The 113,644-nt window shown below is 72.1% G+C and carries 102 protein-coding genes, 1 other RNA gene and 2 pseudogenes (1 of these 105 cut by a window edge); 63 read left to right on the forward strand and 42 right to left on the reverse strand.

Annotated elements, in window-relative coordinates; all coding sequences use genetic code 11:
• Positions 1-96 precede the first annotated feature (96 nt).
• Positions 97-1,932, forward strand: coding sequence for a DUF5719 family protein (locus tag ABD140_RS21995; RefSeq protein ID WP_344242805.1), 1,836 nt, complete (start codon positions 97-99; stop codon positions 1,930-1,932).
• Here ABD140_RS21995 and ABD140_RS22000 read toward each other — a convergent pair.
• Positions 1,929-2,327, reverse strand: a complete 399-nt coding sequence (locus ABD140_RS22000; RefSeq protein WP_344242806.1) for a metallopeptidase family protein — start codon at positions 2,325-2,327, stop codon at positions 1,929-1,931. The genes ABD140_RS21995 and ABD140_RS22000 overlap by 4 nt on opposite strands.
• A 174-nt stretch (positions 2,328-2,501) precedes the next feature.
• Here ABD140_RS22000 and ABD140_RS22005 point away from each other — a divergent pair, with 174 nt between their 5' ends.
• The 6 genes from ABD140_RS22005 (at position 2,502) to ABD140_RS22030 (ending at position 8,255) form a co-directional block, all read left to right on the forward strand.
• Positions 2,502-2,867, forward strand: coding sequence for a DUF3499 domain-containing protein (locus tag ABD140_RS22005; protein WP_344242807.1), 366 nt, complete (start codon positions 2,502-2,504; stop codon positions 2,865-2,867).
• Positions 2,868-2,974: 107 nt separating this feature from the next.
• Complete coding sequence (locus ABD140_RS22010; RefSeq protein WP_344242808.1) at positions 2,975-4,333, forward strand: phosphomannomutase/phosphoglucomutase; 1,359 nt, start codon at positions 2,975-2,977, stop codon at positions 4,331-4,333.
• Positions 4,330-4,503 carry a Trm112 family protein gene (locus tag ABD140_RS22015; RefSeq protein WP_344242809.1) on the forward strand — a complete coding sequence of 58 codons (174 nt, stop codon included), beginning with the start codon at positions 4,330-4,332 and terminating at the stop codon, positions 4,501-4,503. Before ABD140_RS22010 ends, ABD140_RS22015 begins: the two co-directional genes overlap by 4 nt.
• The gene (locus ABD140_RS22020) at positions 4,500-5,552 is read left to right on the forward strand and encodes an SIS domain-containing protein (protein ID WP_344242810.1); all 1,053 of its coding nucleotides are present in this window, start codon (positions 4,500-4,502) and stop codon (positions 5,550-5,552) included. The genes ABD140_RS22015 and ABD140_RS22020 overlap by 4 nt, the downstream gene beginning before the upstream one ends.
• On the forward strand, positions 5,553-6,497 hold the full coding sequence (locus ABD140_RS22025; protein ID WP_344242811.1) for a cation diffusion facilitator family transporter: 945 nt from the start codon (positions 5,553-5,555) through the stop codon (positions 6,495-6,497).
• A gap of 309 nt (positions 6,498-6,806) precedes the next feature.
• Positions 6,807-8,255, forward strand: a complete 1,449-nt coding sequence (locus ABD140_RS22030; protein ID WP_344242812.1) for a sensor histidine kinase — start codon at positions 6,807-6,809, stop codon at positions 8,253-8,255.
• A 13-nt stretch (positions 8,256-8,268) separates the two neighbouring features.
• Here ABD140_RS22030 and ABD140_RS22035 read toward each other — a convergent pair whose 3' ends face one another.
• Complete coding sequence (locus tag ABD140_RS22035) at positions 8,269-8,607, reverse strand: hypothetical protein (protein WP_344242813.1); 339 nt, start codon at positions 8,605-8,607, stop codon at positions 8,269-8,271.
• 126 nt (positions 8,608-8,733) lie between these two features.
• Here ABD140_RS22035 and ABD140_RS22040 point away from each other — a divergent pair, with 126 nt between their 5' ends.
• Entirely contained in the window at positions 8,734-9,411 is a 678-nt protein-coding gene (locus ABD140_RS22040) for a response regulator (protein ID WP_344242814.1), read from the forward strand.
• On the opposite strand, the gene ABD140_RS22045 is transcribed toward ABD140_RS22040, so the two are convergent.
• Positions 9,391-9,720, reverse strand: coding sequence for a MerR family DNA-binding transcriptional regulator (locus tag ABD140_RS22045; protein ID WP_344242815.1), 330 nt, complete (start codon positions 9,718-9,720; stop codon positions 9,391-9,393). The genes ABD140_RS22040 and ABD140_RS22045 overlap by 21 nt on opposite strands.
• Before the next feature lie 117 nt (positions 9,721-9,837).
• On the opposite strand from ABD140_RS22045, the gene ahcY (ABD140_RS22050) reads away from it, so the two are divergent.
• Genes ahcY (ABD140_RS22050) through ABD140_RS22060 form a run of 3 tightly spaced genes read left to right on the forward strand, consistent with a single transcriptional unit; the run spans position 9,838 to position 13,079 of the window.
• Positions 9,838-11,268: an adenosylhomocysteinase gene (gene ahcY, locus ABD140_RS22050; protein WP_344242816.1), complete on the forward strand. Its 1,431-nt coding sequence runs from the start codon at positions 9,838-9,840 to the stop codon at positions 11,266-11,268.
• Between the two features lie 4 nt (positions 11,269-11,272).
• Positions 11,273-12,532, forward strand: a complete 1,260-nt coding sequence (ahcY, locus tag ABD140_RS22055) for an adenosylhomocysteinase (protein ID WP_344242817.1) — start codon at positions 11,273-11,275, stop codon at positions 12,530-12,532.
• A gap of 1 nt (position 12,533) precedes the next feature.
• Positions 12,534-13,079, forward strand: coding sequence for a hypothetical protein (locus tag ABD140_RS22060; protein ID WP_344242818.1), 546 nt, complete (start codon positions 12,534-12,536; stop codon positions 13,077-13,079).
• Between the two features lie 33 nt (positions 13,080-13,112).
• Here the strand turns inward: ABD140_RS22060 and ABD140_RS22065 are convergent, their stop codons facing one another.
• A complete protein-coding gene (locus tag ABD140_RS22065) occupies positions 13,113-13,694 on the reverse strand; it encodes a TetR/AcrR family transcriptional regulator (RefSeq protein WP_344242819.1) in 582 nt (193 codons plus the stop codon).
• A gap of 103 nt (positions 13,695-13,797) precedes the next feature.
• Here ABD140_RS22065 and ABD140_RS22070 point away from each other — a divergent pair, with 103 nt between their 5' ends.
• From ABD140_RS22070 to ABD140_RS22085, 4 genes are all read left to right on the forward strand, one after another.
• On the forward strand, positions 13,798-14,775 hold the full coding sequence (locus ABD140_RS22070) for an NADP-dependent oxidoreductase (protein ID WP_344242820.1): 978 nt from the start codon (positions 13,798-13,800) through the stop codon (positions 14,773-14,775).
• A gap of 61 nt (positions 14,776-14,836) precedes the next feature.
• Entirely contained in the window at positions 14,837-15,244 is a 408-nt protein-coding gene (locus tag ABD140_RS22075) for an ArsR/SmtB family transcription factor (protein ID WP_344242821.1), read from the forward strand.
• 1 nt (position 15,245) lies between these two features.
• Positions 15,246-16,169 (forward strand): cation diffusion facilitator family transporter, encoded by a 924-nt coding sequence (locus ABD140_RS22080; protein WP_344242822.1) that lies wholly within the window; start codon positions 15,246-15,248, stop codon positions 16,167-16,169.
• A gap of 50 nt (positions 16,170-16,219) precedes the next feature.
• Positions 16,220-18,673 (forward strand): DUF3376 domain-containing protein, encoded by a 2,454-nt coding sequence (locus ABD140_RS22085; RefSeq protein WP_344242823.1) that lies wholly within the window; start codon positions 16,220-16,222, stop codon positions 18,671-18,673.
• A gap of 4 nt (positions 18,674-18,677) precedes the next feature.
• Here the strand turns inward: ABD140_RS22085 and ABD140_RS22090 are convergent, their stop codons facing one another.
• A complete protein-coding gene (locus tag ABD140_RS22090; protein WP_344242824.1) occupies positions 18,678-19,136 on the reverse strand; it encodes a MarR family winged helix-turn-helix transcriptional regulator in 459 nt (152 codons plus the stop codon).
• Positions 19,137-19,220: 84 nt separating this feature from the next.
• Between ABD140_RS22090 and ABD140_RS22095 the strand changes: the two genes are divergently transcribed.
• Entirely contained in the window at positions 19,221-19,763 is a 543-nt protein-coding gene (locus tag ABD140_RS22095) for a VOC family protein (protein WP_344242825.1), read from the forward strand.
• A 519-nt stretch (positions 19,764-20,282) separates the two neighbouring features.
• Positions 20,283-20,978 (forward strand): annotated as a pseudogene (locus ABD140_RS40190) (YibE/F family protein); the annotation flags it as partial.
• Positions 20,979-21,002: 24 nt separating this feature from the next.
• On the opposite strand, the gene ABD140_RS22105 reads toward ABD140_RS40190, so the two are convergent.
• Positions 21,003-21,935 (reverse strand): LysR family transcriptional regulator, encoded by a 933-nt coding sequence (locus ABD140_RS22105; RefSeq protein WP_425544141.1) that lies wholly within the window; start codon positions 21,933-21,935, stop codon positions 21,003-21,005.
• Positions 21,936-22,049: 114 nt separating this feature from the next.
• Between ABD140_RS22105 and ABD140_RS22110 the strand changes: the two genes are divergently transcribed.
• On the forward strand, positions 22,050-23,372 hold the full coding sequence (locus ABD140_RS22110; RefSeq protein ID WP_344242827.1) for an MFS transporter: 1,323 nt from the start codon (positions 22,050-22,052) through the stop codon (positions 23,370-23,372).
• On the opposite strand, the gene ABD140_RS22115 is transcribed toward ABD140_RS22110, so the two are convergent.
• Both ABD140_RS22115 and ABD140_RS22120 read right to left on the reverse strand, forming a co-directional pair.
• On the reverse strand, positions 23,276-23,854 hold the full coding sequence (locus ABD140_RS22115) for a TIGR03086 family metal-binding protein (protein ID WP_344242828.1): 579 nt from the start codon (positions 23,852-23,854) through the stop codon (positions 23,276-23,278). The genes ABD140_RS22110 and ABD140_RS22115 overlap by 97 nt on opposite strands.
• A gap of 102 nt (positions 23,855-23,956) precedes the next feature.
• Entirely contained in the window at positions 23,957-27,070 is a 3,114-nt protein-coding gene (locus ABD140_RS22120; protein ID WP_344242829.1) for an AfsR/SARP family transcriptional regulator, read from the reverse strand.
• A gap of 86 nt (positions 27,071-27,156) precedes the next feature.
• Between ABD140_RS22120 and ABD140_RS22125 the strand changes: the two genes are divergently transcribed.
• The 3 genes from ABD140_RS22125 (at position 27,157) to ABD140_RS22135 (ending at position 29,527) form a co-directional block, all read left to right on the forward strand.
• Positions 27,157-28,182, forward strand: coding sequence for an NADP-dependent oxidoreductase (locus ABD140_RS22125; protein WP_344242830.1), 1,026 nt, complete (start codon positions 27,157-27,159; stop codon positions 28,180-28,182).
• A 33-nt stretch (positions 28,183-28,215) separates the two neighbouring features.
• Positions 28,216-28,830, forward strand: a complete 615-nt coding sequence (locus tag ABD140_RS22130; RefSeq protein WP_344242831.1) for an NAD(P)H oxidoreductase — start codon at positions 28,216-28,218, stop codon at positions 28,828-28,830.
• 190 nt (positions 28,831-29,020) lie between these two features.
• Positions 29,021-29,527: a hypothetical protein gene (locus ABD140_RS22135; protein ID WP_344242832.1), complete on the forward strand. Its 507-nt coding sequence runs from the start codon at positions 29,021-29,023 to the stop codon at positions 29,525-29,527.
• Positions 29,528-29,549: 22 nt separating this feature from the next.
• On the opposite strand, the gene ABD140_RS22140 is transcribed toward ABD140_RS22135, so the two are convergent.
• The 3 genes from ABD140_RS22140 to ABD140_RS22150 are packed head-to-tail and all read right to left on the reverse strand — an operon-like array spanning position 29,550 to position 31,007.
• Positions 29,550-29,993, reverse strand: a complete 444-nt coding sequence (locus ABD140_RS22140; RefSeq protein WP_344242833.1) for a GNAT family N-acetyltransferase — start codon at positions 29,991-29,993, stop codon at positions 29,550-29,552.
• On the reverse strand, positions 29,990-30,193 hold the full coding sequence (locus ABD140_RS22145; RefSeq protein WP_344242834.1) for a DUF397 domain-containing protein: 204 nt from the start codon (positions 30,191-30,193) through the stop codon (positions 29,990-29,992). Before ABD140_RS22145 ends, ABD140_RS22140 begins: the two co-directional genes overlap by 4 nt.
• Positions 30,150-31,007, reverse strand: a complete 858-nt coding sequence (locus tag ABD140_RS22150) for a helix-turn-helix domain-containing protein (protein ID WP_344242835.1) — start codon at positions 31,005-31,007, stop codon at positions 30,150-30,152. Before ABD140_RS22150 ends, ABD140_RS22145 begins: the two co-directional genes overlap by 44 nt.
• Before the next feature lie 144 nt (positions 31,008-31,151).
• On the opposite strand from ABD140_RS22150, the gene ABD140_RS22155 reads away from it, so the two are divergent.
• From ABD140_RS22155 to ABD140_RS22165, 3 genes are all read left to right on the forward strand, one after another.
• Complete coding sequence (locus tag ABD140_RS22155; RefSeq protein ID WP_344242836.1) at positions 31,152-31,826, forward strand: ATP-binding protein; 675 nt, start codon at positions 31,152-31,154, stop codon at positions 31,824-31,826.
• Positions 31,827-31,899: 73 nt separating this feature from the next.
• The gene (locus ABD140_RS22160; RefSeq protein ID WP_344242837.1) at positions 31,900-33,024 is read left to right on the forward strand and encodes a serine hydrolase domain-containing protein; all 1,125 of its coding nucleotides are present in this window, start codon (positions 31,900-31,902) and stop codon (positions 33,022-33,024) included.
• A 10-nt stretch (positions 33,025-33,034) separates the two neighbouring features.
• Entirely contained in the window at positions 33,035-33,259 is a 225-nt protein-coding gene (locus tag ABD140_RS22165; RefSeq protein WP_344242838.1) for a bacteriocin immunity protein, read from the forward strand.
• Positions 33,260-33,308: 49 nt separating this feature from the next.
• Here the strand turns inward: ABD140_RS22165 and ABD140_RS22170 are convergent, their stop codons facing one another.
• The 3 genes from ABD140_RS22170 to ABD140_RS22180 form a co-directional block, all read right to left on the reverse strand.
• Entirely contained in the window at positions 33,309-34,493 is a 1,185-nt protein-coding gene (locus ABD140_RS22170) for a hypothetical protein (protein ID WP_344242839.1), read from the reverse strand.
• Between the two features lie 129 nt (positions 34,494-34,622).
• Positions 34,623-35,354 carry a carbon-nitrogen hydrolase family protein gene (locus ABD140_RS22175; protein ID WP_344242841.1) on the reverse strand — a complete coding sequence of 244 codons (732 nt, stop codon included), beginning with the start codon at positions 35,352-35,354 and terminating at the stop codon, positions 34,623-34,625.
• A gap of 51 nt (positions 35,355-35,405) precedes the next feature.
• A complete protein-coding gene (locus ABD140_RS22180) occupies positions 35,406-36,503 on the reverse strand; it encodes an RDD family protein (RefSeq protein WP_344242842.1) in 1,098 nt (365 codons plus the stop codon).
• A gap of 104 nt (positions 36,504-36,607) precedes the next feature.
• On the opposite strand from ABD140_RS22180, the gene ABD140_RS22185 reads away from it, so the two are divergent.
• Positions 36,608-37,603: a stage II sporulation protein M gene (locus tag ABD140_RS22185; RefSeq protein ID WP_344242843.1), complete on the forward strand. Its 996-nt coding sequence runs from the start codon at positions 36,608-36,610 to the stop codon at positions 37,601-37,603.
• Positions 37,604-37,736: 133 nt separating this feature from the next.
• Here the strand turns inward: ABD140_RS22185 and ABD140_RS22190 are convergent, their stop codons facing one another.
• The 6 genes from ABD140_RS22190 to mtrA form a co-directional block, all read right to left on the reverse strand.
• On the reverse strand, positions 37,737-38,426 hold the full coding sequence (locus ABD140_RS22190; protein ID WP_344242844.1) for a response regulator: 690 nt from the start codon (positions 38,424-38,426) through the stop codon (positions 37,737-37,739).
• 69 nt (positions 38,427-38,495) lie between these two features.
• Positions 38,496-39,173, reverse strand: coding sequence for a ribosome hibernation-promoting factor, HPF/YfiA family (gene hpf, locus ABD140_RS22195; protein WP_344242845.1), 678 nt, complete (start codon positions 39,171-39,173; stop codon positions 38,496-38,498).
• 514 nt (positions 39,174-39,687) lie between these two features.
• Positions 39,688-40,338, reverse strand: a complete 651-nt coding sequence (locus ABD140_RS22200; protein WP_344242846.1) for a ComF family protein — start codon at positions 40,336-40,338, stop codon at positions 39,688-39,690.
• Positions 40,339-40,410: 72 nt separating this feature from the next.
• Positions 40,411-42,189, reverse strand: a complete 1,779-nt coding sequence (locus ABD140_RS22205; protein ID WP_344242847.1) for an LpqB family beta-propeller domain-containing protein — start codon at positions 42,187-42,189, stop codon at positions 40,411-40,413.
• On the reverse strand, positions 42,186-43,763 hold the full coding sequence (gene mtrB / locus ABD140_RS22210) for an MtrAB system histidine kinase MtrB (RefSeq protein ID WP_344242848.1): 1,578 nt from the start codon (positions 43,761-43,763) through the stop codon (positions 42,186-42,188). Before mtrB ends, ABD140_RS22205 begins: the two co-directional genes overlap by 4 nt.
• Positions 43,764-43,784: 21 nt before the next feature.
• The gene (gene mtrA / locus ABD140_RS22215) at positions 43,785-44,462 is read right to left on the reverse strand and encodes an MtrAB system response regulator MtrA (RefSeq protein ID WP_106397618.1); all 678 of its coding nucleotides are present in this window, start codon (positions 44,460-44,462) and stop codon (positions 43,785-43,787) included.
• 246 nt (positions 44,463-44,708) lie between these two features.
• Here mtrA and ABD140_RS22220 point away from each other — a divergent pair, with 246 nt between their 5' ends.
• The 6 genes from ABD140_RS22220 to secA all read left to right on the forward strand — a co-directional run bounded on the left by ABD140_RS22220 (position 44,709) and on the right by secA (position 52,705).
• On the forward strand, positions 44,709-45,671 hold the full coding sequence (locus ABD140_RS22220) for a glycerophosphoryl diester phosphodiesterase membrane domain-containing protein (RefSeq protein ID WP_344242849.1): 963 nt from the start codon (positions 44,709-44,711) through the stop codon (positions 45,669-45,671).
• Positions 45,672-45,685: 14 nt separating this feature from the next.
• Positions 45,686-46,306, forward strand: a complete 621-nt coding sequence (locus ABD140_RS22225) for a DUF4129 domain-containing protein (RefSeq protein WP_344242850.1) — start codon at positions 45,686-45,688, stop codon at positions 46,304-46,306.
• On the forward strand, positions 46,303-47,472 hold the full coding sequence (locus tag ABD140_RS22230) for a DUF4350 domain-containing protein (protein WP_344242851.1): 1,170 nt from the start codon (positions 46,303-46,305) through the stop codon (positions 47,470-47,472). The genes ABD140_RS22225 and ABD140_RS22230 overlap by 4 nt, the downstream gene beginning before the upstream one ends.
• Positions 47,469-48,449 carry an AAA family ATPase gene (locus ABD140_RS22235; RefSeq protein WP_344242852.1) on the forward strand — a complete coding sequence of 327 codons (981 nt, stop codon included), beginning with the start codon at positions 47,469-47,471 and terminating at the stop codon, positions 48,447-48,449. The genes ABD140_RS22230 and ABD140_RS22235 overlap by 4 nt, the downstream gene beginning before the upstream one ends.
• Positions 48,449-49,741, forward strand: a complete 1,293-nt coding sequence (locus ABD140_RS22240) for a DUF58 domain-containing protein (RefSeq protein ID WP_344242853.1) — start codon at positions 48,449-48,451, stop codon at positions 49,739-49,741. The genes ABD140_RS22235 and ABD140_RS22240 overlap by 1 nt, the downstream gene beginning before the upstream one ends.
• A gap of 210 nt (positions 49,742-49,951) precedes the next feature.
• Complete coding sequence (gene secA / locus ABD140_RS22245; RefSeq protein ID WP_344242854.1) at positions 49,952-52,705, forward strand: preprotein translocase subunit SecA; 2,754 nt, start codon at positions 49,952-49,954, stop codon at positions 52,703-52,705.
• A 79-nt stretch (positions 52,706-52,784) separates the two neighbouring features.
• On the opposite strand, the gene ABD140_RS22250 is transcribed toward secA, so the two are convergent.
• On the reverse strand, positions 52,785-53,255 hold the full coding sequence (locus ABD140_RS22250) for an Rv3235 family protein (protein WP_344242855.1): 471 nt from the start codon (positions 53,253-53,255) through the stop codon (positions 52,785-52,787).
• A gap of 113 nt (positions 53,256-53,368) precedes the next feature.
• Entirely contained in the window at positions 53,369-54,103 is a 735-nt protein-coding gene (locus ABD140_RS22255; protein ID WP_344242856.1) for a GntR family transcriptional regulator, read from the reverse strand.
• A 133-nt stretch (positions 54,104-54,236) separates the two neighbouring features.
• On the opposite strand from ABD140_RS22255, the gene ABD140_RS22260 reads away from it, so the two are divergent.
• The 3 genes from ABD140_RS22260 (at position 54,237) to ptsP (ending at position 57,304) form a co-directional block, all read left to right on the forward strand.
• Positions 54,237-55,280, forward strand: a complete 1,044-nt coding sequence (locus ABD140_RS22260; RefSeq protein ID WP_344242857.1) for an SIS domain-containing protein — start codon at positions 54,237-54,239, stop codon at positions 55,278-55,280.
• Positions 55,281-55,365: 85 nt separating this feature from the next.
• On the forward strand, positions 55,366-55,638 hold the full coding sequence (locus ABD140_RS22265) for an HPr family phosphocarrier protein (protein ID WP_344242858.1): 273 nt from the start codon (positions 55,366-55,368) through the stop codon (positions 55,636-55,638).
• Positions 55,631-57,304: a phosphoenolpyruvate--protein phosphotransferase gene (gene ptsP, locus ABD140_RS22270; RefSeq protein WP_344242859.1), complete on the forward strand. Its 1,674-nt coding sequence runs from the start codon at positions 55,631-55,633 to the stop codon at positions 57,302-57,304. The genes ABD140_RS22265 and ptsP overlap by 8 nt, the downstream gene beginning before the upstream one ends.
• A gap of 40 nt (positions 57,305-57,344) precedes the next feature.
• On the opposite strand, the gene ABD140_RS22275 is transcribed toward ptsP, so the two are convergent.
• The 3 genes from ABD140_RS22275 to ABD140_RS22285 form a co-directional block, all read right to left on the reverse strand.
• The gene (locus tag ABD140_RS22275) at positions 57,345-58,391 is read right to left on the reverse strand and encodes a phosphotransferase family protein (RefSeq protein WP_344242860.1); all 1,047 of its coding nucleotides are present in this window, start codon (positions 58,389-58,391) and stop codon (positions 57,345-57,347) included.
• Positions 58,388-59,713 carry an acyl-CoA dehydrogenase family protein gene (locus tag ABD140_RS22280; protein ID WP_344242861.1) on the reverse strand — a complete coding sequence of 442 codons (1,326 nt, stop codon included), beginning with the start codon at positions 59,711-59,713 and terminating at the stop codon, positions 58,388-58,390. The genes ABD140_RS22275 and ABD140_RS22280 overlap by 4 nt, the downstream gene beginning before the upstream one ends.
• A gap of 135 nt (positions 59,714-59,848) precedes the next feature.
• Positions 59,849-60,496: a TetR family transcriptional regulator gene (locus ABD140_RS22285; RefSeq protein WP_344242862.1), complete on the reverse strand. Its 648-nt coding sequence runs from the start codon at positions 60,494-60,496 to the stop codon at positions 59,849-59,851.
• Positions 60,497-60,646: 150 nt separating this feature from the next.
• On the opposite strand from ABD140_RS22285, the gene ABD140_RS22290 reads away from it, so the two are divergent.
• Positions 60,647-61,234 (forward strand): RNA polymerase sigma factor, encoded by a 588-nt coding sequence (locus ABD140_RS22290; RefSeq protein WP_344242863.1) that lies wholly within the window; start codon positions 60,647-60,649, stop codon positions 61,232-61,234.
• A gap of 2 nt (positions 61,235-61,236) precedes the next feature.
• The gene (locus ABD140_RS22295) at positions 61,237-62,109 is read left to right on the forward strand and encodes a hypothetical protein (protein ID WP_344242864.1); all 873 of its coding nucleotides are present in this window, start codon (positions 61,237-61,239) and stop codon (positions 62,107-62,109) included.
• A 6-nt stretch (positions 62,110-62,115) separates the two neighbouring features.
• On the opposite strand, the gene ABD140_RS22300 is transcribed toward ABD140_RS22295, so the two are convergent.
• Positions 62,116-62,616, reverse strand: a complete 501-nt coding sequence (locus ABD140_RS22300; RefSeq protein WP_344242865.1) for a DUF6912 family protein — start codon at positions 62,614-62,616, stop codon at positions 62,116-62,118.
• 52 nt (positions 62,617-62,668) lie between these two features.
• Positions 62,669-63,310, reverse strand: a complete 642-nt coding sequence (locus ABD140_RS22305) for an HAD family hydrolase (protein ID WP_344242866.1) — start codon at positions 63,308-63,310, stop codon at positions 62,669-62,671.
• A gap of 62 nt (positions 63,311-63,372) precedes the next feature.
• Here ABD140_RS22305 and ABD140_RS22310 point away from each other — a divergent pair, with 62 nt between their 5' ends.
• Positions 63,373-63,891: an acyl-CoA dehydrogenase family protein gene (locus ABD140_RS22310; RefSeq protein ID WP_425544142.1), complete on the forward strand. Its 519-nt coding sequence runs from the start codon at positions 63,373-63,375 to the stop codon at positions 63,889-63,891.
• Here the strand turns inward: ABD140_RS22310 and murQ are convergent.
• Both murQ and ABD140_RS22320 read right to left on the reverse strand, forming a co-directional pair.
• Positions 63,864-64,793 (reverse strand): N-acetylmuramic acid 6-phosphate etherase, encoded by a 930-nt coding sequence (gene murQ / locus ABD140_RS22315; RefSeq protein ID WP_344242867.1) that lies wholly within the window; start codon positions 64,791-64,793, stop codon positions 63,864-63,866. The genes ABD140_RS22310 and murQ overlap by 28 nt on opposite strands.
• Positions 64,790-65,713, reverse strand: a complete 924-nt coding sequence (locus ABD140_RS22320) for a MurR/RpiR family transcriptional regulator (RefSeq protein WP_344242868.1) — start codon at positions 65,711-65,713, stop codon at positions 64,790-64,792. The genes murQ and ABD140_RS22320 overlap by 4 nt, the downstream gene beginning before the upstream one ends.
• A 66-nt stretch (positions 65,714-65,779) precedes the next feature.
• Between ABD140_RS22320 and ABD140_RS22325 the strand changes: the two genes are divergently transcribed.
• The 4 genes from ABD140_RS22325 (at position 65,780) to ABD140_RS22340 (ending at position 71,038) form a co-directional block, all read left to right on the forward strand.
• Positions 65,780-66,805, forward strand: a complete 1,026-nt coding sequence (locus ABD140_RS22325) for an N-acetylglucosamine kinase (RefSeq protein ID WP_344242869.1) — start codon at positions 65,780-65,782, stop codon at positions 66,803-66,805.
• A 123-nt stretch (positions 66,806-66,928) separates the two neighbouring features.
• Entirely contained in the window at positions 66,929-68,563 is a 1,635-nt protein-coding gene (locus tag ABD140_RS22330) for a glycoside hydrolase family 3 protein (protein ID WP_344242870.1), read from the forward strand.
• A gap of 76 nt (positions 68,564-68,639) precedes the next feature.
• Positions 68,640-70,265 carry an L-glutamate gamma-semialdehyde dehydrogenase gene (gene pruA / locus ABD140_RS22335; RefSeq protein ID WP_344242871.1) on the forward strand — a complete coding sequence of 542 codons (1,626 nt, stop codon included), beginning with the start codon at positions 68,640-68,642 and terminating at the stop codon, positions 70,263-70,265.
• A gap of 59 nt (positions 70,266-70,324) precedes the next feature.
• A complete protein-coding gene (locus ABD140_RS22340) occupies positions 70,325-71,038 on the forward strand; it encodes an HAD family hydrolase (protein ID WP_344242872.1) in 714 nt (237 codons plus the stop codon).
• Here the strand turns inward: ABD140_RS22340 and soxR are convergent.
• Positions 71,035-71,586, reverse strand: coding sequence for a redox-sensitive transcriptional activator SoxR (soxR, locus tag ABD140_RS22345; RefSeq protein ID WP_344242873.1), 552 nt, complete (start codon positions 71,584-71,586; stop codon positions 71,035-71,037). The genes ABD140_RS22340 and soxR overlap by 4 nt on opposite strands.
• 359 nt (positions 71,587-71,945) lie before the next feature.
• Between soxR and ABD140_RS22350 the strand changes: the two genes are divergently transcribed.
• On the forward strand, positions 71,946-73,505 hold the full coding sequence (locus ABD140_RS22350; RefSeq protein WP_344242874.1) for a serine/threonine-protein kinase: 1,560 nt from the start codon (positions 71,946-71,948) through the stop codon (positions 73,503-73,505).
• 104 nt (positions 73,506-73,609) lie between these two features.
• A complete protein-coding gene (locus ABD140_RS22355) occupies positions 73,610-78,424 on the forward strand; it encodes an NAD-glutamate dehydrogenase (protein WP_344242875.1) in 4,815 nt (1,604 codons plus the stop codon).
• 147 nt (positions 78,425-78,571) lie between these two features.
• On the opposite strand, the gene ABD140_RS22360 is transcribed toward ABD140_RS22355, so the two are convergent.
• Both ABD140_RS22360 and ABD140_RS22365 read right to left on the reverse strand, forming a co-directional pair.
• Entirely contained in the window at positions 78,572-79,513 is a 942-nt protein-coding gene (locus ABD140_RS22360) for a DUF8094 domain-containing protein (RefSeq protein WP_344242876.1), read from the reverse strand.
• Between the two features lie 73 nt (positions 79,514-79,586).
• Positions 79,587-80,645 (reverse strand): DUF8094 domain-containing protein, encoded by a 1,059-nt coding sequence (locus ABD140_RS22365; RefSeq protein WP_344242877.1) that lies wholly within the window; start codon positions 80,643-80,645, stop codon positions 79,587-79,589.
• A gap of 167 nt (positions 80,646-80,812) precedes the next feature.
• On the opposite strand from ABD140_RS22365, the gene prfB reads away from it, so the two are divergent.
• On the forward strand, positions 80,813-81,928 hold the full coding sequence (prfB, locus tag ABD140_RS22370) for a peptide chain release factor 2 (RefSeq protein WP_344242878.1): 1,116 nt from the start codon (positions 80,813-80,815) through the stop codon (positions 81,926-81,928).
• A 94-nt stretch (positions 81,929-82,022) separates the two neighbouring features.
• Here the strand turns inward: prfB and ABD140_RS22375 are convergent, their stop codons facing one another.
• Positions 82,023-82,211 carry a hypothetical protein gene (locus ABD140_RS22375; protein WP_344242879.1) on the reverse strand — a complete coding sequence of 63 codons (189 nt, stop codon included), beginning with the start codon at positions 82,209-82,211 and terminating at the stop codon, positions 82,023-82,025.
• A gap of 144 nt (positions 82,212-82,355) precedes the next feature.
• Here ABD140_RS22375 and ftsE point away from each other — a divergent pair, with 144 nt between their 5' ends.
• The 8 genes from ftsE to ABD140_RS22415 all read left to right on the forward strand — a co-directional run bounded on the left by ftsE (position 82,356) and on the right by ABD140_RS22415 (position 91,453).
• Positions 82,356-83,045: a cell division ATP-binding protein FtsE gene (gene ftsE / locus ABD140_RS22380; protein ID WP_344242880.1), complete on the forward strand. Its 690-nt coding sequence runs from the start codon at positions 82,356-82,358 to the stop codon at positions 83,043-83,045.
• Positions 83,046-83,054: 9 nt separating this feature from the next.
• The gene (gene ftsX / locus ABD140_RS22385; RefSeq protein ID WP_344242881.1) at positions 83,055-83,960 is read left to right on the forward strand and encodes a permease-like cell division protein FtsX; all 906 of its coding nucleotides are present in this window, start codon (positions 83,055-83,057) and stop codon (positions 83,958-83,960) included.
• 9 nt (positions 83,961-83,969) lie between these two features.
• Positions 83,970-84,872: a S41 family peptidase gene (locus tag ABD140_RS22390; protein ID WP_344242882.1), complete on the forward strand. Its 903-nt coding sequence runs from the start codon at positions 83,970-83,972 to the stop codon at positions 84,870-84,872.
• 19 nt (positions 84,873-84,891) lie between these two features.
• The gene (gene smpB, locus ABD140_RS22395; RefSeq protein WP_344242883.1) at positions 84,892-85,368 is read left to right on the forward strand and encodes an SsrA-binding protein SmpB; all 477 of its coding nucleotides are present in this window, start codon (positions 84,892-84,894) and stop codon (positions 85,366-85,368) included.
• A gap of 2 nt (positions 85,369-85,370) precedes the next feature.
• On the forward strand, positions 85,371-87,356 hold the full coding sequence (locus ABD140_RS22400; RefSeq protein WP_344242884.1) for a penicillin-binding transpeptidase domain-containing protein: 1,986 nt from the start codon (positions 85,371-85,373) through the stop codon (positions 87,354-87,356).
• A 90-nt stretch (positions 87,357-87,446) separates the two neighbouring features.
• Positions 87,447-87,820, forward strand: a transfer-messenger RNA (tmRNA) gene (ssrA, locus tag ABD140_RS22405).
• Positions 87,821-88,255: 435 nt separating this feature from the next.
• Positions 88,256-89,278, forward strand: coding sequence for a hypothetical protein (locus ABD140_RS22410; protein ID WP_344242885.1), 1,023 nt, complete (start codon positions 88,256-88,258; stop codon positions 89,276-89,278).
• A gap of 75 nt (positions 89,279-89,353) precedes the next feature.
• The gene (locus ABD140_RS22415) at positions 89,354-91,453 is read left to right on the forward strand and encodes an acyl-CoA dehydrogenase family protein (protein WP_344242886.1); all 2,100 of its coding nucleotides are present in this window, start codon (positions 89,354-89,356) and stop codon (positions 91,451-91,453) included.
• Positions 91,454-91,456: 3 nt separating this feature from the next.
• Here the strand turns inward: ABD140_RS22415 and ABD140_RS22420 are convergent, their stop codons facing one another.
• Both ABD140_RS22420 and ABD140_RS22425 read right to left on the reverse strand, forming a co-directional pair.
• Positions 91,457-92,302, reverse strand: a complete 846-nt coding sequence (locus tag ABD140_RS22420) for a hypothetical protein (RefSeq protein WP_344242887.1) — start codon at positions 92,300-92,302, stop codon at positions 91,457-91,459.
• Between the two features lie 85 nt (positions 92,303-92,387).
• Positions 92,388-93,152, reverse strand: a complete 765-nt coding sequence (locus ABD140_RS22425; RefSeq protein WP_344242888.1) for an FkbM family methyltransferase — start codon at positions 93,150-93,152, stop codon at positions 92,388-92,390.
• A 68-nt stretch (positions 93,153-93,220) separates the two neighbouring features.
• On the opposite strand from ABD140_RS22425, the gene ABD140_RS22430 reads away from it, so the two are divergent.
• Complete coding sequence (locus ABD140_RS22430; RefSeq protein ID WP_344242889.1) at positions 93,221-94,540, forward strand: acyltransferase family protein; 1,320 nt, start codon at positions 93,221-93,223, stop codon at positions 94,538-94,540.
• Positions 94,541-96,349: 1,809 nt separating this feature from the next.
• On the opposite strand, the pseudogene ABD140_RS22435 reads toward ABD140_RS22430, so the two are convergent.
• The 4 genes and pseudogenes from ABD140_RS22435 to ABD140_RS22450 all read right to left on the reverse strand — a co-directional run.
• Positions 96,350-98,392 (reverse strand): annotated as a pseudogene (locus tag ABD140_RS22435) (alpha-(1->3)-arabinofuranosyltransferase domain-containing protein); the annotation flags it as partial.
• On the reverse strand, positions 98,382-99,551 hold the full coding sequence (locus ABD140_RS22440; protein WP_344242890.1) for a glycosyltransferase family 4 protein: 1,170 nt from the start codon (positions 99,549-99,551) through the stop codon (positions 98,382-98,384). The pseudogene ABD140_RS22435 and the gene ABD140_RS22440, both read right to left, overlap by 11 nt.
• Positions 99,552-99,563: 12 nt before the next feature.
• Positions 99,564-99,692, reverse strand: a complete 129-nt coding sequence (locus tag ABD140_RS22445) for a hypothetical protein (RefSeq protein WP_344242891.1) — start codon at positions 99,690-99,692, stop codon at positions 99,564-99,566.
• 55 nt (positions 99,693-99,747) lie between these two features.
• Entirely contained in the window at positions 99,748-101,304 is a 1,557-nt protein-coding gene (locus ABD140_RS22450; protein WP_486303348.1) for an MmpA family trehalose lipid delivery protein, read from the reverse strand.
• Positions 101,305-101,434: 130 nt separating this feature from the next.
• Between ABD140_RS22450 and pgfA the strand changes: the two genes are divergently transcribed.
• Positions 101,435-102,442: a cell envelope lipid trafficking protein PgfA gene (gene pgfA, locus ABD140_RS22455; protein WP_344242893.1), complete on the forward strand. Its 1,008-nt coding sequence runs from the start codon at positions 101,435-101,437 to the stop codon at positions 102,440-102,442.
• A gap of 42 nt (positions 102,443-102,484) precedes the next feature.
• Positions 102,485-103,597, forward strand: a complete 1,113-nt coding sequence (locus tag ABD140_RS22460) for an NAD(P)H-dependent flavin oxidoreductase (RefSeq protein WP_344242894.1) — start codon at positions 102,485-102,487, stop codon at positions 103,595-103,597.
• A gap of 78 nt (positions 103,598-103,675) precedes the next feature.
• On the opposite strand, the gene ABD140_RS22465 is transcribed toward ABD140_RS22460, so the two are convergent.
• From ABD140_RS22465 to ABD140_RS22475, 3 genes are all read right to left on the reverse strand, one after another.
• A complete protein-coding gene (locus tag ABD140_RS22465) occupies positions 103,676-104,143 on the reverse strand; it encodes a DoxX family protein (protein WP_344242895.1) in 468 nt (155 codons plus the stop codon).
• 141 nt (positions 104,144-104,284) lie between these two features.
• The gene (locus ABD140_RS22470; RefSeq protein WP_344242896.1) at positions 104,285-104,599 is read right to left on the reverse strand and encodes a hypothetical protein; all 315 of its coding nucleotides are present in this window, start codon (positions 104,597-104,599) and stop codon (positions 104,285-104,287) included.
• A gap of 124 nt (positions 104,600-104,723) precedes the next feature.
• Positions 104,724-105,536 (reverse strand): crotonase/enoyl-CoA hydratase family protein, encoded by an 813-nt coding sequence (locus ABD140_RS22475; RefSeq protein ID WP_344242897.1) that lies wholly within the window; start codon positions 105,534-105,536, stop codon positions 104,724-104,726.
• A 163-nt stretch (positions 105,537-105,699) separates the two neighbouring features.
• Here ABD140_RS22475 and ABD140_RS22480 point away from each other — a divergent pair, with 163 nt between their 5' ends.
• From ABD140_RS22480 to ABD140_RS22515, 8 genes are all read left to right on the forward strand, one after another.
• Positions 105,700-107,265, forward strand: coding sequence for an acyl-CoA synthetase (locus ABD140_RS22480; RefSeq protein ID WP_344242898.1), 1,566 nt, complete (start codon positions 105,700-105,702; stop codon positions 107,263-107,265).
• A gap of 14 nt (positions 107,266-107,279) precedes the next feature.
• Positions 107,280-108,200: a Zn-ribbon domain-containing OB-fold protein gene (locus ABD140_RS22485; RefSeq protein WP_344242899.1), complete on the forward strand. Its 921-nt coding sequence runs from the start codon at positions 107,280-107,282 to the stop codon at positions 108,198-108,200.
• Positions 108,197-109,240, forward strand: a complete 1,044-nt coding sequence (locus ABD140_RS22490; protein WP_344242901.1) for a thiolase domain-containing protein — start codon at positions 108,197-108,199, stop codon at positions 109,238-109,240. Before ABD140_RS22485 ends, ABD140_RS22490 begins: the two co-directional genes overlap by 4 nt.
• Positions 109,241-109,242: 2 nt before the next feature.
• Positions 109,243-110,400, forward strand: a complete 1,158-nt coding sequence (locus tag ABD140_RS22495; protein ID WP_344242902.1) for a thiolase domain-containing protein — start codon at positions 109,243-109,245, stop codon at positions 110,398-110,400.
• On the forward strand, positions 110,397-111,971 hold the full coding sequence (locus ABD140_RS22500) for an acyl-CoA synthetase (RefSeq protein WP_344242903.1): 1,575 nt from the start codon (positions 110,397-110,399) through the stop codon (positions 111,969-111,971). Before ABD140_RS22495 ends, ABD140_RS22500 begins: the two co-directional genes overlap by 4 nt.
• Before the next feature lie 117 nt (positions 111,972-112,088).
• Positions 112,089-112,553: a MarR family winged helix-turn-helix transcriptional regulator gene (locus ABD140_RS22505; RefSeq protein ID WP_344242904.1), complete on the forward strand. Its 465-nt coding sequence runs from the start codon at positions 112,089-112,091 to the stop codon at positions 112,551-112,553.
• A 99-nt stretch (positions 112,554-112,652) separates the two neighbouring features.
• A complete protein-coding gene (locus ABD140_RS22510) occupies positions 112,653-113,090 on the forward strand; it encodes a Zn-ribbon domain-containing OB-fold protein (protein WP_344242905.1) in 438 nt (145 codons plus the stop codon).
• Positions 113,087-113,644 carry the 5' end (the start) of a lipid-transfer protein gene (locus tag ABD140_RS22515; RefSeq protein WP_344242906.1) on the forward strand. The gene runs 633 nt beyond the window's last position, so 558 of the gene's 1,191 nt are visible here — the first part of the coding sequence; it begins with the start codon at positions 113,087-113,089; its stop codon lies beyond the right edge, outside the window. Before ABD140_RS22510 ends, ABD140_RS22515 begins: the two co-directional genes overlap by 4 nt.

Below are 113,644 nucleotides of genomic sequence, written 5' to 3' on the forward strand. Positions count from 1 at the left end.
GCGCCGCCGCCGCGGCCGACGCCGCGCGGCCGGGCCCGCGGAGCCCGAGACGCCCGAGGCCGCTCCCGAAACCCCCGAGTCCGCGGAGCTTCCGGCATGAACGACGACGACTGGCGCGACATCGAGTTCGGCAGGCCCCTCCCGCCGCCGAGGCCGTCCGCCGACCCCGACCCCGACCCCGACCCGCTGACCAGGTCCTGGCCCGCACCGTCCGGCACGGGGGCGTGGGCGCGTCCGCCCGTCGGCGAGCCCGCGCCCTTCGGCGGGCCGGGCACGGAACGGCCCCCGGTGGAGCCTCCCGCCGACGGCGGGACCGTGACCTTCGGCGCCGTCGACATGACGCGCGCCCCGGCGGAGTCCCCGTACGCCGGAGGGCCCGCGGATCCCGCCGAGCCGGATCCCGCCGTGCCGGGGCACGGCCCGTTCCCGGAGGCCTCCGGCGAGGGTCCGGCCGCGGAGGTTCCCGCGCCGGGCCGCCGCTCCCGCCGGGCCGCGCGGCGCAAGGAGCCGGCGCTCGGCGGGGCGCTGCAGGCCTTCGGCAGGTTCGCCGGGCACCGCTACGGGGCGGCCGCGCTGATCCTGCTGGCGGCCGCCGCCCTCTACGGCGTCGCCGAGGTCTCCCGGCCGGGCCCCGCGCCCGCGCACCTGGGCGAGAACGTCCCGGTGGACGCGGCGGTGGCGGTCTGCCCGGACGCGGCGAAGGCGGAGATCACCGTGGCCTCCACCGGCCGGGGCGAGGGCGAGGCGGTCGTGCGCGACACGGTGGGCAAGGTCATGACGACCCTCGACGCCCCCGGCACGGTCTGGACCACCACCAAGGCGCAGACGGCCAAGCGCACCGGCCCCCTGGTCGTCGAGGCGTCCGGGGCGCACGCCGCCGGGCTCGCGGCCGTCCAGACCGGGCAGGAGAAGAAGGGCCTGACCGGGGCGCGCTGCTCCGCCCCCGGCACCGACCACTGGTTCGTCACGCCCGGTCCCGGCGAGGGCACCGTCGACCTGCACCTGGCCAACGCCGACGACATCCCCGCGACCGTGGACATCCACGCGATCTCCGACGAGGGCGGGCTGGCCACCACGGACGGCAAGTCCCTGGAGGTGCCCGGCGGCGCCTCGCGGGTGGTGCGGATCGGCCGCAGCGTGGACGGGCTGGGCACGGTCGCGGCGGGGACGGGGGTGCTGGCGCTGCGGGTGACGGCCACCACCGGACGGGTGGCGGCCGCGGTGCGCGCCGACCTGGGGGGCCGCGGCGTCGACTGGGTGCCCGCGACCGCGGGGCCGTCCCGCGAGCTGGTGCTGCCGGGCGTGCCGCCGGGCGGGGGCCGGCGCACCCTGTACGTGGGCGCGCCGGGCGAGGCCGACGCCCGGGTGAGGATCAACGTGATCACCGAGGACGGCGTGTTCGCGCCCGAGGGCCGGGACACGCTGGACATCCCCGCCGACACCGTCATGACGCTGGACCTGGAGACGTCGCTGGGCGGCCGCGCCGCGGCCGTCGTGCTCACGTCCGACCGGGAGCTGGTGGCGGGGCTGCAGGCGGGCGGCGAGGAGGTGAGCTACGGGGCCGCGGCGGAGCCGCTGGCCGCGGGGGCCACCGTGGCGGACGCCCGGAAGGGCTCCACGCTGCTGCTGACGGCCCCGCGGGACGCCGCCGTGGTCAGGGTGACCCCCCTGGGCCGGTCGGGTCCTGAGGCGGGCCAGGAGGTCCGCCTGGCGGCGGGCCGGACGGTCGAGGTGCCGGTGGACGCCGCGGCGGTGCGGATCGAGCCGCTGCCGGGCTCCGGCCCGGTGCACGGCGCGCGGTGGCGCACCGTGAAGTCCGGCGGGTCGCGGACGGCGACGCTGCTGGTGCTGGGCCCCGCCCCGGAGCGCCTGCGGCTGCCGGCCGTGGGCGGCTCGCTGACCGCGGTCCTGCCCGGCCCGGACGGCCCCTAGGGCTCGACCTCTTCGGGCGGGACGCCGAGGAGGGCGGCGACCTCCTCGACGACCAGGTCGCGGATCAGCCGGACGAGCTCGCGCTCGCCCTGGCCGGAGGCGCCGGCCCGGCTCTCCACCGGGCGGCGGAAGACCACCACCCGGGGGGTGCCGTCGACCGTGCGGGTGGCGCTCAGCGGGACCCTGGTCTCGTCCGGGTCCGGCTGCGGGACGTCCTCGACCGCGAACTCCACGCCGGCCAGCCGCTCGCTCCAGGGGGCGACGATCCGCTGGACCTCCTCGCGCACCAGGTCGTCGAACTTCTCCGAACGGGTGAGCGAGATGGGCACCTCCGGCGGGGCCAGCGGGCCGCGCAGGCCCCGGCCGTGCCGGTCGCGGCGCTTGGCTCTGCTCATCAGGGCAGTCTACGCCGGTGCCCGCCGCGCCTCGGGGGACGGGCGGGACCTGGTGGACGAAGCCCTGATCCCGGGAGAAAAGCATGTCCGAATCGTGTCTGTTAGATGGGAAACGCGAGACACGATCATCCGGATACTGGCGGCGCGGCCCGGAAAGGCGTACGTTCTGGCATCGTGAGCTCCGTTCGACTCTGTTCCCGCACCGCGTGCAAGGCGCCCGCGGTGTTCACGCTCACGTACGTCTATCGCGACTCGACCGCGGTCCTGGGTCCGCTGGCCGCGTACGTCGAGCCGCACTGCTACGACCTCTGCGCCGACCACGCCGACCGCCTGACCGCCCCGATGGGCTGGGAGCTGCTGCGCCTGCCCGCCGACGAGGCGTCCGAGCAGCCCAGCACCGACGACCTGGAGGCGCTGGCCGACGCCGTGCGCGAGGCGGCCCGCCCCACCGGCCCGGTGGTCGAGCCGGTCGGCCAGGGCATCGAGGTGGGCCGCAGGGGCCACCTGCGGGTGCTGCGGTCCGACCAGCCCCGCCAGTAGGGCCGGTAAGAATCCGCCGCACGGCCGCTGACGACCTCGTCATGCCCCGGCCGCCCTCCACCGGTAGGCTCGAAGCGCAAGTGAGACGAGCTGGAGAGGGATACCGAGTGGGCGATCTCGCCAAGATCTTCAAGGCCTACGACGTGCGGGGCGTCGTCCCCGACGAATTCGACGAGGAGATCGCCGAGGCCACCGGTGCCGCCTTCGTCCGGGTCACCGGGGCGGCCAGGGTCGTCACCGCGCACGACATGCGCGCCTCGTCCGCGCCGCTGGCCGCGGCCTTCGCCCGGGGCGCCGCGGCGCAGGGCGCCGACGTGCTGGAGGCCGGGCTCGGCTCCACCGACCTGCTGTACTACGCCAGCGGCAGCCTCGACCTGCCCGGCGTCATGTTCACCGCCAGCCACAACCCGGCCCGCTACAACGGCATGAAGATGTGCCGGGAGGGCGCCCGGCCGATCGGCCAGGACACCGGGCTGCGCGAGATCCGCGACCTCGTGGCCGCGGGCGTCCCCGCCCACGACGGCCCGGCGGGCGCGGTCGAGCGGCGCGACCTCCTGCAGGGCTACGCCGACCACCTCAAGACCCTGGTCGACCTGACCGGCATCCGGCCGCTCAAGGTGGTCGTGGACGCGGGCAACGGCATGGGCGGGCACACCGTCCCGGCGGTCCTGGCCGGGCTGCCGCTGGAGGTCGTCCCGCTCTACTTCGAGCTGGACGGCACCTTCCCCAACCACGAGGCCAACCCCATCGAGCCGGAGAACCTGCGCGACCTGCAGGCGGCGGTGCTGGAGCACGGCGCCGACCTCGGCCTGGCCTTCGACGGCGACGCCGACCGCTGCTTCGCGGTGGACGAGCGGGGCGCCATCGTCTCCCCGTCGGCGATCACCGCCCTGGTGGCCGAGCGGGAGCTGGCCAAGCACCCCGGCGCCAAGATCGTGCACAACCTCATCACCTCGCGCGCGGTGCCCGAGATCATCCGCGAGAACGGCGGCGTCCCGGTGCGCACCCGCGTGGGGCACTCGTTCATCAAGAAGACCATGGCCGAGGCCGGCGCGGTCTTCGGCGGCGAGCACTCGGCGCACTTCTACTTCCGCGACTTCTGGTTCGCCGACTCCGGCATGCTCGCCGCGCTGCACGTCCTGGCCGCCCTCGGCGAGCAGGACGGCACGCTGTCGGCGCTGCTGAAGTCCTACGACCGCTACGCCGCCTCGGGGGAGATCAACAGCGAGGTCGCCGACCAGGCCGCCGCGGTGGCCCGGGTGAAGGACGCCTTCGCCGCGCGCCCCGGCGTGGAGGTCGACGAGCTCGACGGCACCACGTTCACCGGCGACGGCTGGTGGTTCAACCTGCGCGCGTCCAACACCGAACCGCTGCTGCGCCTCAACGCCGAGGCCGCGGACGAGCACACGATGGCGGCGATCCGGGACGAGGTCCTGGCGATCGTGCGCCGCGAGGAGGCAAAGTGAAGATCGACGCCTGGCTGCTGGACATCCTCGCCTGCCCCGACTGCCGGGGGCGGCTGACCCCCGAGGACGGGTACCTGCGCTGCACGGGCGAGTGCGGCAGGAGCTACCCGGTGACCGCCGAGGGAGTCCCGGTCCTGCTGGTCGACGAGGCGCGGGCTCCCCGGGCATGATCCCGGCGGGCTCGCTGGAGGACGCGGCCGCGCTGGAGGCCGGCGACCCCGGCGGGATGCTGCGGCTGGTGGCGTCGGGCGCCGCCCACCTGCGCCAGGCCGCGCGGCTGGCCGAGGAGGCGGGCCTGGCCGAGGCGCTGCGCGGCGCGGGCCGCCCCCGGTCGGTGGTGGTGGCCGGGCCCGGCGAGGCGGGCGAGATCGTGGCCGCGGTGTGCGGCCTGGGCTGCCCGGTGCCGGTGCTGAGCCTCACGGGACGGCGGCTGCCGGGCTGGGTGGGCGCCGCCGACCTGGTGTTCGCGCTCGGCGACGCGGCGTTCGACCTGGCCGAGCAGGGGGTGCGGCGGGGCGCCTCGGTGGTGGGCGTGGGCCCGGCGGACGCCCGGCTGGCCCAGCTGGCGGTGCAGAACAGGGCGCTGTACCTGCCGATGCCGCCCGGCGGGCCGGTGCGCGCGATGGTGTGGGCGCAGGTCGTGCCGATGCTGCTGGTGCTGCGCGGACTGCGGCTGGTCTCGCTGCCCGACGAGGTGCTGGAGTCCACGGCGCTGCTGATGGAGGACCTCATCCACCGCTGCCGTCCGGCGGCGGAGCCGTTCCTGCACCCGGGCAAGCAGCCGGCGCTGGAGCTGGCGGGGAGCCTGCCGATGCCCTGGGGCCAGACCCCGGTGGAGCTGGCGGCCGCCTCCCGCCTCGCCGCCCAGCTGGGCGACAACGCCAAGGTCCCCGGCGCGCGGGCGCAGATCGGCGCGCTGGACGGGCGCCCGGCCGAGGCCGATCCCGACGACTTCTTCCGCGACCGGGCGGAGGAGGAGGAGAGCAGGCTGCACCCGGTGGTCCTCCTGGAGGAGGGCGGCGTCTCGCCGGTGGCCGAGGTGGCCAGGGCGCGCGGGCTGCCGGTGACGGAGATCCGGGCGGAAGGCGAACACGCGCTGGAGCGCATCGCCTCACTCATCGTGATATGCGACTATGTCTCCGTTTATTTGGCACTGGCTCTGGGCGTGGACCCGACCCCGGTGCCTGCCCGTGCAGAGCTCACAGCAAGGATCTCCTAGATGTCAGCAGAAGGTGGTACCAAGGCGATCGTCGCCGCCCTGGGCGCCAACCTCGGGATCGCGGTCTCGAAGTTCGTGGCGTATGTCTTCACCGGCTCCTCGTCGATGCTGGCCGAGTCCATCCACTCGGTGGCCGACTCGGGCAACCAGGCGCTGCTCCTGCTGGGCAAGAAGCGCTCGGAACGGGGACGGACGGCCGAGCACCCGTTCGGGTTCGGGCGCGAACGGTACTTCTACGCCTTCATCGTCGCCCTGGTGCTGTTCACCGTGGGCTCGATGTTCTCCCTCTACGAGGGCATCCACAAGATCCAGCACCCCGAGGACCTCAGGTCGCCGGGCTGGGCGTTCGGCGTGCTGATCGTGGCGATCATCCTGGAGTCCTTCTCCTTCCGGACCGCGATCGTGGAGTCCAACCGCATCCGCGGCGAGCAGACGTGGGTGCAGTTCATCCGCAAGGCCAAGTCCCCCGAGCTGCCGGTGGTGCTGCTGGAGGACCTCGGCGCGCTGGTCGGCCTGATCCTGGCGCTGGGCGGCGTCACCCTGGCCGTGGTCACCGGCGACCCCGTCTGGGACGGCATCGGCACCGTGTGCATCGGCGTGCTGCTCGGCCTCATCGCCGTCGTGCTGGCGTTCGAGACCAAGAGCCTGCTGCTGGGCGAGGGCGCCGGGCCCGAGGTGGAGAAGGGCATCATCGAGGCGGTGGAGACGGTGCCCGAGGTGGACCGGGTGATCCACCTGCGCACCCAGTACATCGGCCCGGACGAGCTGCTGGTCGCCGCGAAGATCGCGGTGCACCACGACGACACCGCGGCGGAGGTGGCCAAGGCCATCGACGCGGCCGAGGGGAAGATCCGGGCGATGCTGCCGGTGGCCAAGCTCATCTACCTGGAGCCCGACCTGTACCGGGCGCAGCAGGCGGTCGAGGACGTCGCGGCCGGGAGCTGAACCGGCGCGCGGCCGCGCGGAGCACGAAAAAAGGGAAGCCCCCCGCACCCCGGATCCCCTCATCCGGGCGGTGCGGGGGGCTTCCGCAAAGGAGACCCCCATCTCCAGCTCTGCTCACGACGGATCCGGAAGAGACACCCACTGCCACCTTCCGGTGCCGTCGTCATAGGTAGAACGGTACGCCGCCCGGCTTTGTTCCCGCGTCCCCCGCGGGGACGGAACCGGCCTCATCCTCGGGGTGGACCAGCGCGCCGGGTATCGCACTCTGAGAGGAGGCGGATTATCCGGAACTGCGGCGAGGATGGAGCGATGAGCGGCGAGAAGACCCTGGGCAGCGGAGCGGCGGAACACGTGTGGCGGCTCTCCGGCCGGGCCGTGGCCGGGGTGGGCCAGCTGCTGCTGTGGGTGCTGGCGGGGATCGGGAGGCTGCTGCGCCCCCTGGGGGACAAGGCGCTGGCCCGGCTGTACGGGTCGCGGCAGCAGCAGCCGCAGCCGCCGTACGGGCATCCGCAGTACCCGCGGCAGGGGCCGTACGGCCCCCACGGGACGATGCTCGCGCCGGTGCCCGAGGAGACGGGGCCGGTGCCGCGCTCCCTGGCGTGGTGGGGGCGCTTCCGGGCCTCCTGGGTCTACGCGCCGGTGACGGGTCTGCTGCTGGCGCTGGCCGCCCTGTACGAGGTCGGCGACGCCGACCACGACCTCTTCAGCGTGCCCGCCGGGTTCGCGCTGGCCGCGACGGTGCCGATGGTGTGGCGCAAGGAGGTGCTGCGGCCCGTCGCGGCGATCGTGCTGAGCGCCACCGCCGCCGCGCTGCTGTCCGGGCAGGCGCTGCTGATCACCACGCTGCTGTCGGCGCTGTGGGTGCTCTACCTGCTGGCCCAGCAGCTGCCCCGCGCCTCGGCGGGGCTGCTGGCGTGCTGCGCGCTGGCGGTGATCGGCGTCGTCTACCTGGCGGGGGAGGGCCTGGACAACGTGCCGTGGCCCGCGGTGGTCGTCGCCGTGGTCGGCGCGATCGGGCTGGGGGACGCGCGCCGGACGGTCGCCGACACCGAGGCCGAGGCCCGCGAGCAGAACACCGAGACCCTCGTCCGGCTGGACGCCGCGCAGCGCGAGCAGGCGATCATGCGGGAGCGGGCCAGGATCGCCCGGGAGCTGCACGACGTGGTCGCCCACTCCGTCTCGATGATCGCCGTGCAGGCCGAGACCGCCCCGTACACGATGAGCGAGCTGTCGGACGAGGCCAAGCGCGGCTACTCCGAGATCGCGCACACCGCCCGCGAGGCGCTGGTGGAGATGCGCCGCCTGCTGGGCGTGCTGCGCTCGGACGCCGCCGCCGAGACCGAGGTGACCCCGCAGCCCCGCCTCGACCGGCTGAACGAGCTGATCGACCAGCACCGCAGCGCGGGCGGCGCGGCGGGCCTGGCCGTCCGCGGCGAGGAGCACCCCCTCTCGGCCACCCTGGAGCTGTCGGCGTACCGCATCGTCCAGGAGGCGCTGACGAACGTGCGCCGCCACGCCCCCGGCGCCCCCGTCCAGATCGAGCTCGTCTACCAGCCCGACCGTCTGAGGGTCCGCGTCCACAACCAGCCGCCCGACCTGACCCGCACCCGCGTCGACGGCTTCCCCGCCCCCGCGACCGGCGGCCACGGCCTCATCGGCATGCAGGAGCGCGCCGCCATGCTCGGCGGCCGCCTCCAGGCCGGCCCGTCGGCCGACGGCGGCTTCGACGTCGAGGCCGAACTGCCCTTCAGCCCCTGAGGGCGGGTCCCGGTCAGCAAAGGTCGCGGAGCCGGAGGAGGGCGAGCTCGCCCTCCCGGACGCAGCGCCGGACCTCCCCGGCCGTCCGCGGCCCGTCGAGCAGGGCGAGCAGCTCCACGGGAGTGCCCATGGCCAGGACCGTTCCGGAGGAGCCGCCGTCGTCGTCGAGTTCGGTGACCACGTCGAGGAGGCGCACGCCGGGCCGTTCGGTGTGGCGGACCAGGCGCAGCACGATACGGCCGGATCCGGCCGCGAGCGCGGCGCGGCGGGCGGCCTCGCCCTCGGCCTCGGGCGACCTCAGCAGGGAGCGGAGCTCCTCCAGGAGCTCGGTGACCGGTGGTGGAGCGCTCATCGTGCCAGCGTGCCGGGGACGGGCGCGCGGGGGACAGGGGGCGCGGTCCCGCGAAGACCGGGACGAACGGCTCGATGGCCGCGCCCGGTGCTGACAGAATCGGGGGGACACGAAGGGGACGGCTTCATGATTCGAGTGATCATCGCGGATGACCAGACGATCGTGCGGGCCGGGTTCGCGGCGCTGCTGGGGGCGCAGGAGGACATCGAGGTCGTCGGGCAGGCCGGGGACGGCGTGGAGGCGGTGCACCTCGCGCAGCGGCACCGGCCGGACGTGGTGGTCATGGACATCCGGATGCCGCGGATGGACGGCATCGAGGCGAGCCGGCGGATCCTGGCGCAGCCGGGCCTGGAGGGGCTGCGGGTGCTGATCCTCACCACCTTCGACGCGGACGAGCTGGTCTACGACGCGCTGGCGGCGGGGGCGTCGGGGTTCCTGCTCAAGGACGCCACGGCCGAGGACCTCGTGTCGGCGGTCCGGATCGTGGCGCGGGGCGACGCGCTGCTGGCGCCGCAGGTGACGGGGCGGCTGGTGCGGGAGTTCGCGCGCCAGCGGCAGGCGCGGATCAGCCCGCCCGCCGCGCTGGCCACGCTGACGGCGCGCGAGCGCGAGGTGCTGATGCTCATCGCGGGCGGGCTGTCGAACGCCGAGATCGCGGCGCGGCTCGTCGTCAGCGAGCACACCGTGAAGACGCACGTGGCGCGGGTCTTCACCAAGCTGGGGCTGCGCGACCGGGCGCAGGCCGTCGTGCTGGCCTACGAGTCGGGCCTGGTGGTGCCCGGGTCAGCGACGGAGCAGGCGTAGCGCCTTCTGCTTCTCGAAGTCCAGCGCCCGGGACGGCTGCGGGACGAGCCTGCCGATGCGCTCGCCCAGCTCCTGGACGCGGGCGCGGGCCTCGGGCTCGGCCAGGACGCGCAGGGCGAAGGCCAGCTCGGACGGGCCGATGTCGTAGCGCTGCTCGATGGCCAGCCCGAGGGCGACGGCGCGCAGCTCGGGCTCGCCGTACCGGCGGTGGGACGCGCCGGAGCGCGGCGGCAGGAGGCCCAGGCGCTCGCGGTACCGCAGCATCCGGGGCGAGGTGCCGAGCCGCTGCGCCGCCTCGGTGATCCGCATCAGAGGCCTCCTCCTTCAGGAATCTGACAATCTTATGTCAGATTCGGCCCCCCGAGGATGAACGGCGGCACGACCTGCGCCTAGACTTTCCCGGAGTCGCTCAGAGGAGACAGCCCGATGGACTTTAAGGTCGCCGACCTTTCGCTGGCCGCGTTCGGCCGCAAGGAGATCCAGCTCGCCGAGCACGAGATGCCCGGCCTGATGGCGGTACGCGAGGAGTACGCCGCGGCTCAGCCGCTGCGCGGCGCCAAGATCATGGGCTCGCTGCACATGACGATCCAGACCGCCGTCCTCATCGAGACGCTGGTCGCGCTCGGCGCCGACGTGCGCTGGGTCAGCTGCAACATCTTCTCCACCCAGGACCACGCCGCCGCGGCGGTCGTCGTCGGGCCCGAGGGCACCGTCGACGAGCCCCGGGGCGTGCCGGTCTTCGCCTGGAAGGGCGAGACCCTGGAGGAGTACTGGTGGTGCACCGACCAGGCCCTGCGCTGGCCCGACGGCACCCCGCCGAACATGATCCTCGACGACGGCGGCGACGCCACGCTGCTCGTCCACAAGGGCGCCGAGTACGAGAAGGCCGGTGCCGTCCCGTCCGCCTCCGAGGACGACCCGGAGGAGTGGCACGTCATCATCGACACCCTCAAGCGCACCATCGCCGAGACCCCCGGCCGCTGGACGGAGACCGCCGCCGCGATCAAGGGCGTCACCGAGGAGACCACCACCGGCGTGCACCGGCTGTACGAGATGCACAAGGCCGGCACCCTCGCCTTCCCGGCGATCAACGTCAACGACTCGGTCACCAAGTCGAAGTTCGACAACAAGTACGGCTGCCGCCACTCGGTCATCGACGGCCTCAACCGCGCCACCGACGTGCTGATCGGCGGCAAGGTCGCCGTCGTCTGCGGTTACGGCGACGTGGGCAAGGGCTGCGCCGACGCGCTGCGCGGCCAGGGCGCCCGGGTCATCGTCACCGAGATCGACCCGATCTGCGCGCTCCAGGCCGCGATGGACGGCTTCCAGGTCACCACCCTGGAGGACGTCGTCTCGATCGCCGACATCTTCGTCTCCACCACCGGCAACTTCAACATCATCACCGCCGACCACATGGCGAGGATGAAGCACCAGGCGATCGTCTCCAACATCGGCCACTTCGACAACGAGATCGACATGGCCGGCCTGGCGAAGATCCCCGGCATCGTCAAGGACGAGGTCAAGCCGCAGGTCCACACCTGGACCTTCCCCGACGGCCACAACATCATCGTGCTGGCCGAGGGCCGGCTGATGAACCTGGGCTGCGCCACCGGCCACCCCTCGTTCGTCATGTCGAACTCCTTCACCAACCAGGTGATCGCGCAGATCGAGCTGTTCACCAAGACCGAGGAGTACCCGGTCGGCGTCTACGTGCTGCCCAAGCACCTCGACGAGAAGGTCGCCCGCCTGCACCTGGACGCGCTGGGCGTCAAGCTCACCACGCTCTCCAAGGAGCAGGCCGAGTACATCGGCGTGAACGTCGAGGGCCCCTACAAGCCGGACCACTACCGGTACTGACCCCTTGAGCGGACACGACATCGCGGACCCCGGCCTGTGCGAGGCCGGGGTCCGGCGTATCGGCTGGGCCGACCGGTCGATGCCGGTGCTGCGCTCCATCCGCGAGCGGTTCGCCGCCGAGCGGCCCCTGGAGGGGCTGCGGGTCGCGGCGTGCATGCACGTCACGACCGAGACGGCCAACCTCCTGCGCACCCTCCAGGCGGGCGGCGCGTCCGTCGCCGTGGCGGCGTCCAACCCGCTGTCCACGCAGGACGACACCGCGGCCGCGCTCGTCGCCGAGTACGGGGTGTCGGTCTTCGCGCGCTCGGGCGTGGACATGGAGACCTACTACCGGCACATCCACGCCGCCCTGGACGTCTCGCCGCACCTCGTGGTGGACGACGGGTGCGACCTGGTGAACATCCTGCACACCGAGCGGGTGGACCTGCTGCCCGGGTTGCTGGGCGGATGCGAGGAGACGACGACGGGCGTCATCCGGCTGCACCAGATGGCACGTGAGGGCGCGCTGCGCTTCCCCGTCGTGGCGGTGAACGACACCGCCACCAAGCGGCTCTTCGACAACCGGTACGGCACCGGGCAGTCGACGCTGGACGGCATCATGCGCGCCACCAACACGCTCCTGGCCGGCAAGACCGTCGTGATCGCGGGCTTCGGGTACTGCGGACGCGGCGTGGCCGAACGCGCCCGGGGGCTCGGCGCCCTCGTCGTCATCACGGAGATCGACCCCGTGAAGGCGCTGGAGGCGCTCCTTCAGGGCTTCCGCGTGGAGCCCATGGCGTCGGCCGCCCGCCAAGGCGATGTGTTCGTCACCACCACGGGCAACCGCGACGTGATCCGCGCCGAGCATTTCGAGGTGATGAAGGACGGCGCGATCCTCGCCAACTCCGGCCACTTCGACGTGGAGGTCGACGTCCGCGCGCTGGAGGAGCTCGCCGTGGACGTCCAGCGCGTCCGCCCCCAGGCCGACGAGTACGTCCTGCCCGACGGCCGCCGCCTCGTCCTGCTGTGCGAGGGCCGCCTGGTCAACCTCGCCGCCGCCGAAGGCCACCCCGCCGCGGTCATGGACATGTCCTTCGCCGGGCAGGCCCTCACCTGCGCGTGGCTGGCCGGCCACCACGAGGCGCTGCCTCCGGGCGTCCACGACGTCCCCGCGGAGATCGACTCGGAGATAGCCCGCCTGAAGCTCCGCTCCATGTCCGCCGAGATCGACGTCCTCACCCCCGACCAGGAGGAGTACCTCTCGTCCTGGCGATCGGGCTCCTGACATGCCCCGGGGCGCCTACCTCCACCTGGCCTCGGGCGTGACCGAGGAGTTCCAGTGCGCCCCGGGCCCCGCGGGCTGGCGCTACGTCGCCCCCGGCGTCGACCTCACCGTCGACAGCCGCTGGCGCCCCGCCCGCCTGGAGCTGCGCACGCCCGCCTGGACCCTCCGCGGCGGCGCCGCGGGCCGCGACCTCCTGTGGGTCCGCGGCGAGCGCGAGCACTCCGCCGAGGCCCTGGCCTTCCTCGGCCCCTCCCCGGCCTTCCTCGTCACCATCGCCCGCTCCCTGGACCTCGCCCCCGGCGCCTCCGCCACCGTCTCCCTGGTGACCATCACCGGAGACTCCCTCGCCACGAGGACCGCCCCTCAACGCTGGACACTCGCCTCCGTCGACCCCCACCCCACCGACCTCGGCCCCCTCCCCGTCGAGACCTGGCACACCACCGACCTGGAGACCGCCGAGACCACCGAATTCCACCTCGCCGGCGACGTCGTCCTGTCCGCCCCCGGCCTCGAACTCACCCGTCTCGACTCCCCGCCCACCCTCTGACCCTCCGACGGCCCGCCGATCCGGGCCGGACGCTCACCGCCGGGACGACGGGGCGGCGAGGCCGTCGAGGACGAGGTCGAGGAGGTGGTCGCGGCGGGCGGCGACGGCGGGGGAGTGCCCGGTGATCCAGGCGACGGCGTTGACGAGGGCGAAGAGTTCGAGGCCGTCGACGTCGGGGCGGACGTCGCCGGCGTCCTGGGCGTCGCGCAGGAGGCGGGCCCCTGCTCCGCGCATGGCGGAGCAGGAGGCGTGCAGCGGGGAGGTCTCGTCGTTGATGGTGTCCATCAGGGCGGCGGACAGGTCCTGGTAGGCGGCGGCCTGGGCGGCGAAGGCGCGCAGCCAGGTGGTGAGGGCCTCGCGGGGCGGGTGGGCGGCGGCCAGGTCGGCGGCCTGGGCGGCCAGGGCGTCGAAGTGGCGGCCCAGCAGGGAGTCCAGCAGGGCGTCGCGGGTGGGGAAGTGGCGGTAGAGGGTGCCGAGGCCGACCTCGGCGCGGCGGGCGATGTCCCGCAGGGAGGCCTGCGCGCCCTGCTCCTCGAACACGGTCCTGGCGACCTCCAGGAGGCGGTCGCGGTTGCGCTGCGCGTCGGAGCGGCGGGCGCGGGGCGGAGTGGCCATGAGCGGAGTTTAGGGGTTGACATACGGAGCACCGCTCCGCTTATTATGCGGAGCAGTGCTCCGCTATGTCCGCGGAGCGCCCGGAACCCCTGAGGAGAAGGCGATGCCGGAGATGATGAAGGCCGTTCGCGTGCACGAGCAGGGCGGCCCCGAAGTGTTGCGGTACGAGGAGGTGCCGGCGCCGCGGGCGGGGCTCGGCGAGGTCCTGGTGCGCGTGCACGCGGCCTGCCTCAACCCGCCGGACTGGTACGCGCGGTCCGGGTACCCCGGGATTCCCGAGGAAGTCCGGCCGAAGGTCGACCTGCCGTACATCCCCGGCTCGGACGTCTCGGGCGTCGTCGTCGAGGTGGGGCCGGCGGCCGGCGGCTGGGAGGTGGGGGACGAGGTGTTCGGGCTCGTGCGCTTCCCCTGGGGCGGTGACGGGGGCCGCGCCTACGCCGAGTACACGACCGCCCCGCCCTACCACCTGGCGCGCAAGCCGGAGAACCTGAGCCACCTGGAGGCGGCGGGCGTGCCGATGGCGGGGCTCACGGCCTATCAGTTCCTCTTCGACCACATCGGGCTCGGCGAAGGGCGCACGGTGCTCGTCAACGGCGCGGCCGGAGGCGTCGGGCACTTCGCCGTCCAGCTCGCCAAGACGAAGGGCGCGCACGTGATCGCCGTCGCCTCGGGCCGCCACGAGGAGTTCCTGCGCGACCTGGGCGCCGACGAGTTCCACGACTACACCAGGACCGACGTCACCGAGAAGGTGCGGGACGTCGACCACCTCGTCGACAACGTCGGAGGCCCCCACGGGCACCGCTTCCTGCCCGTCCTCAAGCCGGGCGGGACCATCAGCCCCGTCTTCCTCGGCGACTACCACGCCGAGCGCGCCGCCGAGCTGGGCATCTCCTTCCGGCCCGGCCAGGTGCACTCCGACGGGCGCCAGATGGGCGAGCTGGCCGCCCTCCTGGAGCAGGGCACGCTGCGCGTCGGGATCGACGGCGTCTTCCCCCTGGCGGAGGCGGCGAGGGCGCACGAGCGGGCCGAGCGGGGGCACATCCAGGGAAAGATCATCCTGGACGTCGCGGGGAACCGGTAGCACCCGTCCGAAAGGGCGCCGGGGCTTGACAGGAGGGAGGGGGAGGCGCTGGGATTTACATATGAACAGTTCTTCAGATGAGCGGGTGATCTCGTTGGACGGGTGCGCGGTCCGGGTGGTGGACGGGGACCGGGTGGCCTCGGTGCGGGAGGGGATGCCCTCGGAGCGGGATCTGGCGGACACGGCCGAGGTGTTCGGCCTGCTGTCGGATCCCGGGAGGCTGCGGCTGCTGCTGGGCCTGCGGGAGGGGGAGCTGTGCGTGTGCGACCTCGCGGCGGTCAGCGGGATGAGCGAGTCGGCGGTCTCGCACGCGCTGCGGCTGCTGCGGGCGCACCGGGTGGTGACGGCGCGGCGGTCCGGGCGGATGGCGTACTACCGGCTGGACGACGCGCATGTGCGGATGCTGCTGGACCTGGCGGTGGCGCACATCGAGCACAGCGAGGTCATGCACCCGGAGCGGGGGAACTGAGATGGGCCACGGGCATGGGCATGGGCACGGCCACGGGCATGTGCAGGGGCACGCGGGCGGGCGGCACCGGTGGCGGCTGCAGGTGTCGTTCGCGCTGACGGCCGCCTTCTTCGTCGTGGAACTGGCCTACGGGCTGGTGTCGGGGTCGCTGGCGCTGCTGTCGGACGCGGGGCACATGGCGGGGGACGTGCTGGCGCTGGGCGTCGCGCTGGTCGCCACGAAGATCGCGACGCGGCCGGACCTCACCGGACGGCGGACGTACGGGTCCTACCGGGCGGAGGTGTTCGCGTCCGGGTTCGCGGTGCTGGTGATGCTGGTGACCGCCGGGTACATCGTGGTGGAGGCGCTCGGCCGGATCGGGGAGCGGGTCGAGGTCGAGGCCGGGCCGATGCTGGTGGTCGGCGCGCTGGGCCTGCTGGTCAACGTCGTCGCGCTGCTGCTGCTGCGGGCCGGCGCGTCCGAGAGCATGAACGTGCGGGGCGCCTACCTGGAGGTGCTCGCCGACGCGGCGGGGTCCGTCGGCGTGATCGCCGCGGGCGTGCTGGTCGCCACGACCGGGCAGGCGCTCTTCGACACCGTCATCGCGCTGGCCATCGCGGTGTTCGTGGTGGTCAGGGCGGTGTCGCTGGGCCGCCAGGTGCTGGCGGTGCTGGGCCAGCACGCGCCCGAGGACGTTGACGTCGCGGCGCTGACGAAGGACCTGTCGGCCGTCGAGGGCGTGCGGGAGGTGCACGACCTGCACCTGTGGACGCTGACGTCCGGGATGCACGTGGCGACCGCGCACCTGGTGACGGCCGAGGGCGCCGACGGGCACTCCGTGCTGGACCGCGCCCGCGACCTGCTGCGGGACGGCTACGCCATCGAGCACGCCACCCTGCAGGTCGAGCCGTCCGACCACACGGGCTGCGAGGAGGTCGGCTGGTGATTTAACCGCTCCGGAGCGTAACGGGCGGGCCGCCGGGGGATGTCGGCGCTGTGGAAGAGGGCGCGGACGACGTGGAGGAGGTGCGGCTCGCCCTGGTGATGAACGGGGGAGTCAGCCTCGCGGTATGGATGGGCGGGGTCGCCCACGAGCTGGACCTGCTGCGCCGCGCCTCCCGGGGCGAGCCGGAGAAGGACGTCAAGAAGAGCGACCTGCCCGTCTTCCGGTTCTGGCGGAGCGTCACCAGGGAGGGCGCGAAACCCCGGAGGGTGCGCATCGACGTCATCGCGGGCACGTCGGCGGGCGGCCTGAACGGGCTGATGCTCGCCACCGCGATCGGCCGGGACACGGCGCTGACCGGCCTCAGGGAGCTGTGGCAGCGCTCGGCCGCGCTGGACAGGCTGCTGGCCGAGCCCTCCGAGCACAGCCTGTTCAGCGGTGAGTTCTTCGACGCCGAGCTCAAGGAGGCGCTGGAGACCATCCCGCAGGGGAGCGCCGACGCCGTCGAACCCGAACCGGTGACGCTGTTCCTGACGGCCACCGCCCTCGACGGCCGGTTCCGCTCGTACACCGACAGCTTCGGCAACTACTTCGACGTCCGCGACCACCGGCGCCTCTACCGCTTCGAGCGCTACAGCGAAGAGGAGGCCATCGCCTACCTCCCCGAAGACGGCACGTGGCGGATCCAGAAAAGCCGGCCCCGCAACGACTTCGTGTTCGCCAACACGCCCTTCCTCGTCCGGGCGGCGCGGGCGACCGCCGGTTTCCCGGTCGCCTTCCCGCCGGTCAGCGAGCTGCCGCTGCTGGAGTACCGGGAACTGCCGAAACCGGTGTTCGACGATCCGGCCAGCTGCGTCATGGACGGAGGCGTCCTGAACAACGCGCCTTTCGGCCCGGTCCTGGAGACGATCACCAAACGCCCGCTGGACCGGAAGGTGAAGCGCGTCGTCGTCTACGTCGTCCCGTCCGGGGGCCGGCTGCCGGAGGAGAGGGTCAAGGGCGCGGCGTGCGAGGAGATCACCGCCGGCACCGCCGGTTTCAGCGCCGTCGGATTCCCGCAGGAGGCCGATTTCCGGATCGGCACGGAGGACCTGGCCGCGCGGCTGCGCACCAGCGTCCTCTCCACCCGGGAGGAGCTGTTCGCGCGTCTCTACGAGACCCGCATGGGAACGGGCTCGGCGTTCCCGCCCGACTTCCTCTCCCTGGCCCAGGGCCTGTTCTCCGAGTACCGCTTCAACCGGGCCCGCGGCGTCATCCTGGAAGTCCGGGAGATGCTCGCGGCCGCCGACACCGTCACGTCGCTGGTCTTCCCGCCGCGGGTGGAGACGGCGGAGGTGCACGAGTTCCTGGCGCGGCGGCCGGGTCTGCGCTGGATCCCCCCGGACGACCCGGACTGCTTCACCGCCTGGGAAGGGTCGTGGCAGTGGGGTCTTCTTCCGGCGGAAAGGGCGCTCCAGACGCTCAGCGGCCATCTGCAGGACCTCGCGAACGACGAGGGGCTCCGGCCCGCCGCCCAGGCCGGGCTGATCGAGGGCGCGAAAGCCGTCAACGGGGAACTGCGCAGGGTGCTGGCCGTCAAGGACGCCGTCGCCCGGCAGCTCCAGCGGTCCTTCCCGCGTTCCGGCCGCTTCTCCGACCGGGCGGCCGCGCAGCTGCTCGACGAGGTCTTCCGGAAACTGGCGGTCCCCTCGACCGTCGCGGCGTTCGTCCGCGCCGGCGGGGACCATTACGCGCGGGCCGTCGCCGAGGCGGAGGGGCGCTGGAACGACACCTGGGACGTGGTGGCCGACTGCCTCGCCATCGAGGTCCTCACCCAGTCCTTCGTCCCGCCTTCGGGCATCACCGAGACCCTCACCCCGCATTTCGACTTCCTGCGCCTGGGTCCCGACACCATGAGCCGCCTGTTCAACGACGACCGTTTCGGCGACCTGGGGGAGCGGAAGCTGTACGGGGTCCGCTTCCAGCACTTCGGCGCGTTCGCCGAGGCGGGCTGGCGCGATTCCGACTTCGTCTGGGGCAGGCTCGACGCCGCCCACCACCTGCTGCCGCTCTTCCTGTCCTCCGCCGAGGAGGTGCGGGCGGCGGAGACCGAGCTGCACGGCCTCATCCTCAACGCGGAACTCGGCTCCGACGGCCTCGCGTGGATGCGGGAGCACCTGACCGTCCTGAAGCGCAGCCGCAGCGACCTGGACCTGCTCCCGACCGTCCCCAGGACCTACGAGACCCTGCGGACGAGGGAGGCGGTGAGCCGTGCCGTCTTCCGCGCCGTCGACCGGCTCGCCGGGCACCGGGTGCGCCCCCGTTTCGTCCGCGCCTGGCTGCGCCGGGAGACCGACCACGTCCTGGACGAGTTCTGGCGCGCCGCCCAGGGCCCCCGCCCGCGCGGCGCCCCCCAGGCCGCGCTGAAGGCGCTCCACGACGTCTTCATCCGGGTCGCCGTCCGCGTGGCGGTGCTCGCGGTCGTCCTGCTGGCGCTCGGCTTCGTCCTCGGCGCCCTGTTCGGCTGAGCCGTCACAGGGGGTCGAGGCCGTCGAGGATCAGTTCGCAGATCTCCTTGAGCTGGGTGACCTGCTCGGGGGAGAGGCGGTCGAAGACGCGGGAGCGCACCTCCTCGACGTGGCCGGGGGCGGTGTCGACGAGGGTGCGCATGCCCTCGGGCGTGAGGGTCGCCAGGAGGCTGCGGGCGTCGGACGGGCAGCGCCGGCGGCGCACCCAGCCGCGCCGCTCCATGCTGGTGACGGCGTGGGTGAGGCGGCTCTGGGAGTAGCGCAGGCGGCGGGCGAGGTCGCTCATGCGCATCGTGTGCTCGGGCGCCTCGGAGAGGGCGACGAGGATCCAGTAGTAGGCGTGGGGCATGCCCGCGTCGTGCTGGAGCTGCCGGTCGAGGGCTTCGTCGAGCAACTGGTTGGAGATCAGGTACGCCCGCCAGGCGGCCTGCTCCTGAGGGGTGAGCCAGCGTGGGGAGGCCATGCCGCCCATTCTACGAATAGTTGAGAGTTCAAGTAACTTTGCTTATCGTGGGAGGACCACCCCAGCGTCAGCCAGGAGCCGAACATGACGATCACCCGCCTCAACCACGCCGTCCTCTACGTCCGCGACGTGCAGCGGAGCCGCGAGTTCTACGAGGACGTCCTGGGGTTCCGGACACTGATCTTCCTCCCCGGGCAGGCCGCCTTCTTCCGGGCGTCCGGCTCCACCAACGACCACGACCTCGGCCTGTTCCAGATCGGCTCCGCCGCCGCGCCGTCCCCGGCGGGCCGCACCAGCGTCGGCCTCTACCACCTGGCCTGGGAGGTCGACACCCTCGCCGAGCTGGAGCGCATGCGCGCCGTGCTCGCCGAGGCGGGCGCCCTCGTCGGCGCGTCCGACCACGTCCTCACTAAGTCCCTGTACGCCCAGGACCCCGACGGCCTGGAGTTCGAGGTCTGCTGGATCGTGCCCGCCGCCCGCATCACCGAGGCCGACCGCGAGCGCGCCGCCTCCGACCTGCGCCCCCGGCCGCTGGACCTGGCGGCCGAGCAGGCGCGCTACGGCGCGGACACCCTCGGCGGCATCGGCGTCTCGATCCCGGCCTTTCCGGCGGTCGGCGCGGAGTAGCCGCTTCTTTCCCCGTACCATCGGGCGTTCCCGGGTACGCGGCGAAAGGAGACGGTCGTGGGTGCCGGACACCACCACGGGCAGGACGGGCCGGCTCCCCGGAGCGTGGTGCTGGGGACGCTCGCCGTCCTCGTCCCGCTGGCCCTCGCGACGCTGGCGGGGCTGCTCTGGCTGTGGCCCTCGGGCACCGGCGCGGACGCCGAGGACGGCGTACGGGTCGGGCGGATCCCCGGGAAGGTCATCGCCGTCGAGCTCAAGCCCTGCCCGAAGGCCGCCCCCGCCGGGGAGGCGCCGCTGGATCTGGGCGACCGGTCCGTCGCCGCCGACCCCCGGCGGTGCGGGACGGCCACCGTGCAGCTGTCGGCCGGGCGGGTCGCCCAGGTGGAGCTGCCCAGCGGCCCCGGCAGCCCGGTCTTCGGCGCCGGGGACGACGTGCTGCTGCTGGAGCTCCCCGGCGGCAGCCCCAACGGCGACCGCTACCAGCTGTCGGACCACGACCGCACCGACCCGCTGTGGATCGTGTTCGCCGCGTTCGCCCTGGCCGTCGTCGCGTTCGGGCGCCTGCGCGGCCTGACGGCGCTGCTCGGGCTGGCCATCACGTTCGCGCTGCTCACGATGTTCCTGCTCCCGGCGATCCTGGAAGGCCACCCGCCCCTGCTCGCGGCGATCGTCTGCGCCGCCGCGATCATCCTGGTCGTGCTGTACCTGACGCACGGCTTCACCACGACGACCTCGCTGGCCGTCCTGGGCACCCTGGCGAGCCTCGCCCTCACCGGCCTGCTGGCCGTCCTCGCCCTGGACCTCGCCCACCTGCACGGCATTACCGACGAGAGCTCCCTCTACCTGGACGCCAGCTACCGGATCAACACCCAGGGGCTGCTGCTGGCGAGCATCATCATCGGCTCCCTGGGCGTCCTCGACGACGTCACCGTCACCCAGGCCGCCACCGTCCGGGAACTGGCCCGAGCCAACCCCCACTACGGCTTCGCGGCGCTGTACCGGGCCGCCGCCCGCGTGGGCCGCTCGCACATCGCGTCGGTCGTCAACACGATCGTCCTGGCGTACGCGGGCGCGTCGCTGCCGTTGCTGCTGCTGTTCCAGATCGGGGGCCAGGGGGCGCAGCAGGCGCTCACCAACCCGGTGGTCGCCCAGGAGATCGTCCGCAGCGTCGTGGGGACGCTCGGGCTCATCGCGGCCGTACCGCTCACGACGGCGCTGGCGGCGTTCGCGGCCGCGCGTTCACGCGACACCGTCGCGGCGCACGGGGGACCAGACGGAGGAGAGCGGGGGATGGGCCATGCGCGTGAGATGGTCGCGCACCCTGCTGAGGGCCGGGCCGTCGGCCTTGTCATGCCACAGGAACGACCAGGGGTAGACCGGGGTCGGTTCGGCTAGCCGGAGGCGGCGCAGCTCATGCCGGGCGGGCCAGACGATACGCGTTCTGGCACCGAGGAAAGTCACCACGGTACGGGAGTCCGCGATGACGTCCAGGAGGTGTTCGACGCCGAAATCCGGGCCGGTGGAATCGATCTCGATGTCGAAGGCCGTGGCCAGGGACGCGTAGTAGGCGGCCCATTCCGTGCCGGGGACGATACCCGGGACCCAGAGCCGGTGCGTCGCCAGGTCGGCGATACGGGTGCTCTTGGCGTGCGCCAGCGGATGCCGGGGGCCGACGAGGATTTCCAGAGGTTCGTCGTAGACGTGGACGTGGCGGATGCCCGGAGGAAGTGCCTCGGGCTGGTGGAGGTAGGTGAGAGCGGCGTCGATCGAGCCGTTCTCCAGCGCGGAGACCGCTGCGCCGCCGTCGGAGAGGGTCACCACGTCGAGCTGGACGTCCGGATGGGACTCGTGGAAGTCGTAGAGCAGGTGGGCTGCGGCGAGCCGTCTGCCCCGGACGTCGACGCGGAGGGGGCGGAAGCCCGGCCGGACGGACTGGACGGCCCGGTCCGCGGCGGCCAGCAGCGTCTTGGCGTGGGGGAGGAGGACCCGGCCGTCGACGGTCAGCTCGGCGCGGCGAGGGCCTCTGTGGAACAGGACGACGTCCAGGGACTTCTCCAGGGACGCGATCCGCTTGGACACGGCCTGCTGGGAGACGCCCAGGGTCAGCGCGGCGTCCTGGAAGCCGCCCTCCTCCACGACGCTCACGAAGGCGCGCACGGCTTCGGTGTTCATGGCGGCAACTTACAACTTCTGGTTGTGCGGCTCGGTTTCGGTTGTTTGCGCTCCAGTGCCCTTCCCCTGTTTTCTGGCTGGCCTGACAACGGCCGGTTGTTCTCTGGAGGTGTGGTGGCGGACCGTCTCGGGGCGGATTTCAACCGGCTCTGGCTGGCTTACACGGCCAGCACGGCGGGGAGCGCGGTCGCCACGCACGCCTTCTCCCTCATCGCGGTGCTCGTGCTCTCCAGCAGCGCTCTGCAGGTGTCGCTGCTCTCCGCGCTCGGCGGGATGCTGGGGGCGTTTCTCGCGCTCCCGCTCGGGCCGTGGATCGAGTTCCGGCGGAAACGGCCCGTGATGATCGGGGCGGACGTGCTGCGGTGCGCGGCCCTGCTGACGATTCCGCTCGCCTACGCCTGCCACGCGTTGACGTACGCGCACCTGCTGGCGGTCTGCGTGCTCGTCGCGGTAGGGCAGATCGCGTTCGCCGGGGCTTCGGGAGCCCACCTGAAGGCGCTCGTCCCCCCGGGCCGGTTGACGGAGGCGAACGCCCGGTTCGAGAGCGTCATGTGGACGTCGTCCGCGGCGGGCCCGCCGGCCGGAGGACTGCTCATCGCCCTGCTCGGCCCGGCCGTGACCATGCTCGTCGACGCCGCCGGCTACCTGCTCTCCGCCCTGGGCATCCGCGCGATCACCACGCCCGAACCGCCACCGCCGGCGCCCTCTCCGGGACGCCGCCGGTGGCGGGAGATCGGCTCGGGCTGGCGGAGCATCCGAGGCGACGACGTGCTGCGGCCCCTGTTCGCCAACACCGTGGCGTTCGGCGCGCTCAACGTCGCGATAACGCCGGTCCTGGCCGTGCTGATGCTGCGCGACCTGCACTTCACGGCGTTCCAGTACGGGCTGTCCGTGGGCGTCCCCTGCGTCGCGGGCATCCTGGGGGCGCGCCTCAGCCGCCGCCTGTCCCACCGCGACCCCCGCGAAATCCTGCTCGTCACAGGGGTCGCCAGGGTCCTGTGGCTGCCGTGGCTGCCCTTCGTCGGCACAGGCTGGACGGGCCTGGTCGCGATCACCGCGATCCACACCGGCACGGTCTTCTTCACCAGCGCCTTCACACCCGTCTTCGCCACCTGCCGACTGGAGCGCACGCCCCGCGAACACCTCTCCCGCGTCCTCACGGCCTGGTCGATCACCGCCAACGCCGCCCGCGCCGTCTGCACCCTCCTCTGGGGCCTCCTCGCGACCCTGACGACCCCCCGCCTGGCCCTGGCCGCAGGCTCGGTGCTCCTCCTGGCCTCCTGCGCGGCCCTCCCCTGGAAGCCCCGCACGTCGGGAACGCCCGTGGAACAGCCCCGGGCTCAGGGCTTCCAGGACGGGTCGCGCCCCGCCAGCCCCAACGCCCGGTCGAACACCGACGCGTCCGCCGGAACGGGCACCTCGGGTCCGAACACCTGATGCTGCCGGGCCATCTCCGCCTTGACCGCGACACTGTCGTACAGCGCCGCGGCCACCTCGTCGTCCACGACCAGCTCCTGCCCCGTCGCCGCGGCCAGATCCCACCCGTGCAGCAACCACTCGCCCAGCACGATCCCGCCGACGAAAGAAGCCGGCAACGTCCCGCCCCCGGTCAGCGAAGCCTCCCCCTCCCACGCCTCCGGCGCGCTCCACACATCGGCCGTGGCCTTCGCCCGCACCGCATAGGCCTCGACCCACCCTGCCTCCGCGGTGAAGTCATGCCCCTCCGCCACCTCACCCGGCGCCTGCCGCGCCCCCGCCGCGTACCCCTGGACCCCCGTCCAGAAGATCAGGTGATTCACCAGCCCCCGGACGTCGAGTTCCGGACACGGCGTGGCCAGCCCGAGCTGCTCCGCCCCGACCCCCCGCACGACCCCGACAGCCGCCTCCGCGGCCCGCCCCATCACGTTCCTCAGCTCCATGCCCGTTCCCTTCCCTCGCTTGAACAGGCCAAGGTAAGAGACACGGCACCCGCACGTCTTGAAGAAAGGCGACTTCCAGGGCCACGATCGCACTCGGCGCGCTCAGCCCAAGGCGGTGGCCTCGCCCAGCGCGTCTCGGATCCGGTCGGCGATGCGGTTCACGTCGTCCCGCTCGGCCTCGGGCAGCGGGGCGCCGACCGAGGCGCGCAGGTCCGCCGCCGCGTCCAGCAGCCGGGCCGCCCGCTCCGGCTCGCCCGCGAGTGAACGAGCCCCGGCCAGGCCCTCGTAGGCGAGCGCGACGGCGCGCGGATCGCCGATCCGGCGGGCGGCGGCGAGCCCGTCCAGGTGGCGGGCGAGCGCGGTCTCGGCGTCACCGCGCGCCTCGGCGGCGAAACCGAGTTCGGCCAGGACGAGCGCCAGACCCGGCTCCCCGTCGACCCCGCGGACCCAGTCGACCCACGGCAGCAGCAGCGCCTCGGCAGCGCCGGGATCGCCCTGCCGCCGGGCGGACAGGGCCAGGCCGACCGCGGCGAAGTGCTCGGCGACCTTGTCGGCCTGCTCGGCGGCGAGCTTCCGAGCCCGCCGGTGCAGGTCGTCCGCCGCGGCGAAGTCACGGGTGAGCAGGGAGATCCGGCCGAGCCCGGACAGCCGGAACGACGCCTCCGACCAGAGCCCGAGCTCCTCGGCCATCCGCAGGCCCTCCCGGTGCAGCCGCGCGGCGCGGTCGTAGTCCCCGGCGATCTCGGCCAGCTCGCCGAGGGTGTTCGTCGCCTTCATCCGGCCCCACCGGTCGCCGATCGCGCGGAAGAGCGACTCGCTCTCCTCGGCGTCCCGCCGCGCCGCCGCGAGCTCGCCGCGGGCCCGGCGGACGGTCGCCCGCACGCTCAGCGACGCGGCGGCCCCCCAGCGCTCCCCGAGGGCGCGGGACTCCTCCAGCGCACGCTCCACCAGGTCGGCCGTCACGTCGAGGTGGCCGAAGCCGCGGTGGGTGAAGGCGAGGAACCACCGGGCCCAGGCCCGTCCCCCCGGATCGGCGATCGCCTCGTACACGGCCGGCCCCGCGTCCCCGGCCTCGGCTCCGTTCAGCATCGTGAGGCCGGCCAGCCAGACCGACGCCTCCGCGCGTTCCGCCGGCGGTCCGCCCGCGACGGCCAGCGCCAAGCCCAGGCACCGGCACGCCTCGGTGATCCGGCCGCGCAGGTACCGGTGCCAGGCCAGGGCGTTCGTCAGCCGCAACATCTCCGCCACCAGGCCCGACCGCGCCGCCTCCTCCAGCGCCGCACGCTGGTTGGCGGCCTCGGCGTCGAGCAGCCGCAGCCACCGCCGCTGGTCGTGCCCGTAGAGCCGCGGCGCGGCACGGGCGGCCAGCCCGACGTGGTACCGGACGTAGCGCTCGCGGATCGCCGCGGACTCCCCGGCCTCCTCCAGCCGTTCCAGGCAGTAGGCCTTGACCGATTCGAGCAGCCGGTAGCGGAGGCCGCCGTCGGCTCCCTCCACCCGTACGACGAGCGACCGGTCGACCAGCCGCGCCAGGAGGTCGAGCACGTCGAGGCCGTCCTCGGCGCACACCTCCTCGGCGGCCTCCAGCGTGCAGCCGTCCGCGTGGACGGCCAGCCGGCGCAGTACGACGCGTTCGGGGCCGGTCAGCGGCTCCCAGGACCAGTCGATCATCGCGCGCAGCGTCTGCTGCCGGGCGGGCGCGTCCCGGCTGCCGGAGACCAGCAGCCGGAACCGGTCGTCGAGCCGTGCGGCCAGCTCCGCCACGCCCAGGGCCCGTACGCGGGTGGCGGCCAGTTCCAGGGCGAGCGGGATCCCGTCCAGCCGGCGGCAGACGGCGGAGACGTCCGCCCTGTTGGCGGCGGTCAGGGCGAAGCCGGGCGACGCGGCGGCCGCCCGGTCCGCGAAGAGCCGGACGGCGTCCGCCTCTTCGAGCGGCGGCACGCTCCACAGCCGTTCACCGGACAGCCCCAGGGGCTCCTGGCTGGTGGCGAGCACGCGCAGGCCGGGTGCGGCACGCAGCAGGGCACCGGCCTGCGCGGCCACCAGGTCGACCACGTGCTCGCAGTTGTCCAGGAGCAGCAGGGTCCTCCTGGCGGCGAGCGCGTCGACGAGCAGCTCCATGGGGGCGCGCCGTCCGGCGTCCACCGCGAGGGAGTCGTCGCGGAGGCCGAGGGCCAGCGCGATCGCGTCGGCAGGGGTCACGCCGGAACCGCGGTCGAGCCCGGCGAGTTCCACCAGCCAGACTCCGTCCGCGAACCGCCCGTCCGCGTCTTCGGCCGCTGAACGTGCGGCCTCCAGGGCGAGCCGGGTCTTGCCGACGCCGCCGGGGCCGGTCAGCGTGACGAGCCGACCGGCGTCCAGCAGCTCGCGTATCTCCGCCACGGCTTCCGCGCGGCCGACGAGACCGGTCAGGGGCGCAGGGAGGTTCGTGCGGGCCGGACGCCGCGGCGCGGTCTTGGCGTCCAGACCGGGATCCCGTCTGAGGATCGCCTCGTACAGTGCGGCCAGCTCCCGGTTCGGATCCTGGCCCAACTCCTCGGCCAGGCGTTCCCGCAGGTCCGCGTAACCGGCCAGCGCCTCGCTCTGCCGTCCGGCCCGGTAGAGGGCGCGCAGGTGGACGGCCCGCAGCCGCTCCCGCAGCGGGTGCTGCGCGACCGGGCCGCCCAGCTCGTCCGCGAGCGTGCCGTGTTCGCCGAGCGCCAGCCGGACCTCCGCGTGCTCCTCCAGCACGGTGAGCCGCTCGTCCTCCAGGCGGGCGGCCTCCGGACGGGCGAACTCCTCGTCGGCGAAGTCGGCGTACGCCTCGCCCCGCCACAACGCCAGGGCGTCGGACAGCAGGGACGCCTTGGCGCGGAGGTCCTCGGTGGCGCGGGCCCGGACGACCAGCGCGTGGAAACGGCCGGCGTCCACCGCCTCCGGCTCGACGCGCAGCAGATAACCCGGGGCCTGCGACACCACCAGGGCGCGTCCGCCCGGCTCCGCGGCCTCCAGAGCCCGGCGCAGCTGCGACACCCGCGTCTGCAGGGCGTTGGCGGGATGGCGCGGCAGGCGCCCGGAACCGCCCCACAGGTCGTCGATCAGCCGGTCGGCCGAGACCGCGCGTCCCGCGTGGACGAGGAGATCGGCCAGCAGCGCGCGGACCTTGAGCTCCGGAACGTGGACGGGGGTCTCCTCGCCGGTCCACACCGTGAGCGGACCGAGCACCCCGAAACGCATGATCGCAGCCTATCTACAGCGGACCTACAGAAGACCTGAAGTGCCGGTCAGCAGAGTGAAGCCCAACGACTCCGAAGGGAACTCCGATGACTTCGCACACCACCCTCACCGGTCTTGAGATCCGCCTCGCCGCCCGCCCGGTCGGCGAACCGGCGCCGGACGACTTCGCGTCGGCCGAGGTGCCGGTGCCGCAGCCGGGGGACGGCCAGATCCTGGTCCGCAACACGTGGATGTCGGTGGACCCCTACATGAGGGGCCGCATGGACGACGTCCCCTCGCCCGTCCTCCCGCCGTTCGAGCTCGGCGCCGTGCTGGAGGGGGCGGCGGTCGGCGAGGTGATCGCCTCCCGGTCGGCGGACGTCCCGGTCGGCACGACGGTCTCGCACTTCCTGGGGTGGCGGGAGTACGCGGTGCTGGACGCGGCGGCGGCGACCGTCGTCGACACCGGGCTCGCCCCCGCCCAGGCCTACCTGGGCGCGCTGGGCACCACGGGCCTGACCGCCTACGCCGCGCTCACCGACGCCGCCCCGGTGAAGGAGGGCGACGTGGTCTTCGTCTCCGCGGCGGCGGGCGCGGTCGGCAGCGTCGCAGGGCAGCTCGCCCGCAGGCTGGGCGCCGCCAAGGTGATCGGCTCGGCCGGCGGCCCGGAGAAGACCGAGAAGCTGCTGACCGACTTCGGCTTCGACGCCGCCCTCGACCACCGCGCCGGACCGATCGCCGCGCAGCTCGCGGAAGCCGCCCCCGACGGCATCGACGTCTACCTGGACGGCGTCGGAGGCGACCACCTGGCGGCCGCGATCGACGCCCTGCGCCCCGGAGGCCGCGCCGCGCTGGTCGGCGCCATCAGCGGCTACAACGCCACCGAACCGGTCCCCGGCCCCGCCAACCTCGCGCAGATCGTCTACAAGCAGCTCACCCTGCGGGGCGTTCAGGTCGGCGCGTACTTCCACCTCTTCCCCGAGTACATCGCCAAGGCCGCGGCATGGCTCGCAGACGGCAGCCTCCACACGGAGGAGACCGTCTTCGAGGGTCTCGAGCAGGCCCCTGCCGCGCTGCTCGGCAACCTGCGCGGCGCCAACACGGGCAAGACGCTCGTCCGCCTCGCCGTCTGATCCCTCCCGCACCGGAACGGAAGGCCGACCATCATGACCACCGCACTCCTGGTCGTCGCCCACCACCGCGGCGACTCCCTCACCGCCCGCGTCGCCGACCGGGCACGCCTGCGCCTGGAGAAGGACGGGCACACCGTCGACCTGCTCGACCTGCACGCCGAGGGTTTCGACCCGCGCATGACGTCCGAGGACGAGCCCGACTGGTCCGACCGCGACAAGGCCTACTCCGAGGAGGTCCGCGCCCACATGCGGCGGATCGACGCGGCGGACCTCATCGTCGTCGTCTTCCCGGTCTGGTGGTACGGGCCGCCGGCCCTCCTCAAGGGCTGGGTCGACCGGGTCTGGAACTACGGTTTCGCGTACGGCCGCAGCACGGCGCGCCTCGGCGGCAAGCGGATGCTGTGGCTCGCGCTGGCCGGGGAGTCCCGCGAGGCGTACGCCGAACACGGGCTGGACACCGCGCTCACCCGCCAGCTGCAGACGGGGGTCTCCCGCTACTGCGGCATCGAGGACACCGCCGTCCGGTTCGTCTACGGCACGGTCCCCGACGACGAGGCGGCGGCCGCGGGTCTTCTCGGCGCCACCGACGAGATCCTCGCGGACCTCCTCGAACACCGCCCCGCTGAGAAAGGAAAGACCGATTCGTGAGAGACGGGGCGGGGTGCGGAGAACGTTCTCCGCACCCCGCCCCGTTTCCGTTCGGGAGCCGGGGGGTCTTGTCGGAGGAGCGGTCCTCGTGCGAAGGTCGCCTCTGCATATGGGTCGACTTTTACGGCTATAAGGGAAGGCCTTATTGGGTGACGTGGTGAAGGTCGGGCCTGGCAGCGCTCACAGGCCGGTGCGTGAACGTCTGGTGGGAGCGGTCTTCGCCGTGGCCACGGCGATGTCGTGCCTTGCCGCGTGCTCGGCGGGCGACGCCGTTGACGACGCGGCCGTACCTGAGGCCGACGCGGCCGTACCGGAGGCTTTCGAGGAGTATCCGGACCCGCCGATCCGAACACCTGACGCCGACGTGTTCGAGGGACTGCGGACCCTGCTGCTGGAACCGGTGCAGCGCGGGAGCAAGACGCTCGCGCCCGTCCGGGTGAAGGCCGGGAGGAAGGTCAGCGTGGTGGCCGCCTGCCTGGGGCGGGGGACGTTCACGCTCACCATGGGGATCCCCGAGGACGACCCCAACTACATGGGCCGCTACCACCTGGGGCTGGTCTTCGACTGCGACCACGACCGGGCCGTCCCCAACGGGTATGAGTCTCGTGTCGCCGCCGACGGCGTCTACACCCCGGAAGTCGTCGTCCAGGGCGACGTGCAATGGTCCCTGCGCATCGAGCAGAGCCCGCCCAAGTGACCGGCGTCCCGCGGCCGTCCCGTCAGGAGGGGCGGGCGAGGTAGGCGGTCTTGGCGTCGGAGGAGAAGCCGCACGCCTCGTAGAAGGCGTGCGTGGCCGGGTTGCGCGAGCCTGTCAGCAGCATCGCCTTGTAGCAGCCCGCGTCCCATGCCGCTCGGAGGACGCGGGCCATGATCTGCTTGCCCAGGCCGGTGCCGCGCAGGGCCTTCTCGACGACGACGTTCTCGACGACGGCGTACGGGGACGCGGAGCGGGTCAGGTTCGGGATCACGTTCAGGTAGGCCGTGGCGACGACGGCGCCGTCGGCTTCGAGCACGAACAGGTGCAGGCCGGGTGAGCTCAGGATCCGCGCGAAAGCCGCCGCGTCGGAACCGTCGTGGAGGACCGGGTCCTCCGGTTGCAGTTGCCGGTAGAGGCGCAGGACGTCTTCGAAGTCGTCGGGTCCGGCTTCGCGGAAGAGGGTCACGGCCGCAGGCCGGCCTCAGAGCGGATCTTCCGGGTGAGGGCGCGGAAGGCCGCGCGGTCGAAAGTGAGGTGAGGTGTATTCGGGTTCTTGGAGTCGCGGACGGCGACGGCGGCGTCCAGGCGGCCGAGCTCGACGCAATTCCCGCCCTGGTGGTCGCTATGGCTGCTCTTGCGCCATCGGATCTGTTCCCAGCCGCTCATAATTCTCCATCGCTTCCTTGAGGACCGTTCGTGACTCGTGTACCGGTAGCGCGTGGCCTCGGAGCAGGTCATATCTTACCGCCAGATCAGAGATTCCGGACGGTTGTTCGACCAGTACCCCTATTCCGGCGGACTCGGTGTATCCGGTATGTGATCCGTCCGCGAAACCGAGGACGGTGAGGTCGCCTCCGAGTCCCTCGTGGTAGCCGGCGCTATAAGGGACTATCTGCACCATGCATTTGGGGAGCCGGGAAAGTGCGTGGAGATAGCGGAGTTGCTCTGCCATCACCTGCGGGCCGCCTATCGTGCGCCGGATGACTCCTTCGTCCAGAACGAGCCAGACACGGGGCGGATCCTCGCGCTCCAGGATCGATTTCCGCTCCAACCGCTTCGCGACGAGGTCCGGGGTGTTGCCGCCGCCGAAGCCTCCGATGATGGTCTCCGCATACCCCTCGGTCTGGAAGAGGCCCACGACGAGGAGGGCGGAGTAGATGCGGAGTTCGGTGGCCTGGGACTCGCGGGTGAGGTAGTCGGCGAAGCCGGGCGGGAGGGCGGCGACGTTCTTGGTGTCGTTGATGTTCTCCCACAGGCGGAGGAAGACGCCGTCGGACTTGAAGAAGGTGTCCAGGTCCTCGGCGACCTTGCGGGACGGCACGTTCTTGCAGGCTTCGAGCTGGCCGATGAACTGCGGGGTGTAGCCGAGGAGTTCGGCGAGTTCGACTTTGGTGTGCCCGGCCATCTCGCGGCGGGCCGTGAGTTCGTTGGCGAAGGCGCGGATCGCGGGTGAGCTGTGCGGATCGCGTTGTGCGGGCATGGGCGTGCTCCGGGACGAAACCTCGGAAGGTTTGGCGGGTCTGTCCGGGGGGTGGGGCGAAGGGGCTCGGGAGGTTTGTAGCACACGGTGACCGTGGGTGTGAGTGTGGTCACGGGAATCGACGGCGAATCGTGAGGGGCCGACATGGGCGAGCGCATATTCGGAAAGCGGCGGGACGCGGTCGTCGCTCCGGTCTCCGGCGGGCGGGGGAACGGTTGTGCGGCGAATTCCGGAGCTTTGGTCCCGGACGAACTGCGGTTGCCGATGGCGGCTTCGAAGGCGAGCGCGGGGTTGGCGTGGACGCTGGTGGAACCGCGGCTGGCGCGGTGGGGGCTGGGGGAGGACGCGCGGTACGACGCGCATCTGATCCTGGCGGAGCTGGTGGCGAACGCCGTCGCGGTCACGCCCGTAGGCGGGGGCATCACGGTGTACTGCCGGCGGGACGCGGGGGGAGCGGTCCTCGGGGTGGCGGATCCCTGCGCGGGACTGCCGCGGCATCCGTCGCCGGTGGTCGAGATGGAGCCGGAGGAACTGGACGCGGGGGAGGAGGGGTTCGACGACAACGGAGGGTGGGGTCTGACGCTTGTGGCTGCGCTTTCTGCTGATTGCGGTGTTACGCCATTGGATTCGGGAGGCAAGGTCGTGTGGGCGCGGTTGCAGAGGCGGGAGTTATTCCGGAAAGGTCGGGTGATGGGCGGGGGAATCGTCGGCTCATGGTTCCGGGAAACACTCGATATTCCGGGGGATGTGCGATGGATGAGCGGGCGTTCCCTGCGGATGTTGCGAGGGGCCATTGTGGCGCACGCCACTTGGATTTAATGTCCAATGAGGACATTCCGGATGCCTTTTCGTGCGGCCGGAGTGACGCCGTTCCTCACCCCCGGGAGCCCGTATGCGTCGCAGATCCTTCTCCTTCACCCTCGCCCTCGTCCTCGCCGCGGGGCTCGCGGCGCCCGCCCCCGCGGCCGCGCGGCCGGTCGCCTCGCCCGTCGCGGAGGCCGGCGTCTGGCCGTACTCGGAGCTGCCGGGCTTCGACCCGCTCCAGCCGTCGGCCGACCCGGTGCGGCTCGTGGACGCGCCCCGCGTGCTCGACGTCACCTACACCCTCGACGGGAAGACGTACACGCTGCGCGACTACCTGCGGCGCACCGCCCAGGGGTTCGTCGTCCTGGACGGGGACCGGGTCGTGAGCGAGTGGTACGCGCCCGGCTACCACCGGGACTCGCTGTTCCAGTCGTGGTCGGCGGGCAAGTCGTTCACCTCCGACGCGGTGGGCGTCGCGCTCGGCGAAGGGAGGATCCGGTCGCTGGACGACACCGTCGGCGACTACGTGCCCGAGCTGGCCGCGACCGACTACGGGAAGGTGAGGCTGCACAACCTGCTGCGCATGGCCTCCGGCATGAAGTGGGACGAGTCGACCGACGACGTGGCCTTCCACCCGTCCGTCAGCATGGGCTGGCGGTCGACCCTGAAGTGGGCGGCCACCCGCAGGAAGGCCTGGGAGCAGGGCACGAGGTTCAACTACAGCAGCATGGACTCCGCCGTCCTCGCCCTCGTCGTGCAGAGAGCCACCGGCATGCCCTTCCACCGGTACATGGCGGAACGCATCTGGGGCCCGGCGGGCATGGCCGGAACCGCCTACCTCGGCAACGACTCCAACGGCAACAGCCTCGGCTACTGCTGCGTCTACGCCACCGTCCGCGACTTCGCCCGCTTCGGCAAGCTGATGCTCGACGGCGGCGCCGTGAAGGGCCGCCAGGTCGTCCCCTCCTCCTGGGTCACCCAGGCCACCACCCCGTCCGGCATCAACGCCCGCTACGGCCTGCACTGGTGGATCGACTCCGGCGAAGGCTTCCAGGCCAGCGGCCTGGGCGACCAGAAGATCTACGTCTCCACCCGCCACAACGTCGTCATAGCCCGCAACACCCTCTACAACCTGGCCGACGACGACACCACCGCCGTCCTCCGCGCCGTCGCCGCCGAAGTGGCCCGCACCCGCCCCGCCACGAACCACTAACCTCCCCGCCATGACCAGAGCGGAACTCGTGGAACTGACCGAGCGCATCATGCGCGGCGACTACGCCGACGACGAGGAGGCGTACGCCCTCCTCGACACGCTGAAGCGCGAGACCGGCCACCCGAGGGTCTCCGACCTGATCTTCTGGCCCCATCACGAGGTGCCGGGCAGATCCGACCTCTCCGCCGAGGAGGTCGTGGAACACGCCTTGGGCCACCGGCCGTTCGCCCTCTGAGGCGGTGAAGGGCCGTTCCCGTCGGCTGCCGGGGCGGCCCTTCGGTGCGCTACCTGCGGAGGACGAGGGTGGACCCGCCGGTCAGGGTGACGGCCCAGTGGCCGCCGCCGGGGATCGCGGTGAGGGTGCCGATGGGGCGGCCCTGGGGGAGCTTCTCGCGGGTCCAGGCGCCTCCGGAGGTGCCGCGCATGATCGCCGAGACGTCGCCGTCGTGGCCGAAGGCGGTGTCGGCGACGGCGTAGAAACCGCCGCGGCCGTCCGGGACGTGCTCGTTGATCTGCAGGCCCTTCATGCCCTTGAGGGGAACCTTGCGCCACGTCCCGTTCTTGAAGCGGAGGAGGAAGGGCTCGGCCCTGGCGAACTCCGTCTCGTCGCCGGGGCAGAGGCGGTCGCGGGTGATGTAGCCGCTGACCGAGGCCCGGCCGCCGTTCGAGACCGCCATCGAGGTGACCATGGTGGAGCGGCCCGGCCTGTTCCCGGTGGGCTGCAGGTCGGCGGGAAGGGCGCGGCCGAGGCGGGTGTCGTGCCACTTCACGCCGTCGAAACGCCGGACCTGCTGGCTTCCGTCCTTCAGCCCGAAGCCCTGGACCCAGACGTTCCGGCCCGTCACCCGGGCCTCCCAGACGTGGAGCGGCAGCCGGGCCGTCCGCCAGCGCCCGCCGGAGAACCGGAGCATCACGCTCTTCCCGGCCCTGGTCAGGCCGAACGCGAAGACCTCCTCTCCCCGCGCCGCGATCGTCTGGACGGCGACGTCCTTGAACGTCCTGGCGCCGACCCACCTGCCGTTCTTCCAGCGCAGCAGCTTCGCCGGCCGCTTGATCTCGATGCCGGAGTCCGCGGCGGCCCGCCGCCCCGCCGCGGGATCCGCGGCGCACGGATCGGCCTGGGCGTCGCCGGGCTCGTCCTCGTACCGGTAGTCGGCCTGGCTCAGCGCCCACGCCCCCGCGGAGGACGCGGCCAGGCTCGGCGGCATGCCCGGCAGCCCGGCGACGTGCGCGCCCTCGGGCAGCGGCGCCGAACGCCACCGGCGGCCGTCGAAGAAGTAGGAGGCCTGCCGCCCGTCCGTCCGGTCGCCGACCAGCCAGGCGCTCCCGCCCGACCCCGCGACCAGGTCGCTGACCAGCACCTGCCCGGGGATCCTGAGCTTCACCTTCCAGGCCCCGGCGGCGGCCGCGGCGGGCTGAGGGGCGAGCAGGACGGCCGTCAGCAGGCCCGCCGTGGCGCTACGGATCATTACGGTTCCTCTCAAAACAGCGTTTTCTTGACTCCGCCATCCTTGAAGATCCGCTTCACCGCGCACAGGGTCGTGATACTCAACCTCCCCTGAGTGAAGAAGCGCTCCGGGGACGGGGCGGGATCCGGCTCACGGCCGTCCGGGCCCGCCGCCGGTCGAGGTGAGAAGGGCCGTGGCGACGGTGCCGGGCTCGGGGCCGCAGCGGGCGAGCGGGACGCCGTCCGGCCCCCAGACACCGGAGCGGCCCGCCGTGCGGTCGTAGCCCTCGCCGGTGGGGCCGGCGAAGCTCGCCACGGCGACGTGGACGCGGTGGGCCGTCGCCGTGCGGTGGGCGCGTTCGGCCGGGACGTGCGCCTCCTCCTCGAAGTCCAGGACGGAGGCGACGTAGACGTCCATGCCGAGCGCGGCGGTGTCGGCGGCGTGCCGGAGGATCCCCGTGTCCTTGCAGACGGCCAGGCCGAGGCGCCACCCGTCGACGTCGAGGACGGCGGGAGAGGGACCGGGCGCGAAGTGGTCGGGCTCGCGTCCGCCGAGCCACTGCTTGCGGTAGGCGACGGTGGCGCCGGTGCCATCGACGGCCAGGATCGCGATGTGGCGGTGGCCCCCTTCACCCTGTACGGGTGCTCCCGCCAGGGCCAGCGATCCCGTTTCGGCGCAGGCTTCGACGAGGGGCGCCAGGCGGGGGTCGTCCGGGGAGAGGGCGGGCGCGGTGAACTCGTAGCCGGTCAGGGAGAGCTCGGGGAAGACGACGACGCGGGCCCGCGCCTCCCGGACCGCGGCGGCGTGGGCGGCCGCGTTCGCCTCCACGTCCAGGGCCGTGCAGGCGGGTTGGGCGACGGCGATGACGAGCGGCTCACGCATGTGAGTCCACGACCTTTCGGGGCGGGACCGTCCGGGAACAGGTGCGGGCGGTCAGGGCGCCGGAGGCGGGAAGCCGTTCGACGGCGGGGCGTACGACGGGGCCGGGTCGGCCGTGCCGGGCGGGGGCGCCGCGGAAGGGAGGGCCGCGCCCTGGAGCGGAGCGCCCGGAACGGACTGCTGGGGGTAGGGGACGGCGCCGGTCGTCTGGTGGACGGGCGTACCCGGGGGCGGGTAGGCGGCGCCGGGCGCCTGGTGGGCGGGGCCGCCCGGAGGCCGGAAGGGGGGCTGGTAGGCGGGGTCGCCCGGGGTGAGGAAGACGGGGCCGGGCGGGGGGTCGACGGGGATGTGCTGGCCGGTTCTGCGGAGGTGGGCCTCGCGGCGGGCGCGGCGGGCGGCGAGGCGGTGCTCCTCGCGGCGGCGGCGTTCGGCGAGGACGGCCATGAGGAGGAGCTCGGCGGGGACGCCGGGGGGCGGGGGAGGGGCGAGGAGGGGGGTGAACTCGGCGGCCAGGCGGGTGCCGAGGCGGTGGCGGACGTCGGGGAGGAGCTCGTGGTAGCGCTGGAGGTACTGGCGGGCGCTGAGCGCCTGGTCGTCGGTGATCTGGGAGAGCTCCAGGGTGGCGGCCCAGGGGGCGAGGGCGGGCGGCATCCGGGTGATGGGGGCGCGGACGGCCTCGGCGGCGAGGCGGTCCTGGATGACCATGGTGCCGGCGAAGACGTCGCCGAGGCGGCGGCCCCGGTGGTCGAACAGGGAGCACAGCAGGGCCGGCGCGCCGGCGAACAGGAAGAACTCCACGAAACCCGTCAGGGCGCGCATCAGTGCCTGGCGGAAGCGGACCACGCCGCCGTCCGCGGAGACCGTGCGCAGGCCCAGCGCCATCTTCCCGACGGTCTTGCCGCGGGTGGCCGTCTCCATGACGGCGGGGTAGCCGACGACGGAGCCGACGGTGACCAGGATGCCCAGCCCGATCGCCACCGCCTCGTCGGCGAACAGCACGGTGAACTGCACCGCCTGGCCGAGGGTGGCCATGATCGAGAGCATGATCGCCAGGTCCAGCAGCAGGGCGAGGGCGCGGCTCGCCAGCCGGGCGGGCCGGATGTCCAGCGCGACCGCCTCGCCCGTCACCAGCTCCCCGGGAATGACCGTCATGCGGCCAAGTATGCCCGTCGTACGCGGACACCGCCGGAGGGCTTGCGGTGATCTGGGGGTCTTCTCCCAGGTTCACGGGCGGGAAGCCCGGTAGATTCCTGCGTGTGGATGTCGACGCCTATGTTTCCGCGCACAACGCCGAGTGGCTCCGGCTGGAGTATCTGATCAACCGGACCGGCAGGCTGAGCGGGGCGGAGATCGACGAGCTGGTGGAGCTCTACCAGCGGGCGGCCACGCATCTGTCGGTGGTGCGCTCGGCGTCGCCGGACCCGCAGGTCGTGGGGCGGCTGTCGTCGCTGGTGGCGCGCGGCAGGGCGGCGGTGTCGGGGGCGAGCGCGCCGATGTGGCGGGACGCGGCGCGGCTGATCACGGTGTCGTTCCCGGGGGTGGTGTACCGGCAGCGGTGGTGGTGGCTGGGGTGCGCGCTGCTGGGGAACCTGCTGGCGCTGGCGGTGGCGTTCTGGGTGGCGGGGGATCCCGAGGTCCAGGCGGCGGTCGGCACGCCGTACGAGATCAGGAAGCTGGTGGAGGAGGACTTCGCCAACTACTACACCGAGCACGAGGCGGGCGCGTTCGCCTTCCAGGTGTGGGTGAACAACGCCTGGGTCTCGGCGCAGGCGATCGCCTTCGGCGTCCTGCTGGGCGTCCCGACGCTGTACGTCCTGGTGATGAACCAGCTGAACCTCGGCCTGACCGGCGGGCTCATGGCCGCCCACGGCAAGACCGACATCTTCTTCGGCCTGATCCTCCCGCACGGCCTGCTGGAGCTGACCGCCGTCTACGTGGCGTGCGGGGTCGGCCTCAAGCTCGGCTGGACGATCATCGATCCGGGCAGCCGGCCGCGCGGGCGGGCCCTGGCCGAGGAGGGGCGCGCGGCGATGAGCGTGGTGCTCGGCCTCGTCGGGGTGCTGCTGGTCTCCGGCGCGATCGAGGGCTTCGTCACCGGCTGGGTGCACACCACCTGGCTGCGCGTGGGCATCGGCGTGGTGGCCGAGGCGGCCTTCCTGGCCTACGTGTGGTTCTTCGGCCGCCGCGCCGTGGCGGCCGGCGACACCGGCGACGCGCCCGAGACCCCCGACCTCGCCCCGGTGTCCGCCTGACGGCCCGGCCGTGCGGGCCGGGCTTCCGCCTGACGGCCCGGCCGTGCGGGCCGGGCGTCCGCCTGGCGGCGTGAATCCGGGCGGCTGCCCGGACCCCGCACACGCCGTCAGGCGGACGCGGACCTCCCGCGGGTCAGGTGATCTCCAGGAGCTTCTCGCGGACGGCGTAGACGACCGCCTCCATGCGCGAGTGCAGCTGGAGCTTCTCCAGGATGTTGCGGATGTGGTTCTTCACCGTGTTCTCGGAGATGAACAGCTCCCGGGCGATCTCCCGGTTGCCCAGGCCCCGCGCCACCAGGCGCAGGACCTCCATCTCGCGGTCGGTCAGCCGGGGGGCGGGCACCTGCTGCTGCCGCTCCTCGGACTGCTTGGCCAGCGCGGTGAACTCGGAGATGAGTTTGGACGCCATCGACGGGCTGATCAGCGACTGCCCGCCGTGCACCGCCCGCACCGCCTGCGGCACCTCGTCGATGGCTATCTCCTTCAGGAGGTAGCCGGTGGCGCCCGCCTTGAGCGCCTCGAAGAGGTCCTCCTCCTCGTCACTGATCGTCAGCATGACGATCTTCGCGCTGGGCACGGCCTCCTTGATGGCCGCGCAGGCCTCGATGCCGCCCCGTCGCGGCATGCGGATGTCCATCAGGATCACGTCCGGTGTCAGGTCGCGCGCCTTCTGGAGGGCCTCCAGCCCGTCACCGCCCTCACCGATCACCTCGATGCCGGGTTCCCCCGTCAGGACCATCTCCAGTCCCCTCCGGAACAGGGCATGGTCGTCCACGATCAGGACTCGGATCGGATCGGTGCGAGCTTCGGGGATCTCGCTCACTCTTCCTCCCCCATATGGGTTGCCTAGATCATGGCACGGCGAGGGCGATTACGGGTTGCTCACGGCGGATTACTCCTCGATGAGGCGGATGACTCCGTAGTCCCACCCGCGCCGCCGGTAGACGACGCTGGGCCGGCCACTCTCCCTGTCACGGAACAGGAAGAAGTCGTGTCCGACAAGCTCCATTTCGTAGAGCGCCTGCTGGATGTCCATCGGACCCGCCTCGTGGTGCTTCTCCCGCACCACGACGGGACCGTTCCCGTCCATCGGGATCGGCAGGAGCCGCTCCTCCAGGTCGGGCCGCTCGAACTCCTCCTCCTCGGCGACCTTCACGGCGCCGGCCGCGGGTTCGAGCGAGGGTTCGCGGGAGGTGAGCGGCGAGGGCTCCAGCGGGGTGGGCATCGGCTCGATGCCGCTGTACTTGGCGGGCGTGCGCGTGCCGTGGTGGATCTTGCGCCGGTCGGCGGCGCGGCGCATGCGGGTGTCCAGCTTGTCGAGGGCGACGTCGAGCGCGCCGTAACGGTCGTCGGCGGCGGCCTCGGCCCGGATCACCGGGCCCTTGGAGCGCACGGTGAGCTCGACCCGCTCCCGCTGGCCGGCCTGCCGGGGGTTGCGTTCCTCGCTCACCTCCACGTCCACCTGGATGATCTTGGAGTCGAGCTTCTCGAACTTGGCGAGCTTGGTGTCGACGTGCCGCCGGAAGCGGTCGTTCACGTCCGTACGACGGCCCCTCACGATGATGTCCAACGTTGGACCCCCCTTCTCTGTGGAGAGAACGGACAGTCTGGATTCAAGAGTTCCAGATGTTTCCGCCAATGGAGGAGCACCCGCCCGGCCGACCTGGTCTTCGACCCCACAATCGCCTGCTGAGAGTCTCGCAGCCCATGCCACTACTGCTCTTCTCCCATGGCGGCGGATATCTGATCCGCCGGTGGGGCAGGACTTACTTCTAAGCCGCACCGTGATCACTCGACAAAAAGTCGGCTTACGTGGACCGTTTCGCCTGCGACTGGCATCGGCTAGCTCGGCGCGCGGTCTCCCTGCGGAGAGCCGCGAGCCGGCGCAACCACGGACCCGGGCGGGTGCCATGTCAGAACGCTAGCCTCTCGCGCCCCGAATGTCATCGGGGTCAAGTGCGGCAAATCTCACTTACCGTGATCATGATGGCGGAGAAAACCCTTCACCCTCCGGCCCGTGCCGTTCTCGGCGTGTTCTGTGGTCCTTCTTCGGGTATAAGTTTGTTTCCGGTATTTTGGTTTGTTTATAGATAATCGCAAGATTTACTAGGTTCTGTCCGAGCGAGAACCACGGCCCCGGCCGGCACCGCCCCCGCGGCCCGCAGCGCCCGTCCCGCCTCCGCCAGCGACGCGCCCGTCGTCACCACGTCGTCCACCAGGAGCACGGACGCCCCCGCCACCGGACGCGCCGCCCGCAGCCCGCCGGCGAGGTTGGCCCGGCGCTCCGCCGAGCCCAGCCCCACCTGCTCGGCGACGCCCCGCCGCTGCCGCAGCACCGGAGCGCAGCGCGCCGCCCACCCCGCCTCCCGCAGCGCGGCCGCGGCCGCCCCGGCCATGAGGAGCGTGGCGTCACGCCCCCGCCGCCGCACGGCGCGCCGGGAGGAGGGCACCGGGACGAGCAGCACGGGCCCCATCGGCCAGCGGGCCGCCACCAGCCCCGCCAGGGCCCGCCCCAGGGGGACGGAGAGCGCCGCACGCCCTCTCTCCTTGTGCGCGAGCACCAGCGCCCGCAAAGCCCCTTCGTAGTCGCCCAGGGCCCACACGGGCGGCCTGTCCGCCACCGCCACGCCCGGCCCCGCCAGCCGTCCGGCGCACCGGGCGCACACCTGCGGCCCCGGCGTCCGGCAGCCCGCGCACCGGCCGGGCAGCAGCAACTCCACGAGCGCTCCGAACACGCCGCCCATCCTCGCCCCGGGGCACGACGGAACGGCCGTCCTCCTCCACAGGAGCGGTGGCCGGGGGCGCGATCAGCCCGGGTACACCGGGGAGAAGCCGTTGATGTTGCAGTCCCACGTGCTGAAGCGGGGATCCTCGTTGAACGACTGCAGGCAGGTGGACGACGCCTGGCTCTCCTTGCCGGGCGCGATGCCCAGCAGGATCTCCTCGCCCGGCGCCGCGGTGATGCTCACCGGCGTGCCCTCGAAGCTCCCGCCGATCGCCCGGATCGAGCCGCCGCTGATCGGCACCTCGTAGGGCAGGATGCTCGTGGAGGCGCCGACGGTGCCCAGCACCGCCAGGGTGTCGGCGTCGCGCCAGGCCAGGTCGACCAGCGAGCCGAGCTCGGCGTTGATGGAGTGGAAGCCCAGCGAGTAGGTGTCGTCCGAGGAGTCGTCGGGCGCGATCCGGCCGATCTGGATCTCGGTCTGGGTGCCGTCGCCGATCAGCGCGGCGACGCGCACCCCGTCCCGCGCCACGCGCAGCGCCTTGATCTGCTGGCCGGGCCGCAGCTCGGCCAGCGGAGGGAGCTTCACCGCCTTGGCCTGGCCCGGCCGGAGCAGCCACAGCGTGGAGGAGCGGCCCTTGTTCTGCACGATCCACAGGTTCCCCGCCCGGTCCCAGGACGGCCGCAGCAGCGTCGCGCCCTTCTCGGGCCCGAGGACCTGCCGGATCTGGCCGCCGCTCAGGTCGCCCACGAACAGCGCCTGGCCGGAGACCCCGGCGAACTGCTGCCCGTTGAGCGCCACCGCGGCGTCCCGGAAGGTGCGGCCGCGCAGCGCCGGCACGACGGCGGCCTCGCTGCCCTGCAGCAGGGCGAGCCGGCCGTCGGCGGACAGCAGGTACGGGGACCCGCCGGTGATCCTGCCCGGCGCGTCCGGGCCGAGCTCCTCCCAGCGCTTCTTCTCCTGGACGTCCAGGCCGTCGCTGGTCCGCCGGGTGCGGCCGTCGATCTGCAGCCGCATCGCCCGGATCTCGGTGAGCTGCCCCAGCGTCCACAGCAGCTGCGCCGACATGTGGTCGACGTTGCCCGACGCCGCCTCCTCGCTGAGGTTGACGGTGGCGACGTCCTCGTCCAGGCGCACCCTGCCCAGCAGGTGGGTGCCCTGGGGGAAGGAGGAGACCACCGCGCCGCCCAGCCACGGCACGGTCTTGCTCAGCAGCGACTCCACCAGCTGGCTGGGCAGGTCCGGGCGGTTGAGCAGCGGCAGGAACACCGAGTCGGGCACCAGGGACTGCCGGTCCGGCGCGAAGTGGTACAGGTTGGTGGTGCGGAACACCCGGTCGACGTCGCTGCGGTAGAGCACCAGCTCGTCGGGGTGCCCGACGATCCGCCAGCGCTCGGGCGTGACGCGCCGCAGGGCGAAGGTCACCTCGTGGTTGGGCTCGTTGAGCGCCTCGTACTGGCCCGAGGAGCTGATCTGGCCGAGCCGGGTGCCGTACAGCTGGACCGTCGCCTCGTCGCCCTCCTCGGTGACGGGCGGCAGCAGGGTGGGCTCGGAGAACTCGGGGTCGTCCAGGACCGTCACCTTGGGGCGGCCCTCGGGCCGCCAGGTCTCGCCCTCGGCCAGGTAGGCGCGCAGCGACTCGCGGTCGTTGTCGAAGTTGGCCATCGCCACGAGGTAGCCGCGCACGAGCTCCTCGGCGGACCAGCCGTCCTGGGGCCGGGTCGGGACGACCCGGACGTAGGGCTCGTCGAAGGCCTCGGTGCGCTCGCCGTTGTCCTGCGCGGTGACCCAGCCGCCCGCCGGGATGCCCGCGCAGCCCGAGAGGCAGGAGACGGTCAGGAGCGCGGCGATGATGCGCTTCACTCGGCGGCCTCCAGATCGGCGAGGTCGGCCAGGTCGGCCCGGTTGAGCTCCACGTCGGCGGGGACCAGCGGCAGCGGCGAGCCCCGCAGCTCCGTCCCGGCGCTGCGGGGCAGCGACAGCCGGAACTGCGAGCCCACGCCCGGCTCGCCCCAGGCCTGGAGCCAGCCGCCGTGCAGCTGGGCGTCCTCGCGGGAGATCGACAGGCCGAGGCCGGTGCCGCCGATGGTGCGGGCCCGCGACGGGTCGGCCCGCCAGAACCGGTCGAACACCATCTGCGCCTCACCCGCCTTCAGGCCGGTGCCGTGGTCGCGGACGGCCAGCGCGACGGCGTCGCGGTCGGCGGCGACGGTGACCACGATGTCCTTGCCCTCGCCGTGCTCGACGGCGTTGAACAGCAGGTTGCGCAGGATGCGGGCGACGCGGCGGCGGTCCACCTCGGCCATGCACGCCTCGCCCGGCAGCTTGAGGACGATCTTCGTGCCGCGCCGCTCCGCCACGTCCTGCACGTCGTCGACGGCGGTCAGCACCAGTTCGCGCACGTCCACCGACTCGGCGTCCAGGGTGGCCGCGCCCGCGTCGTGCCGGCTGATCTCCAGCAGGTCGGCCAGCAGCGACTCGAACCGCTCCATCTGGCTCTGCAGCAGCTCGGCCGAGCGCGCCACCATCGCCTGGAAGTCCTCGCGGTTCTCGTACAGCATGTCCGCGGCGATCTTCATGGTGGTGAGCGGGGTGCGCAGCTCGTGCGAGACGTCGGAGACGAACTGCCTCTGCACCTGGGACAGGCCCTCCAGCTCGGAGATCTTCTCCTGCAGGGTGGTGGCCATGTCGTTGAAGGAGCGGCCGAGCTTGGCCAGGTCGTCCTCGCCGCGCACCTTCATGCGCTCGTCCAGCTGGCCCGCCGCCAGCCGCTCGGCGGACTGGGCGGCCAGCCGCACGGGGACGACGATCTGCCGCGTCACGATCGAGGCGATCGCCGCGAGCAGCAGCACCAGCGTCACGCCGACGCCGACCATGGTGCGCTGCACGAAGACGAGCGTGCGCTGCTCCTGCTGGAGCGGGAAGAGGTAGTACAGCTCGTACGGGCCGTCCCGGGCGCCGGCGATCAGCGCCGCCTCGTCCTCGTGGTACTGGCGCATCAGCTTGCCGATCCACACCTTGGCGCCGGGCTCCCGGTTGATCTCCGAGGTGAGCTGCGGCGGGACGCTCGCCGGATCGAGGTCGTTGGTGGGCAGCCCCCCGTTGGTGTCCTCCCGGGTGTCGCGCAGGTACACCTCGTAGCGCCCGGACGGCCCGCTGCGCGCCGCCAGCTCCTTGGCGACCCGCTCGGCCACCGAGTCGCCCTGGGTGCGCTTGAGGATGCCCAGGCCCTCGTTGAGCTGCTGGACGGCCGACTCGCCGCGGCTCTCCAGCAGCGCGGTGGTGATCTGCTGCATCAGGAAGACGCCCAGGACCACCGCGACGACCGTCGACAGCAGCAGGGTGGTGGTGACCACCCTGACCTGGATGGATCTGCGCCAGCGCAGGGAGGAGCGGCGCCACAACCCGCGGACCAGCCGCAGGAGGGTGGTCTTCATGGGGGGTCGGCTTCCTTCTGGCTAGGCCGGACCGGCCTTGTAACCCACGCCTCGCACGGTGACGACGATCTCCGGCCGCTCCGGGTCCTTCTCGATCTTGGCGCGGAGCCGCTGGACGTGCACGTTGACCAGCCGGGTGTCGGCGGCGTGCCGGTAGCCCCACACCTGCTCGAGCAGGACCTCGCGGGTGAAGACCTGGCGCGGCTTGCGGGCCAGCGCCACCAGGAGGTCGAACTCCAGGGGGGTCAGCGGGATGTGCTTGTCGCCGCGCTTGACCGAGTGCCCCGCCACGTCGATCGAGATGTCGCCGATCTGCAGCGTCTCGGGGGCGGGCTCGTCGGTGCGGCGCAGCCGGGCGCGCACCCGGGCGACCAGTTCCTTCGGCTTGAAGGGCTTGACCACGTAGTCGTCGGCGCCGGACTCCAGGCCGAGCACCACGTCCACGGTGTCGCTCTTGGCGGTCAGCATGACGATCGGCACGCCGGACTCGGCGCGGATCTGGCGGCACACGTCGATGCCGTCGGCGCCGGGCAGCATCAGGTCCAGCAGCACGAGGTCGGGCCGGGTCTCCCGGAACGCCTCCAGCGCCTTGTCGCCGTCGTGCACGAACGACGGTTCGAAGCCTTCGCCGCGCAGCACGATGCCGAGCATCTCAGCGAGCGCCAGGTCGTCGTCGACGACCAGTACACGTCCTCTCATGCGCCCTCATCGCCGTTCTCTCGGGGTTCCCTGAGGTTCCCTCGGGGCCATCATCGCCGGTCGAGCCAGGTTACCCACGTTTTACCAGTGCCGGGGTCCCTAATCGGGGAAACAGCGGCGATCTCTCCGTAACGCCATGTACGCTGCGTTCCGATTCGCCTACGACACGCGATATTTGCACCACCTGGGGAGGGGGACGGGTGTTGGGAATCTCCTGGATATAAGGACACATGGCAGGATGGCCCCGTGCGAGTCGACCGGGCCGAACTGCTCGGCGGGGAGATCCCGCTGCGGCCGCTCAGTGTGGCCGAGACACTGGACGCCGCGCTGGTCGTGCTGCGCAGGTTCCCGCGCGCGGTGCTGGGGCCGGCGGCGGCGATGGTGGCAGTCCTCCAGATCCTGGTGACCGTCACCGGCTACTTCTTCATCGGCGGCACCGACGAATACACCCCCGGCTTCCTGCTCCGTTCGGTGGGGGAGCAGGCGACGCTGGCCGCCTTCGGCGCGCTGGCGTCCGCGCTGGTGGTCCTGGTGCTGGCCGGGCTGCTGGCGCCGGTGATCGCGCGCTCCTTCTTCGGGCGGCGTGTCGACTTCCGCGCCGTCTGGGGGGACTCCAGGCCCCGGCTGAAAGGCCTGGCCGCGGTCGCGGCGGCGCTCGGCCTCGGCGTGCCGCTGCTGGGCATGCTGGCGCTGGCGCCGTTCGTGGCGGTCGCCGGCGCCGGGGGCCCGCGCGGGACCGCCGTGCTGCTGGGACTCCTCGGCCTCCCGCTGGGGCTGGTGCTCGGCGTCTGGCTCTACACCCGGTACGTGCTGGCCGCGCCCGCCGTCGTCCTGGAGCGCCGGGGCGCGCGCGCCGCCCTCGCGGCGTCCGCGCGGCTGGTCGGCGGGCAGTGGTGGAAGACGTTCGGGGTCCTGCTGCTCACCACGGTCCTCACCACTTTCATGGGGCTGATCCTGCAGGTGCCGTTCCTGGTGGGCGGCCTGCTGTTCTTCGGCACCGACCCCCAGGGCTGGCAGGCGGTGGCCGCGACCGCCGTCGAGACCCTCGGGAAGATCGCCTCCGGGACGGTCACCGCCCCGTTCGAGGCGGCGGTGATCGTGCTGCTCTACCTGGACCGCCGCCACCGGCGGGAGGGCCTGGACCTGGAGCTCCAGCAGCGCGCCGAGGTGCCCGACGAGGACTTCACCGCCCTGTGGGCGCGCCCGTGAACCCGAGGAGCCCGATGAGCCCTTTCGAGCCGGTCGACCGGGAGACCGCGCGCAGGCTGGCCGAGGACGAGCTGGACAAGCCCGTCTACCACCGGGACCGCCCCTCCTTCGTCGACGACGTCCTGGACCAGATCAAGGAGTGGGTGAAGAAGATCCTGCCGGACGCCCCGGAGGCCGGGCCCGGCTCGGGAGGCGGCTCGTTCACCCTGGTCGTGCTGCTCCTGCTGGCGGTGGTGCTGGTCGCCGCGGTGTGGTGGTGGATGCGCGGGCGCGGCAACGTCAAGTCCCGCAAGGCGCTGCTGGAGGACGTGCCGAGCCGTTCGGTGGACCACCGCGCGGCCGCCGAGGCGCACGCCGCGGAGGGGCGCTGGGCCGAGGCGATCCGGGAGCGGCTGCGGGCGGTCGCCCGCGACCTGGAGGAGCGCGCGATCCTCGACCCGCGGCCCGGCCGCACCGCGCAGGAGCTGGCCGCCGAGGCCGCCGCGCTCCTGCCGGTGGACTTCGCGCCGGGCGTGGGCGTGTTCTACGACGTCTGGTACGGCGACCGGCCCGGCACCCCCGAGGGCTACCGGCTGCTGACAGACCTGGACCAGGCGGTGCAGGACGCCCGTCCCCGGCCGTTGGAGGCGGTGTGACGCAGACGGCGGCACCCGTGGAGAGCGCCGCGCAGGTCGCCGGACGGCGGGTCCGGCGCTGGCGGGGCATCGTCCTTCCGATCCTCGCCCTGGCCGTGATCGCGGTCCTGCTGGCGGCGCTCCGGCCCGAGCCGACCGGCGGCTACCTCGACCCCGAGTCCCCCGGCGGCAACGGCACCCGCGCCCTGGCCGAGATCGTGCGCCAGAACGGCACGCCCGTGACCGTGGCCCGCACGGCGCGGGAGGCGGCGTCGACGGCCACGCGCACGACCACGGTGGTGGTCGTGCGGTCCGAGCGGCTCACCAAGGAGGAGCTGAGGCGGCTGGCCTCCATGCCCGGCACGCTGCTGCTGATCGAGCCGACCGACGCCGCCCTGAAGCGGCTCGCGCCGGGCGTCACCCGGGCCACGACGGCGGCCGCGGACTTCGCGGTCCCCGGCTGCCCCCTGATGGAGGGCACCGGAACGGTGGCCTTCGGGGACTCCCAGCTCTACGACGCCCCCGACCAGGCGGTCACCTGCTACCGGGACCCGGAGGGGAACCGGGGCCGGCTGGTCGCCCTCGGGGAGTCGGTGTCCAAGCCCGTCACGGTGCTGGGCTCGGGGACCCCCCTCACCAACGACGAGCTGGACGAGGAGGGCAACGCGGCGCTGGGGATGGAGCTGCTGGGCGGGCCCGGCGGGGTCGTGTGGCTGATGCCCGACCTGCCCACCGAGGACGAGACCGGCGACGCGAGCCTGACCGAGCTGATCCCGCCCGGCGTCCCCCTCTTCTTCTGGCAGGTGTTCATCGCGGTCGTCCTCCTGGCCCTGTGGCGGATGCGCAGGCTGGGGCCGGTCGTGACCGAGCGGCTCCCGGTGGCCGTGCGCTCGGCGGAGACCGTCGAGGGCCGCGCCCGCCTCTACCGCGCGGCGCGGGCGCGCGACCGCGCGGCGCTGGCCCTGCGCGAGTCCGCGCGCGAGCGCTTCGTGCCGCTGCTCGGCCTGCCGCGCAGCGCCGCCGCCGACCCCGGCAAGGCCGAACAGGTCACCGCCCTGGTGACAGCACGCACGGGATGGGACGCGCAGACCGCCGGCTGGGCGCTGTACGGTCCCGATCCCGGGGACGACGCCGAGCTCGTCCGCCTGACCGATCTGCTGGACGACCTAGAGAAACGACTGCTATGAGCGACGAGACAGTGATCGACACGGGCGCCCCCGCGTCCGACGCCAGACGTGCACTCGGCGAGCTGCGAGGCGAGGTCGCCAAGGCCGTGGTGGGCCAGGACGCGGTGGTCACCGGGCTGGTGATCGCGCTGCTGTGCCGGGGCCACGTGCTGCTGGAGGGCGTGCCCGGCGTGGCCAAGACGCTCCTGGTGCGCACCCTGGCGCAGGCGCTGGAACTGGACTTCAAGCGGGTGCAGTTCACGCCCGACCTGATGCCGGGCGATGTGACGGGATCGCTGATCTACGACGCGAGGTCGGCGGAGTTCGAGTTCCGGCGGGGGCCGGTCTTCACCAACCTGCTGCTGGCCGACGAGATCAACCGCACGCCCCCCAAGACCCAGGCCTCGCTGCTGGAGGCGATGGAGGAGCGCCAGGTGTCGGTGGACGGCAGGCCGTTCGCGCTGCCCGACCCGTTCGTCGTCTGCGCCACCCAGAACCCGGTCGAGTACGAGGGCACCTATCCGCTGCCCGAGGCGCAGCTCGACAGGTTCCTGGTGAAGCTGACGGTGCCGCTGCCCACCCGGGACGAGGAGATCGGCGTGGTGCAGCGCCACGCGGCGGGCTTCGACCCCCGCGACCTCTCGGCGGTCAACGCCGTCGCCGGCGCCGCCGACCTCGACGCGGGCCGGGAGGCCGTGCGCCACCTGCACGTGGACCAGAAGGTCGTCGCCTACATCGTCGACCTGTGCCGGGCCACCCGGGAGTCGCCCTCGCTGCAGCTGGGCGCCTCCCCGCGCGGCGCGACGGCCCTGCTGAACACCTCGCGGGCCTGGGCGTGGCTGTCGGGACGCGACTACGTCACCCCCGACGACGTCAAGGCGCTGGCGCGGCCCACCCTGCGCCACCGCATCCAGCTCCGTCCGGAGGCCGAGCTGGAGGGGGCCACCACGGACGGGGTGCTCGAAGGGGTGCTGACGACCGTCCCCACGCCGCGGTAATGGCGCTCACGGGACGGGTGGGGCTGCTCGCGCTGCTGGCCGCGGTGCTTCCGCTGGTCTTCCCGTACGGCTGGGTGATCGGCGCGATCGCCCTGGTGCTCGTGGCGGCCGTGGTGGCGGACCTCGTGACGGCGGGGAACGTCCGGAAGCTGGTGCTGCACCGCTCGGGCGACACCAGCGTGCGGCTGGGCGAGACGGCCTCCGTCGGGCTGATCGTGGAGAACCTCGGGACGCGGCGGGTGCGCGCGGTCGTGCGCGACGCCTGGCCGCCGAGCGCGGGCGCCGCCCCGCGGACCGCCGAGGTCGTGCTGCCGCCGGGGGAGCGCCGGCGGATCGACCTGACGCTGACCCCCACCCGGCGCGGCGACAGGTCGTCGGTGTCGGTGACCATCCGCTCCACCGGGCCGCTGGGGCTGGCCGCCCGGCAGCTGACGCGGACCGCGCCGTGGACGGTGCGGGTCCTGCCCGCCTTCCCCTCCCGGCGGCACCTGCCCGCCAAGCTCCGCAGGCTCCGGGAGCTGACGGGGCAGCACGTCGCGCTCATCCGCGGCCAGGGCACGGAGTTCGACTCCCTGCGCGAGTACGTCCCCGGCGACGACGTGCGCTCGATCGACTGGCGGGCCACCGCCCGGCGCGGCGACGTGGTCGTGCGGACCTGGCGGCCGGAGCGGGACCGGCGCATCCTCCTCGTCCTGGACACCGGCCGCACCTCGGCGGGGCGGGTCGGCGACGTCCCGCGCCTGGACTGCTCGATGGACGCGGCGCTGCTGCTGGGCGCGCTGGCCTCGCGGGCCGGGGACCGGGTGGACCTGCTGGCCTACGACCGCCGGGAGCGGGCGCGGGTCGAGGGCGCGCCGCGCACCGGGCTGCTGCCGGCGATGGTGCGGGCGATGGCGCCGCTGGAGCCGGAGCTGATCGAGTCGGACGCGGCCGGGATGGTCTCGGCGCTGCTGGCCCGCGCCCGGCGGCGCAGCCTCGTGGTGCTGCTCACCGAGCTGAACGCCGCGGCGCTGGAGGAGGGGCTGATCCCGCTGCTGCCCCGGCTCACCGCCCGCCACCTGGTGATGATCGCCGCGGTCGCGGACCCGCGGGTGGCCGAGATGGCCGCCTCGCGCGGCGACCTGGCCGCGGTCTACGACGCGGCGGCGGCCGAGCGGGCGCGCGGCGAGCGGCGCCGGATCACCGCCGAGCTGCGCCGGTACGGGGTCGAGGTGGTGGACGCGCCGCCGGAGTCGCTGGCCCCGGCCCTGGCCGACGCCTATCTGGCGCTGAAGGCCGCCGGACGCCTGTGACCGCGCCCGCCGTCCTGGCCGGATGCGGTCAGGACGGCGCAAGTGGCGGGAACCGGCCGCGACGCCGGTCCGTTCACCTCGGGAAGGAATTGCGTGCGAGGGTGACCTGCACCATCCTGGACCTCGCCTAGGATGGACAGGCTAAGAGTGGTATGCGCGACAAGGGTTCCGCCCGCGTACGGCTATCCGATCTGCAAGGAGCTTCCGAGAGTGCCAGCTGTCATCGACAAGATTCTTCGCGCGGGCGAAGGCAAGGTCCTGCGCAAGCTCAAGCGGATCGCCAACCAGGTGAACTCCATCGAGGACGACTTCACGGAGATGAGCGACGCCGAGCTGCGCGCGCTCACCGACACCTACCGGGAGCGCCTGGCCGACGGCGAGACGCTGGACGACCTGCTGCCCGAGGCGTTCGCCACCGCCCGCGAGGCGGCGCGCCGGGTGCTGGGCCAGCGCCACTTCGACGTGCAGATCATGGGCGGCGCGGCGCTGCACATGGGCAACATCGCCGAGATGCGCACCGGTGAGGGCAAGACCCTCACCTGCGTGCTCCCCGCCTACCTCAACGCGCTGTCCGGCAAGGGCGTGCACGTCATCACGGTCAACGACTACCTGGCCAAGCGCGACGCCGAGTGGATGGGCCGCGTGCACCAGTTCCTCGGCCTCGAGGTCGGCGTGATCCTGGCGAACATGCAGCCGGAGGAGCGCCGCAAGGCCTACAACGCCGACATCACCTACGGCACGAACAACGAGTTCGGCTTCGACTACCTGCGCGACAACATGGCCTGGTCGCTGGAGGAGTGCGTCCAGCGCGGCCACAACTTCGCGGTCGTCGACGAGGTCGACTCCATCCTCATCGACGAGGCGCGGACCCCGCTGATCATCTCCGGCCCCGGCGACCAGAACTCCAAGTGGTTCGGCGAGTTCGCCAAGATCGTGCCCCGGCTGAAGCGCGCCTCGGACAAGGAGTCCGACGACGGCGACTACCAGGTCGACGAGAAGAAGCGCACCGTGGGCATCCTGGAGTCGGGCGTGGAGAAGGTCGAGGACTGGCTCGGCATCGACAACCTCTACGACTCGGTCAACACCCCGCTGGTCGGCTTCCTGAACAACGCCCTCAAGGCCAAGGAGCTGTACAAGAAGGACAAGGACTACGTCGTCATGAACGGCGAGGTCCTGATCGTCGACGAGTTCACCGGCCGCATCCTGGCCGGCCGCCGCTACAACGAGGGCATGCACCAGGCCATCGAGGCCAAGGAGGGCGTGTCGATCAAGGACGAGAACCAGACGCTCGCCACGATCACCCTCCAGAACTACTTCCGCCTGTACTCCAAGCTCGGCGGCATGACCGGCACCGCGCAGACCGAGGCGTCGGAGTTCAACAAGATCTACAAGCTGGGCGTCATCCCGATCCCCACCAACCGCCCCATGCAGCGCATGGACGTGGCCGACGTGGTCTACAAGACCGAGGACGCCAAGTTCGAGGCGGTCGTGGAGGACATCGAGGAGCGGCACGCCAAGGGCCAGCCGGTCCTGGTCGGCACCACCTCGGTCGCCAAGTCCGAGAAGCTCTCCAAGATGCTGCGCAACCGCGGCATCCCGCACGAGGTCCTCAACGCCAAGCACCACGAGCGCGAGTCGGCGATCGTCGCCGAGGCCGGGCGCAAGGGCGCGGTCACCGTGGCCACCAACATGGCCGGCCGCGGCACCGACATCATGCTGGGCGGCAACCCCGAGTTCCGCGCCGACCTCGAACTGCACCGCCGCGGCCTGTCCCCGCTGGAGACGCCCGAGGAGTACGAGGAGGCCTGGGCCGAGGCGCTGGAGAAGGCCAAGGAGGACGTCAAGGGCGAGCACGAGATCGTCGCCGAGGCCGGCGGCCTGTACGTGCTGGGCACCGAGCGCCACGAGTCCCGCCGGATCGACAACCAGCTGCGCGGCCGCTCCGGCCGCCAGGGCGACCCGGGCGAGTCCCGGTTCTACCTGTCGCTGGAGGACGACCTCATGCGGCTGTTCAACTCCGCCCGGGTCGAGATGATCATGAACCGGCTCAACATCCCGGACGACCAGCCGATCGAGGCCAAGATCGTCTCCTCGGCGATCAAGTCGGCCCAGCACCAGGTCGAGCAGCAGAACTTCGAGATCCGCAAGAACGTCCTGAAGTACGACGAGGTGCTCAACCGCCAGCGCCAGGTGATCTACGCCGAGCGCCGCCGGGTGCTGGAGGGCGCCGACCTGCGCGAGCAGATCCGGCACATGATCGACGAGGTGATCGACGGCTACGTCGCCGGCGCCACCGCCGAGGGCTTCGCCGAGGAGTGGGACCTCGAGAAGCTGTGGAAGGCCTTCCAGCAGCTCTACCCGGTCTCCGTCACCGTCGACGAGGTGGTCGAGGAGGCCGGCGGCGACGTGCAGAACCTCAGCGCCGAGGGCATCGCCGACCGCATCCGCGAGGACGCGCAGGCCGCCTACGACAAGCGCGAGGCCGAGCTCGGCGAGGAGGTCATGCGCGAGCTGGAGCGCCGCGTCGTGCTGACCGTCCTGGACCGCAAGTGGCGCGAGCACCTGTACGAGATGGACTACCTCCAGGAGGGCATCGGCCTGCGCGCCATGGCGCAGCGCGACCCCCTGGTGGAGTACCAGCGCGAGGGCTACGACATGTTCGCCGCCATGATGGAGGCGATCAAGGAGGAGTCGGTCGGCTACCTCTACCACCTGGAGGTCGAGGTCGAGGAGCAGCCCGCCGCCAAGGTCGGCGCCGCTCCCGTCGCCGTGGCCGCCACCGCCGGCGGCCCGTCGCTGGACAAGCCCGAGCCCAAGAAGCTCGACTTCTCCGGCCCCGACGAGCAGGGCGAGGTGGAGCACCACACCGAGGAGGCCGAGGCGCTGCCCGAGGTCTCCCGCAACGACCCCTGCCCCTGCGGCAGCGGCAAGAAGTACAAGCGCTGCCACGGCGGCCGCCGCTGAGGCCCGACAGGCCCGGCATTCCGAGCGCCGCCCGTCCCCTCGGGGGACGGGCGCCGCTCGCCTTTTGCGGAGCGCGGGGTCAGGAGGGGACGACGGTCTCGATGGCGGCGCACTTCCAGCGGCCGCGCAGGAGGACGAGGCGCAGGGCGATGGGCTGGATGCGGCCGCCGATCACGACGGTGGCGGTGATCTCGGCGACGCCGTCGCGGGGCTCCTGGATGCGGCGGTTGCGGATGCGGGGGGCGCCGGGGCGGATCGGGAGGCGGCCGCGGGGGCGGGACGCCTGCCGGTTGAGGGCCCCGGCCAGCTCGGCGGTGGCCAGGGAGGCCAGCTGCTGGACGGGGCGGCGGCCGGCGAAGACCTCGGCGGCCACCCAGATCACCCGGTCGGCGGCGGGCCCGAGGGGCTCGACGCCGCCGGGGGCGCCCCTGGCCTGCTGCTCGCACGGATAGGGCTTGAAGGCGAGGCTCCCCCCGGTCTCGGGCGTCCAGTCCTCCCGGGCCGTGACGTCCATGACCGAGACCAGCCGTACCACTCGCAGACGCGGCATGCGTCCTCCTCTCAGGCGCGCGCCCTGTGCGCGCACCTGACAGAGGCCCGGAGGCGGCACGGTGATACGGGCCGCCCGGTAAATTCCGCGCCATGCCGCGGCCGGGGGAGGGGTCAGCGGGAGTGGGCGAGGCTGGTGTGGAGCCGGTAGCGGTCGGCGCGGTAGGCGGACTCGGTGAGCTCGGCGCAGGTGGAGTTCTGGTAGGAGCGGCGGCTCAGGAGCAGGACGGGGCTGCCGTGGGGGAGGTGGAGGAGGTCGGCGTCGCCGGGGGTGGCGATGCCGGCCTCGACGGTCTGGTCCCCGGAGTCGAAGACGACGCCGTAGCGGCGCTCCAGGAGGTCGTAGAGGGACTGGCCGGGGCCGCGTGCCGACAGGAGGTCGGGGGCCAGTGACGCGGGGATGTGGCAGCGCTCCAGGGCCATGGGGGTGCCGTCGGCGGTGCGCAGCCGCTCGATGACGTGCACGGGGACGCCGGGGGCCAGGCCGAGGCCCTTGGCCACGTGGCCGCTCGCCGGGAGGGTGCGCTGGTCCAGGTCGACCGAGCCGGGCACCATGCCGCGCGCCTTCATCTCGGCGGTGAAGGAGGAGCTCAGCCGCAGCGGCATGTCGATCTTGGGGCGGGCGACGAAGGTGCCCTTGCCCGGGACGCGGTACAGCCGGCCCTCGGCGACCAGCTGGTCCACCGCCTGGCGGACGGTCATCCGGGACAGGCCGTAGCTCTGGCACAGCTCCCGCTCCGAGGGCATGGGGGCGTCGACCCCGAGCGCGGACTCCTCGACCAGGTCGAGGAGGAGACCGCGGAGCTGCACGTACTTCGGCACCGGGCTGGAGGCGTCGATGGCGGCCAAGTCTTTACCACCTCGTGAGAGAAGGGCCTTTGAGGTCATGTTTCCATAACGGTAGAGTCCATACTGGTATGGTCCGGACTAGACCGGTTAAAGCCAGTGGAATCCGGTCAAAGTCACTCAAGGAGAGGAACCCATGCCCAGTCGGATGAGGCACGAGATCGGCGAGCAGCCCGAGGCGCTGCGCAGGACCATCGGCTCCCTGCTCCCCCGGATCGGCGAGCTGGAGAAGCTGGCGGCCGGCGCCCGGCAGGTGCTGTTCGTCGCCCGGGGCTCCTCCGACAACGCGGCCGTCTACGGCCGCTACCTGGTGGAGTCGCGCACCGGGAGGCTCGCCTCCCTGGCCGCGCCCTCCGTCGCCACGACCTACCGCAGCCGGATCGACCTCGACGGCGTGCTCGCGGTGGCGATCAGCCAGTCCGGCAGGACCGAGGAGATCGTCGAGACCATGGCCTGGGCGCGCGACTGCGGCGCCCGCACCGTCGCGGTGACCAACGGCCACGGCTCGCCGCTGGCCGAGGCCGCGGACGTGGCGCTGCTCACCGAGGCGGGCGAGGAGCTCGCGGTGCCGGCGACCAAGACCTACACCACCCAGCTGGCCGCGCTGGCGGTGCTGGGCGCGGGCCTGGGCGCCGACGTCGACACCGCCGACCTGGCGCGGGTCCCGGACGAGATCGAGCGCCTGATCGAGGCGACGGAGGCGGCCGAGGAGCTGCCCCTGATCGTCGCGGAGCTGGCCCGGGTGCAGGGCGTCGTGGTCTCGGCGCGCGGCCTGGCCTTCGGCACCGCGCTGGAGCTGGCGCTCAAGCTCAAGGAGGCCTGCTACCTGCACGCCATGGGCCTGTCGTACGCCGACCTCCTGCACGGCCCCATCGCGGTCGTGGACGAGCGGACCCCGGCGATCGTGCTGGGCGCGGCGGGCAGCCCGGTCCTGGCGGGCACGGCGGCCCTGGCGGCGCGGGTGACCGAGGCCGGGGCGCGCGCCTACGGGATCGGCGGGGGGCCCGCGCTGGCGGGGTCCTCCTCGCTGGCGCTGCCGGGCCCGGCGCTGCCGGAGTGGACGGCGCCCCTGGGCCTGATCGTGCCGGGTCAACTGGTGGTCGAGAGACTGGCACGGGCACTTGGGATTAATCCGGACGTTCCTCGTGGTTTGAATAAAGTGACCCAAACCGGTGTATAGCCTGGTTTACCTGTAAGCAAGATTTCCCGCTGTTCCGGCCGGGAGCGGACCGGCCCTCTGGAACAATCCACCTTGAAGGAGGATCATGGCTGAGCGTCTGGTGAGAGTCGAGTCCATGGTCGGCCTGCACTCCCGGCCGGCGGCGGAGTTCGTGAAGGCTGCGGCCCGGTGTCCGGTCGAAGTGAGTGTGGGGCGCCACACCGGGGAACTGGTCAACGCCAAGAGCATCCTGGCCGTCCTGGCCCTGGACGCCCGCCCCGGCGAGCACCTGCGGCTGTGCGCCGAGGGCGAGGGCGCGGAGGAGGTCCTGGACCGTCTGGCGAGCCTGTTCACGCAGTTCTCGGAGACGAATGCGTGAGCTCCTGGGCACGGGAGTCAGCTCCGGCGTAGGCGTCGGCCCCGTCCGTGTCGTGAGCGACACGGTGCCCGAGCCGCCCGCGGAGCCCTTCGTCGGCGATCCCCTCGCCGAGACCGAACGCGCCCTGGCGGCGCTGGAGGCCGTCGGGCGCGAGCTGGAGTCCCGGGCGCAGACCGCCGGAGGCGAGGCCAGGGACATGCTGGCGGCGCAGGCGCTGATGGCCCGCGACCCCGACCTGGCCGGCGAGATCAGGATCGGGATCTCCGCGGGGCTGACCGCGGCCCGCGCCGTGTACGAGTCGTTCGGCTTCTACCGGGAGCTCCTGTCGGGGGCGAGCGACTACATGTCCGCCCGCGTGAGCGACCTGGACGACGTGCGCGACCGCGCGGTGGCCCGCCTGATGTCGCTCGCCGTTCCCGGGGCGCCCGAGTCCGACGAGCCGTACGTGCTCATCACCCGTGATCTCGCCCCCGCCGACCTCGCCCTGCTCGACCCGCGGCGGGTCGTGGCGTTCGTGACCGAGGAGGGCGGCCCGATCGGGCACACCGCCATCCTCGCCCGCGCCATGGGCATCCCCGCCATCGTCTCCTGCCCCGGCGCGCTGGAGCTGAAGGACGGCGAGCGCGTCCTGGTCGACGGCGCCTCCGGGCGGCTGACCGTCGACCCCGAGGACGGGCAGATCAGCCGGGCCAGGGCCGCCGAGCGCGCCCGCGCCGAGGCCGTCGGCAGCGCCACCGGGCCCGGCCGCACCAAGGACGGCCATCCGGTCCCGCTGCTGGCCAACATCGGCGGCCCCAAGGACGTCGACCGCGCCCTGGCCAGCGGAGCCGAGGGCGTCGGCCTCTTCCGCAGCGAGTACCTCTTCCTCGACAGGGAGGTCCCGCTCACCGAGGAGCAGCAGATCGCCGCCTACCGCGAGGTGCTGGAGGCCTTCCCGCGCGTCGTCGTGCGGGTCCTGGACGCCGGCGCGGACAAACCGCTGCCGTTCCTGCCCCCGGCCGCGGTCGAGCCCAACCCCGCGCTGGGCGAGCGCGGCCTGCGCCTGCTGCGCCGCCACCCGCACGTGCTGCGCGGTCAGCTGCGCGCGCTGGCCAAGGCCGCCGAGGGCCTGCCCGCCGACCGCCTGCGCGTGATGGCGCCCATGGTCACCGACGCCGAGGAGGCGCGGCTGTTCACCGCGGCCTGCCGGGAGGCCGGGCTGATGCAGGCGGGCATCATGATCGAGGTCCCCGCCGCGGCCATCCGCGCCCGCGACATCGCCGAGGAGGTCGACTTCTTCAGCCTCGGCACCAACGACCTCGCCCAGTACGTCTTCGCCGTGGACCGCCAGGTCACCAGTCTCACCCGGCTGCAGGACCCGTGGCGGCCCGCCCTCCTGGACCTCATGGCCTTCGCGGCCGAGGCGGCCGTCGGCGCGGGCAAGGGCTGCGGGGTGTGCGGCGAGGCCGCCGCTGACCCGGTCATGGCCTGCGTGCTGGCGGGACTGGGCGTCACCAGCCTGTCGATGAGCGCGCCCTCCCTGCCCCTGGTGCGCGCCGCCCTGGCCGCCCACACCCTGGACGAGTGCCGTGCCGCGGCGGCCGCCGCCCGCGCCGCCCGCACCGAGTCCCAGGCCCGCCAGGCGGCGCGCGCCGCCCTCCCCGCGCTGGAGACCCTCGGCCTTTGACCGCGGGACGTGCCCGCGCGCACGTCCCGCGGCGGCCGGGTCAGTCCCGTTCGGTCAGCCGCACCGCCAGCGACCAGATCCAGCCCGCGTAGGCGTGCAGGCCGTCGCCCATCCGGCGGTTCATCCTCCCGTCGAGGGCGCGGAAGTAGCTGCCCTCCAGCAGAGAGGCCAGCCGGAAGCACGCCAGCACCTGGAACCAGGGGAAGTACGCGACGTCGCGGCCGGTCAGCTCGGCGTAGTGGGCGACGAGCTCGGCGCGGGAGGGCATGTCCTCCCACGGCTGCATCTGCGGGGTGCCGCCCGGCGGGTCGCCCTCCTCGCGCCAGGCGGTGAGGATCCAGGCGAGGTCCAGCAGGGGGTCGCCCAGGGCCGCCATCTCCCAGTCGACGATCCCCGCGACCTTCGGGGCGTCGTGGGCGTACATCACGTTCGCGAACTGGAGATCGCCGTGGACGACGCCGATGTGCGTGGTGGGCGGCGGGTTCTTCTGGAGCCATTCGGCGACCCTGGCGACGGCCGGCGACTCGTTCTCGCGGTACTCGGCGTTCTCCCGGTAGCCCTCCAGCATCTTCAGGTAGCGGGGGGTCTGGCGCTCCGTCCAGTTCTCGGTACGGCTGAGGCCGGTGAGACCCACCGCGTCCGGGTCGACGGAGCCCAGCGCGGCGGCGGAGGCGACGAGGTCGAACGAGACCGCGCGCCGCCAGGCGGGGTCGGCGGCGTACCGTCCGGGCAGCTCGCCGCGGGGCATGAAGCCGTCGATCTTCTCCAGGACGGAGAACGGAGCGCCGATGACGGAGTCGTCCAGGCAGCTCGCGTACAGGCGGGGGTGGGGGACGTCCGTGCCGGCCAGCGCGGTCAGGACGCGGCTCTCCCGCTCGAAGGCGGAGGTCGGGCTCTGGGCGGAGTACCGGCCGGGGCGGCGCAGCACCAGCTCGGCGCCGTCGGCGCGGCGCATCGTGAAGAGCAGGTTCTGCGCGCCGCCCTTCAGCGGGGTCAGGGACTCGACGGGGCCGTCGCCGGGCAGGCCGGCGAGACCGGGCCACTGGTTGAGGCGGTCGAGGTCGACGACCGGTTCGGCGGTGCTCACACCTTCTCCTCGATCTTCTTCAGCTGGGCGGCGTACTTCTCGCGGGCCGCCTCCAGGCGGGTGGGGACGTGGTAGGAGCCGAAGAAGCGGTCCTCGGCGGGCTCGGCCTCCTGGAGCAGGAGCCGCGCGACGACGTCCTTGTGGGTCTCGGTCGGGCCGTCCGCGATGCCGAGCGTCGGGCCGCTCTGCCACAGACGCATCAGCGGGAGCTCGTTGGAGACGCCGAGGGCGCCGTGGAGGTGGACGGTGCGGTAGGCGATGTCGACGAGCGTCTTGGGAGTGGCCGCCTTGACCGCGGAGATGTGCAGGCGCGCGGCCCTGGCGTGCTCGCGCTCGCCGGTGGCGTTGGCGCGGTCGACCTGCCAGGCCGCGTGCAGCACCTGGAGCCGGAACTGCTCCAGCTGGATCCAGGTGTCGGCGAGCTGCTGCCGGACGGCCTGCTGGTCGGACAGGGGGCCGCCGCGGGTCCGGCGGCTGACGATGCGCTCGCTCATCATCTCCAGGGCGCGCCGGCACTGGGCGACGGAGCGCATCGCGTGGTGCAGGCGCCCGCCGCCCAGGCGCGTCTGGGCGATGGCGAAACCCCGGCCCGGCTCGCCGAGCAGGTTCTCGGCCGGCACCCGGCAGCCGGTGAAGCGCAGGTAGCCGTGCCCGCCCTCGCCGAGGGGCTCGCCGCCCAGCCCCGTGCCGCGCACCAGCTCCATGCCGGGGGTGCCGCGGGGGATGAGGAGCATCGACGATCCCCGGTGGACGGGGACGTCCGGATCGGTGACGACCATGGCGATGACGAAGGCCGCGTAGGGGTAGTTGGACGCGAACCACTTCTCGCCGTCGATCACCCACTCGTCACCGTCGCGCACGGCGCGGCAGGTGAACCCGCCGGGGTCGGCGCCGCCGGTCGGCTCGGTCATCGCGTACGTCGAGACGGTGCGGCCGTCCAGCAGCGGCTCCAGGAACTCGCGCCGCTGCGCCTCGGTGCCGTAGTGCGCCAGGATCTCGGCGTTGCCCGAGTCCGGGGCCTGGGTGCCGAACACCATGGGCGCCCACATGCACCGGCCGAGGATCTCGTTGAGCAGCGCCAGCCCGACCTGCCCCATCCCCATGCCGCCCAGCTCCGGGGACAGGTGCGCCGCCCACAGCCCCTGCTCCCGCACCTGCGCCTGGAGCGGCCGGACGATCTCCCGGAAGACCCCGCTCTCCCGGTCGTACGGCTCGGTGGTGCCGGGGAACAGCAGGTCCAGCGGCTCGACCTCCTCCCGCACGAACCGGTCGGCCCAGTCCAGCTTCGCCTGGAAGTCGGGTTCGGTACTGAAGTCCCACATGCGGCCTCCTCCCATCAAGAATGATGTTCGAAACTTAGCAGAATGTCATTCTCAAAACCAGGAAGCTCGATCTGCGCCCGGGAACGCGAAAGCCGGGGCGCCCAGCGGCGCCCCGGCCGAACACGGGGGGAGGGCTCAGCGGGCGGCGGACGCGACGCCAGCGAGCAGGAACGAGACGAGGTGCTCCAGCTCGTCCTCGTCCGGCGCCTCCTCCTTGAACAGGTGGTACTGCATGGCCGCCACCGCCGACGTGGCGACGGTCCGCGCGGCCCGCACGGGATCGGCCGCCCCCAGCTCGGCCACCGGCCCGGCGAACGACTCCGCCAGCGACTCCGCCAGCGTCACCGCCATCTGCCGGCTCCCCGCCGACATGCTCGTGGCGTTGCCCAGCACCGCCCGGGTCTCGGCCGCCAGCTTCGCGTCCGCCGCCTGCTTCATGATCGCGACGATCCCCGCCCGCACCCGCTCCGCGGCCCCGCCCCCGGTGTCCATCCGATGCCGCACATACCCCGCGACGGCCCGCGCCCCCTCCTCCACGATCGCCGCCACCAGCGCGTCCTTGCCCGCGAAGTACCGGTAGAACGAGTCATTGGACAACCCCGCCGCCGCCACGATGTCCGCGACCCGGGGCCCCCGCCTCCCGCCCCCCTCGACCATCAGCGCCAGCCCCGCCTCCATCAGCGCCCGCACATCCGCCTGCGCCGTCTCCTCCACCGAGGCCACCCGCCGCCGCACGGCCCGCTCCGCCAGCGACCCCCGCTCCCGCCCACCCAGCTCACCCATAACGAGAATCATATTCCGCAATCCGAGAACCGTCTTCAACAAATATCCCGGCGCGGTGCCGCTCCCCGGCCGAGAACCCGGAAGGCCGTATCGGGAGACAAGGGGTGAAAACTTGCCCCTGAGAGCGGAGAACGAGATGAGGCGACCGGGATGACGGCGGTGGAAGCCGATCCGACCGAGGTCGACGACGGGGCGGTCATCCGGTCGTCTCTGGACGAACCGGAACGCTTCGCGGCGTTGTTCGACCGGTATGCACGGCAGGTGCACCAGTACGTGAGCCGGAGGCTGGGAACGCAGCTCGCCGACGACATCGTGGGGGAGACGTTCCTCATCGCCTTCCGGCGGCGGGAGACCTTCGACCCGGCGCGGACGCTGGCCAGGCCGTGGCTCTACGGGATCGCGACCACGCTCGTGGCCCGGCACCGGCGGAACGAGGAGCGGTTCCTGCGGGCGCTGAAGCGGACGGGAGCCGACCCCCTGCCCGAGCCCGTGGCCGAGGCGGTGGCGCGCCAGGTCACGGCCGGAGCCCAGGAGCGTGCTCTCGCCGGGGCGCTCGCCCGCCTTCCGCGCGGTGACCGCGACGTGCTGCTGCTGGTCGCCTGGGCGGACCTCAGCTACGAGGAGACCGCCCAGACGCTGGACATCCCCCTGGGCACCGTGCGCTCCCGGCTGCACCGCGCCCGCCGCAGGCTCCGGGAGGCGCTCGGCGGCGCCGATCCCACGCAGGAGGACAACTGACCATGGACGAGATGACCCTGCTCAAGGAGCTGCGTGCCGACAGGCCCGCCATGTCCGTGCGGGCCGAGGACGCGGCCCGCGCCCGCCTGCTCGCCGGGGCGGCCGGGCCCCCGGCGAGGTCCCGCCGTCCCCTGCACCTCGTGCTCGGCCTGGCGGCGGCCACGGCGGTGGCCACGGCCGCGACCGTCGTGGTGAACGCCTTCGGTCCCGAACCGGCCCGCGACTACGCCAACGCGGCGATGAAGATCGAGCGCGAGACCGGAACCTGGCGGGTCGAGATCAAGGACGCCTACGCCGACCCGGGCGAGTTCGCCGAGGCCTTCGCGAAGATGGGGCTGAGGGTGGAGTTGCGGATCGTTCCCGTCTCCCCTGGCAAGGAGCGCACGATCATCCGAATGGTGCAGGGACCCTCCGACGCCGCTCGAACGCATCCGGACGGAAGCACCTCTAGCTGGTCCGTCGACGACTGCCCCGCGGAAGGGACCGCGTGCCCGCTGGCCATGACGATCAGCGGAGACCCGGGAGGCGGGCGGCAGGTCTGGCTGGGTCGGGAGGCGCGTCCGGGGGAGCCCTACGCCGACGGCACCCCGGGCCTGCACCGGGAGCCCGTGCCGGGGCTGCGGCTGATCGGGCGGAACGTCCGGGACGCCACGGCGCTGCTGCGGGCGCGGGGGCTGAAGTCGGCCTTCCTCCTCGGCGAGTTCAAGCCGGACGGCTCCGGCAGCAGCTACGGGGTCGATCCCTCCTGGCGGCCGTCCGGTGAGAGGAAGGCCACCGACGCGTGGTACTTCAGCTCGGACACCGTCATGCTGCTGGTCTCCCCGCGCCCCGGGGATCCGGGCCCGACTCCCGACGCGAGCCCCCTCGGCGACTGACGGCGCTCAGAGGAGGTCGGGGAGCTCCTGGGTGGCGTACCACATGAGCTCGTGGCCCTCGGCGCCGTCGACGGTGAACTGGGCGTCGAGGTCGCCCTGGTCGGCGGCGCCGAGCGCCTTGGCGGCGGCGAGGATGTCGGGGGCGGCGTCGGGGTCGTCGACGTGGGCGGAGGCGACCCTCTTCAGGGGGATGGGGTCGCGGAGGCGGACCTGGGCTCGGTCGGTCTCGCCGAGGTTCTCGTATCCGCCCTCGTAGGCGACGGAGCCGTCGGGGACCTCGGCGGCCAGGACGACGCGGCGGGCCGGGGAGTCGGGGGCGCCGGCCAGCAGGCGGAGGCTGGCGCGGGCGGCCGACAGCATGGCGGCGTACTCCAGCTCCTCGGTGTCGCCGTCGGCGTACCACTCGCGCAGGGCGGGGGTGACCGCGTAGGCGTGGTGGACGGTCAGCTCGCCGTCGGCCAATGCCTGGGCCAGGAGCGGCAGCGTGGAGGGCAGGTAGACGCGCATTCACTCAGTGTGGCACGCCGGTCTCCCCGCCGGTGACCGGCGGGGAGGCGGGTCACAGGTCGACTTTCAGGAGGTCGGAGAGGGCGGCGCGGGTCTTGCCCGGGTCGGTGTGGTGCAGGCCGACCATGCCGACGCGCTCGGCCGCCTCGATGTTGGCCTCGATGTCGTCGATGAACACGCACTGGGCGGCCTCCAGTCCGAGGGCCTCCAGCGCGTGGTGGAAGATCTCCGGGGAGGGCTTGCGCATGCGCACCTCGCCGGAGATGACGACGGCGTCGAAGAGGTCGGTCCACCGGTCGCGCGGGTAGGTGTTGCCCCAGGAGTTGGACAGCAGGGCGGTGCGGAAGCCGCCCGTGCGGCACGCCTGGATGACCTCGTACATCGAGTCGACGGGGGCGAACTCGGCGAACATGCGGTCCAGGAGCCCGTCGGGGACGACGGGGGAGCCGTCGGTCAGGCGGAGCTCGGCGGCGAGCAGCCGCTCGAACTCCGCGGGCTCCAGCGAGCCGTCCTCCAGCCGGTGGATGAGGTTCTCGGTGGTGCCGCCGGCGTAGGCGGCGGTGAACCAGGAGCGCATGGTGTCCCGGTAGGTGGCGGCGTCGATGCGCTCCAGCGCCAGCCACTTGCGGGTCGCTTCGGCGAGGGGCTCGGTCAGCACCCCGCCCCAGTCGGTGATCACGCCGCGGAGGGTCATGCCCGCATCGTACGCGCCACCCTTGTAAGTGGCCTCTGACAGGGTCTGCGACACTGTGCCGCATGGACTTCGAACCGAGCCCGAAGGCGCGCGAGCACCTGGTCGAGCCGCAGGAGTCCATGGTTTCCCAGGCCCGGCCGGGGCCCTGCCGGATCCACCGCGCGATGCGGGCGATCGGCATGGCCGGGAGGGCGCTGGAGCCGATGGGCAGGCGGGCCGCCGAGCGCGTGGCGTTCGGCGGGCCCCCGGCCTCCCAGGATGCGGTGGGGCAGCAGATCGCCGAGTCGCGCACGGCGATCGAGCAGGCCCGTTCGCTCACCCTCGAGACCGCCTGGCCGATCGACGGGCACGGCGCCGAGGGGGCGCGGTCGGAGATCGCGGCGGTCGAGGCGGTCGCGCCGCGTGTCGCGTTCGAGGTGCTGGACGGGGCGATCCAGGTCCACGGCGGTGCGGGCGTCGGCGACGACACCCCGCTCGCCGCCATGTACACCTGGGCCGGGGCGATGCGGATCTTCGACGGGCCGGACGAGGCGCGCGTGCGCACCGTCGCCCGTCAGGAGCTCAGGCCGTACCTCTCCTGAGCGCCTTCGAGCAGCAGGAGCGCCTCGCGCACCGCGCCGCCGGCCTCTTCCAGGGCGGCGGCGGCGCGGGCCGGCGTCGTGTCGGCGAGCAGGGTGATCAGCGCCACCCGCGTGTCGCCGCCGGCCTCGGCCAGGGCGTGCTCGCAGGCGCGGGCGTCGAGGCCGGTGGCCTCCACGAGGATGCGGACCAGCCGGCGGCGCAGCTTGGAGTTGAGCGCGTTCACGCTGACCATGAGGTTGGAGTAGGTGCGGCCCAGGCGGACCATCACGGTGGTGGAGAAGGCGTTGAGCACCATCTTGGTGGCGGTGCCCGCCTTCATCCGGGTGGAGCCGCTGATCACCTCGGGTCCGGTGGCCAGCCCGACGTGCACGTCGACCTCGGTGCCGAACCACGACGAGGGGTTGGCCGAGATGAGGCCGGTGGCGGCGCCCACCGAGGCGGCGTGCCGCAGCGCGCCCACCACGTAGGGGGTGGTGCCGCTGGCGGCGATGCCGATGGCGAGGTCGCCCGCGCGTACGCTCGCGGCGTCGCGCGCGCCCAGGGAGACGTCGTCCTCGACGCCCTCGACCGCGTTCGACAGCGCCTCGTGGCCGCCCGCGTGGTGGGCGACGACCCATTCGGGCGGCGTCCCGTAGGTGGGCGGGAGCTCGGCGGCGTCGATGAAGCCGAGCCTGCCGGACGTGCCGGCCCCGAAGTAGTGCACGCGCCTTCCCCTGCGCAGTGCCTCGACGGCGAGGTCGGCGAGCTCGGCCACCTGCGGCAGCACCTCGGCGACGGCGCGGGGGGCGAGCTCGTCCTCCTCGTTGATGCGGCGCAGGACCTCCAGGGTGGGCAGGGTGTCGACGTCGAGCGTGCGCGGGTTGCGCTGCTCGGTGGGCAGATCGATGGGCAGCTCGCTCATCGCCTCTTCCTCTCTGGCCGGACACTTCGGCCGTGCACTGCGGTGTAGGTGGCCTGCAGGGCCTCCTTGGTGGGTTCGTAGGTCTGACGCGCGACGCCGACGAAGACGCAGTCGATCACGGTGAGCTGGGCGAGCCTGCTGGCGGTCGCGCCGGAGCGGAAGGTCGTCTCGCGGGCGGCGGTGGTCAGCACGAGGTCGGCCATCTCGGCGATGGGCGACTTGGGGAAGTTGGTGAGGGCGACGGTGGTCGCCCCCTTTCCCGCGGCGACGGCGAGCGCGTCGAGCGTTTCGACGGTGGTTCCGCTGTGCGAAATGCCGACCGCGACGTCACCCGGCTGGAGAACCGCCGCACTCGTCAGCATGATGTGGGCGTCGGACCACGCATAGGAGGTGTGGCCGATGCGGTGCAGCTTCTGCTGGAAGTCCAGCGCGACGAAGGCACTGGCGCCCACTCCGTAGACGTCGATCCGACGGGCGGCCACGACCATGTCGATCACCCGCTCCAACGTCTTCAGGTCCAGTTGCGCCGCGGTCTCCTCCACCGCCCGGGCGTCGGCGAAGGTGACCTTCTCAACAACATCCTCAAGCGTGTCATCGGGCCCGATGTCACTGCCCACCACCCTGCCCCCGGAGGCGGACTGCGCGCGTCCGGCCTCGGTGGCGAGCGTCAGCCGAAGTTCCGGGTACCCGGCGAATCCGATCGCGCGGCAGAACCGGATGACGGTCGTCTCCGAGGTCCCGCACGCCTGGGCGAGTTCGGTGATGGTGGAGGCGGCGACCCCCTCCGGGTCGTCCACCACGCGCTGGGCCACGCGCCGCTCGGCCGGTGGGAGGGAGGGCAGCAGTGACCGGACCCGGACCACCGTGCTCAGTGGAGGTGCTGCATGTCCCGCCGTGTCTTGACCTTCGGGTTTCCTCATGGAAGAAAGTTTCTTACAGGGGGTTGGTCGCGTCAACGCCAAAGTTTCTACGGACGTGACCTGAGCTTGGATTCGGTCGCCCCCAACGAGGCGCGCGACCACTACGTCATCGGCATCGACGCCGGTGGCACCAACACCAGGTGCGCCCTGGCCACACTCGACGGGACGGTCATCGGCACGGGCAGCGGGCCGGGCGCCAACCCCAACTCCGGAGGCGACCCGGAGAACGCCCTGTACACCGCGCTGGACGAGGCGACACAGGGAGTAGACCGTTCCAAGGTGGCGGCCGGCGTCTTCGGCATCGCGGGGGCGGGGGCCGCCGGACGACCGCTCCTGCTGTCGGCCTCGCGCAAGGCGTGGGGGGAGCTCGGCATGAAGGGGGAGCCGGAGGTCTTCACCGACATCGCCATCAACTTCGCCTCGGGGACGGCGGCCTCGTGCGGGATCGTGGTCTTCGCGGGCACCGGCGCGGGCGCGGCGGTCGTCAGCGACGGCGAGATCCTGCGCCGCGCCGACGGCTACGGCTACCTGCTGGGCGACGAGGGCTCGGCGGTCTGGATCGGCAGGTGCGGCGCCAAGGCGGCGCTGTCGGCGATGGACGGCAGGGGCGCGCCCACCGTGCTGGCCGAGGAGGTCCCGCGCGCCCTGCTGGGCTCGGAGGTCCTGGCCGACCTCATGCCGCGCCGGCTGGCGATGGCCGGAAGGGGACTGCCCCCCGCCGGGCCCCGCCCGTACTCGCCGCTGCTCACCCAGGCGATCGTCAAGGAGGTGTACGGGCGCCCGCCCGCCTCGATCGGCCGGCTCGGGCCGGTGGTCAGCCGGGCCGCCGAGGCGGGGGACGAGGTGGCCATGAAGATCGTCGAGGAGGCGGCGGACTGGCTGCTGATGGACGTCGACGCCGTCCGGCCCGCCCTGCCGGAGCCGGACGCCGCGACGGCGCCCGTGGTCATGGCGGGTTCGGTGCTGGGCCGGGGCCCGGTCGCCCGGCTGGTCGGGGAGGGGCTGCGGGAGCGGTTCGGCGTCGAGCCGCAGCAGGCGGGCGACGGCGCCGCCGGGGCCGCCCGGATGGCCATCCGCAGGCTGGCGGGTTGACCCCGGGTCCGCGCCGGGCGGCCTCCGGCCGCCCGGCGGCGTGCCTCGATCAGGGAAAGGGCGGGTCGGTTCGGCGTGTGAGGGGGGCGGAGCGGGTCCGGGGTGGCGCTACCCTCGCCGCCTATGGGGGTACGAATCATCGCGCTGGTCCTCGGCGGAGTCATGCTGGCCGGATGCTCGTCCGGCGACGGCAAGAGCGAGCGGGCCGCCGCGCCCGCCGCCCCGGAGGGCACCGCGCAGGAGAGCCGGCAGCAGACGGGGGCGCTCGCCGCCGAGCTGATCCAGGGCATGAGCGTGAAGGAGAAGGTCGGCCAGCTGTTCATGCCGACGGTCGGCGACGCCGAGAGCGGCAAGCAGATCGCCAAGAAGTACAAGGTGGGCGGCTTCATCTACTTCCCGCAGAACCTGGCGAGCCCGCAGGCGGCGGCGAAGCTGTCGAACGCCCTGCAGGGGGCCTCCCGGGTGCCGCTGCTGCTGGGCGTGGACGAGGAGACGGGCCTGGTCACCCGCGCGAAGTTCGCCACCGACTTCCCCGGCGCGATGGCGCTGGCGGCGACCGGTGACGTCGGGCTCGCCCGCTCGGCGGCCGCGGCGACCGGAGCCGAGCTGCGCGCGGCGGGCGTCAACCTGAACTTCGCGCCGGTCGCCGACGTGAACGTCAATCCGGACAACCCGGTGATCGGGGTGCGCTCTTTCGGCGCGGACCCGGCGCTGGCCGGGCGGATGGTCACCGCCTCGGTCGAGGGCTACCGGGCGTCGGGCGTGGCGGCGGTGGCCAAGCACTTCCCCGGCCACGGGGACACGAACGTCGACAGCCACACCGGCCTTCCGGTGATCAAGAGCTCCCGGAAGGAATGGCAGGAGGTGCACGCCCCGCCGTTCCAGGCGGCGGTCTCCGCCGGGGTCGACGCGATCATGACCGGGCACCTGGTCGTCCCGGCCCTGGACTCCTCGCGCAAGCCCGCCACCATGTCCGAGCCGATCCTCACGGGCCTGCTGCGCGGGGAGCTCGGCTTCCAGGGCGTCATCGTCACGGACTCGCTGAGCATGGCCGGGGCCGAGGTGCCCGGCGGCGCTCCGGAGGCCGCGGTGCGGGCGGTGCTGGCCGGCGCGGACCTGCTGCTCATGCCGCCGGACCTGCCCGCCGCCCACGCCAAGGTGCTCAAGGCGGTCGAGAGCGGCAGGATCCCGGCGGCGCGGCTCGACGACGCCGTCACCCGCATCCTGCGCCTCAAGGAGGCCCGCGGCCTGTTCACCGATGACGGGGCCGACCCGGAGACGGCGGCTCAGGCGGTGAGCGCCGCCAACCGGCAGACCGCCCAGCAGGTGGCCACGAGCGCCGTGACGGTGGTGGGCAACCGGAACGCCGCCCTGCCGCTGAAGGGCCCCGTGTACATCGAGGGGCCGGAGCAGGCGAGGGTCGCCGCGGCGCTGCGCAAGGAGGGCCTGCGCACCTCCGGCGAGCAGAAGGCCAAGACCCACATCGTCCTCGTGACGTCGGCGAGCTCGGCCACCCGCGACCGGTTGAAGGGCCTGGCGGACGGCAGGCGCAAGGTGGTCTACGTCGCGCTCGCCAGCCCGTACGCGCTGCGGTACGGCGGCCCCGCGCACGCCTCGGTGGCCACCTACTCGGCCAGTGCGGCCTCGCTGCGCGGGCTGGCCCAGGTGCTCACGGGCAAGACCCCGCCGAAGGGGAGGCTGCCGGTCTCGCTGCCGGGCGGCGCCCCCCTGGGGACGGGCGTGACCGACCCGCTGTGAGGCGGGTTGGAGACGTGGGGCCGCGGGCACGACGACGGTGACATCGTCGTCGTGCCCGAGAGCCTGCGGAGAAGCCATGGATGCGGTGGCCAACGTGCCGGAGCCGGTGAACGAGCCGGTGAAGTCCTACGCTCCGGGCAGCCCGGAGCGGGTCCTGCTCGAAGAGAAGATCAAGGAGCTGGGCGGCGCCCGGCCCGACCTCACCATGACGATCGGCGGGGTGGAGCGCCTCGGCGGCGGTGAGCCGATCGACGTGGTGGAGCCGCACAACCACCGCCACGTGCTGGGCACGATGCGCAACGCCACGGGCGGGGACGTCACCGCCGCGATCCGCGCGGCGCGCGAGGCGGCGCCCGGCTGGCGGGCGCTGGCCTTCGAGGACCGGGCCGCGGTCTTCCTCCGGGCGGCCGAGCTGCTGGCCGGGCCCTGGCGCCAGGTGCTCAACGCCGCCACCGTGCTCGGCCAGTCCAAGAGCCCCCTCCAGGCCGAGATCGACTCCGCCTGCGAGCTGATCGACTTCTGGCGGTTCAACGTCGCCTACGCCCGCCGCCTGCTGGCCGAGCAGCCCGCCTCCCCGCCGGGCGTGTGGAACCGGCTGGAGTACCGGCCGCTGGAGGGCTTCGTCCTGGCGATCACGCCGTTCAACTTCACCTCGATCGCGGGCAACCTGCCGACGGCGCCCGCGCTGCTGGGCAACACGGTGGTGTGGAAGCCCTCGCCCACCCAGGGGTTCTCCGCGCACTTCCTCATGCGGCTGCTGGAGGAGGCGGGGCTGCCGCCGGGCGTGGTCAACCTGGTCACCGGCGACCACCGGGCGGTCGCCGAGGCGGCGGTGCCCCACCCGGACCTGGCGGGCATCCACTTCACCGGCAGCACCGCGACCTTCCAGACCCTGTGGGCGGCGGTCGGGCAGGGCATCGCCGGCTACCGCTCCTACCCCCGCCTGGTCGGCGAGACCGGCGGCAAGGACTTCGTGGTGGCGCACCCGTCGGCCGACCCGGCGGAGCTCGTCACCGCGCTGGTGCGCGGCGCGTTCGAGTACCAGGGCCAGAAGTGCTCGGCGGCGTCGCGCGCGTACGTGCCGCGCTCCCTGTGGCGGGAGGTCGGGGACGACCTCGCCCACACCGTCGAGTCGCTGACCATGGGCGACGTGGCGCGCGACCCGTCGCTGTTCATGGGCGCGGTCATCGACGCGCGCTCCTTCGCCAAGCAGCGCGCCGCCCTGGACCGGATCGGGACGAACGGCGTCGAGGCGCTCGCCGGGGGCACGGCCGACGACACCGACGGCTACTTCGTCCGGCCCACGGTCCTGACCTGCGACGACCCGACCGACGAGGTGTTCGTCAAGGAGTACTTCGGACCGATCCTGGCGGTCCACGTCTACGACGACGACCGGTACGAGGCGATGCTGGACCAGGTGGAGGCGGCGTCCGCCTACGCGCTCACCGGCTCGGTCATGGCGCGGGACCGGGCCGCCATCGCGCACGCCACCGAGCGGCTGCGCTTCGCCGCCGGGAACTTCTACATCAACGACAAGCCCACCGGCGCGGTCGTGGGGCAGCAGCCGTTCGGCGGGGCGCGCTCCAGCGGCACCAACGACAAGGCGGGCTCGATCTTCAACCTCGTCCGCTGGGTCAACGCCCGCACCGTCAAGGAGACCTTCCTGCCGCCGACCGGCCACCGCTACCCGCATCAGGGTTAGCCGGGAAAGGAACCGGCTCACCCATGGGTGGCGAGCCGGTTTCGTCCTACGATGTGCGCGTGCGCCGTGACCGTTTGATCCTCTGGAACCTGGACCACACCCTGCTCGACGCGGGGCGGGTGACCCGGGAGGCCTATGCCGAGGCGTTCACCTCGGTGACCGGCAGACCCATGGTCCGGATGGCCCCGACGGCGGGGCGCACCGAATCGGAGATCATCTTCGAGACCCTGGCGTTCAACGGCGTCCAGACCGAGGACGACCACCTGGAGGCCTTCACCCGGGCGCTGGAGACGGCCTTCGCCGTCCGCCGCGACAAGGTGCGCGCGCACGCGCGGGTGCTGCCGGGCTCGGCCGAGGCGCTGCAGGCCGCGGGCAGGCTGCCGGGGGCGGTGCAGTCGGTGCTCACCGGCTCGCTGGAGGCCACCGCCCGGATCAAGCTCGCCGAACTCGGGCTCGACCGGCACCTGGACCTGGCCGTCGGCGGCTACTTCTCCCCGGTCTACCCCAAGGGCGCGACGATCGAGACGTCGCGGATCAAGGCGGCGGGCAAGCACGGCACGACCATCGGGGAGGGCGCGACCGTGCTGATCGCCGACCACCCGCTGGACGTCCGGGCCGCGCAGATCGCCCGCGCCCGCTGCGTGGGGGTGGCCACCGGCAGCGCCAGCGAGACCGAGCTGCGCGCGGCGGGCGCCGACGTCGTCCTGCCGACGCTGGCCGACACCGCCGCGGTGGTCTCCGCGATCGACCGCCTGACCCGGCACGAGCGCTAGCGGCCGGGCGGGACGCAGTCGGGCTCGCAGGAGCCGGGCTCCCCGGGTTCCACGGCCGCCGCGGGCGTCACGGAGCCGTCCGCCGGCTCGACGACGGCCAGCAGGCGCGCGCCCGGTCCTTGGGCGCCCAGCGCGTCTCCCGGGTTGACCAGGGGGCACAGGTCCAGGGACAGGCAGCCGCAGCCGATGCAGCCGGTCAGGTCGTCGCGCAGCCGCAGCAGGACGGTGATGCGCTCGGTGAGCGCCCGCTCCCAGCCCCGGGAGAGCCTCTCCCAGTCCGCCCGGGTGGGCGTGCGGCTCTCGGGGAGCACCGCCAGCGCCGCGCGGATGTCCGCCAGGGAGATCCCCACCCCCTGGGAGACCTTGATGAAGGAGACCCGCCGCAGCATGTCCCGGCCGTAGCGGCGCTGGTTGCCGCTGGTGCGGCGGCTGTGGATCAGCCCCTCCTTCTCGTAGAAGCGCAGCGTCGAGGCGGCGACCCCGCTGCGCTCGGCCAGCTCGCCGATGGTGAGCTCCCTACGGATGGCCCCCGGCCCGCTCTCCGCCATGTTCCGACCCTAGCCAAGCCGCTCCGAAAGGGGTTTGTGGGAGAAATCACAATCGGCCGGGGAACGGCGGCGCGACCCCTGTTCTGAACAGGGACGGAGGGGGGATTTCGGGAGCGGAGCAACGGAAGGGGCGGGCCATCGCGTCAGAGGAGAGAAGAGATCGGGAACCTTGACGACCGCTTCGGACAAGTAACGATAGGAACGTCCTCTACTGCAGGGAAGCCTCGCGCCGCTATACAGTCCATGCGAAACAAGGGTGTTTCAGACGGGGGCCGGGGCGCGCACAGGGTTCGCCCGCGGTAAGGGCGAGAGGCACATGTCCTTCACACGGAAGCCGGAACGACGGGGGATTGCTGGAGATGGTGGCGGCACTCAGATCTAGTGATCCGCTACGGCTGGGACCGTACGACATAGAAGGCCGTCTGGGGGAGGGCGGCCAGGGGGTGGTCTACCTCGGCCGGCACGCGGACGGCGGCCAGCAGTTCGCGATCAAGCTGCTGCACCTGGAGTCCGACGACAAGGCGCGGGCGAGGTTCCTGCGCGAGGTCGAGGTCGCCAAGAAGGTCGCGTCCTTCTGCACCGCCCGCCTCTACGACGTGGGCGCGGACGGCGACCACTTCTTCACGGTCAGCGAGTACGTGCCGGGCCCCAGCCTCCAGGCGCGGGTCCAGGAGGACGGGCCGCTGACGGGGGCGGAACTGGAGCGGCTGGCCGTCGGCACCGCCACGGCGCTGGTCTCCATCCACCAGGCCGGGATCATCCACCGCGACTTCAAGCCGCACAACGTGCTGCTGGGCCCGGACGGGCCCCGCGTGATCGACTTCGGCGTCGCCAAGGCCACCTCGTCCTCCACCACGCTCACCAGCAAGGTGATCGGCACCCCGTCCTACATGTCGCCCGAGCAGGTCGAGGGCGACGAGGCCGGACCGCCCAGCGACGTGTTCTGCTGGGCCTCCACCATGGTCTACGCCGCCACCGGCGAGCCGCCGTTCGGCCAGGACTCGATCATGGCGGTGATCAACCGCATCGCCAACCACGAGCCGGAGCTGGGCGCCCTCGACGGGCCGCTGCGCGAGCTCATCCTGGACTGCCTGGAGAAGGACCCCGCCGCCCGGCCCCGCACCCGCGACCTGCTGATGCGGCTGCTCGGCCACGCCGACGCGGTGCCCGACGGCCTGGCCGGCGGCGTCCCGCCCGGCGCGACCACCGCGGTGATGTCCGTCGGCGCGGGCCTGGCCGGCGGTGCCGCCGACCCCAACCGCACCTCGCTCGACGCCGCGGCCGCCACCTCGGTGGTCGGCGGCCTGCACGAGTGGGCGCGCCGCAACGGCGACGAGCCGCAGCCGCCCGCCACGGTGACGGGCACCCACCCGCGCCGCGACGAGCCCGCCCGCCGCGCCGCCAAGGTGCCGTGGTTCATCACCGCCGCCGCCGTCTCCTTCGCGGTCTTCACCGCGGGCGGCGCGGGCTTCGTCGTCTACAAGATCTCCACCTCCTCCGACGCGGTCGTCCTGCCGACGAAGGGCTCCCAGCACCCCGCGGAGGTCGGTGATCGCAGCAAGTCGCCCGGCCCCCGGCCCAGCACCACGTTCACGACCCGCGACGACCGGGGCAACCCGGTCGTCATCACCACCACCGTGGACCCCAGTGCTCCGCCTTCGTCGAGCACCAAGCCCGGCAAGCCGGGGCAGAAGCCCGATAAGCCGGACCCGACCACCACCACCAAGGAGCCGGACGACCAGGGGCCCGGACCGGGTCCCGGACCGGGGCCGGGGAATCCGCCCACGAGCAACCCGCCCACGAGCAGCCCGCCGCCCACGTCCACGCCCCCGGATCCCGGCCCCACCACGCCGCCGCCCACGGACCCGGGCACCCAGGACCCCGGTCCCGACCCCACCACGAGCGTCAAAGTCCCCTGACGGGCTCGGCCGACTCCGGCCCGCCGGGAGCGGTGCGGCACTAGGCTGACTGAGGGTATGGGTATTCCACATCACAACGGAGTGATGAAGGGGTCGCTTCTCTCATGAGCAAACTCGATGTGGCCAAGGACGACCTGCTGCGGCGGGCCGCGGAGTCCTGCGCCGAGCCCGCGGACCTGCCGGGGGTGCTGGAGTTCCTCCGGCTGTACTACCGCAAGGTGGCGCCCGAGGACCTGCTGGGCCGAAGTCCTCTGGACGTCTGCGGCCCCGCCCTGGCGCACCGCTCGTTCGGCGAGGTGCGCCGGCCCGGCGAGGCGAAGCTGCGGGTGTTCACGCCCTCGGGCGCCGGGCACGGCTGGGATCCGGGGTTCACCGTGGTCCAGGTGGTCAGCGAGGACATGCCGTATCTCATCGACTCGCTGACGATGGAGCTGAGCCGGCAGGGCCGCGCCGTCCAGCGGATCTTCCATCCGGGCATGGGCGTCGACCGGGACGGCGAGGGCAGGCTGCTGCGGTTCCGGTTCAGCCGGGACATCATCGACGACATCGACGAGTCCTGGGTGCACGTCGAACTGGACCGGGTCGACGACCCCGCGGTGGTGGACGGCCTCCAGGCCGGTCTGGAGCGGGTGCTGGCCGACGTACGATCGGCCGACGAGGACGGCCCGGCGATGCGGGCGCGGGCCGCGCTGATCGCCGCCGACATCAAGGGCTCCCCGCCGCCGCTGCCGCCCAAGGAGCTCGCCGAGTCGGTCGAGCTGCTGAACTGGCTGGCCGACGGGCACTTCATCTTCCTGGGGTACCGGGATTATGAGCTGACCGAGGACGGGAGCGTGCTGCGGCCCGTCCCCGGCAGCGGCCTGGGCATCCTGCGCGCCGAGAAGGCCGAGTCCGGCAGCTTCGCCGCGCTGCCGCCCGAGGTGCGGGCCAGGGCGCGCGAGCCGCGGATGCTGGTGCTCACCAAGGCCAACAGCCGCGCGACCGTGCACCGGCCGCACTACCTGGACTACATCGGGGTCAAGCGCTTCGACGGCGACCGGGTGGTGGGGGAGCGGCGCTTCCTCGGCCTGTTCACGCACGTGGCGTACTCCGAGTCGATCTCCCACATCCCGCTGCTGCGCCGCAAGCTGGAGGAGGTCCTCGACCGGGCGGAGGTGAGCCCGGAGTCCTACAACGGGCAGGACCTCGTGGAGATCCTGGAGGCCTACCCGCGCGACGAGCTGTTCCAGATCTCCGTGGAGGACCTGGTGCCGATCGCGCTGGGCGTGCTGCGGCTGCGCGACCGCCGCCAGGTGAAGCTGTTCCTGCGCAAGGACGACTACGGGCGCTACATGTCGTGCCTGGTCTACCTGCCGCGCGACCGGTACACCACGCAGATCCGGCTGCGCATCCAGGAGATCCTGCGCAGCGCCTTCCAGGGCGTGGCGGTCGACTACAGCGCCCAGGTCACCGAGGGCGTCCTGGCCCGGCTGCACGTGGTGGTGCGCGCCGAGCGCGGGCATCCGCTGCCGGACGTGGACGTGGAGGCGCTGGAGCGGCGGCTGACGGCCGCGACCCGCTCCTGGACCGACGACCTCATCGAGGCGATCGCCACCCGGATCGGCGAGGAGCGGGGCCGCGGCCTGGCGGTCAAGTACGGCGACGCCTTCCCCGAGGCCTACAAGGCCGACTTCCCGGCCGCCACGGCCGTGGCGGACCTGCTGTACCTCGACGCGCTGAGCGAGGACGAGGGCGGCGCGCGCACCGACATGCGCCTGTACGAGCCCTACGACGCCCTCCCCGGTGAGATGCGGCTCAAGATCTACCACCGGGGCGAGCCGATCTCGCTGTCCCACGTGCTGCCGCTGCTGCAGAACATGGGCGTCGAGGTCGTCGACGAGCGCCCGTACGAGATCAGCACCGGCGACCGCAGGCGCTACTGGATCTACGACCTGGGGCTGCGCCATTCGGCGTCGGAGACCGAGGAGTCCCGGCTGCGCGAGCTGTTCCAGGACGCCCTGATGGCCCTGTGGCGCGGCGAGGTGGAGAGCGACGGCTTCAACGCGCTGGTGCTGCACGCCGGGCTCACCTGGCAGCAGATCATGGTGCTGCGCGCCTACGCCAAGTACCTGCGCCAGTCGGGCACCTCCTTCACCCAGAACTACCTGGAGCAGGTGCTGCGGGCCAACGCGCCCATCGCCCGCCTGCTGGTCGAGCTGTGGGAGTCGCGGCTGGACCCCGACCGGGCCGAGGGCGAGGCCGAGCGCTCGGCCGGGCTCGACGCGCGGCTGGCCGAGCTGCTGGACGGGGTGGCGAGCCTGGACGAGGACCGCATCCTGCGCAGCTTCACCGCCATGGTCAACGCCACGCTGCGCACCAACTTCTGGCAGGACAAGCCCTACCTGTCGCTGAAGTTCGACCCCTCCCGCATCCCCGACCTGCCCCAGCCCCGGCCCAAGTACGAGATCTTCGTCTACTCGCCCCGCACCGAGGGCGTGCACCTGCGCTTCGGCGCGGTGGCCCGCGGCGGGCTGCGCTGGTCCGACCGGCGCGAGGACTTCCGCACCGAGGTGCTGGGCCTGGTCAAGGCCCAGGGCGTGAAGAACACCGTCATCGTCCCGGCGGGCGCCAAGGGCGGCTTCGTCGGCAAGGCGCTGCCGGACCCGGCCCTGGACCGCGAGGCGTGGCTGGCCGAGGGCATCGCCTGCTACAAGGAGTTCATCTCCGGCCTGCTGGACCTCACCGACAACCTCGTGGACGGCCGCGTCGTGCCGGCACCGCGGGTGATGCGGCACGACGGCGACGACTACTACCTCGTCGTCGCCGCCGACAAGGGCACCGCCAGCTTCTCCGACATCGCCAACGAGGTCTCCCGGCAGTACGGGTTCTGGCTGGGCGACGCGTTCGCCTCCGGCGGCTCGGTCGGCTACGACCACAAGGCGATGGGCATCACCGCCCGCGGCGCCTGGGAGTCGGTGAAGTACCACTTCCGCTCGCTGGGGCGCGACGTCCAGGCCGAGGACTTCACCGTCGTGGGCATCGGCGACATGTCCGGCGACGTGTTCGGCAACGGGATGCTCCTGTCGGAGCACATCAGGCTGGTCTGCGCCTTCGACCACCGGCACGTCTTCCTCGACCCCGACCCGGACGCGGCCGCCTCCTTCGCCGAGCGGCGCCGGCTGTTCGCCCTGCCGCGCAGCTCCTGGGCCGACTACGACACCGCGCTGCTGTCGGCGGGCGGCGGGGTCTTCCCCCGCACCGCCAAGTCGATCCCGCTCACCCCGCAGGTGAAGGCCGCGCTGGGCATCGACGACGAGACGGTCTCGCTCACCCCGCACGAGCTGATCAAGGCGGCCCTGCAGGCGCCGGTGGACCTGCTGTGGAACGGCGGCATCGGCACCTATGTCAAGGCCTCCACCGAGAGCAACGCCGAGGTCGGCGACAAGGCCAACGACCTCCTGCGGGTGGACGGCGCCGACCTGCGCTGCAAGGTCGTCGGCGAGGGCGGCAACCTGGGCATGACCCAGCTCGGCCGCATCGAGTTCGCCCGCGCCGGCGGCCTGATCAACACCGACTTCATCGACAACTCCGCCGGCGTGGACACCTCCGACCACGAGGTGAACATCAAGATCCTGCTCGACCAGATCGTCCGCGACGGGCGGCTCACCGGCGCCCAGCGCGACGCGCTGCTGGACGAGATGACCGACGAGGTCGGCGCCATGGTGCTGCGGGACAATTACCGGCAGAACGTGGTGCTGGGCGCCTCCTGCGCCCAGTCCGGCGAGATGATGCACGTGCACGCCCGCTACCTGCGCAAGCTGGAGCGCGAAGGCAAGATCGACCGGCGGCTGGAGTACCTGCCCGACGAGAAGGCCATCGCCGAGCGCAGGCAGGCCGGGCAGGGCCTGTTCTCGCCGGAGTTCGCGGTGGTGCTGGCCTACTCCAAGCTCACCCTGGACCAGGAGATCCTCGCCTCGGACCTGCCGGACGACCCGTACCTGCGCGAGTGGCTGGTGGAGTACTTCCCCACCCCGCTGCGCGACAGGTTCCGCGAGCAGATGATGCGCCACCCGCTCCGGCGGGAGATCATCGCCACCCAGGTGGTGAACGACGTCGTCAACAACTCCGGCACCACCTACATCTTCCGGCTGAACGAGGAGACCGGCGCGTCGCCGGCCGACCTGGCGCGCGCCTACCTGGTGGCCCGCGAGGTCTTCCAGATGCACCGGTTCTGGGCCGAGGTCCAGGCCTTGGACGGGCTGGTCGACCAGCAGGTCCAGATCAAGATGCTGCTGGAGGCGCGCAAGCTCACCGAGCGCGGGGCGCGCTGGATGCTGCACAACCGGCGGGCGCCGTTCGACATCGAGGAGTCCATCGGCTTCTTCGCCAAGGGCGCGCTGAACCTGGTGGAGGCGCTGCCGGAACTGCTCCGGGGACGTGACCTGGAGGCCTTCGAGGACCGGCGCGACGTGTTCGTCAAGCGCGGCGTCCCGGTGGAGATCGCCGAGCAGACGGCGATGATGGTGCCGGCGTACTCCACGCTGGACATCGTGGAGATCGCCCACGAGTCGGGCCGCCCGGTCCCGGAGGTCGCCGAGGTCTACTTCGAGATGGCCCACCGGCTCCAGCTGGCCCGGCTGCGCGACCGGGTCACCGCGCTGCCCCGGGACGACCGCTGGCGGTCGATGGCGCGCGGCGCGCTGCGCGACGACCTGTACGCCGCCCACGCCGAGCTCACCCTCGACGTGCTGCGCAAGACCGCGACGGCCGAGCCGGAGGAACGGCTGGCGGAGTGGACCGAGAGGAACGAGGCGGCGGTGCGCCGCTCTCGGCAGACCCTCTCGGAGATCTGGGAGAGCGAGAGCTACGACCTGGCCACCCTCTCGGTGGCCCTGCGCGCCATCCGCACCCTGGTCCGCGCCAGCACCCTGCCCGACTGACGGGAACCGTCTGAGCCCGGGACCGTCCGACGGCGAAAGGGCCCCCTCCACGGTCGGGAGACCGTGGAGGGGGCCCTGGAGTACGCCGGTACGGGGCCGCAGCGGTCAGGAGGCCGCCCCGTACCGACGTGGTCGGTGGGCGGGAGGTCAGCCGCTCTGGGCGGCGACGGTCCTGCGGTTGAGGCCGACGACGGCGACCTGGCCCTCCTGGGGCACCGCCGCGAGGTACTGCAGCAGCGAGGTCGAGGTCAGGCTCTTGCGGGCGATCTGGCCGCCGGGCAGCAGGCCCGCCAGCTCGCCGGAGACCGGGATCTTCTTGCCCTTGTACGCCTCCTGCTGCTTGAGGGCGTACCAGGCGACCGCGCCGCCGTCCTGGGTGCGCAGCGCGTAGGCGGGCTGCTCGGCGGGGGTGAACGCCGAGGTGAACGTCATGCCCGACTTGCGGAGGTTCTTGCTGACCTTCTGCAGCGCGTCGTAGGTCTGGGTGGTCTGCTGGCCCGCCGCGAGGTTCTGGGCGCCGGCGGCCTGGGGGCCCTGGGTCAGCAGGGAGGCGTGCGCGGCGGGGAGGTCGGCGGGGGCGACCTGCAGGCCGTCCGTGGCCGCCTCGGCGTAGCCCTCGTCGTCCAGCCGGACGCCCTTGATGGGGCTGGCGTTGCCGCGCTGCGGGTCGGCCGCGAGCTTCCACCGGCCGCCCTCCTCCACGAAGAGCAGCGCGTGCCGGATCTCCACGCCGCGCGTGGTGGAGGCGGTGTCGACGGCGAACCAGCGCTGGCCGGAGGCGATGCGGGGCACGTAGAAGACCGGTTCGGTGAAGGTCGGCGTCTCGGGCTTCTTGCCGGTCGCCTTGGCGGTGCGGTAGGTCGCGGTGTCCATCTCCAACTGGGAGCCGGTGGCGATGGCGGGCAGCTGCCCCGCGTCGAGGGCGGAGTCCGCCTTCCGGTCGGCGGACGCGTACGTCTCGAAGACGCTCTTGGCCTGGTCCAGGCTCAGGGCCGGCGGTGGCGCCGCCTCGGCGTCCTTGGCCGCGCCGCCGCAGGCGGCGGTGAGGGCGAGCGGGAGAAAGGCGAGCGCTGTGTACGCTGTGCGCATGGTTGGCCTCGTTGGGTAAGGGACTGTGCGACGCGCAAGAGCATCGCACAGTGAGCTCTCGATTACCCCGAGTTCAGGAACTTTCGATACGGGTGGCCGCGCCGTCCTCGGCGATCACCGTCACCTTGGGGCGTTCCTTCTCCTGCTTTTCCGACTTATCGGAACCGGAGACCTTGTCAGGCTTGTCATTCTTGGCGGGTTTGCTGTTCCTGGCCGGCACCAGGGCGGCGAACCGGAGGCTGCTGAACACGTGCAGCTCCCGCCCGGTCGGCTTCCCCGCGGCCAGGTGGTCCGCGTCCCCCGGGACGTCCAGGGGGCCGTCCTTCTCGCGCGTGAGGCTCACGTCGCGCGTCAGCGAGTACAGGACCAGGCAGCCGCCGTCCTCGGTGCGCAGCGGGAAGACCGGCTGGGAGGTGGCGGTGAACGTGCTGGCGTACTCCAGCCCGTCCTTGGCCGCCTTCTTCGCCGCCTTCTCCTTCTCGGCGTAGTAGCCCGTGGTGTACGGGCCCGCCTTCAGCACCCGGGCCGAGTAGCTCCCCGGGCCGTCCTCGGCCACGGCGGCCTGCGGCGGGGCGACGAGCGAGGGCGCGATCAGCACGCTCTGGTCCTCGGTGGGCAGCGCGGTGGCGTAGCCGTCGGCGTCGACCTCGACCTTGGGCGGCTTGACGCCCCTGTCCAGGACGGTGAGCAGGCTGAGCCGCCACCTCTGCTCGGGGGAGGGCTTGGTGAAGGCCATCAGGGCGGTCTCGCGGCCGCGGGGGGCGGCGGCGACGAACCACTGCGGATACCCGTCCAGCCGGGGCACCCACAGCGCGGGCCTGCCGTAGGCGTGCCGGGCGACCTGCGCGCCGTCCGCCGCGGCCCTGCGGTACTCCGCCGCGGTCACCGCGCGCTGGGAGTCCACCGCCCAGGCCAGGGCGAGCCGCTCGTCGCCCGAGGCGCGGGCCAGGTCGTCGTTGACCGTCCAGAGCGCGAAGGCGCGCGCCGCGCTCCGCGGCGTCAGCGGCACGTCGGAGCTGGTGGTGGCGATCGCCACCGGCCTGGCGGCGCGGGGGCGCTCCCGTTCGGCGCTGCACCCCGCGCCCAGCAGGAGGAGCGGCAGCACGGCGGCCACCGTCGCTGTCGTTCGCACGGGCGCCCCCGGTTCGCTGTGGTCTTCGTGGAATCGTCCGGCACACGGTAGTGCCCGGGAGGCCACAATGAAGTGCGTGCAAGAGCACGTTTCTGTGGATCCTGGCGCCTGATTCTGCCATCACCCGTCCTGCCCGGGTGGCCGCGCCCAGCCGATAGGCTGGACGGGTGGCAGCCATCGACCCCATGGAACAGATCAAGGAGCTGGGCGCGACCCTCACCGGCATCGAGGCGGTGATGGACCTCGACGTCATGCGCCGCGACATCGCCGAGCTCAGGGACCAGTCCGCTGATCCTGACCTGTGGAGCGACCAGGAGCACGCGCAGAGCGTCACGCGCCGGCTGTCGAGCCTGGAGAGCGAGCTCGGCAAGGTCGAGTCGCTGCGCGGCCGGCTGGAGGACCTGGAGGTCCTCTACGAGATGGCCGCGGAGGAGGACGACTCCGACACCCGCGCCGAGGCCGACGCCGAGCTGGAGACCCTGGCCGCGGACATGCGCACCCTGGAGGTGCGCACGCTGATGTCGGGCGACTACGACGCCCGCGAGGCGCTGGTGTCGATCAACGCCCAGGCGGGCGGCGTCGACGCGGCGGCCTTCGCCCAGCAGCTCCAGCGCATGTACCTGCGCTGGGCCGAGCGGCACGGCTACCCCACGGAGATCTTCGAGACCTCCTTCGCCGAGGAGGCGGGCATCAAGTCCACCACCTTCGCGGTCAAGTCCCCCTACGCCTACGGAACGCTGCGCGGCGAGCACGGCACCCACCGGATGGTCCGCATCTCCGCCTACGACAACCAGGGCCGCCGCCAGACGTCCTTCGCGGGCGTGGACGTGGTGCCGGTCGTGGAGCAGAGCGACCACGTCGACATCAACGAGGACGACCTGCGCATCGACGTCTACCGCTCCTCGGGCCCCGGCGGCCAGGGCGTCAACACCACCGACTCGGCGGTGCGCATCACCCACCTGCCCACCGGCATCGTGGTCTCCTGCCAGAACGAGCGCTCCCAGCTGCAGAACCGCGCCTCGGCCATGAACGTCCTGCAGGCCAAGCTGCTGGAGCGCAAGCGCCAGGAGGAGGCCGACGAGCTCAACAAGCTGCGCGGCGAGGGCACCAGCTCCTGGGGCACCCAGATCCGCAGCTACGTGGTGCACCCGTACCAGATGGTCAAGGACCTGCGCACCCTCCACGAGGAGGGCAACCCCGAGCGCGTCCTCGACGGCTGGATCGACGACTTCCTCGAGGCCGAGATCCGCTGGCTCCGCAAGGGCGAGGCCGAGCAGGACTGACGATCGACGACAAGGCCGGACAATAAGGGCTATTTGTCCGTTTTGTCCGGCCTATTCTTCGCTCTTCATCCGATTCGACGGGTGGCGCGGGCCGTTACCCCAGGTGCGGGGCCATGAGGCCGAAGGCCAGGATCAGGACCAAGGCGGCGATGATGGCCAGCTGCTGGGGCGTGAGGGGCCCCTGGGAGCGGTGGAGACGGCTGCGGGCGGCTCTGCAGCTGGGGCAGCGGCCCTCTTCCACGGGGCCCGCGCAGTAGGCGCAGATCAGGTGTTCGCAGCTCATGCGCGCCTCCTTGATCCGAGTGTCCGACCGATGTACCGAAGCGGGTCTTTCCATGCCAGTGTCACCCCTAGACTGCTCCAGAGCCAACTCCGAGGGGGACACCGTGGCCCATCAGCCCCTAGACTGGCGCACCGTGATGCAGCCGTGATCAATTTCGACAACGTCACCAAGGTCTACCCGAACCAGAACCGGCCGTCCCTCCAGCATTGCAACGTCGCCGTTGAAAAGGGCGAATTCGTCTTCCTGGTGGGTCCGTCGGGGTCGGGCAAGTCGACCTTCCTCCGCCTGATCCTCAAGGAGGAGCGGCCGACGCAGGGCCATGTCTACGTGGCCGGCAAAGACCTCAACAAGCTGACGAACTGGAAAGTTCCCCATCTGAGACGCCGGATCGGCTGCGTCTTCCAGGACTTCCGCCTGCTGCCCAACAAGAACGTCTTCGAGAACGTGGCGTTCGCGCTCGAGGTCATCGGCAAGCCGAACCGCTTCATCAAGAAGGTCGTGCCCGAGGTCATCGACCTCGTCGGCCTGGAGGGCAAGCAGGGCCGCATGCCCGACGAGCTGTCCGGCGGCGAGCAGCAGCGCGTCGCCATCGCCCGCGCGTTCGTGAACCGGCCCATGATCCTGCTGGCGGACGAGCCGACCGGGAACATCGACCCGGCCACCTCCATCGGCATCATGAAGGTCCTGGACCGGATCAACCGGACCGGCACCACGGTGGTCATGGCCACCCACGACGCCGCGATCGTGGACGCCTTCCGCAAGCGGGTCGTGGAGCTCGAGGACGGCAGGGTCGTGCGCGACCAGTCGCGCGGCGTCTACGGCCAGGCCTACTAAGGATTTGCGATGAGACTGAATTTCGTCTTCCAGGAGATCTGGATCGGCCTGCGCCGCAACCTGACGATGACGATCTCGCTCATCATCACGGTGGCGATCGCCATGGCGCTGTTCGGCACCGGCATGCTCCTGAAGCGGCAGGTCGACTCGTCCAAGAGCTACTGGTACGACAGGGTCAACGTCTCGATCTACCTGTGCTCCAAGTCCAGCTCCAACGACAACTGCGCCAAGAAGGACGCCACGCAGCAGCAGCGCGACGAGCTGATCAACAGCCTGGAGGACCTCCCCGAGGTCTCCAAGGTGGAGTACGAGAGCAAGGAAGCCGCCTACGAGCGGTTCCAGACGCTCTTCTCCAACACCCCCGGGTTCATCGCGGCGACCAAGGAGGGGGACATCCCCGACTCGCTGCGGGTGCGCCTGAAGGACCCCTCGCAGTTCACCTCGGTGATCAGCGCGGCGGAGAACTCGCCGGGCGTCGACCAGATCATCAACGAGCGCGAACTGCTGGAGAAGCTCTTCAAGATCCTGGACGGCCTGCAGTGGGCGGCCCTGTTCCTGGCGCTGATCCAGGTCTTCGCCGCGGTCCTGCTGGTCGGCAACACCGTGCGGCTGTCGGCGTTCAACCGGCGCCGGGAGACCGGCATCATGCGACTGGTCGGCGCGTCGAACATGTACATCCAGCTGCCCTTCATCCTGGAGGGCGCGATCGCGGGCCTGGCCGGCGGCCTCATCGCCGCGGTCCTGCTGGTGGGCAGCAAGCTCCTGCTGATCGACACGCTCCAGGAGTCGCTGCAGTTCGCCACCCAGCTCACCTGGACCCAGGTGACCGGCGTCATCATCTTCTCGATCGCGGTGGGCGTGCTGCTGTGCGCGGGTGCGTCGTTCCTCACCCTGCGGCGCTACCTGAAGATTTAAGCTGCTGAGGTGACCCGTTGGTCCCGTAGAGAACCTCGCCGGTGGTACCGCGGGGCGGCCGTAGCGGCCGCCCTGCTGTCGGCGTACGGCCTGGGCGCGGCGACGGCGGAGACCGAGCCCTCCCGGATCGAGCCGGCCTCCCACGAGGACGGGCTGCTGGAGGAGGCGACCGACCGGATCGCCACCTCCGCCGACCAGCCCGTCTCCCGCGCCGAGCTGCGCGAGGCGGCGATCAGCGGCATGCTGCGCAGCCTCGGCGACCCGTGGGCCCGCTACTACCCGCCCCAGGAGTACGACGACTTCACCGGTTGGCTCAACGGCGACCACAAGACCGTGCGGCCCGAACCGCAGCGCGGCGACGTGGTCGTCGACCGCGCCGAGGACCTGACCGTCGTGCGGGTGGCGGTGTTCACCCGCGGGGTGGGCGCCCAGGTGCGCACCGGGGTGTCCGGCAGCCGGGCGGTCCTGCTGGACCTGCGCGGCAACCCCGGCGGCCTGCTGGACGAGGCGGTGGACACCGCCTCGGCGTTCCTGGAGGACGGGCCGGTGGTGACGTACGAGCGCCGCGGCGAGCCCGCCGAGGTGATCAGCGTCACCTCTCCCGGCGATTCCCGCGTTCCGGTCGTCGTACTGGTGGACAAGGGCACGGCGAGCGCCGCCGAGATCGTCACGGGAGCGCTGCGCGACCGGGACCGGGCGGTGATCGTAGGATCGGCTACCTTCGGGAAGGGCACCGTCCAGGAACCGGTACGCCTGTCCGACGGCTCGGCGGTCGAGCTGACGGTCGGGCGGTACCTCACCCCGGCGGGCCATAATCTCGAAGGCGTCGGGATCGAACCGGACATCACGGCCGGCTCGTCCGACGCCGAGGAACGGGGACGGACCGTGCTGGACGGGCTGACCGGATCATAGGCAGGGGAGAGGAAAGACAGTGCCTCGCGAGAAGGGCCAGAAGTACATCGCCCAGAACAAGAAGGCGCGTCACGACTACCACATCGAGGACACCTGGGAGGCGGGCATGGTGCTGACCGGGACCGAGGTGAAGTCGCTGCGGCAGGGCCGGGCGTCCCTGGTCGACGGTTACGCCGCGGTGGACGGGCACGGCGAGGTCTACCTCTACAACGTGCACATCCCCGAGTACTCCCAGGGCACCTGGACCAACCACAGCGCGCGGCGCACCCGCAAGCTCCTGCTCAACCGGCGCGAGATCGACAAGATCCTCAAAGAGGGCAGCGAGCCCGGATTGACGCTGATCCCGCTTTCCCTGTATTTCAAGGACGGCAGGGCCAAGGTCGAGATCGCACTCGCCCGGGGCAAGAAGGCGTACGACAAGCGGCAGACCATTGCCAAGCGCGACGCGGACCGGGAGATGGCCCGGGCGCTGCGCGCACGGAACCGGGGTCGGTGAAGGTGAGCAGGACGCGCAGGATCGCCGCGGCTACGACGGGCGGAGCGCTGCTGCTGGGCATGCTCTCCGCCTGCGCGCAGTCCTCCCCGTTCACCACGGTCAAGGACTTCCTCATCGCCTGGCAGGTGGAGAACTACGAGGCGGCCGCCGGGCACACCACCGGCGACCGCGCGGCGGTCGTCAAGGCGCTGGAGGACGTGCGCACCCAGCTCGACGCCGCCTCGCTGCGGCTGCGGCTCAAGGCCGAGAGCACCCCCGGCGTCCCCGACGACCAGGGCAGGATCGACAAGATCTCCGACGAGCGGGCCATGGCCAGGTTCCAGATCCGCATCGACCTCGGCGAGAACGGCAGGCCGCTGGAGTACCGGGGCCAGATGGGCCTCCGGCTCGTCGGCGGCGTCTGGAAGGTCGAGTGGAGCCCGTCGGTGATCCACCCCGACCTGCGCGAGGGCGAACGGCTCGCGGTGGTCAACGAGGCGCCCGAGCGCCGGCTCATCGAGGACAACAAGGGCCGCCCGCTGCTGCAGAACGTCAAGACCGACGTCTTCGGCGTCGTGCCCGAGCAGCTCCGCAACGCCGAGGCCATCGCCAAGCGCGTCGGCGAGATCACCCGCCAGGACCGCGACCGGCTCGAAGGCCGCATCCTGTCCGCGCCGCCCAAGGCCTTCCTGCAGCTCGCCGAGTTCCCCCACGGCAGCGCCGAGGCGATGAAGCTGCGCAACGTGGCGGGCCTGACCGTCAAGACCCGGCCCATGCCCACCCAGCCGGTGCAGGCGCCCGAGCTGATCGGCCGGATCGGCCCCGCCACCACCGACGTCCTCAGCCTCGTCGGCGCCCCCTACCAGCCCGGCGACACCGTCGGCTCCTCCGGCCTGCAGATGCTGTTCCAGCGCCACCTCGCCGGCCTGCCCGCCGTGAAGGTCGTCGTCCTCGACGCCAACGGCGACCGCCGCAAGGTGATCCGCGACTTCAGCCAGGGCGAGGACCTGGTGGTCCAGAGCCCCACCGGCCAGGAGAGCCCCGAGGCCAGGCCCGTCCGCACCACCCTCGACCGCCGCGCCCAGTTCCAGGCCGAGAACGCGCTCGCCTCCCTGAACGTGCCCGCCTCCCTGGTGGCCGTCAGCAGCGACACCGGGGAGATCCGCGCCGCGGCCAACCACCGGACCGACGGGCAGAACCGCGCCTTCGAAGGGCTGTACGCGCCCGGCACCGCCTTCAGCACCGTGCTGGCCGCCGCGCTGCTCGGCCAGGGCCAGAAGGCCGACACCGCGCAGGAGTGCACCGCCGAGGAGATCGTCGGCGGCGCCGTCTTCACCGCCGCCCAGCCGCGCTCGCGCTCCACCCTCGGCCAGAACATCGCCGCCGGCTGCCGCTCCGCGCTCGCCCAGGCCGGATCCGCCCTCGACGCCGGCACCTTCAACACCGCCCTGCAGACGTTCGGGCTCGCCGGCACCGCCCCGTGGGACCTGTCGAACGTCAAGAACCAGCGCGCCCAGGGCCTGGCCACCGCCACCACCACCGAACGCGCCCAGCTCGCCGTCGGCGAGGGCGGCGTCAAGGTCAGCCCGCTGACCATGTCCCTGATCGCCGCCGCCATCCAGAACGGCACCTGGCGCGGGCCCCTGCTCATCCAGGACCCCCAGCCGACCGGCGCCGCCCAGCCCCAGGTCATCGCGCCGAACACGCTCACCGAGCTCAAGAAGATCATGACGATGGGCGTGCGGAACGGCTCCGCCAAGGCGGCGGCCTCCGGACGGAGGAAGTTCCGGCAGGGCATCTCCACCCGGGTCACCGACGCCCAGGGCAAGACCGTCTCCTGGTTCGTCGGGTACTACCAGTCCTCCGGCACCCTCCTCGGCGTCGCCATCGCCGTCGAAGGCCAGGTCGACGCCGCCAAGATCGCCTCGGACTTCGTCAACGCCCCCGCCCAGCCGCAGCGGACCCCCGCGGCGGACGAGACCGCCGCCACCCCCGTCCAGCAGCCCTGAGGCCCGCGCCCGCCCCGCCCGGAGTGGCCGGAATAACCTTGGCACCGGGACCGTTGACCGGATAGAGTTGAACCGTTGACAACAGAACATGGGGGTGACTGGTTTCGACTGCGGTAGTCGTGCCAGGAGAAGCGGGCCGAGGGGTGCGATTGCGACCTCGTAAATCCTGCGATCGCAAACCAACAAGTGCCAACTCTAAGCGCACTGAGTTCGCCCTCGCCGCCTGAGGCGAGTTAGCGACTCTGTCGGCCTAGGAGAGTCTCCGACCTAGGATCCGGCATCGTTAGGAGACTCAACCTTCCGACCCGGTCGCGGGGCCGGAAGGGAAACCCAACAGCGACTGAGCCTGTCAGTGACTAGCCTGCGAGAGCACTGGGGCTGAGAAAACGCCAAGCAAGGCTGCGCCCGGAGAAGACCTGACCCACTGCTGTAGGACCAGGGTTCGATTCCCTGCACCTCCACGAACCGACGACCCATCGTGCTCGCGCCTTCGGCGCTTCGCGGTGGGTCGTTTCTTCATGTCAGCCCGGGGGGCGACCCCCGGAGCCCCCGATGTGGGGGGCTGCGCCCCCCACGCCCCCCTGCGGTGGTGGCCGTGGGTGCGGGGTCGGGGTGGAAGTTCGCTGGTCGTCCCACTGATCGCTCCACTGATCGTCCCGCTGGTCGCCGGGGGAAGTGTGCTGGGTGGGGGGCTTTTCTCCGTGTGGTTTTCGCCACGGGGGTGGGGCTAAGTTGTTATCGGCTTGCGGCGTCCTGAATCTTGATCTTCGCGTAACCTGTGCCGCATGTCCGATCAGGGGGAACTTTCGGCGCAGCCGGGGCGTACCGGGCCGCAGCCTGTTTTTGCCGAGCCTACGCAGTCAGGGGCGCATCCTGTGGTTCAAGGTCCTGGGGAGCCGGTGGAGTTCACGGGTTCCGGCGCGGGTTCCGGTCCTGGTGCGGGCGATGTGCCGGTGGCGGGACGGGCCGGAGGCGGGGAAGAGGCGGACTTCGGCGGGCTGGACGACGGCCCCGGGGTCGCGCAGTACGCGGGCGTCGACCTCTCCGGGCCGGCGGAGCCGCCCAAGGCCGGGATCCCCAGCAGCGGGAACTGGCAGATGCCCGAGTGGATGCGGGAGGAGACCGAGGCCAACCGGGCCGGGAGCGCCGGGGGCGGCGGGTTCGACGAGCAGGAGATGCGGCGGGACCGCTCGCGGACGTACCTGTTCGCCGGGCTCGGCACGCTGGCCGTCGCCGGGATCGTGGCGCTCGGGGTCTTCGTGTTCGCCGGAGACGGAGGCGGCGACACCGAGGCCGAGGTGAAGGCGCGGCCGGGTGTCAGCACGCCGAGCGCCGGAACGGACGAGCAGGGCGCCCTGCCCCCGCACAAGGAGCTGATGGTCTTCCGGGGAGCCGGATCGCCGGTCACCGGGATGTTCCCCGACCCGGCCTCGGGCCTGCAGGTGCCGCAGTTCGGCGGCGGCTGGGTCGAGCCGAACAAGAAGAACAGGCTCGCTCAGTCCGGCTGGACCGGGCAGCAGGTCCTGGTGACCGAGAAGAAGGGCACCCAGCTCTGGTACGGGACCGTCCTGACCTCGCCCCTCGGGCCGGTGGAACGGCAGATCTGGGACAAGGGCGGGTCCCTGGAGAAGAACGCCGTGGCGGTCGCCGCCAACCTGGAGGAGCGGCTGTACGGCTTCCCGCACGAGACCGTCGAGCTGGCCTCGCAGCCGCTGAAGGTCGGCGGGCACGACGGCTGGCTGGTCGCGCGCCACCTCAAGTACGACAGGAAGCCGATCCGGGCCACCTCCGAGGTCATCGCGACCGCGCTGGTCGACACCGGCAAGCGGTACCCGTCGGTGCTGTTCGTCTCCCTGCCCGACACCCACAAAAAGCTCTGGCCCGACATCAACAAGGTGATCGAGCAGCTCAAGGTGGGGTGAGGCGGCACCGCCCCGAACGGAACCGAATTCGGTTCTAGTAACCTTCTCCTTACCTGACGGTGAGGAGAGTGACCCATGGCCATCGGCCTGACCGAAGAACACGAGGCCCTGTCGGCGTCCGTACGCGGCCTGGCCGAGCGGCACGTCACGAGCGAGGCGGTCCGGGGCGGCGAGCCCGCCGCCGGCTTCTGGAGCGCCTTGGCGGGACAGGGGCTGCTGGGGCTGCATCTGCCGGAGGAGCACGGCGGCCAGGGCTTCACCCTGGTGGAGCTGGCCGTCGCCGTGGAGGAGCTGGGGCGGGCCATGGCGCCCGGCCCGTACGTGCCCACCGTGCTCGCCTCGGCGCTGCTGGCGGACTCCTCCGCCGCCGAGCACCTGCCCGCGCTGGCCGACGGAACGAAGACCGCGGCGGTGGCGCTGCGGGCGGAGCTGACCCGCGACGGCCGTACGGTGAGCGGCACCGCCGAGTTCGTGCTCGGCGGGGCGGGCGCAGACCTCTTCCTGCTGCCCGTCGGCGGCGAGTGGGTGCTGCTGGAGGCCGCGGACGTCACGGTGACCCCGCACGAGAGCCTGGACGTCACCCGCGGCACGGCCTCGGTGGGCGTCGAAGGCGTCAGCGCCGCGCCCGTCACGGGCGTGGGTGACGTGCGGGCCCTCTCGGCGGTCGTCCTGGGCGCCGAGTCCTGCGGCGTGGCCTGGCGGGCGCTGGACGAGGCGGTGGCGTACGCGAAGATCCGGGAGCAGTTCGGCCGCCCCATCGGCCAGTTCCAGGGCGTCAAGCACAAGCTCGCCCGCATGATGGTGCTGCTGGAGCGTGCCAGGGCCGCGGTGTGGGACGCCGCCCGCTCCCGCGCCCCCTACGCCGTCGAGTCCGCCGCGGAGCTGGCGCCCGACGCGGCGGTGAAGTGCGCCGAGGAGAACATCCAGACGCACGGCGGCATCGGCTACACCTACGAGCACAGCGCCCACCTGTTCTACCGGCGCGCCCTGACGCTGCGCGCCCTGCTGGAGCGCGGCGGCGACCGGCTGGCGGCGCTGGCGCTGGACGGCGTCCGCCCCGAGGTCGCGGTGGAGCTCCCCGCGGACGCCGAGCCGCTGCGCGAGCGCGTCCGCGCCCGGGTCGCCGAGCTGGCCGCCATGGACACCCCCGCCCAGCGTGCCGCGATGGCCGAGGAGGGCTGGGTGACCCCGCACCTGCCCCGGCCCTGGGGCAAGGCCGCCGGGCCCCTGGAGCAGGTCGTCATCGCCCAGGAGCTCAAGGCCGCGAAGGTCCGCCCCGTCCCACTGCTCATCGGCGCCTGGGTGGTGCCCTCGCTCGTCCAGTACGGCACGCCCGCGCAGCAGGAGCGCTTCCTGCCGCCGACGCTGCGCGGCGAGATCCTGTGGTGCCAGCTGTTCAGCGAACCGGGCGCCGGCTCGGACCTCGCCTCGCTGCAGACCCGCGCCGTGAGGGTCGAGGGCGGCTGGGAGATCACCGGCCAGAAGATCTGGACGTCGCTGGGCCAGCACGCCCAGTGGGGCATCTGCCTGGCCCGCACCGACCCCGACGCCCCCAAGCACGAGGGCATCACCTACTTCCTCGTGGACATGAGGAGCGCGGGCCTGGACGTCCGCCCGCTCAAGGAGCTGACCGGCGACGAGATCTTCAACGAGGTCTTCCTCGACGCCGTCTTCGTCTCCGACGACCTGGTCGTCGGGGACGCCGGCGCCGGATGGCGGGTCGCCCGCAACACCCTCGCCAACGAGCGCGTGGGCCTGACCTCCTCCTTCCAGCTGGGCGCCGGCATGACCCAGCTCGTCGACCTCGTCGCCGACCTGGACCTGGCGGCCGACCCCGCGGCCCGCGACGGCCTGGCCCGGATGGCCGCCGACGAGCACGCCTACCTCATGCTGGGCCTGCGCGCCACCCTCAAGCAGCTCTCGGGCACCGACCCCGGCACCACGGCCACCGTCCGCAAACTGGTGGCGATGGAGCACGGCCAGCGCGTCACCGAGTTCGGCTTCACCCTCCTGGGCCCCCGAGGCGTCCTCACCGGCGCCCGCAAGAGCGAACTACCGCGCCGCTGGACCCGCCTCCTGCTGGCCTCCCGCGCCATGACCATCGGCGGCGGCACCACCGAGATCAACCTCAACGTGATCGGCGAACGCATCCTCGGCCTCCCGAAGGACGCCTGAGGCCTACTTCATGTCGGAGTAGATGACGCCGATGCCGGTGGCATTGACGACGGTCACGCCGTTCAGAGAAGCGTAGATCGCGTGGTCCTTGGCATCGGCGTACAACTCCACCTGCAGGCCCAGGAGCGCGGCGATGTCGGGGACGTGCTCCTGGATCCCCGGCGGGAGCTTTTCGATGATGGTGCTGCCCGCGGTCAGGTTGAGCTTGTACTGGTAGAGCTTGGTCTTCTTGTCGTAGGTCTTCTTGACGCCCGGCAGCTGCTGGACGTTGTGCGTCAGGGTGCGGGGATCGGCCTCGTAACGCAGCTGGTCGATTTCCTCGGGAGTCAGCTTCTCCCTGGTGATCTCCCCGTCGGGGGCCTTGGTGACCTTCACCCGGTTCCTGATGACGATCCGGGTGGCGCCGGTCTTCTTCCACTTCTTGCCCTTGAGCACGTAGTCGGTGCTGGTCGCGTCCATCTCGAACTTCGGCTTCAGCGTGAACTTCGCGAGCTCCTGCGTGCTGGTGGAGCCCGTCTGCTCGATGACCGCCGTGCCGATCTGCCGGGTGAAGGAGGTCAGCTCGGCGGGGAGGGGCTTGCTCTCCGGCGGGTCGGTCTGGGCGGGCGGCTGGACGGGGACGCTCCCGGGGGGCATCTGCGGCAGGTTGATCTGCAGCGGCTTCTCGGCGGGCGGCAGCGGCGGGGGCGCGCCGGGGTAGTTCTCGGAGATCGGGGTGACGGCGGTCTCCGAGGACCGGCCGGCGTCGAAGCCGTCCCCCACCTTGCCCAGGGTCAGGAAGGCCGTCGGCACCAGAGCCACGGCGAGGAGCGTGACAAGGCCGATCGCCCGGTCGGTACGACGATCCACGGAGTCCTCCTGAGGGGGGTCAGGGGAAAGATTCAACAGCACATGACCCGCAAGTAACAACGGGGCCCGGATGAGGCGCCAGAGGTCAGAACGCCCTAGAGGTATGCCGGAACAGTACTGAATTGACATATCTCGTCCCAGGGAACAGTACCCGGCTGGGAAAAGGGCGAGCCAGTTGTGCGGCGTGTGAGCGCTGATGCGATGCCAGATCGAAACCTTCCAGCGGCCGCCAGCTTCCCTCCGTCAGGATCTCACCGCGGTATCCCCACTCCGCCAGCAGGGAGAGGACCGGTTCGAGCGGCTGGTGGCGGGCCTCCAGCTCCAGGAGCAGGACCGGCAGGTCCCGCCGGACCGTCCGCTCGGCCCCCCGCAGCGCGGCCAGTTCGTGGCCCTCGATGTCGAGCTTGACGAACCGCACGTCCGAGACGGCGAGATCGTCGATCCGCACGCGGGGGACCGGGGTGGGAACGGTGTTCTGATGGCCTCTTCCGGTCTCCTCGACCGAGGAGACGCCGACGATCGCCCCCGCCGCGGGCGACCACAGGGTCGTCTCGCCGGCATGGTCGGAGGCCGCGGCGGCGACCACGCGGACGGCGGGAAAGGTCCGCTCCAGCAGCCGGGCCATCTCCGGATCCGCCTCGATCGTCACCACCCGGTCGGCCCGCCGCAGCAACCGCGAGGTCCAGGGGCCGAACCAGCCGCCGACGTCCAGCGCGGTCCCGCCACGCGGAACGAAGTCCGCCAGGCGGCCCAGTTCCGGTTCGATCCGGGGGTAGACCCCCCGGATCAGCGCACCGACCAGGGGCCGGGGCAGCAGGCCGGCGAGCGCGCGGGAAAGGTGCTGGCTCATGCGTAGAACGTACCGGGCAGCCGGTGAAAGACGGCAGACTGGTCGAATCCTAGGAAAGACGACAGGTGATGATGCAGGCCGGACCCACCCCGCGTGCCGCGAGCGCCCCCGGGCACCTGGCTTCGCTGGACGGCCTGCGCAGCGTCGCGATCATGTCGGTGGTCGGCCTGCACGTGGCGGGAGCGACCGGGCTGACCAGCGCGGACGGGCTGCTCTGGCGGATGCTGGCCAACGGTGGGATCGGTGTCTCGATCTTCTTCGCGCTGTCGGGATTCCTGCTGTACCGGCCCTTCGCACGGGCCACCCTGGACGGCGGGAGCATGCCGGGGGTCCGGGACTACCTCCTGCGGAGGGCCTTGCGGATCCTGCCCGCCTACTGGCTGATGCTGGTGTTCGTCCTGCCGGCGTTCAACCGGGAGGAGGCGCGGGACCCGGTCGTCTGGCTGCAGATGCTGACCCTCACCCATAACTACGACTTCCATCCGCCCTGGCCGCTCGGCGGAGTGGGCCTTCCGGCCCTGGGCCCGGTCTGGAGCCTGTCGGTCGAGGCCACGTTCTACCTGGTGCTGCCGCTGCTGGCGCTGGGTCTGCGCCGCTTCTCCCGGGGGAGCCTCCGGCGGCTGCTGCTGGGGCTGGGCGTGCTGGGCGTGCTCTCCCTGCTGGAGACCCTCACCATGCGGTACCTCGAGTACTTCGGGGCCTCCCTGGGCGGTGACCCGTTCCGGCTGCTCTTCTACAACGAGCGGCTGCTGCCGAGGTCGCTGATGTTCTTCGTCCTGGGCATGGCCATGGCCGTGCTGGCCCAGCGGCCGAACCGGGTGCGGGACGCCTTCGGCTCGGCGCCGGGCGCGAGCTGGACCGTCGCCGCGTGCGCCTTGGCGCTGATGTCCACGCCCCTGGCCACCCCGCTGTACGGCGGCCAGAGCGCCCACCAGTACCTCGTGCACAACCTGCTGTCGTTGGTGATCGTCGTGGCGACGGTCGCGCCCGTCGCCTTCGCCCCCGAAGGGCACCTCGTCCGGATGATCCTGGCCGGCCCGCTGATGTGCAGGCTGGGACTGATCTCCTACGGGGTGTTCCTCTGGCACTCACCGGTGATCGAGCTCTGGTACGCCCTCACCGGACGGCCGCAGTACCTCGGCGACTTCTGGCTCGTCCTGGGCGTCACGGTGGTGTTCTCCCTCATGCTCGCGTCGCTCAGCCACCTCTTCGTCGAGGCTCCCGCGCAGCGGTTCGGCCGGAGGAGACAGCAGGAGCGCCGCCGCCAGGACGCACAGAAGGGCCGGGAGCCCTTCAGCGAGCAACGCGTACACGTCGGGCGGGCCGCCGAAGCGCAGGCGTCCGGCCAGCGCGGTGGAGAAGGCCGCCAGACCCACCAGGGCGGGTAGGGCGACGCCGGGGAGCCGCCGGGCAAGGGGGACGGCCGCCGCCCCCGCCACGAGCCCGAGCGGCCCGGCCGTCCACAGGCCGAAGAAGGGGGCGGCCCAGCGGAGCGCGGGAGCCCGGCCGGCCGCGGGACGCAGGACCGGCCCGGTGCCCGGCAGCGCGGCCAGCACCGCGATGAGGAGGACGAGGATCCCGCCGGCGAGGAGGCACAGCCGGTAGGCGAGATCCGGTTCGTAGACCAGCCGCACGGTGCCCGAGCTCCCGGCGGGCAGCTCCCAGGCCTGCTTCCAACCGTCCAGCCGCACCGCCTTGAGCGGCTGTCCGTCCAGGTCGGCCTTCCAGCCCCGGTTGAGGTTCTCCGGCACGGTCAGGTAACCCGCCCCGGAGCTCTTGACGGAGACCTCCCGGCGGGTGGAGTCCCAGCGGAGGACGGAGACGCCCTCACCCGGTTCCGCCGGAGACGCGGCCTGGGGGAGAGAGCCGGCGGGAAGGAGCGCGGCGGTGGCGATCAGGAAGGACGAGGAGGAACCGAGGGTCCGGCGGCCGGTTCCGGTGGCCACCTCCGCGCACGATGCGTAGCGGACGGCCCGTCCCGCCAGCAGGTCCGTCCGGGCGGCGTCGACGAGCCGGGTCTCGATCCTGGTGGAGCCGAGGGTGAAGACCGGCCCGGTGCCGCATCGGGGCGGTACGGTCCCCTCGGCGCGCAGGGACGGGACACCGGGGACGGCGACTTCGGTGACCTGGATCCCGCTGATCCCGGGGAACTCGATGGTGATCTTCTCGGTCTTCAGCGGGGCGAAGGCGAAGACGCCCTTCTTGGAGATGAGGCCCTCTCGGCTCTGGCCGTCGTCGCCCCGCACGGCCACCCGAGTGATGCCGCGTTTGCCGGGAAAGCGGAACTCCAACCGGGAGAGGGTGCGCACCGAGCCCAGATCCCGGGTGAGCGTGGGGCCGTCGTCGTCCGGGGAGCTGATCCAGGAGGTGGCGCGGTCGCCGTCGAAAGCCGACCGTGCCATGGCCGCGGGATGGTCCACCAGCTGCGAGGAGGCGGACACGCCCTGCGCGCCGGTGAGCGCGGCGATCTTCCGGGCGCCGGTGAGGATCGCGGTCCCGGTCAGCCGGACGTTCTCCCCCGAGCCGGTGAAGACCCGGTCGAAGGAACCGCCCTCCTCGCCCTGGGAGCTCAGGTAGGGGGAGCACACCCAGACCCGGGAGCCGCGCATGCAGGCCGGGGCGTAGCCGTTCAGGCCGGTGAACACCTGGGCGCCGGCACTGCCGGGCACCACGATGGATCGGCGCGGGGAGACTCCCGGGACGGTCAGCTCGCTGATCGCGACGCGTGTCCCGATGGTCTCCGCGGAGGCGGCGACCCGGGTGATCTCGATGCGAAGCCAGGTCGTGGCGCCGGAGGGCGTTCTGAGCGGCTGCGCGTCGCCGGTTCTGCGGACCCGCTGGACGACCCGTCCCGCGGCGGTCTCGACCGCGACTTCCCGCACCGCGGGGCCGAGGAGGTCGCCCAGCCCGAAGGCGACCCGGATCTCGCCCGGTTCCAGCGCCTCCTCGAACCCGACCTTCAGCCATTCCCCATGCCCCCCGGACCAGCCGGAGGAGGTCCACTGGGTCGCCGGGTCGCCGTCGAGCGCGGCGAACGGATGCCGGGCGATCGAATCACCGGAGGTCAGAGCGCTGACGTCGGCCGCGCTGGAGGAAGCGCTCACCGACCCGATCCCGCTCAGCTCGGCGACCGCCTGCCGTTCCGCCCAGCCCGGCTCGGTGAAGTCCTTGACCGGGGCGTTCCCCGAGTACGGCTCGTCGGCCTCCATCGTGGGGGAGGACCCGCCGCGCAGGTCCGAGAAGGCCACCTCCCGCCTGCGCAGGGTGTCGGTGACGACGTCCGGGTCGCCGTCGTTGACCAGCACCGGCCTTCCGCCGGCCAGCAGGCCCTGGTCGGCCAGCGCGATCAGGGACTCCGGGCCTCCGTCGACCCGCAGCGGCTCCCCGCCGGCCAGCGCGGCGACGGGCGCGGCGCCGGGAACCTCGTAGATCTCGACCGGCGGATACTCCTGGTCCACCGAGCCGACGGCGTCGGTGATCTTCGCCCCGACCGGGTCCCCGAACGCCGCGACCCGCCGGATCTCCGGCATCGCCGCGAGCGCGTCGTGCAGCCGGGCGGGCCACGCGCCGTCGACCACCCGGCGGTCCAGGTCGTTGCGGACAAGGACATACCGGACGCCCATCCGGGCCAGGACCTCGGCGAGCCCGGAAGATCCCCGCCCCGCGGCGAACCGCTCGTCGATCGTCTCCATGAGGCGGGCCATCCCCGCCGATCCGCCGGGCGTCACCATCCTGGTGGCCCAGCGGCCCTCCAGCAGCGACTGCAGCGGATCGTCCATCATCTGGCCGTAGAGGTACTGGCCGAACTGCTGGCCGGGAAGCGCCAGGATCGCCCCGTCCTCATGCCCGGCACGCTCGTTCAGCCAGCCCGTGGCGTCCTTCAGGTAACGGGGGATCCCCCGAGGAGCGTCCGGGATCCCCAGCCCGGGGGAGACGACGGGTACCGCCGCCAGCGCGGTCAGCATCACGGCGGCGCTCCAGGCGACTCCGTGCCGGCGTATCGCCTGCCAGGCGTTCTCCAGCGGCCGCCCCCACGGCGGCAGCCCTCTCCTTTCGAGGGCGCCCAGCGCCTTTTGCCACACCACCGAGGCCCGGCCGTGCACCGCCGCCACTCCGGCGGGTACGAGGCAGGCCAGGCCGAGTGCCAGCGGCAGGCGGATCAGGGCGTCGAACTTGTGGAGGTTGCGGAAGGCGGCCAGCGGACCGTCGAGGAGATCCCGGAAGTGGTCGGCGAACAGCGTGCCGGAGTGCCCGGTGACGATGACGGCCATGCCGAGGAGGAGGGAGGCGGCGAGGAAGGGCCGGTGGGGGGTGCGGCGCAGGCCGTACATGCCCAGGCCGGAGACCAGGAGGGTCACCGCGATCAGCCAGGGCGAGGAGGCCAGGTCGTATCCGGCGGGCCACCAGGGGCTGAAACCGGTGGGCAGGTGGGCGGTCCACTGGGAGGCGCCGCGCAGCACGTTCGGCACCGAGGTGACCGACGTGGTCGTGGTCGCGGTCTCGGTGTAGGGCAGGAACTCGAAGATGTGGCGGCCCATCAGGTAGGTGGGGGCCAGCCACCAGAACGACGCCGCGGCGACCAGAGGCAGCCACCAGAGCAGCAGCCGCCGCCGGTACCACAGCAGGTACAGCAGGGGGACGACGAGGACCGCCAGCTCGGCGGTGGCGTTGATCCCGCCGCAGGCCACCACGGCCAGGGCGGACAGGGCCGCGGCCCGTCTGGGGGAGCGGACGGTGACCAGCGGGAGCAGCATCCAGGGCAGCACGGCCGTGGGCCAGAACTCCGAGGAGTTCGTGCCGATGAGGACCTGGGCGCGGGGCGCCAGCGCGTAGGCGAAACCGGCGAGCAGCCGGGTGCCGGGGCCGCCGATCCCCATCGCCCTGGCGAGCTTGACCACCCCGAGGAAGGCCGTGCACAGCACCAGACCGAGCCACAGCCGCTGGGTGATCCACGGAGGGAGGCGCAGCAGGTCGCCGAGCAGGTAGAACGGCCCCATCGGGAAGAAGTAGCCGTATGCCTGGTTCTGCACCTGGCCCAGCGAGACCGCCGGATCCCACATGTGCAGCGCCCGCTCCAGGAACCCCGAGGGGTTCAGCGCCATGTCCAGCTTGGTGTCGGGCAGGATCCGCCCCGGCGAGATCGTGAACGCCGACGACATCAGCACCAGCAGCGACACCAGGATCCGCGTTCGTTCCGAGGCGCCGTGCTCCGTCTTCGGGGGGGTCCGGCTAGAAGGCATCCAGATCGTCCTGGATCAGGCGGTGCATGCGCTCCCCGCTGGACTCCCAGGTGAAGGTGGCCGCCCAGGTGGTGCAGGCGGCGCTGATCTGGGAGCGGCGGGAGTCGAGCTCCTTGAGGGCGCGGCGGACGGTGTCGGCGAGGTCCTCGCCGGGCAGGGCGAGCCAGCCGGTCTCGCCGTCGCGGATCGCGTCGCGCAGCCCGTTGACGTCGTAGGCGACGGTGGGGACGCCCAGCGCGGCCGCCTCGATCACCGACAGGCCCCAGCCCTCGTAGCGGGACGCCGAGATGTGCAGGTCGGCCCCGGCGAGGAGCTCGTTCTTGGCGTGCTCGGGCAGGAAGCCGTGGAGGACGACGTGCTCGGTCAGGCCGCGGTCGCGGATCCGGGCGGCGAGCGTCTCGTGCTGCTCGCCGCGTCCGACGATGTGCAGGCGGACGCCCGGCAGGTCCTCGCGGAGCCGCGCGGCCATGTCCACCAGCGACTCGATCCGCTTGTGGGCGACGAGCCTGCCCACGCAGACGATGGACGGACTGCCGTCGGTGACCGCCTCGGGCAGATGGGCCGGCGGCGGCGCGCCGTTCGGCACGATGTAGACCGGTCCGCGCCAGCCGAGCCTGCCGCGCAGTTCGCGTGCGGTGGAGGGGGAGACCGCGACGGTCGGGTGCCTCCGGTACAGCCGCCGGGCGACCGGGCCCTCCAGGAAGCGGCCGATGGTGGCCAGGAAGCGGCCGAAGTAGACGAAGAACTGCTCGTCGTGCACGTGGTGCACCAAAAGTATGATCTTGGTGGTCCGGGCCAGGGCCAGCGGGGAGAGGAACGGCACCCCGTTCATGCAGTCGATCGCCACGTCGAAGGAGCGGCGGTGGCGCGACAGCCAGGCCAGCACCAGCGGATAACGCGAGTACACCCCGCCCATGCGGACGATCTCGATGCCCGAGCGCCGCTCCCGGCGGGCCTGGCCGGGCTCCCGGCTGGTCACGAAGGTGACGTGCGCGCCGCGCAGACGCAGTTGCTCGCTGATCTGCCATGCGTAGAGTTCGGCGCCCCCGGCGGCGCGCTGCCAGGGGTCGCGCCAGTTGACGACCGCGACCCGCAGGGGTCTCTCCCCGCGTACCCGCCGGTTCTCGACTGCCCCTACCGTCCCCGTTGACCGTGCCACATCGCCGCGCGGCTAGCGCGCACCGTAGTTGTAGATCGGGAGGGGCCTGGGGGCGGGCTTGTCGGTGGAGGCGTTGACGACGGCCACGGACGAGCCTGCGGCCAGCAGCACTCCAGCGATGATCGCGATCAGGATGCGCATCGTCAGCCTTTCTCATGTCACCCGGAGGGTTAAGAGTAGAGCTATTTGTACCAAATCAACCAGGCTGGTCCAGCAGGTAGACGAGAAGGGTGGGACCCTCCACGACAAGGCTGGCTTGGGCTAGGCGCACTTGCCATGATTTTTCTGATATGTCCCTGGCGATGACTACATAACGGAAACCCGCATCCGCCAGTGCCGCGGTCAGGTCGCCGCCGCCCCGCAGCAAGCGGTCGGTCTCGACCGACCGGGGATCCTCCCGGGCCAGCTCGCGGTCCCCGACCCGCAGCCCGTCGTTCCAGACCACCCGCCGTCCGGTCATTCGGGGCCACGGATCGAGCACGGCCCGCCCCCCGTTCCACTCCGGCCGCCGGTAGGCGCCCCACGGCAGCGACAGGACCTCCCCGGCCACCGGATCCGCGTTGATCATCCGCTGCGCGGTCCGCCACTCCGCCGGGTACTCCACCGCTTCGAGCCGCCCGAAGACGCCCCAGGCCAGCGACGGCAGCAGCAGAACCGGCACGAGCGCCGCCCAGGGGCCGCGCCACTCGCGCCTCTTCCCGGCCAGGGGCTCGGCGAAGCGGGAGAAGCCGACGGCCAGGGCGAGGGCCAGGGGCGCCGCATAGAGCTGGGCGTCGCGAAGGGCGCCGAAGGCCGGCCAGAAGTCGATGAGGGCGCGGAGAAGGGCGCGGCCGGGGGCGGTGATCCCGAGGGAGGCCAGGGCCAGGCCCAGAGCGCCGGAGAGGAGGGCGGCGCGTTTCAGGGGGCCGTCGCGGTGGCCGAGCAGCGCGGCGAGGGAGGCCAGGCAGAGGAGCAGCCGCAGGAGGGAGGGCAGGAAGGCGGAGTAGCCGGGGGGCACGGTCTCGGCGTTCCAGAGGCCGCCCAGGGAGAGGAGGCTGCCGAAGGTGCCGAAGGCGGTGTCGGCGCGGGCGGCGAAGAGGTCCACGCCGAGGGGGTCCGTGCGCGTGCCGGAGGCGTTGAGGAGCGCCGGTACCAGCCAGGGGAGGGCCATCGCCGTGAAGGTGAGGACGGCGCGCGGGGCGCCCCTGCCCCGGACGGCGACCAGTCCGCCGAACAGGACGAGCGCAGTGATGTTCATGGCCGCGAACCCCCCGATGGCGGCGGGGAGGAGCGCCGCGGCGAGGGCGATCGGGCGGCGGCGCAGAACGGCGTCCAGCACCCAGGGCAGCCCCGCGTACCCCAGCAGCAGCGCCCAGTGGCCGAGGAGGAGGCGTTCGGCGACGTAGGGGTTCCACAGGTAGAAGACGACGGAGGCGAGCTTGGCGGGGAGGCCGCCCGGAACGAGCCTGCCCATGCCGGCCGCCGCCAGGACGAAGACCGCCAGCAGGATCAGCTGCTGCGACCAGGGAAGGAAGGACAGGGCGGCGGCGAACGCGTCGCTGGGCACCTGCCGGGGGAAGCCCCCCGTGCCGCCGAACATCGCGTCGGTACGCGGCGGATCCGGCACGAACACCATGTCGTAGCTCAGCACGAAACCCGGGCGCAGGGCCGGGCCCAGGATCAGCAGGCCAAGCCCGAGCCCGAGGAGGGCGGGGAGGAACCGACGTGCGGCCAGCGCTGGTCTCCGTCTCGCAGAAGCGGTTTTCGTCGCCAGAGACTACGGCCTGATATCGGACTGGCAGACAAAAGAATCAGGAAACCGTGCTCCGGTAGGGTTACGCGCTAGTACGGGCAGAGGCCGCATATCGGGCCTTCCATGGGTTTTTGTCTGGAGGTACTGAAGCATGAAGCGCGGCGGCTTCCTGCTCGTGATGCTGGGAGCGTTCTTCCTGGCCATGGCGCCCCTGACCCGCTTCTACACAGCGGATCGGGTGATCGCGGCCCCCTTGGACTTCGGCGAGAACCTCACGCTGCAGGCCTCGGACACGACTTATTTCGACTCGTCCAAGAACAAGGTGGTCTCGGGCAAGGAGATGGAGGCCCGTCTGAACGTCGGCGGCGACGTCAAGTCGGGCGACGACGACCTTCTGGTCCTGGGCGGAATTCTCCAGCTGTACTCGGGAGACCAGGCGATCTCGCTGAACGAGTTCCGGCTGGGGCTCGACCGCCGGACGGGCCTGCTGCGCGCCGGCGAGAACACCCACGTCGACCGGAACACCGAGATCGCCCAGACCGGGTACTGGATGATGCTGCCGGTCGGCAACGTGCACAAGGAGACCTACCAGCTCTTCGACCTGTTGACCGGCCGCACCTGGCCGGCGCGGTTCGCCGGCGTGGAAGAGGTCGAGGGGATCACCGCCTACCGGTTCGAGCAGAAGGTCGAGCCGACCATGGTGGCGCGGTCGAAGAAGCCGGTCGCGCCGACCGTCGTGGGACTGCCGAAGAAGGCCAAGCCGGTGAAGATCGACCGGTACTACGCGGCGGAGAACACGCTGTGGATCGACCCGCGCACCGGGATGCCTGTCAAGATCCGGCAGAACGTCGACTCGACCCTGCGCACCGCCAAGGGCGACGAGGGCGTCTTCGTGCAGGCCGATCTGGTGCTCCAGGACAAGGACGTGAAGGTCCTGGCGGGGCTGTCGGAGAAGTACGCCGGGAAGATCGAGCTGGTGCGCGACACGCTGCCGATGGTCTTCCTGGGCGCCGGGTTCGTCCTGCTGGCCGCGGGCGGGGTGCTGAGCCTGCTGGCCGGGCCGGATCGGCGCGGGCGGCGGGCCGACACCGGCCAGGATGTAGAACGTGTTACCGCTCAGGGCCCTGATCCGCTGGCTGGCTCAGCAAATCGTAAATAGAACCTGTTGCAGTTTTGCACCCCCGCGGCTTACAGTGCGGGGGTGCGGACACGTGTAACCGAGATGTTCGGTATCGAGTACCCGATCTTCGCTTTCAGTCACTGTCGCGACGTGGTCGTGGCGGTGAGCCGCGCAGGCGGCATGGGCGTCCTGGGTGCGCTGTACTTCACGCCGGAAGAGCTCGAGATGGAGCTCAAGTGGATCGACGAGCACATCGGCGGCAAGCCGTACGGTGTGGACGTCGTGATGCCGGCCAAGTACGAGGGCGCGGACCTGGGCGACGCCGAGGAGCTGCTGGGCAAGCTCCAGGCCATGATCCCCCAGCAGCACAAGGACTTCCTGGAGAACCTGCTGGCCGAGCACGGCGTCGAGCCGTCCACCGAGAGCGCCGACCGGGTGCTGCTGGGCTGGACGGACCAGACGGCGCGGCCGCAGGTCGAGGTGGCGCTCAAGCACCCGATCGCGCTGCTGGCCAACGCGCTCGGCCCGCCGCCCGCGGACGTCGTCGAGCTCGCCCACGAGCACGGCGTGAAAGTCGCGGGCCTGGCCTCCAGCGCCCACCACGCCCTCAAGCAGGAGGCCGTGGGCGTCGACATCATCGTCGCGCAGGGCACCGAGGCCGGCGGCCACACCGGTGAGGTCTCCACCATGGTCCTCATCCCGGACGTGGTGGACGCCGTCGGTGAGGACACCATCGTCCTCGCCGCCGGCGGCATCGGCCGGGGCCGGCAGGTCGCGGCGGGCATGGCCCTGGGCGCCGAGGGCGCCTGGACGGGCAGCATCTGGCTGACCGTCGAGGAGGCCGACACCCCCGAGCAGGCCATCCCCAAGCTGCTGGACGCCACCAGCCGCGACACCGTGCGCTCCCGCGCCTGGACGGGCAAGCCCGCCCGCTTCCTCAAGACCGCGTGGACGGAGGCCTGGGAGGCCGAGAACTCTCCCGGCTACCTCCCGATGCCCATGCAGTTCATGCTCATCTCCGACGCGCTCAAGCGCATCGGCCGCTCCGGCGACGGCGAGCTCGTCACCTTCCCGGTCGGCCAGATCGTCGGCTCCATGAACCAGGTCAAGCCGGCCGCCCAGGTCGTCTACGACCTCATGGAGGAGTACATCGAGGCCATCGAGCGCCTCAACAAGATCACCAACGAGGACTGACCCCCCGGTCCCCGTTCCCCCAGAAGCCCCCGGTCCTCGGACCGGGGGCTTCTTCCGCGTTCGGGGCGGGCGGTGCCGCTACTGGCGGACGAGGAGGGTGATGAGGGCGGCGATGACGGCCAGGGCCAGGGCGGAGAAGCCCCAGCCGATGCCGGAGGGCTCCCATCTGCGGCCGTGGTCGAGGCTGTAGCGGCCTGGGCCGGTGAAGGCCAGGGCCAGGGCGGCGAAGCCGAAGAGGGCGGGCTTCTCGAAGGCCATGTAGAAGCCTTTCTCCCAGTCGACGATGACGGCGTTGAGCATCACGCCCATCACCATCGCGGCGCCCAGGGGAGTGAAGAGGCCCAGGGCCAGGAGGAGGCCGCCGACGAACTCGCTGAGGCCGGCGATGACCGCGAAGAGCTCGCCGGGTTCGTAGCCCAGCTGGGCGAAGAAGGCCGCGGTGCCCTCGATGCCGTTCCCGCCGAACCAGCCGAACAGCTTCTGCGCTCCGTGGGAGGCGATCGCCAGCCCGAAGAGCAACCGCAGCAGCAGCAAACCGAAGTCCATGCGCACCGAGCGTAATCACCGCCGTTCCACATGACGGTAAATACGAAGAGCCCGGGATCGGGGGAAGCGCACGGGAAAGCGAAAATCAGGAAAACTCGCCGGGGGCAGGGGTCAGGGGGAGATCAACACGGCCGGCGGGGGTCAGACGGTGCCGCGGCCGCGGGAGACGCGGGCCAGCAGGGAGCCGATGATCCAGTAGACGATCGCGGCGAGGCCCCAGTTGAACAGGAGGGCGAGATCGGGGTCGTCGGGGGTGAACATGCCGTGGAAGGGGGTGGTCAGCCAGCTCGCGGCGTCGAGGATCCAGTCGACGAGCGCGTTGCCGCGGTTGCCGTCGGCCCACACCAGCACGATCCCCAGCACGATGATCCCCACCACGATCCCGGTGATCACGTTGATCACCGCGGTGATCGGATTGTCGCGGCGGACGAAGCGGTCTCTCCAGGTAACGGTCATGCTCAGATCCGTGCCCCGCATTACCACTGATTACGGCACGAAATCAGTTATTGGCCGCATGCGGCCAAGGAGGGCGGGCGGTCCGGACGGGCGTGGCGGCGCCGCCCGTCCGGAAGGGCTCGGTCTACTTGCCCTGGAAGTTCGCGGGGCGCTTCTCGCGGAAGGCGAGGGCGCCCTCCTTGGCGTCCTCGGATCCCATGACCTCCCAGCCGATGGTGTCGGAGACCTGCAGGGCCTCCTCCTCGGGCAGGTGGAAGGTCTCGCGGTGGGTGCGCAGGATGGCCTGGACGGACAGGGGGGCGCAGGCGGCCACCTGGTCGGCCAGCTCGCGGGCGGCCTTCAGCGCCTCGCCGTCCGGGACGATCCGGTTGATGAGGCCGATGGCCAGCGCCTCCTGCGGGGTGACCGAGCGGGCGGTCAGCATGATGTCCATGGCGGCGGCGTAGCCGATCTGGCGGGGCAGGCGCAGCACGCTGCCGCCCATCGGGAACAGGCCGCGCTTGGCCTCGAAAAGGCCAAGGGTCGCCGACTCGGCGACCACGCGCAGGTCGGTGCCCATCAGCAGCTCGGTGCCGCCGGCCACCGCGTAGCCCTCGATCGCGCAGATGATCGGCTTGGTCGGCACCGCCTCGCGCAGCAGGCCCTTCCAGTGGTAGTTGGGGATCTCCGAGGCCCGCTGCCGCACCCGCTCGTCGTCGGAGGGCTTGCTCATGGCCTTCAGGTCCGCGCCGGAGCAGAAGTCGCCGCCCGCGCCCGTCAGGATGCCCACGCGCACCGACGGCTCGGAGCTGATGTAGGCGAAGGCGTCCGCCATGCCCACGAGCATGTCCGTGCTCAACGCGTTCTTGGCTTCCGGCCGATTCATCGTCACGATGACCACATGGCCGTCCTGCTCGACGGTGCAGTGAGCGGTGCTGATCGGCAGTACTTCCGGCATCGGAGTGCCTCCAGAGAGTCCAGAATGAGAACGGATTCTAGTTAGTAGATCACCAGCCCAGCAAGAGTAAATCCACCCCTTGCCGACTCAAACTAGAACGTGATCTACTCGCTCTGGACTTGAGTCTCACCCACATCCACCCCCGAGGGCAAGGGAGGTGCTCATGGGCACCCTGGGCTTCTGGCGGCTCGCGGAGCAGGATCCGGACTGGATCGCGGCCGTCGACCCGGACGGCACGGAGTACACCGCGGGAGAACTGCTGAGCCGGGCCAACCGGCTGGTCCACGCGCTCCGCGGGCTGGGCCTGGAGAAGAACGACGGCATCTGCGGGCTGGTCCCCAACGGCGTCGAGGGGCTGGTGCTCTACCTCGCCGCGCTGCAGGCCGGCTGGTACTACACCCCGATCAACTGGCACCTGACCGGCCCCGAGATCGGCTACATCGTCGCCGACTCCGAGGCCAAGGCCTTCTTCGTGCACGAGCGGCACGCCGACGAAGGCGTCAAGGGCGCCGACGAGGCCGGCCTGGAGGCGGCGAAGCGCTTCTCCTTCGGCTCCGTCGCGGGCTTCACCCCGGTGGAGGAGCTCCTCGCGGGGCACCCCGACACCAAGCCCGAGGACCGCAGCAACGGCGCGACGATGCACTACACGTCCGGGACGACCGGCCGCCCCAAGGGCGTGCGCCGCGCCCTGTACGGCATCGACCCCGACGACAGCGCCGAGTTCATGACGTTCCTGCTCACCCTGTTCGGCATCCCCCCGGGCGTGGCCGTCACCGGTGAGAAGCAGGCGCACCTGGTCACCTCGCCGAACTACCACACGGCCGTGACGCAGTTCGGCGGCACCGCCCTGCAGATGGGCCACACGCTCGTCTACATGGACAAGTGGGAGGCCGAGGACACCCTCCGGCTGATCGAGAAGTACAAGGTCACCAACACCCACATGGTGCCCACGCACTTCAAGCGCCTGCTGTCCCTGCCCGAGGAGACGCGCGCCAAGTACGACGTCTCCTCCATGAAGTGGGCGATCCACGCCGCCGCGCCCTGCCCCGTCCCGCTGAAGTACCAGATGCTGGAGTGGTGGGGCTCGTGCATCTGGGAGTACTACGCGGCCACCGAGGGCGGCGGCACCATCGCCTCGCCGGAGGACTGGCTGGCCCACCCGGGCACCGTCGGCAACGCCTGGCCGATCTCCGAGGTCATCGTCGTGGACGACGACGGGAACGAGCTCCCCGCGGGCACCCCCGGCACGATCTACATGAAGATGGCCGGCGCGGACTTCGAGTACAAGGGCGACAAGGAGAAGACCGCCAAGTCGCGCCTGCGCGACTTCTTCACCCTCGGCGACGTCGGCTACCTCACCGAGGACGGCTTCCTGTTCCTGTCCGACCGCAAGTCCGACATGATCATCTCCGGTGGCGCCAACATCTACCCCGCCGAGATCGAGAACGAGATCATCCTGCACCCGAAGGTCGCGGACGTCGCGGTGTTCGGCATCCCCAACGACGAGTGGGGCGAGGAGATCAAGGCGGTCGTCGAGCCCGCCGCCGGCGTGGAGCCGAACGAGGCGCTGACCGAGGAGATCTTCGAGTTCCTCAAGCCGCGTCTGGCCAAGATGAAGTGGCCGCGGACGATCGACTACAGCCAGGCGCTGCCCCGCGAGCCCAACGGCAAGCTGCTCAAGCGCAAGCTCCGCGACCCCTACTGGGCCGACCGTACGACCGCCATCTGACGTTGGAGCGAAAGTTGCCCAATCACGTACTTGAATTCCCGGGCGGGTACACCCGCTCGGTCGGCCCGGTCATCGGCCGCTTCCTGTCCGAGCTGCGCGACGGGCGCCTCGTCGGCGTGAGGACGCAGGCGGGCAAGGTGCTCTTCCCGCCGCTGGAGTACGACCCGGCCAACGGCCACGAGGTCACCGGCGAGTTCGTCGAGGTCGGCCCGTCCGGCACCGTCGAGTCCTTCGCCTGGGTGCCCGAGCCGCTGCCCACCCACCCGCTGGACCGCCCGTTCGCCTGGGCGCTGATCCGGCCGGACGGCGCGGACACCGCGATCCTGCACGCCCTGGACGTGGGCGAGTTCGAGCGGGGCGCCAAGCCGCCCAAGCGGCTCAAGGCCGGCCTGCGGGTGCGTCCTGAGTACCAGGCGGAGCGCAAGGGCGACATCACCGACATCAAGGCGTTCCGCCCCGAGGTCGGCATGATCAACGCCGCGAACCGCCTGGAGTACGACCTCCAGCCCGGCAAGGCGCTGGACCGCTTCTTCGAGGCGATCGCCGAGGGGAGGATCCTCGGCCACCGCTGCGACGTGTGCGGCAAGGTCATCGTCCCGATGGCGGGCTTCTGCGCCAAGGACGGCGTGCCGACGACCGAGGAGGTCGAGGTCGCCGCCACCGGCACCGTCACCACCTTCGCCGTCAACAACCTGCCCGACCCGCGCGCGCCCGAGGTGCCGTTCGTCTCCGCCTACGTCCTGCTGGACGGCGCGGACATCACCCTGCTCACCCTGGTCGCCGGCATCCCCGCCGACCAGGTCCGGATGGGCATGCGGGTGAAGGCCGCCTGGAAGCCGCGTGAGGAGTGGGGGCCGACCCTGTCCAACATCCGCTGGTTCGAACCCTCCGGCGAGCCCGACGTCCCCTTCGAGACGATCGAGGAGTACCTGTGAAAGATGTCGCGATCGTCGCGTTCACCCAGTCGCAGCACAGCGCCGAGGACCAGGGCCTGAACGAGACCGAGATGCTGCTGCCGCTGATCACCGAGATCAAGGAGCAGACCGGGATCAGCCGGTTCGACTTCACCTGCTCCGGCTCCTGCGACTACCTGCTCGGCAGCCCGTTCTCGTTCGTCTCCGCGCTGGACGCCGTCGGCGCCTGGCCGCCGATCTCCGAGAGCCACGTGGAGATGGACGGCGCCTGGGCGCTGTACGAGGCCTGGGTGAAGATGCAGTACAGCGACGAGGTCGAGACCGCCCTGGTCTACGGCTTCGGCAAGCCGTCGCAGACCAGCGTGCGCCAGGTCCTCGGCCTGCAGCTGGACCCGTACTACCTGGCCCCGCTCGGCGTCGACCAGGTCTCCATGGCCGCCCTGCAGGCCCAGGCGTACCTGACCCGATCCGGCGCCAAGGAGGGCGACCTCACCGCGGTCGCCGCCCGCGCCCGCGCCGCCGGGCAGGACAATCCCCGCGCCCTGCACCTGGACGCCCCCGCGGACGACGCCCCCTACGACGTCGCCCCGCTGAAGGTCCACGACGTCGCCCCGCAGGCGGACGGCGCGGCCGTCATCGTCCTGGCCACCGGCGACAAGGTCCGCGAGATCAGCGAGCGGACCGGCCTGAAGCCGGCCTGGATCCGCGGCATCGACCACCGCGCCGACGCCCACTCCCCGGGCGTGCGCGACCTGTCGGTCTCGCCGTCGGCGAAGATCGCCGGCGAGAAGGCCGGCGCCGCCGGCGTCGAGGTCGCCGAGCTGCACACGCAGTTCAGCCATGAGGAGCTCATCCTGCGCGAGGCGCTGAACCTCGGCGACGACGTGCGGGTCAACCCCTCCGGCGGCCCTCTGTCGGCCAACCCGGTGATGGCCACCGGCCTGATCCGCATCGGCGAGGCCGCCGCCCTCATCCACCGCGGCGAGGCACGGCGGACGCTGGGCCACGCCACCAGCGGACCCTGTCTGCAGCAGAACCTCGTCGCCGTCCTGGAGGCCTGATCATGGGCAACCCCTGTGCCGTCATCGGGGTCGGCCAGACCCACTACACCACCAAGCGGCTCGACGTCTCCATCGCGGGACTGCTGCGCGAGGCAGCCGTGCGCGCGCTGGAGGACGCCCAGCTGACCTGGGACGACATCGACGCCGTCGTCATCGGCAAGGCACCCGACATGTTCGAGGGCATCCCGATGCCCGAGGCCTACCTCGCCGACGCCCTGGGCGCGACCGGCAAGCCGATGATGCGCGTGCACACCGCGGGCTCGGTCGGCGGCTCCACCGCCATCGTCGCGGCCAGCATGGTCCAGTCCGGGGTGCACCAGCGGGTGCTGACCATCGCCTGGGAGAAGCAGTCGGAGTCCAACGCCACCTGGGCGCTGACCGTCGACAAGCCGCACAACGCCTCCCTCGTGGTCGGCGCGGGCGGCTACTTCGCCCCGCACATCCGCGCCTACATGCGGCGCTCGGGCGCACCCGACCACATCGGGACGCTGGTCGCGGTCAAGGACCGCGAGAACGCCCTGAAGAACCCGTACGCGCACCTGAAGATCCCCGGCATCTCCCGCGAGATCGTCGAGATGACGCCGATGCTCTGGGAGCCGATCCGCTACCTGGAGACCTGCCCGTCCTCGGACGGCGCGGTCGCGATGATCCTGGCCAGCGAGGACGCCGCCAAGAAGGCGCCGAACAGGCCGGCCTGGATCCACGGGACGGCGATGCGCTCCGAGCCGATCTTCTTCGCCGGACGCGACACCGTGAGCCCGCAGGGCGGCAAGGACTGCGCCGCCGACGTCTACCGCCAGGCCGGGATCAGCGACCCGCGCAGCGAACTCGACGTCGCCGAGGTGTACGTCCCGTTCTCCTGGTACGAGCCGATGTGGCTGGAGAACCTCGGCTTCTGCGGCGAGGGCGAGGGCTGGAAGCTCACCGAGGCCGGCGCGACCGCCATGGACGGCGACATCCCGTGGAACGCGTCCGGCGGCGTGCTGTCGTCCAACCCGATCGGCGCGTCGGGGATGATCCGGTTCGCCGAGGCGGCCCTGCAGGTGCGGGGCCTGGCCGGCGAGCACCAGGTCGACGGTGCGCGGCGCGCCCTCGGCCACGCCTACGGGGGAGGCGCCCAGTTCTTCGCGATGTGGATCGTCGGGAGCGAGAAGCCATGACCGTCTTCAACATCGCCGACCTGTTCGAGGGCATCGCCGACGCCATCCCCGACCGGATCGCCCTGAACTGCGGGGACGAGCACCTCAGCTTCGCCGAGGTCGACCGCCGCGCCAACCGGCTCGCCCACGCGCTGCTCGCCTCGGGCGTGGAGCCGGGGCAGCACGTGGGCATGCAGCTGTACAACGGCGTCGAGTACGCGGTGGCGCTGCTGGCGACGGTGAAGATCCGCGCGGTGCCGATCAACGTGAACTACCGGTACGTGGAAGCCGAGCTCGACTACCTGTACGGCAACTCCGAGATCACCGCGCTCCTGTACGACGTGGAGTTCGAGGAGCGGGTCGGCGCCGTCGCGCCGCGCTTCCCCGCGCTGCGGACCCTCGTCGCGGTCGGCGGCACGACGGACCTGCCGGGTTCGCTCACGTACGAGGAGTTCGTCGCGGAGCAGCCCGACACCCGCGGGTTCGCCGAGCGCAGCGAGGACGACCGGTACATCATCTACACCGGCGGCACCACCGGGATGCCCAAGGGCGTCGTGTGGCAGATGAAGGACATGCTGTTCGCCTTCGCCAACCCCACCTACCCGCCGCCGGAGACGCCCCAGGGCTGGATCGACCACGCCGCCTCCGGCGGTCCGATGGTGATGATGTCGGTGGCGCCGCTCATGCACGGCGCGGCCCAGCTCAACACCTGGATCACCTGGTGGATGGGCGCGACGATGACCTACGTCCGCAAGTTCGACGCCGACACCGTGTGGCGGACGGTGGAGCGCGAGAAGGTGAACTCCATCACCATCACCGGTGACGCGATGGCCATCCCGCTGGCCGACGCGCTGGAGGCGAACACCTACGACCTGTCGAACCTGTTCGCGTTCGTCTCCACCGGCGCGATCCTCACCGGTACGGTCCGCGAGCGGATCGCGGCGGCGCTGCCGAACGTCATGATCCTCGACCGGTTCGGCTCCACCGAGTCCGGCTCGACGGCGCAGGCCACCGCCGGGTCCTCCCCGGAGAAGGGCCTGCGGTTCGCCCCGGACGTGCCCGACATCGCGGTGCTCGACGACTCCCTGAACCCGGTCCAGCCGGGTTCGGGGGTGCTCGGACAGCTCGCCCGCACCGGGTACATCGCCAGCGGCTACTACAACGACGAGGAGAAGACCGCGAAGACCTTCCCCGTGGTCGACGGGAGGCGCTGGCTGCTCACCGGCGACATCGCCACCGTGGACGCCGACGGGACGATCATGGTGTTCGGCCGCGGCTCCCAGGCGATCAACACCGGCGGCGAGAAGGTCTACCCGGAGGAGATCGAGGCGGTGCTCAAGGGGCACCCCGCGGTCTTCGACGCGCTGGTCACCGGCATCCCCGACGAGCGGTTCGGCGCCCGTGTCGCGGCCGTGGTCCAGCTGAGGGAGACGGAAGTCACCCCCGAAGAGCTGGACGCCCACTGCCGCAAGGAACTGTCGGGCTATAAGGTGCCGCGCGCCTACGCCTTCGTGGCGGAGATGCGCCGCTCCCCGGCGGGGAAGGCCGACTACCGGTGGGCCCGCGAGGTCGCCGAGCAGGCGGCCGAATAGGACGGGAAAGAGGACCCGCCGGGGCGTCGATCAAGCGATTGACGGACCCGGCGGGGATCCCCGCTCTCGAAGGCGGCTAGTCTCAGTGCCATCGGGAGCAGGGAAAAGAGCCGTTTTTTGTCTAGCGAAGCAAAGTCAGAGCAGGAACTCCAGGAGAAGGTGCGGCGCCACGCCATCTGGGCGGTGACGCTGCACAACGCCGGCGCGGCGAAGGCGGGGCTCAACGCCTCGGACGCCCAGGCGCTCAACCTGCTGCAGGTCCAGGGGATGATGACGCCCGGCCGGCTGGCCGAGGCGATGAGCCTCACCACCGGCGGGTCGATCACCGCCCTCATCGACAGGCTGGAGAAGGCGGGCCTGGTCCGCCGCGTCAGGGACGCCGCCGACCGGCGCAGGGTGCTCGTCGAGCCGGTGCGCGAGAAGGTCGAGGCGCTGCTGGAGCAGTTCGCCCCGATCGCGGGCAACGCCTGGAAGCGCCTCCCGGGCTACACCGAGGAGGAGCGGCAGGTGCTGATCCGGTTCTTCGACGACATGCACGCCAACCTGCCGGAGACCCTGACGGATCTGCGTTCGATGTCCTGAGCAGGCCGCCCGTGCCCGGTCAGCGGGACTGGAGCCGCCGCCGCCGGTCCGCCGGACGGTAGCGTCGGCCCAACGCTTGGTCGGTCATCGGGAGGTTCCGTGCTCAAGGAACGCAGGCTCGCCATCGAGGGTTGGTTCAGCACCGACCCTCCGGCGCTGATCGGAACGCGCTGCGGAGAGTGCGGCACGCCGTATTTCCCGCGCAACGCGCTGGCCTGTCGCAACCCCGGCTGCTCCGGGCCCAAGGACGGCTCGGAGCTGGCCGAGTACACCTTCTCCACCCGCGGGAAGATCTGGTCGTTCGCCGACTCCAGGTACAAGCCGCCCGCGCCGTACGTCTCGCCCGAGCCGTTCCGGCCGTACGTGCTGGCCGCGGTCGAGCTGGAGGCCGAGAAGATCGTGGTCCTCGGCCAGGTGGTGCCCGGGGTGGGCGTGGACGACCTGACCGTCGGCCAGGAGGTCGAGCTCACCGTCGGCACCCTCTACGAGGACGACGAGGCCGAATACGTGGTGTGGATGTGGAGGCCCGTCTCATGAGCGGCAGGGAGATCGCGATCCTGGGTGCGGGCATGCACCCGTGGGGCAAGTGGGGGCGCAGCTTCATCGAGTACGGGCTGGCGGCCGCGCGCTCCGCGCTCGCCGACGCCGGCCTGTCCTGGCAGGACGTGCAGTACGTGGCGGGCGCCGACACCATCCGCAACGGCTACCCCGGCTTCATCGCCGGCGCGACGTTCGCGCAGGCGCTCGGCTGGTCCGGCGCGCAGGTCTCGTCCTGCTACGCCGCCTGCGCGTCCGGCGCGCAGGCCATCGCCAACGCCCGCGCGCAGATCCTCTCCGGGCTGGCCGACGTCGCGCTCGTCGTGGGCGCCGACGCCGCGCCCAAGGGCTTCTTCGCGCCCGTGGGCGGCGACCGGCCCGACGACCCGGACTGGCTGCGCTTCCGGCTGCTCGGCGCCACCAACCCGATGTACTTCGCGCTGGCGGCCCGCCGCCGCATGGCCCTGTACGGGTCGACGCGCGAGGACTTCGCCCTGGTCAAGGTGAAGAACGCCAAGCACGGCCTGAACAACCCCAACGCCCGCTACCGCAAG

Source organism: Actinocorallia libanotica (assembly GCF_039525175.1).
GTDB classification, from domain to species: Bacteria; Actinomycetota; Actinomycetes; order Streptosporangiales; family Streptosporangiaceae; genus Actinocorallia; species Actinocorallia libanotica.

Coding starts and splice junctions, on each gene's coding strand:
- ABD140_RS21995 (WP_344242805.1), top strand. CDS start 97: ATGAACGACGACGACTGGCGCGACATCGAGTTCGGCAGGCCCCTCCCG.
- ABD140_RS22000 (WP_344242806.1), bottom strand. CDS start 2,327: ATGAGCAGAGCCAAGCGCCGCGACCGGCACGGCCGGGGCCTGCGCGGC.
- ABD140_RS22020 (WP_344242810.1), top strand. CDS start 4,500: ATGATCCCGGCGGGCTCGCTGGAGGACGCGGCCGCGCTGGAGGCCGGC.
- ABD140_RS22025 (WP_344242811.1), top strand. CDS start 5,553: ATGTCAGCAGAAGGTGGTACCAAGGCGATCGTCGCCGCCCTGGGCGCC.
- ABD140_RS22030 (WP_344242812.1), top strand. CDS start 6,807: ATGAGCGGCGAGAAGACCCTGGGCAGCGGAGCGGCGGAACACGTGTGG.
- ABD140_RS22035 (WP_344242813.1), bottom strand. CDS start 8,607: ATGAGCGCTCCACCACCGGTCACCGAGCTCCTGGAGGAGCTCCGCTCC.
- ABD140_RS22040 (WP_344242814.1), top strand. CDS start 8,734: ATGATTCGAGTGATCATCGCGGATGACCAGACGATCGTGCGGGCCGGG.
- ABD140_RS22045 (WP_344242815.1), bottom strand. CDS start 9,720: ATGCGGATCACCGAGGCGGCGCAGCGGCTCGGCACCTCGCCCCGGATG.
- ahcY (WP_344242816.1), top strand. CDS start 9,838: ATGGACTTTAAGGTCGCCGACCTTTCGCTGGCCGCGTTCGGCCGCAAG.
- ABD140_RS22060 (WP_344242818.1), top strand. CDS start 12,534: ATGCCCCGGGGCGCCTACCTCCACCTGGCCTCGGGCGTGACCGAGGAG.
- ABD140_RS22065 (WP_344242819.1), bottom strand. CDS start 13,694: ATGGCCACTCCGCCCCGCGCCCGCCGCTCCGACGCGCAGCGCAACCGC.
- ABD140_RS22070 (WP_344242820.1), top strand. CDS start 13,798: ATGCCGGAGATGATGAAGGCCGTTCGCGTGCACGAGCAGGGCGGCCCC.
- ABD140_RS22075 (WP_344242821.1), top strand. CDS start 14,837: ATGAACAGTTCTTCAGATGAGCGGGTGATCTCGTTGGACGGGTGCGCG.
- ABD140_RS22080 (WP_344242822.1), top strand. CDS start 15,246: ATGGGCCACGGGCATGGGCATGGGCACGGCCACGGGCATGTGCAGGGG.
- ABD140_RS22090 (WP_344242824.1), bottom strand. CDS start 19,136: ATGGCCTCCCCACGCTGGCTCACCCCTCAGGAGCAGGCCGCCTGGCGG.
- ABD140_RS22095 (WP_344242825.1), top strand. CDS start 19,221: ATGACGATCACCCGCCTCAACCACGCCGTCCTCTACGTCCGCGACGTG.
- ABD140_RS22105 (WP_425544141.1), bottom strand. CDS start 21,935: ATGAACACCGAAGCCGTGCGCGCCTTCGTGAGCGTCGTGGAGGAGGGC.
- ABD140_RS22115 (WP_344242828.1), bottom strand. CDS start 23,854: ATGGAGCTGAGGAACGTGATGGGGCGGGCCGCGGAGGCGGCTGTCGGG.
- ABD140_RS22120 (WP_344242829.1), bottom strand. CDS start 27,070: ATGCGTTTCGGGGTGCTCGGTCCGCTCACGGTGTGGACCGGCGAGGAG.
- ABD140_RS22125 (WP_344242830.1), top strand. CDS start 27,157: ATGACTTCGCACACCACCCTCACCGGTCTTGAGATCCGCCTCGCCGCC.
- ABD140_RS22130 (WP_344242831.1), top strand. CDS start 28,216: ATGACCACCGCACTCCTGGTCGTCGCCCACCACCGCGGCGACTCCCTC.
- ABD140_RS22145 (WP_344242834.1), bottom strand. CDS start 30,193: ATGAGCGGCTGGGAACAGATCCGATGGCGCAAGAGCAGCCATAGCGAC.
- ABD140_RS22150 (WP_344242835.1), bottom strand. CDS start 31,007: ATGCCCGCACAACGCGATCCGCACAGCTCACCCGCGATCCGCGCCTTC.
- ABD140_RS22155 (WP_344242836.1), top strand. CDS start 31,152: ATGGGCGAGCGCATATTCGGAAAGCGGCGGGACGCGGTCGTCGCTCCG.
- ABD140_RS22160 (WP_344242837.1), top strand. CDS start 31,900: ATGCGTCGCAGATCCTTCTCCTTCACCCTCGCCCTCGTCCTCGCCGCG.
- ABD140_RS22165 (WP_344242838.1), top strand. CDS start 33,035: ATGACCAGAGCGGAACTCGTGGAACTGACCGAGCGCATCATGCGCGGC.
- ABD140_RS22170 (WP_344242839.1), bottom strand. CDS start 34,493: ATGATCCGTAGCGCCACGGCGGGCCTGCTGACGGCCGTCCTGCTCGCC.
- ABD140_RS22175 (WP_344242841.1), bottom strand. CDS start 35,354: ATGCGTGAGCCGCTCGTCATCGCCGTCGCCCAACCCGCCTGCACGGCC.
- ABD140_RS22180 (WP_344242842.1), bottom strand. CDS start 36,503: ATGACGGTCATTCCCGGGGAGCTGGTGACGGGCGAGGCGGTCGCGCTG.
- mtrB (WP_344242848.1), bottom strand. CDS start 43,763: ATGAAGACCACCCTCCTGCGGCTGGTCCGCGGGTTGTGGCGCCGCTCC.
- mtrA (WP_106397618.1), bottom strand. CDS start 44,462: ATGAGAGGACGTGTACTGGTCGTCGACGACGACCTGGCGCTCGCTGAG.
- ABD140_RS22225 (WP_344242850.1), top strand. CDS start 45,686: ATGAGCCCTTTCGAGCCGGTCGACCGGGAGACCGCGCGCAGGCTGGCC.
- ABD140_RS22235 (WP_344242852.1), top strand. CDS start 47,469: ATGAGCGACGAGACAGTGATCGACACGGGCGCCCCCGCGTCCGACGCC.
- ABD140_RS22240 (WP_344242853.1), top strand. CDS start 48,449: ATGGCGCTCACGGGACGGGTGGGGCTGCTCGCGCTGCTGGCCGCGGTG.
- ABD140_RS22250 (WP_344242855.1), bottom strand. CDS start 53,255: ATGCCGCGTCTGCGAGTGGTACGGCTGGTCTCGGTCATGGACGTCACG.
- ABD140_RS22260 (WP_344242857.1), top strand. CDS start 54,237: ATGCCCAGTCGGATGAGGCACGAGATCGGCGAGCAGCCCGAGGCGCTG.
- ABD140_RS22265 (WP_344242858.1), top strand. CDS start 55,366: ATGGCTGAGCGTCTGGTGAGAGTCGAGTCCATGGTCGGCCTGCACTCC.
- ptsP (WP_344242859.1), top strand. CDS start 55,631: ATGCGTGAGCTCCTGGGCACGGGAGTCAGCTCCGGCGTAGGCGTCGGC.
- ABD140_RS22280 (WP_344242861.1), bottom strand. CDS start 59,713: ATGTGGGACTTCAGTACCGAACCCGACTTCCAGGCGAAGCTGGACTGG.
- ABD140_RS22285 (WP_344242862.1), bottom strand. CDS start 60,496: ATGGGTGAGCTGGGTGGGCGGGAGCGGGGGTCGCTGGCGGAGCGGGCC.
- ABD140_RS22290 (WP_344242863.1), top strand. CDS start 60,647: ATGACGGCGGTGGAAGCCGATCCGACCGAGGTCGACGACGGGGCGGTC.
- ABD140_RS22295 (WP_344242864.1), top strand. CDS start 61,237: ATGGACGAGATGACCCTGCTCAAGGAGCTGCGTGCCGACAGGCCCGCC.
- ABD140_RS22300 (WP_344242865.1), bottom strand. CDS start 62,616: ATGCGCGTCTACCTGCCCTCCACGCTGCCGCTCCTGGCCCAGGCATTG.
- ABD140_RS22305 (WP_344242866.1), bottom strand. CDS start 63,310: ATGACCCTCCGCGGCGTGATCACCGACTGGGGCGGGGTGCTGACCGAG.
- ABD140_RS22310 (WP_425544142.1), top strand. CDS start 63,373: ATGGACTTCGAACCGAGCCCGAAGGCGCGCGAGCACCTGGTCGAGCCG.
- murQ (WP_344242867.1), bottom strand. CDS start 64,793: ATGAGCGAGCTGCCCATCGATCTGCCCACCGAGCAGCGCAACCCGCGC.
- ABD140_RS22320 (WP_344242868.1), bottom strand. CDS start 65,713: ATGAGGAAACCCGAAGGTCAAGACACGGCGGGACATGCAGCACCTCCA.
- ABD140_RS22330 (WP_344242870.1), top strand. CDS start 66,929: ATGGGGGTACGAATCATCGCGCTGGTCCTCGGCGGAGTCATGCTGGCC.
- pruA (WP_344242871.1), top strand. CDS start 68,640: ATGGATGCGGTGGCCAACGTGCCGGAGCCGGTGAACGAGCCGGTGAAG.
- soxR (WP_344242873.1), bottom strand. CDS start 71,586: ATGGCGGAGAGCGGGCCGGGGGCCATCCGTAGGGAGCTCACCATCGGC.
- ABD140_RS22350 (WP_344242874.1), top strand. CDS start 71,946: ATGGTGGCGGCACTCAGATCTAGTGATCCGCTACGGCTGGGACCGTAC.
- ABD140_RS22355 (WP_344242875.1), top strand. CDS start 73,610: ATGAGCAAACTCGATGTGGCCAAGGACGACCTGCTGCGGCGGGCCGCG.
- ABD140_RS22360 (WP_344242876.1), bottom strand. CDS start 79,513: ATGCGCACAGCGTACACAGCGCTCGCCTTTCTCCCGCTCGCCCTCACC.
- ABD140_RS22375 (WP_344242879.1), bottom strand. CDS start 82,211: ATGAGCTGCGAACACCTGATCTGCGCCTACTGCGCGGGCCCCGTGGAA.
- ftsX (WP_344242881.1), top strand. CDS start 83,055: ATGAGACTGAATTTCGTCTTCCAGGAGATCTGGATCGGCCTGCGCCGC.
- ABD140_RS22415 (WP_344242886.1), top strand. CDS start 89,354: ATGGCCATCGGCCTGACCGAAGAACACGAGGCCCTGTCGGCGTCCGTA.
- ABD140_RS22425 (WP_344242888.1), bottom strand. CDS start 93,152: ATGAGCCAGCACCTTTCCCGCGCGCTCGCCGGCCTGCTGCCCCGGCCC.
- ABD140_RS22430 (WP_344242889.1), top strand. CDS start 93,221: ATGATGCAGGCCGGACCCACCCCGCGTGCCGCGAGCGCCCCCGGGCAC.
- ABD140_RS22445 (WP_344242891.1), bottom strand. CDS start 99,692: ATGCGCATCCTGATCGCGATCATCGCTGGAGTGCTGCTGGCCGCAGGC.
- pgfA (WP_344242893.1), top strand. CDS start 101,435: ATGAAGCGCGGCGGCTTCCTGCTCGTGATGCTGGGAGCGTTCTTCCTG.
- ABD140_RS22465 (WP_344242895.1), bottom strand. CDS start 104,143: ATGGACTTCGGTTTGCTGCTGCTGCGGTTGCTCTTCGGGCTGGCGATC.
- ABD140_RS22470 (WP_344242896.1), bottom strand. CDS start 104,599: ATGACCGTTACCTGGAGAGACCGCTTCGTCCGCCGCGACAATCCGATC.
- ABD140_RS22475 (WP_344242897.1), bottom strand. CDS start 105,536: ATGCCGGAAGTACTGCCGATCAGCACCGCTCACTGCACCGTCGAGCAG.
- ABD140_RS22480 (WP_344242898.1), top strand. CDS start 105,700: ATGGGCACCCTGGGCTTCTGGCGGCTCGCGGAGCAGGATCCGGACTGG.
- ABD140_RS22495 (WP_344242902.1), top strand. CDS start 109,243: ATGGGCAACCCCTGTGCCGTCATCGGGGTCGGCCAGACCCACTACACC.
- ABD140_RS22500 (WP_344242903.1), top strand. CDS start 110,397: ATGACCGTCTTCAACATCGCCGACCTGTTCGAGGGCATCGCCGACGCC.